A 115343-nucleotide genomic window follows, 5' to 3' on the forward strand; every position below is an offset into this window, starting at 1 on the left:
TCGTTGTCGTAGTCGTAGCGGTCCCACTGGTCGTACTGGGCGAGATCGGTCTTGATCTGCTCCGGCGTACGGCCCTTGGCCTTCTGGTCGGCGGCCCAGGCGTTCACGCCGTCCTTGATCATGTCCCAGGCGTTGGCGCAGTTGGTCGAACCGCAGTAGTTCGAGCCGTAGCGGGCCTCGTTGTACGGGACCTTGACCCAGTCGGAGACCTCGCCGTCGACCGAGTAGCGCCCGGAGGACGTCTTCTCGTAGTACGTCTTGAGCGAGTTCTTGCCGGCACCCTCGCCGAAGTACAGGTCCTGGAAGTGGGCCTGGTTGTAATCGGCCTGCCAGGCGGTGCTGTTGTCCTTCTTCGGGTCCGGCTTGGCTATCTGGTTGTGCGCCGGTCCCGGCGTGCCGCCGTACTTCGGGACGGCCGGCTTGGGGCCGTCGCCGTCCGGGTCGAACATGGTCGTGTTGTCGACCTGGTCGCCGAACTCCACCAGGACGGTGAAGATCTTGTCGGTCTTCTCACGGCCGAGCTCGACGTACTTCTTGTCGTCGAGCTTGACGACCTTGGAGCCACCGCGCGCCGACACCTTCTTGTCGCCGGATATGACCTGCTCCAGTGCGGCCTGACGCTGGGCGTCCTGCTGCTTGCTGAACGGGCCTTCCAGGTCGTGCGCGTTGCCCTTGGCCGACCCCGGGTCCCGGCGGTCCACGGCGGTGGCGGCGGCGCCTGACCCCTGGTCATCCGCCTGCGCGGTGGCGAAGGCTGATGCGGTGGCGGCAGTCGCGGCCATGGCCACGACAACCGCCCCGGTACGAAGCGCCCGTCTTTTGATGATCACGTGATGCAGTCCTCCCCGGCGCCCCGCGGCCGCGGCCTGGGGGTGTGAAGGGGCCGCGCGCGGAAACGCGTCACAAGTGACGACATTTGACCGGAGTTACAGAAGAAAAGACAGACCTTGACTTGAACATACCAAGTGCACTATGCAGGAGTGCGGTTCCGCTATCCGGACGATCCGTGTGCGCCCGACCGGCGCGCCAACTTGCTTCACGGGCGCGCGACATGACTCCGTGCGCCCCCCGTGCAACGGCACCGAGGGTGAGGCGGCGCTTACTACCCGTCCCTCTCGGGCATCCACCGTCGTAGAGTCGTTCGACAGCGAGAATCTGTTGAGAGACCGCCCATCCGACGTCCCGAGGACGGATACCGCCATGCCGCGACCCACTGCTGCACAGCTCTCCTACGGTTCGGTGACCGTCGTCTTCTCGACCCTCGCCATGCTGCTGCTGTCCCGGACCGAATCGGGCATCGGCATCGCCGTCATCGGCACGGCCGCGCTCGCGCTCGGTCTGCTGGTGGCCGTCACCGTTCCCCTGTCGGCGCGCAGGAAGACGGCCGGGTCCGCGAGGACCGGGGCCGTCGCGCCCGTCGCGCCCGCGGCCCAGTCCGAGGGCGGCGCCCTCGACCCCGTACAGATCCCGGCCGCACGTCCCGCGTCGCAGCGGATGGGCGAGCACTCGCTGCGGCACTGACCGGAGCCGCCGGGAGGGTGCCGACGCCCTCCCGGCCATCCGTCAGTTGGTGACCACCACAACGGTCTTGGCCGCCTTGTCCTGGAGCCCCTGCTTGTACGGCTTGTCCGTGAACATCAGCACGATGTTGATCAGCCACCACAGACACGGGCAGCACAGCAGCGCCGGCACCCACAGCACCACGGCCCGCAGAAACGCGCTGCCGGTGTCCGGCACCCTGCCGTCGTTGAGCATCGCGACGCGCAGCTTCAGCAGCCGCTTGCCCAGGGTGCGGCCGTCCTTGTGCGTGAAGTACGTGTCGTACGCGACATAGGCCACCAGGGCGATCAGCGACCAGATCAGCTGATGCCCGCTGTAGGTCTGGGCGAAGACGTCGCCGAAGTTGTCGTTGTTGTCGTTGTTGTCCGACATCTCGACCGCGCCGCCCCAGGGCAGCGAGATCAGGTACAGCGGGACCGAGATGATCAGGAAGTCGATCAGCCGGGCCAGAATCCGCTTGCCGGGCTCGGCGAGCGGGGGCATGCCCGACAGCGGGTCCGGCCCGCCGTACCGACCGCCGCCCTGCTGACCGGGATCGTACGGCGGCGGGGGCGGCGCGCTGTCGTAGGGCGAGCCCGATGACGGCGGCGGCTGGGGCCCGTTCGGCTTCTTGGAGAACGGGTCGTCCTCGGGCGGCTGACCGGACGTCGGCTGATCGTTGCTCATGCGGGCAGTGCACCCCGCCCCACGGGCGCCCGCAACGGCTCAGGTGCGTTCGGGGGAACGGGATCCGTCCGACGGCCCTCACCCGAAGGGCCGTCAGCCGTGCGGGTCGCTCCCCGGGACGGCCCTCACCCCGCGACGAAGGTGCGGGCAGCCTTGTCGTGCCAGCACTGGCGCCACGGCCGGTCGACCAGGCACCAGAACACGTTGACCACACCGACGGCCAGCAGACCCAGCACCCCGTAGACCAGCCAGCGGCGCAGGGCGGCACCGAAGCCGGGCGGGTCGTGGGACTCGATGTCCCGTACGTCGAGGCCGCAGACCTTCTTCCCGAGCGTACGGCCCCACTTCGCGGTCGGCAGCGCCTCCAGGAGGACGCCCAGCACCAGGAAGGCGCCGAGAACCACGCCGGCCAGCGAGGCCGTGGTGGAGTCCAGCAGCCAGACGGTGACGGTCCGGCCCGACAGCTTGGCCGCGTCGATCTTCTCGTTGACGTGGTCCGTCGCGCGGGTCACCAGCGGCACGGAGACGGCGCCGACGAGCGCGCCGAGCACGACCGTGTCGACGAGCCGGGCGGCCAGCCGCTTGCCGAGCGCCGCCGGGCGGCCCGTCGTCCTGGCCGCGGCCAGCTGCTGGAAGTGGTCCTGGACCGGGGGCTTCCAGGGCACGACGGGCTGGTCGGGCTGGTCGGGCTGCGGGGAGTGCGGAGCCTGCGGGGGCTGCTGAAACTGCTGGGGCTGCTGGGACTGGTGCGGGAACGCGGGCGGTTGCTGCTGTACGGGCGCCTGCGGCGGGACGGCCTGTTCGGGCCCGGGAGGCTGCTGAGCCTGCCGTCCCCAGGAGGCGGAGCCGGCGCCGGGCGTCAGCGGGCCGCTGAGCGCCCCGGGGGCCGGGGAGGGTGCGGGCTGCCGGGCCGGAGCCGGGGACGGCGCAGCGGCCTGCGGAGCGGGCACGGAGGGCTGTGCGGCGGACCGCGGGGCGGCCGGGGTGGTGCCCGGGGTGATCGCACGCATCGTCAGCGTGCCGTCCTCGGGCGGCTGCTGGGCATCGCGCGGGGCCGGTGTCCCGCCGCCCGGTGTCCCGCCGCCCGATGTCACGGCACGGATCGCGACGGTGCCCTCGGCGGGCGGGCGCGGCGTCTCTCCGGTTCCGCCGCCGGAGCGGGCGGGGCGGGTGACCCTGATGGCGACGGTGTTCTCGGGGGCCGGGCCGCCGCCGTCCCGCATGCCCGGCAGGGCGCCTCGGGCGGGGTCCACGGGTGCGGGGCGGCGCGGGTCGGCGGGTGCCCGGTCCGCACGTGCGGCGTCGCCGGGGGCGCCGACGTCCGGAGCGCCGCCCGCGGTCCGACGCGGGACGGCTTCCCCGGATCCGTCCGGGGACGCGGGCGCGCCGCCCCAGGAGACCCGCCGGTCGCGCTCGCCGCCGAAGCCGGCCTGGCGGGAGGCGTCGGCCTGCCAGGCGGTGGCGGGTTCGGGGCGGTTGCCCTCGTGCGGCGCCGCGTCGAAGAAGACCGGGCCGGTCTCGTCCACCGCGGCGGGGGCGGGCTGGGCGGCGGGCGGTGCGGGCTCCTCCCCGGCGGGTGCGGTGGGCAGGGGTTCGCCCTGCTGCGGGGCGGGCCGGCTGGTGCCGGGCACCCACGAGGCGCCGTTCCAGTACCGGACGTATCCGGGAATGGACGGGTCTGGGTAGTACCCCTCGCGGGGGCTGTCGTCACCGGGTGCCGGGGTTGGGGCGCTCATCACCGTGGTCCCGTATCTCTTCGAGGCCGGGGACCAGCCGGCGAATGGGGAACGGCCGGTCCTCATACAAGGGTCCACATTTATCAGACACCCGCCCGCCACCGGGCCGGTCCTGGGGTTTGGGCCACTTTCCGGTCCCTCCGAAATATTTTTCCGGAAGTCGCGTAATGGATGGCGGGGAGGGCGCTCTCTCCCTGTGCGGACGGTCGTGCGACCGGCCCACAGGCATCGAAAGGACGCACCTCATGGACACCGTCGTGGAACACGAGCTGGAGCTCAAGCTGGTCCTGTCGCCCGAGCGCAGCATCCCTGTGCCCGCCCGGCTGACGTATCGCACCGAGGATCCGTACGCCGTGCACATCGTCTTCCACATCGGCTCGGACGCCCCCGTGCACTGGACGTTCGCCCGGGATCTGCTGGTCGAGGGGGTGTTCCGGCCGTGCGGGCACGGGGACGTACGGATCTGGCCCACCAAGGTCGAGGGGCGCGGCGTCATCTGCGTGGCGCTGACCTCGCCCGACGGCAACGCCCTGCTGGAGGTGCCGTCCGCCGCGGTGTCGACCTGGGTGGAGCGGACACTCCTCGCCGTCGCTCCGGGTACGGAGTCCGAGCGGCTCGGCATCGACGAGGCACTGGCCGAGCTGCTCGCGCCGCTGCCGGCCGACGACCTGTGGATGAGCGATCCGTGGCCGTCGGACGAGTCGCAGGACGGGGAGAGTTGAGATCCCGGCCGGGGCGTCGCGGACACTTCTCAGAAGACCTTGCCCGGGTTGAGGAGACCCAGCGGGTCGAAGGCCTGCTTGATGCCCCGGTGGAGTTCCACGCTCACCTCGCCGAGTTCACGGGCGAGCCACTCCTTCTTGAGTACACCCACGCCGTGTTCGCCGGTGATCGTGCCGCCGAGTTCGAGGCCGAGCGCCATGATCTCGTCGAAGGACTCGCGGGCCCGCCGGGACTCGTCGGCGTCGGTGTGGTCGAAGCAGACGACGGGGTGGGTGTTGCCGTCGCCCGCGTGCGCGCAGACACCGATGGTGAGGCCGTACTTCTCGGCGACGGCGGCCGTGCCTTCGAGCATGGCGCCGAGCCGCGAGCGCGGTACGCACACGTCGTCGATCATGGTCGCCGACTTGACGGTCTCCAGCGCGGTGAGCGACATCCGCCGGGCCTGGAGCAGCATGTCGGATTCGGCCGCGTCCTCGGCGGGGACGACTTCGGTGGCTCCGGCGGCGGTGCAGATCTCGGCGACGGCGGCGAGGTCGGCGGAGGGGTCCGGTGTGTCGAAGGCGGCGAGCAGGAGTGCCTCGGTGGTGTCGGGGAGGCCCATGTTCGTCATCCTGTTGACCGCGTGGACGGTCGTACGGTCCATCAGTTCGAGGAGTGACGGTGTGTGACCGCGTTCCATGATGCGGCAGACGGCGTCACAGGCGCTCGCCGCGCTGGGGAACTCGGCGGCGAGCACGAGCTGCCTCGGCGGCCGCGGCTTGAGCGCGAGTACGGCTTTGACGACGATGCCGAGGCTGCCCTCGGAGCCGACGAAGAGGCGGGTGAGGTCGTATCCCGCGACGCCCTTGGCGGTGCGGCGGCCGGTGGTGAGCAGGCGTCCGTCCGCGAGGACGACGTCGAGGCCCAGGACGTATTCGGCGGTGACCCCGTACTTCACGCAGCACAGGCCGCCGGACGCGGTGCCGATGTTGCCGCCGATGGTGCACATCTCCCAGCTGGAGGGGTCCGGCGGGTAGTACAGCCCGTGCGCGTCGACCGCCCGGGAGAGGACGGCGTTGATGACGCCCGGCTCGACGACGGCGATGCGGTCGACGGGGCTGATCTCCAGGATCCGGTCCATCTTCACCAGGGAGAGCACGATGCAGCCGTCCGACGCGTTGGCCGCGCCCGACAGGCCCGTGCGGGCGCCCTGGGGGACGACCGGGACGCGCAGCGCGGTGGCCGTGCGCATGATGTGCTGGACCTGCTCGACGGTGCGGGGCAGCGTGACGACGGCGGGGGCGCCCGCGTCGCAGAAGCTGGCCATGTCGTTGGCGTAGGTGGCGGTGATGTCCGGATCGGTGATCAGGGCCTCGGCCGGCAGGCCCGCGCGCAGTAGTTCGAGAAGATCGTCCATGATCCAAGACTGGCACCCGGGCCCATTGGTGTGAACCCGTCTGCGGCAGCGTTCGTAAGACGCGGTGTGTTCTTCGTACTGACGCAGAGTGATCGTCATGGACGTCACGCCGCAGCAGCCCCCGACGGCCCCCGGGCCGGACCACGACCTCGATGCTCCCGCCGCCACGCCCCGCACCTCCCCTCCCGAACCCGCGTCCCTTGCCGAGCCGCCGCCCGCCTCGCTGCGCACGACCCTGCGACGGGCCGCGTTCGGTGTGGTGGCGGGGGCGGTGCTGGTGACGGGTGCGGTGGTCGCGGTGCCCGACGACGACCAGGAAGCGCCGCCGCCGCTGCCGGGTCCGGTCTCGCGGGCGATGAGCGCGACGGCGGCGGGCTCCCCCGCCTCGCTCTCCGATCTGAAGGCTCTCGTCGGGGACCGGCAGAAGTGGGTGGGGACGCATCCGTCGGACGCGCGGTCGTGGGCGGTGCTCGGGTCGGCGTACGTGGAGTGGGGGCGGCGGGCCTCGGACGCGGCGTACTACACGCGGGCCGAGCAGGCGCTGAAGCGGTCCCTGGACGTGGAGCCGGGAGAGCGGGGGAACGAGGCGGCCTGGGTGGGTCTCGCCGCGCTCGCCAACGCCCGGCACGATTTCGTGACGGCGAAGAAGTGGGGCGAGACGGTACGGTCCCGGCGGCCCGGGCAGTGGACGGTGTACCCGGAGCTGATCGACGCGTACAACGGCCTGGGCGACTACAAGTCGGCGACGACGGCGGTGGAGAAGTACGCCGCGCTGCGGTCCGGCGTCCCGGCGCTGGGTCTGACCGCACAGATGTACCGGGACCGGGGCTGGCGCGAGGACGCGCTGGCCACCGCGCAGGACGCCGCGAACCGGGCGAAGGCGCCCGCGGAGAAGGCCGCCTGCCTGTCCCGGCTGGGCGAGCTGGCCTGGGAGCGGGGTGAGCCGGAGGAGGCCGTGGCACAGTACGGGGCGGCGCTGCGCACCGATCCCGCCCATCACGCGTCCCTCGCCGGCCGGGCGCGCGCGCTGGCCGCCCTCGGGCGCACCGACGAGGCCCAGCGCGACTACCGGGCGGCCCTGGAGAAGTCGCCGCACCCGGAGTACCTGCTGGAGCTGGGCGAGCTGTTCGAGTCGCTCGGTCTGGACGGCGACTCGGCCGCCCAGTACACACGGTTGCGCGCGGCGCTGGCCCGTGCGAAGGCGCGGGGCGTGGACGACTCCCTGCTCCTGGGCCGCTTCGAGGCCGCCCACGGCGACGCGGCCGAGGCGGTGGAGCTGCTGCGGGCGGAGTGGGACCGAGGCCACCACAGCGCGGCGGTGGCCGACGCGCTGGGCTGGGCGCTGCACCGCTCGGGCGATCCGGACTCGGCGCTGGAGTACGTGGAGCAGGCCGTCGACTCGGGCGGCCGGAACGCGTCGTACGCGTACCACCTGGGCATGGTCCAGCGGGCGTTGGGGGACTTCGGCCCGGCCCGTCGCCATCTGGAGGAGGCCCTGCGCACCAATCCGCAGTTCTCGCCGCTGGACGCGCCCCGGGCCGAGGAGGCGCTGGACACGCTGGGGCTGCCCCCGGCAGGCGGTCCGCAGGACATGCAGCCGGCCGCACCGCCGGCCCCGGAGCCGCCGCGGGCCCCGGCACCGGAACCGTCCGCCCCGCCCCAGGACCCGGCCCCCGCACCCCCGAAGCAGGGCGTGGCGGGCCCGCCGGCTGCGTCCCCGGCCGAGCCGTCCGCGCCGAAGCCCTCCGCGACCACTCCGGCTGCGGCGGGCGCCGAGGCGGCGAAAGCCGTGGCGGCGGGGGCGCCGGGGGCGCCGGCGCATTGATGTCCGGAGCGCCGCCCCGGGCGTCGGCGCCCCGGGCGGCGCGGACGGGCGGAAGCGAAAGCCCGCACGCGTACCGGAAGCGGCGGGCCGTTTGCCGGTACGCGCTACCGCGCGCGTGTCCCGTTGAGTCCTTCCAGCTGCTCGATGCCCGCGTTGAGCTCGCTCAGCAGGGCCAGGAACCGGTCGGTCGTGCTGTCGGCCCACCCCGTCGCCTCGATGAGACGTGTGGCGCCTTCGAGGCTGATCTCCCGGTCGGTTTCCAGCCGCTCCAGTCCCGCGGCGGTGGGCCGGTACTTGCGTGCCACGCCGCCGTCGGGATCCGGGATGCGCTCCACCAGGCCGTTGCGCAGCATGGGGCTGACCTGGCGGTTGATGGTGGAGACGTCCACGTGGAAGGCGCGGGCCAGTTCCTTGAGGGTGAGCGGTCCCCCGGTCTCCAGGCGGGTGAGCAGGACGTAGGCGGAGCGTTCGAGGCTCTGGCCGATACGAGGACCGCGCGAGGCGACGAAATGGCGTGCCAGGAGGGTCAGTTCCCGTTCGAGATCGCGCAGCCGACGCTCTTCCTCGTTCATGGTCCTGCCCTTCCGCCTGTCCGCAGCTACGCCTCATCTCATCATCGCGCATGCCCGCCGCCCCTCGTCCGGCCACCCGGGGAGCAACTTGTTCATAGTGCACATCATATGTACTTTGAACTACAGATGCATAGTGCACATCTCGGCTGCGAGATGTTTCCCGTCCCTCCCGAAGACGCCGCCGGTCCCCGGCCGGAGGCCGAACCCTCGCCGGGCCGCCCCTCCGTACCACCCACAAGCACTGCCGAAGGAAGACGAACATGAACCGCCTGCACGACAAGGTCGCCGTCATCACCGGAGCGGGAAGCGGTATCGGCCGTGCCGCCGCCGTACTCATGAGCAAGGAGGGGGCCCGTGTCGTCGTCGCCGACTACGACACCGGGGCCGCCGAGGAGACGGCCGCCCTCATCAGCGCCTGGGGCGGCGAGGCGCTGCCCCTCACGGTGAACGTCCTGGAAGAGGACTCCGTCGCCGGCATGATCAGCGCCACGGTCGACGCGTACGGGGCCCTGCACGTCCTGTGCAACCACGTCGGCGGCACCAACCCGCGTACCGACCTCGACGTGCTCCGGATGGACATGGACGAGTTCGACCGCGCCGTCTCCCTCAACATGCGCAGCACCCTCCTCGGCTCCCGGCACGCCATCCCCCACATGATCCGCGCGGGCGGCGGCTCGATCATCAACACCGCCTCCGTGGCCGCGCTCGTCGGCGATGTCCTCCAGACGTCCTACGGCGCCGTGAAGGCCGCGGTGGTCAGCATCACCAAGTCCGTCGCCACCCAGTACGGTCCACAGAACATCCGCTGCAACGCCATCGCCCCCGGCGCGGTGATGACCCCCGCCCTGGAGAACAACCTCCCCCAGGACGTGATCGACAGCCTCAAGCGGGGCAACGCGCTCCCCTACCTCGGCTCCCCCGAGGACATCGGCCACACCATGGTCTTCCTCGCGTCCGACGAGTCGCGCTACCTCACCGGTCAGCTCCTCGTGGTCGACGGGGGCATGACCGCGCAGTCGTCCGCCGCGCCCGGCCGCCGCGCCATGCTCCCCGCGTAGCGTCCGCGCCGGACGGGCGGACCTGTCCGGGCCGGCCCTGCCCCCTCCCGGGGATCCGCACCGCGAACCGCGGCTCCCCGGGCGCGCGGCAGCCCCGGCAACCGCGACGGGCGGGCCGGAGACATCCGGCCCGCCCGTCACCACCCCCGTCGCAGTGGATCAGAGGTTGCCGCGCTTCTCCTGCTCGCGCTCGATCGCCTCGAACAGGGCCTTGAAGTTGCCCTTGCCGAAGCCCATCGAACCGTGGCGCTCGATCATCTCGAAGAAGACGGTCGGCCGGTCCTGGACCGGCTTGGTGAAGATCTGCAGCAGATAGCCGTCCTCGTCGCGGTCGACGAGGATCTTCAGCTCGCGCAGGGTCTCCACGGGCACCCGGGTCTCGCCCGCCCACTCGCCCAGGGTGTCGTAGTACGAGTCCGGGGTGTCGAGGAACTGGACGCCGGCCGCGCGCATCGCCTTCACGGAGGCGACGATGTCGTTGGTGGCGAGCGCGATGTGCTGGACGCCCGCGCCGCCGTAGAACTCCAGGTACTCGTCGATCTGCGACTTCTTCTTGGCGACTGCGGGCTCGTTGATCGGGAACTTGACCTTGAGCGTGCCGTCGGCGACGACCTTGGACATGAGCGCGGAGTACTCGGTGGCGATGTCGTCGCCCACGAACTCCTTCATGTTGGTGAAGCCCATGACCTTGTTGTAGAAGCCGACCCACTCGTTCATCCGGCCGAGCTCGACGTTGCCGACGCAGTGGTCGATGGCCTGGAAGAACCGCTTGGCCGGGGGCTCGACGATCGGGTCAGCGACGGCGAAGCCGGGGAGGTAGGGGCCGTCGTAGCCGGTGCGCTCGACGAGGGTGTGGCGGGTCCTGCCGTACGTGGCGATGGCGGCCAGGACGACGGTGCCGTGCTCGTCCTTCACCTCGTGCGGCTCGGCGAGGCCGAGTGCGCCGTGCTCGACGGCGTAGGCGTACGCGGCGCGAGCGTCCGGAACCTCGATGGCCAGGTCCACGACGCCGTCGCCGTGCTCGGCGACGTGGTCGGCGAGGAAGCGGCCGTGGTCCGTGGACGCCTTGATGACGGAGGTGAACACGAAGCGGGCGGAGCCGTTCGTCAGGACGTAACTGGCGGTCTCGCGGCTGCCGTTCTCCGGTCCGGAGTAGGCGACCAGCTTCATGCCGAAGGCCGTCGAGTAGTAGTGCGCGGCCTGCTTGGCGTTGCCGACGGCGAAGACGACCGCGTCCATTCCCTTGACCGGGAAGGGATCGGCCTGACGCGCTGTCCCGGGGGTGCTGTGCATCGTCTCAGTCATGTCCGAAGGTTCTCGCCGCTTCGCAAGGTGCGCAACAGTTCGTGAAATCACTGGGCAATCCGGCCAGCGAATGGCCATGATGGCCGGGCTATCTGTACATGATGACCATCACACTCCCTCGGAGGCCGGCCATGGCGATCGATCACCTGGACGGGCGGCTCATCGTGCTGCTGGCCCGCGAACCCCGGATCGGCGTCCTGGAGGCCTCGCGCCGGCTCGGCGTGGCGCGCGGCACCGTGCAGGCACGCCTGGACCGCCTTCAGTCGAATGGCGTCATCCGCGGTTTCGGCCCGGATGTCGACCCGGCGGCCCTCGGCTACCCGGTGACCGCGTTCGCGACACTGGAGATCAAACAGGGTCAAGGAACCGTCGTGCGCGCCCACTTGGGCGGCGTACCGGAGGTACTCGAACTGCACACCACCACCGGGCACGGCGACATGCTGTGCCGGCTCGTGGCCCGTTCCAACGCCGATCTCCAGCGGGTGATCGACCGGGTTGTCGGATTTGATGGCATTGTCCGGGCCTCCACGGCCATCGTCATGGAGAACCCCGTACCCCTGCGCGTCATCCCGCTCGTCGAGCAGGCAGCACAGGACACCGACTGAGCCAGAGGAGTGACGTGTGAGCTTCTGGGAGTACCTCGGAAACCGGCACCAGCAGTTGCTCACCGACGCGTACCAGCACGCGAGCGCCGTCTTCCAGTGCATGGTCATCGCCACCCTGCTCGGGGTCCTGATCGGGGTGGTCAGTTACCGCAGCGGCTGGGGCTCCTCGGTGGCGATCACCTCGACGGCGACCGTGCTGACCATTCCTTCGCTCGCCGCGATCGGTCTGCTGATCCCGCTGGTCGGGCTCGGGGTGGCGCCGACGGTGATCACCCTGACGCTGTACGGGCTGCTGCCCATCGTCCGCAACGCCATCGTCGGGCTGCGCGGCGTCGACCCGGCGCTCGTGGACGCGGCGAAGGGCATCGGGATGTCGCGGCTCACCCGGCTCCGAAAGGTCGAACTGCCGCTCGCCTGGCCGCCGATCCTCACCGGCATCCGGGTCTCCACCCAGATGCTGATGGGGATCGCCGCCATCGCCGCGTACGCCTCCGGGCCCGGTCTGGGCAATGAGATCTTCCGTGGCATCGCCTCGCTGGGCAGTGCCAACGCCATCAACTCGGTGCTCGCGGGCACGCTCGGCATCGTCATCCTCGCCCTGCTCTTCGACGCCGCGTACGTGCTGCTGGGGCGGCTCACCATCCCGAGGGGGATCCGTGTCTGAGACCGTCGCAGAGACCGGACCGCAGGAGGCCGCTCGAGCCACCTCCGGCGCGACCATCCAGCTGGAGGACCTGAGCAAGATCTATCCGGGCAACCCCAGCCCGGCCGTGGACAACGTCTCGATGGACATCAAGGCCGGGGAGACCGTCATCTTCGTGGGCCCGTCCGGCTGCGGGAAGTCCACCACCCTGAAGATGATCAACCGGCTGATCGAGCCGTCCTCGGGGCGGATCAGGATCGGCGACGAGGACGTCACCGACATCGACCCGGTGAAACTGCGCCGGAAGATCGGTTACGCGATCCAGTCGTCCGGGCTCTTCCCGCACATGACGGTCGCCGAGAACATCGGCCTCGTACCGAAGATGGTGGGCTGGTCGAAGTCGAAGGTGAAGGACCGGGTCGAGGAGATGCTCGATCTGGTCGGGCTCGACCCGCGCGAGTTCCACGACCGCTATCCGCGTGCTCTCTCCGGTGGACAGCAGCAACGCGTGGGCGTCGCACGGGCACTGGCGGCGGACCCTCCGGTGCTGCTGATGGACGAGCCGTTCGGCGCGGTCGACCCCATCACCCGTGACCACCTCCAGGACGAGCTGATCCGGCTCCAGCACGACCTCCACAAGACGATCGTCTTCGTCACCCACGACTTCGACGAGGCGATCAAACTGGGCGACCGGATCGCCGTGCTGCGCGAGCACTCGCACATCGCGCAGTTCGACACCCCGGAGGCCATCCTCACCAATCCGACGGACGACTTCGTCTCCGGATTCGTCGGCGCGGGCGCCGCGCTGAAGCGGCTCAACCTCACCCGCGTCCGAGACGTGGAGGTCGCCGAGTTCCCGACGGTGACGGTCGACGACCCGCTCCAGTCCATCTTCAACAAGCTGCGCAGCGGCCCGCACAACGAGCTGCTGATGCTGGACCGCAGGAACCGTCCGTACAAGTGGCTGCGGCGCGGCGACCTGATGCGGGCCCGGGGTTCGCTGGCGCGGGCCGGGCAGCTGGTGCACGACACGGTGACCAGGGACGCGACGCTGCACGACGCGCTGGAGGCGGTGCTGACCGACAGCGGCGGGCGGGTCGCGGTGACCGGGCGGCGCGGGGAGTTCATCGGGGTCGTCGACATGGGCACCCTGATGAACTCGGTGCACGAGCTCCTGGAGGCCGACCGGCTCACCGCCATCGAGCACCAGCACGACCTGGAGGAGCTGCGCACCCATCAGACCGTCCAGGAGCTGGAGGGCGGTGCGGGCGCATGACTCCCCAGTCCCCGACCGGCCCGCGTTCCACCGGCGCGCCCTCGTCCGACCGGGACCGGCCGCCGGGCGAACACGACGTCAAGGGCCTCGCCTTCCACGACGAGGAGGAGGAACCGGCCCCACCGCCGGCCGGACCGCCGCGCCGCTTCACCTGGCGCAAGCTGGTGGTGGTCCCGGCGGCGCTCGCGGTGGTGCTGGTCATCACGTACGCCTGGATCACCAACGTCGAACTCGACTCGATCGCGGAGAACTCCCTGGCCGGGGACACGGTCCAGCTGCGGTGGTGGCAGCACGTCAGACTGACGGCCATCTCCACGTTCTGGGTGCTGATCATCGCCATTCCGCTGGGTATCGCACTGACCCGGCGCGGTCTCAGCAAGGCCGCGCCGGTGGTCACCGCGATCGCCAACATCGGGCAGGCGACCCCGGCGATCGGTCTGCTGGCGCTGCTGGTGATCTGGCTGGGCATCGGCCCGTCGACGGCGATCACCGGCATGGTGATCTACGCGGTGCTGCCGGTGCTCTCCAACACGGTCGCCGGGCTGAAGGCGATCGAGCCGACGCTGGTGGAGGCCTCGCGCGGCATCGGCATGTCGGCGATGGGGACGCTGCGCAAGGTCGAACTCCCCCTCGCCGTACCGCTGATCCTGGCCGGCGTACGGACCGCGCTGGTGCTCAACGTGGGTACGGCGACGCTGGCGACGTTCGGCGGGGGCGGCGGGCTCGGCGACCTGATCACCTCGGGCATCCAGACGCAGCGCATGCCGGTGCTGGTGCTCGGTTCCGTGCTGACGGTGGTGCTGGCGCTGCTGGTGGACTGGCTGGCCTCACTGGTCGAAGTGGCACTGACACCGCGCGGACTGGAGACGGGGCAATGAGGACGCGACGCGTACGTACGTTCCTGGCGGGAGCCGCCGCCCTCTCCCTCGCGCTGGCGGGGTGCGGGCTGAAGAGCGGCTCGCCGATGGTGGACGACGTGGTTCCGGGGCCGTCCGTGCAGGGGCAGCCGTTGAAGGGCGCCTCGCTGACCGTCACTTCGAAGAACTTCAGCGAGAACATCATCCTGGGCCAGATGATCGGCCTGATCTTCAAGGCGGCGGGGGCCGAGGTCCTGGACCGCACGAATCTGCCCGGTTCGATCAGCGCCCGCGAGGCCATCGTCCAGGGCGACGCGGACGCGATGTACGAGTACACGGGCACCGGCTGGATCACGTATCTGGGCCACGCCAAACCGATCACCGACCCGCTGGAGCAGTGGGAGGCGGTACGCGACGCGGACCGGAGGCACGGGGTGACCTGGCTGCCGCAGTCCACGCTGAACAACACCTACGCGCTCGCCATCAGCAAGAAGAACAACGCGAAGTACCACCTGAAGACGCTCTCCGACGTCGCCGCGCTGTCGAAGAAGAACTCCTCGGCGGTGACGATCTGCGTGGAGAACGAGTTCGCCTCGCGCGACGACGGACTGCCCGGGATGGAGAAGGCGTACGGGATGTCGATCCCGGCCGCCAACATCAAGAAGATGGACGCCGGCATCGTCTACACCCAGGTGTCGAAGTCCAACTCCTGCCTGCTGGGAGAGGTGTTCACCACGGACGGCCGCATCAAGGCGATGAACCTGGACGTGCTGACGGACAACAAGCACTTCTTCCCCAACTACAACGCGGCCCCCGTCATCCACACCGCGACCTTCGACAAGTACCCGGTGATCGCCGACCTGCTGGACCCGCTCAGCGCCCGGCTGACCACGCAGGTCGCGCAGGTGCTGAACGCCAAGGTGGACGTCGACGGGGAGGACCCGCACGAGGTGGCGAAGGACTGGCTGATCCAGGAGGGGTTCATCGAGAAGGGGTGATCCCCGGGGCTCCGCCGAAGTTACAAAGAAAATGTTGCAAAGACTCGTTGCAAAACTGTCTTTACAACTCTATGGTTGGGGCATGCCAACGACAGACGGCGACGACAGCTCCGCCACCGCACCGCACCCGAAGGTCCTCAGCATCGACGCCCGCTCCCTGCGGGGCCTCGCCCACCCGCTGCGTATGCGGCTGCTCGGCTCGCTGCGCGAGTTCGGCCCCGCCACCGCCTCCGGCCTCGCCGACCGGCTCGGCGAATCGAGCGGCGCCACCAGCTACCACCTGCGCCAGCTCGCCTCGTACGGCTTCGTCGAGGACGACCCGGAGCTCGGCAAGGGACGTGAGCGGTGGTGGCGGGCCGTACACGCGGGCACCGCCTTCGAGTCCGAGTTCCTGCACGACCCCGATCCCGAAGTGCGCGGCGCCATGGGCGTCGTACTCCACGAGGTCGCGACGGCTCACGCGCAGGAGCTCAACACCTGGCTCGGCACGATGCACGAGTGGTCCCGGGAGTGGTACGCGGCCTCGGACCTCAGCGACTTCAAGGTGCGGCTCACCCCCGAACTCTCCAGGGAACTCGCCGACAAGGTCCACGAGCTGGTCAACAGCTACCGGGGCCGCGTCCCCGAGGACACCGAGGGATCCGCCGTCGTCCGCACCCACCTGCACGTCTTCCCGCGCCCCACCGACTGAAGGGACCGCCACGCCATGCACCCCGAGACACACCTCGAACTGCACCGCATCCGTTCCGCCGAACTGCGCGCCGAGGCCGGCCACTTCCGCCTCGCCCACCGCCCCGCCCCGCGCAAGGCCCTGCGGGCCCGGCTCGGCTGGACCATGGTCGAGCTGGGCCTGCGCCTGATACCCGCCGGCACCCCCACGCGTGCCGCCGGCCCTCGAACGGCATAACCGTGACCGGGGGGAAGAACAAGCCGGGGCGGCTGCCGCTCATCGCGGTACTGACCGCCAACTCCATATCCACAGCGGGAACCTCACTCACCCTCATCGGCGTCCCGTGGTTCGTCCTGGAAACCACGGGAAGCGCCGGACGGGCCGGGATCGTCGCCTTCTGTGCGACCCTGCCGATCGTCGTCTCCGCACTGATCGGCGGGCCCGTCATCGACCGGATCGGGCGGCGCCGGGTGGCCATCGGCTCCGACACGGTGTGCGGACTCGCCGTCGCCGCCGTGCCGTTGCTGTACTACGCCGACACGCTCGCCTTCTGGATGCTCTGCGCCCTGATGGCACTCAACGGACTCGCCCACACCCCGGGCAACACCGCGCGCTACGTCCTCGTACCCGACCTGGCCGAGCACGCGGGCACCACCCTCGCCCGCGCCGCCAGCCTCTTCGACGCCGTGTCACGCGGGGCCAGGATGGTCGGGGCCGCGCTGGCCGGCGTACTGATCGCACTGGTCGGCGCGGAGACCGTACTGCTGCTGGACGCCGCGACGTTCCTGGCCTCGGCCGCGCTCGTCGCGGCAGGGGTACGGGGCGTCCGCGCGGCGGAACCGGTCAAGGACGCGGCACCCGTCTCCCTGCGCACCTACCGCAGCGAACTGCGCGAAGGCTACGCCTACTTGTTCGGCAACCGGCTGCTGCTCGGCGTCGTGGTCATGGTCCTGTTCATGAACGGCACCGACCAGGGCTGGAACGCCGTCCTGCTCCCGGTGCACGCCTCGGCCGAACTGGGCGGGGCACGCGATCTCGGACTGCTCACCGCGCTGTTCGGGGCGGGCGGACTGACCGGGGCGCTGCTCTACGGAGCCGTGGGACACCGCTACTCGCGGCGGACCGTGTTCACCGTGTGCGTGGTGCTGTGCGGGGCACCGAGATTCCTGGTCGCCGCCCTCACCGGTACGACACTCCCCCTCGCCGTGACGATGGTGCTGAGCGGGATCGCGGGCGGGGTCCTGAACCCGATCCTCACGACGGTGATCTACGGCAGCGTCCCCGACGTGCTGCGCAGCCGGGTCTCCGGTGCGATCACCGCGGGATGCGAGCTGGCCATGCCGGTGGGAGGGCTCGCCGCCGGTCTGCTGGTGGAGAGCGCGGGCGCCACGGGGGCCCTGCTGGCCATGGGGGCGGTGTACCTGATCGCGACGCTGAGCCCGCTGGTCTTCCCGGCCTGGCGGACGATGGACGACCCACCGTCCGGAGAACCCGCCGACCGCGCCGCGGACCCGGTCAGCAGCCCGGGATCTTCCCCCCGTGATCCAGCGCCCGCAGCGAGGAAACCGCGTCCTTCAGCGTCGTGACCGGAATCAGCCGGAGCCCCTCCGGCAGCTCCGACTTCGCCTCCTTGCACTCGGCCTTCGGTACGAGGAAGACCGTCGCCCCGTCCCGCCTGGCCGCCTGCGTCTTCAGCGAGACACCGCCGACCGCTCCCACCGTGCCGTCCGCGTCGATGGTGCCCGTACCGGCGATGGTGCGGCCACCGGTGAGATCGCCGCCGGAACCGTCGCCGTCGAGCTTGTCGACGACACCGAGCGCGAAGAACAGTCCCGCGCTGGGGCCGCCCACATCGGCGAGGTGCAGGGTCACATCGACCGAGCCCGGCTTCCTGCCGAGGTAGTTCAGGGCGGCGTCGACCGCGGAATCCTGCGACTCCACCATGTCGTCGAGGTTGTGCTTCTCGATCTCCTTCTCGGAGCCGCCCGACGGGTAGACGGAATCACGGGGCATGACCGCACGGTCCGTACGGAACCAGCTGTCGATCACGTCACCGAGCCCGACATCGGCGGAGGGCCCGGTGGCCACGATCGTCGTCATCCGCAGCTGCCCCTTGGTGGGCCGGGTGGGAGTGCCCTTGATGCTGATCACGGGCGTGCCGTGGTCGTCACCGAGCACATTCGCCGTCGTACCGGGCTGCGCCAGCGTGAACGGCAACGGCGCGAAGGCGGCTACGCCGAAGAGGGCGACGACGGGGAGGGCGCACAGGGCGAGGGTGCGGGGGCGCGAGCGACGTGTGAACACCCACCCAATCTAACGGTCCCCGCGTAGCCCTTGGGCGGGCGGCAGCGGTGTTCCTGGCGTCGGGGCCCCGTCTGTTGCCCCGGTCCGGGGCGGAGCCCTTGGGCGGGCGGCGGCCGGGTTCCTCGGCCTCGCCCCGGTCCGGGGCGGGGGTCTTTGTCCTCAATCGCCGGACGGGCTCGGTGCGGGTGCTCCGCGGGGTGCGTTCTGTCCGGTGGGTGGGGGTGGGGTCCCTCCGGGGCGTCTCCTCAGAAATGGCGTGTGCGCCCGGCGACGCGGAGGTGCCCGGGTCGTACGCCATTCCCTGCGGGGACTCCACTGCACGCCCCCACCCAGCTCTCGTCAGCGTCTGCACCCCGGTGGGACGACCCCGCAGACAAAGAGGGACGACGCCGGCCCTCCGGCTGGTCGCAGACGCACGACGGGCGGGGCCGGGGCCGTGCAGGGGAGTCCCCGCAGAACGACGAACATCGACCCGGGTTCCACCGCGTACCGGCGGAACGTTCGTCGTTCGAGGAGACGCCCCGGAGGGGCACCGGACCCCCACCCACCGGGGTGACGCGAACCCGTAACGCGGAGCACCCGCACCCCCACGGGGCGACCCGCACACACCAAGCCCGTCCGGCGATTGAGGACAAAAGACCCGCACCGAACAACGGCGCGCCGCGCTAGCGAAGCGCGTCCGCGACCTCGCGGGCCGCGTCGACCACTCGGGGGCCCACTCGTTCCGGAACCGCGTCGGCGAGCATCACCACGCCCACGCTGCCCTCGACCCCCGTCACCCCCATCAGCGCGGCCGCGGCCCCGCTCGCCCCCGCTTCGAGTTCGCCGTGGGTGAGGGTGAAGGCCGTCTCGCCGACCGGCTTCTGCCGTGCGGCGAGGATCGCCCGGCCCGCGGCGCCCCGGTCCAGGGGGTGGCGGAAGCCGGCCCGGTAGGCGACGTGGTAATCCGTCCAGGTCGGTTCGACGACCGCGACCGCCAGCGCGTCCGAGCCGTCGACCAGTGTGAGGTGGGCGGTGGCTCCGATGTCCTCGGCCAGGGACCTCAGCGCGGGCAGCGCGGCTTCCCGTACGAGGGGGTGCACCTGGCGGCCAAGGCGCAGCACACCCAGGCCGACTCTTGCCCGGCCGCCCAAGTCTCTTCGTATCAGGGTGTGTTGCTCCAGTGTGGCGAGCAGACGGTAGACCACGGTGCGGTTGACGCCGAGTTTGTTGGACAACTCGGTGACCGTCAGGCCGTGGTCGGTGTCGGCGAGCAGTTTGAGGACACGCAGTCCTCGGTCGAGCGTCTGGGAGGTCTCCGCGGTCACGACGCCCTCTCCTCTTCGGTGAGCGGCGGCGGCTGTTCCCACGGATTGTGCGTCGCCGGTCCCAGCGGCGACGCACGGAGAGGCCGCCGGCCTGGCCAAGGCACCGGCTGCGCTCCGCGGCGGCGTTGCCACGGGGCGTTCACATTTTTGGGACAGTAGCGAGCCAGTCCGCTCAGCGGAAGACCTCGTCCAGAATCCGGGCGCTCGCGGAGAGGCGGTTGCGCGTCGTGAGCATAAGCGCCGGTCAGCGAGGCGTCGGCCGAACGGCGCGCATCTACGCGCGTCCATGTCGGCCGACTCCCTCGCGACGCTCCGTACACCGGATGTGAACCGGCGTTAACTCACCGTGAACAATTTCTGAACAGTTTTTCCGTTCACGAGGACCTCGCAGGCCCTGATCGACTTCGTCGCCGGGTCCCGGACGGTGAAGTTGAGGGCGAACGTGCCGTCGAGTCCGATGACCCGGGTGACGTAGGAGTCGGAGGTCTGCTTGCCGTCCGCGGTGCGTCCGGTGACGGAGACCGTGGCGACGGGCGCGAAGCCCCGCCCGGTCACCTGGACGACCGTGCCGGGCGGCCCCTCGGGCGGCGAGAGCGCGAAGGAGGCCCCGGCCGGGGCGGTGCCGTCCTGGACGGTGAAGGCGGCTGTCTCCGTGCGCGGGTTGACGAGGACCTCGCGGACTCTGAGGGCGACGGTGTCGGCCGCGTTGACGGTGAAGGTCTGCGAGAACGCCCCGTCGAGGCCGACCACCTTGGTCCGCACCGAGTCGGAGGTCTGCGAGCCGTCCGCCCGCAGCCCCACGATCGACACGGTCGCCACCTTCGCGAAGCCCTGTCCGAGGACGGTGACCGCGGTGCCCTTCGGTCCGGACGACGGCGTGAGGACGACGAAGGTCGGGGCGACGGTCAGCTGGGTGAGCGCCTGCGCGCCGCCGGCCGTGACCTGGAGCGCGTAGACGCCGCGGGCGGTCGAGCCGGCGGCGGTGACCGTGCCGGTCAGGGTGCCGTCGGCGGCGATCCGCAGGGTGGAGGCGCTGATTCCGGCGGCGGCGCAGCCGCTGCCGTCGGCCGCGCACAGGGCGGCGGTGGGGGTGACGCCGGAGGGCCAGCCGTCACCGGAGACGCCGATGGCCCCGCCCGGTTTGACCTTGGCCGCGCCGGCGGAGAGCGTCGCGGTGGCCTCGGTCACGGTGAACGGTGTGGTCAGGACGGTCGCCGGGTCGTTGCCCTCGTCGACCTGGATCGAGGCGATCGCCGGATCGGAGACGGTGAAGTCGACGGAGAACGTGCCGTCGGGGCGGCTCTTCACGTAGACGGCCGTGTCGTCGAGCGTCGCTCCGGTGGCGTCGAGGCCGATGGTGTTGATCCACCGGTCCTGGTAGTAGTCGCTGCCGGTGACGGCGATGACGCTGCCGACCGGTCCACTGCTCCGGGACAGGGCGATGGCGCGGGGGCCCTGAGGGACGAAGGCGGTGACGGTCAGAGGTGCGGTGGCCTCCTTCGTACCGTCGCCGACCTTCACGAGGTACGAGCCGTCCGGCACGGTGCCGGCCGGGGCGAGCACGGCGCTGCCGGTCAGCTGTCCGGACGCGTTGATCGCGAGGGAACTGCTCGCGAACTTCCCGGCGTCGCAGCCGCCGCCGTCCGTCGCGCAGAGCGAGGGCACGGGGGTGGCGCCCGCGGTCCAGCGGCTGCCGGAGAGGGCGACGGCGCTGGACGGCCTGGCCGGTGCGGTGGGGGCGATGAGGGTGGCGGGCTGGCCTGCGCTGCCCTCCGCCGTCACGGTGCCGATGGAGCCGCCGCCCGAGGTGACCTCGCAGGTGGTCGTGTAGGTGGAGCCGAGCACCTTGGTGCGGGTGACGTTGCGCAGGGGGGTGAAGGTGATCGGGCCGCTCGCGTTGGCGGGGATGAGGAAGTCCCCTTCGTACGGCGGGATCTCGATCGGCTGGCCGGACGGGACGTCGAGGGTGACCTCGGGTCCGGTGACGGTGACCGTGCCGGTGGCGCCGCCGGACATGGCGAGGTCGAGGCTGGGGGTGGTGGGTACGTCGTTGAGGCTGAGGCCGCTGGTGGCGGGCGACGGGCCGAGCGTCACCTTGGCGTGGACCTTGCCGCCGGGGTCGACGACGTCGGGCGTCAGCTCGACGCCGAACTGCTGCGGCCCGTCCGCCTGGCCCTGGCCGGCGGGCAGGGTGCAGTGGACGGTCGGGGTGATGGTGCCGGCGTGGGCGAGGGGCGCGAGCGCGACGGCTCCCCCGGTCCAGACGAGTACGGCTCCTGCGCCGAGGGCGACGGCGCGGCGTAAGGCCGAGCGGCCCGGCCTTCCGGCGGGTCTGCGATGCGCGAACATGCGGCTCCTCCAAAGGAAACGGAATGCGACTGGTCCGAAAGCGGAATGGGCGACGCCCGCCTGTTCCATTTCCGTACGGAACAGACGGGCGTCGTGACTGTTTTCCCCTGATGACTCCGATGGCCTTTACGCACTCACAGCAGGGTCAGGGTCAGGGTGGCGCTGTAATCTCCGGGCCGGGTGAATTCGGGAACGGTGAGGGCGAGACCGGCCTCGGCGTCGAACTTCCCGCCGGTGAACGGACGTGATCCGTCCGGATTCATCCGGCAGAGGCTCGCCGCCTCGCTCCCGAGCACGGTGGGCGATCCGGCGACCGGCGCCCCCACGCTCCCGTCCTGTGCCGTGCAGGCGGGCGCCCATCGCACCGCACCGGCCGGGATGGTGCCCCCGTCGGCGCTCGTGAAGCCGGTGAGGGTGGCGGTCAGGGACCAGCCGCTGTTGACACCGCGGGCGTCCTGCACCTCCACCCGGTTGAGGTGGGCCCTCTGTACGCCGCTGCCCTCGCCCAGGACCGTCGTACCGAAGTCGACGGTGTCGCCGTCCTGGGTCATGGAGAGCGTTCCCGCCCTGACCATGGTGCTCACCCGCTGCTCGGCCGTGCTGCCGCCACCGCCGCCACCGGTGGTGACGGTGAACGGGGCGGTGCGTACGGTCGCCGGGTCGTTGCCCTCGTCGGCCTGGACGGCGGCGACGGCGTCGGAGGTGACGGTGAACTCGACGGCGAAGGTGCCGTCCGTGCCGCTCTTGGCGTAGACCGCGCTGTCGTCGAGCGTGGCGCCCGAGGCGTCGAGGCCGATGACGTTGATCCAGCGGTCCGCGTTGTAGTTCCGGCCGCTGACGGTGATCACGCTCCCGACCGGGCCGCTGCCGGACGACAGCGTGATCTCCCGGTTCCCGGCCGCGACGGCTTCGACGGTGAGGGGGGCGGTGGCCTCCTTCGTACCGTCGTTGACCTTCACCGCGTAGCTGCCGTCGGGCACCGCCCCGGCCTCGCCCAGGGTCGCGGTGCCGGTGAGCGTTCCGTAGGAGTCGATCCTCAGGGCGTGGGCGATGAACTTCAGCGGGTCACAGCCGCCACCGCCCACCGCGCACAGTGACGGGACGGGGGTGCCGCCGGGGGTCCATCCCGAACCGCCCAGCTTCACCTCGGTGTGCGGCCGTACCGGATCTGCGGGCGCGGTCAGGGTGGCCGGCTCCGACGCGGAGCCCTCCGCGGTGACCGTGCCGACGGAACCACCGCCGTCGACGACGTCGCAGGGCGTCTCGAAGACCGATCCGAGCACCTTGGTCTGCGTCAGCGTGCGGACCGGGGCGAACGAGATGTCGCCCGAGGCGTCGGCGGGGACCAGGAAGTCGCCTTCGTACGCCGGGATCTCGATGGGCACCCCGGCCGGGATGTCCAGCACGACCTCGGCGCCCCGCACGGTGACGGTGCCGGTGGCCCCGCCCGTCATCGCGAGGTCGAGGCTGGGGATGGTCGGCACGTCGTTCAGGGCCAGGCCGCTGGTGGCAGGGGACGGGCCCAGCACCACCTTCGCGTGCACCTTTCCGCCCGGTTCGACGACGGCGGGCGACAGCTCGACGGTCATGTCCTGCGGCCCGGTCGCCTCGCCCTGCCCCGCCGGCAGGACACAGTGCACGGACGGGGTCACCGTGCCGGCCGCGGCGGCCGGACCCGCGGTGGGCGGGGACGGCGCGGCCGTCGCCCCGACGCAGCCCAGCGACAGTACGAAGCAGGCCGCCAGCAGACCGGTCACACCGGGTCTTCGTCGTCGGATCACCTGACACCCTTTCATGGAGCATTGATTGCGCACATTGAGGAGGTCACGTGCAGAGAAGTCAAGAGAGAGCCGATTGATCCTTTCCTGAAATGCCCCAAAGGGATGTGGACCGACGTTTTTCGCATACCTGTTGACTTCTTCGAAGATCACCGTTTCACTGCACCCGACATGCCGGGCCCGGCACTCAGATCCGTACGTACAGCGAATGCACCGAGTGCAACGGGACGACGGATCCACGGAATTCAACCGGAAGGAGTTCCACCCGCCATGTCGATCTCATTCACCCGCGCGCCGGGCCGAAGACGCCTGCCGCTGGTGCTGGCGGCGGCCTGTTCCGCCGGCGCCCTGCTCGCCCTGTCGGCCCCGTCGGCCACCGCGGTGGCCCCGGCCACCGCGACCGCCACCTTCGACTGCGGATCCTGGGGCAGCGGCTCCGCGACCCTGACCGCAGCCGACAGCGGCACGGCCAAGACGATCAAGCTCACGTCGTCGGCGATCACGATGCCGGCCGGTTCGAGTGCCGACCCGAACAGCATCACGACGACGCTCAAGGTCTCCAAGACCTCGGGCGGAGTCACCAGTCAGGTCCAGTTCTCGGCCAAGGCCAACCCGGGCATGAGCTACCCCAATCCGATCACCCTGGGGCCCCTGAAGCTCAGCTCCGGCACGCTGGCGACGGGTGACAGCACCAACTCCGTGGTGCTGCCCACTCCCGCGAGCGCCACCAACTGGTCACTGCAGATCGTGACCTCGTCCCCGACGTCCGCCACCGTGCCGTGCGTGGCGACGTCCGTCCAGTCCGCGCCGTTCGTCTGGTAGCGGCCCTCGCATGACACCGGCCCGGGGCGGGGAACCATGGTTCCCGCCCCGGGCCGGTGCGCCGTACACCCCCGTCGGCTCACGTCATCCGGGTGGCCCACTCCTGGACCTTCTTGATCCGCTGCTCGATCTGCCCGGCCGTGGCCTCCGCGCTCGGCGGCCCGCCGCACACCCGGCGCAGCTCGGTGTGGATGACCCCGTGCGGCTTGCCGCTCTGATGCGTGTAGGCGGACACCATCGTGTTCAGCTGCTTGCGCAGCCCCAGCAGCTGCTTGTGCGTGACCACCGGCCGGTCCCCGGCCGGCTTCTCCAGCAGGTCCGCCTCCGAGGCCGGCTTCTGCCGGCTGTGCGCGATCTGCCGGGTCTGCCGCTTCTGGAGCAGCAGCTGCACCTGGTCGGGTTCGAGCAGCCCCGGAATGCCGAGGTAGTCCTGCTCCTCCTCGCTGCCCGGGTGTGCCTGCATGCCGAACTCGGCACCGTCGTACAGCACCCGGTCGAAGACCGCGTCGGACTCCAGCGCCTCGAAGGGCAGCTGCTCCTCGGTCTCCTCGTCCTCCAGCTTTTCGGCGTCGGCGAGGAGCTTGTCCTCCTCGGAGAACGGGTTCTCCTCGTCGCTGCCCTTCTTGGGCTTGTCGAGGACGTGGTCCCGCTCGACCTCCATCTCGTTGGCGAAGTCGAGGAGCATCGGGATCGTGGGGACGAAGACGGAGGCGGTCTCGCCGCGCCTGCGGGAGCGCACGAAGCGGCCGACGGCCTGGGCGAAGAAGAGGGGCGTCGAGATGGTGGTGGCGTACACACCGACGGCCAGGCGCGGCACGTCGACGCCCTCCGACACCATGCGGACCGCCACCATCCAGCGCGATCCGTCCTCGGTGAACGCGTCGATCTTCTTCGACGCGGCCTTCTCGTCGGAGAGGACGACGGTGGGCTTCTCGCCGGTCACCTTCCTGAGGATCTTGGCGTACTCGCGCGCCGACTCCTGGTCGGTGGCGATGACGAGCCCGCCCGCGTCCGGGATGCCCTTGCGGACCTCGGTGAGCCGCGTGTCGGCGGCGCTGAGGACATTGGGGATCCAGTCGCCGGTGGGCGCGAGCGCGGTGCGCCAGGCCTGGCCGATGGCGTCCTTGGTCATCGGCTCGCCGAGCCGGGCGGCGATCTCGTCACCGGCCTTGGTGCGCCAGCGCATGTTGCCGCTGTAGCTGAGGAAGATGACCGGGCGGACGACGCCGTCGGCGAGCGCGTTGCCGTAGCCGTAAGTGTAGTCGGCCGAGGAACGCCGGATGCCGTCGTTGCCCTCCTCGTACGCGACGAAGGGGATCGGATTGGTGTCCGAGCGGAAGGGCGTGCCGGTGAGGGCGAGCCGCCGGGTCGCCGGGTCGAACGCCTCCTGGCACGCCTCGCCCCAGGACTTCGAGTCACCGGCGTGGTGGATCTCGTCGAGGATCACCAGGGTCTTGCGCTGCTCGCACCGGTTGCGGTGCAGCATCGGGCGGACACCGACACCCGCGTACGTGACCGCGACCCCGTGGTACTCCTTGCTCACGGGACCCGCGCTGTACTCGGGGTCGAGCTTGATCCCTATCCGGGCGGCCGCCTCCGCCCACTGCTTCTTCAGGTGCTCGGTGGGCGCGACGACGGTGATCTGCTGCACGACGTGGTGGTGGAGCAGCCATGAGGCGAGGGTCAGCGCGAAGGTGGTCTTCCCCGCGCCTGGGGTCGCGACCGCGAGGAAGTCGCGGGGCTGCTCCTGGATGTACCTCTCGAGGGCGCCCTGCTGCCAGGCTCGCAGCTTCCCGGCCGTGCCCCAGGGAGCGCGGCCGGGAAAGGCGGGTGAGAGGTGGTGGGAGGCGGTAGTAGTCACGGTCTCCGGTTCGGGTCTCTCGGGTACGTGTGGTGCTGTCCGCGTGGCCCGGGACGGGCCCGTACGCGATACGACAACCGGGCCACCCTACCGGGGGCCGGGGCGGAACCCCGTACGAACCAGCCGTGGTTCCGCACCGCTGAGACCCGCTTCACAGGGGAGCGTCCACGGGGCGAACCCGGACAGCCGCTCCGCGGTCCCGGGCGTCCTCCAGCGTTCCCCGACCGCCTGGGACCACGCGGTGCTACGCGTTCGTCCGCACCCTGGTGGCCACCCACGCCCCCACCAGCGCGACTCCCGCCATCGGCAGGAACACCACCGCGAACGCCCCCGGGTGCGAGCCGGACGCGCCCGCCTCCACCGCCTCGTGCACCGCGCCCACCGCTCCCCCGCCGAGCGCCGCGAAGGCCGCGCCGCCCGCCGCCAGCAGCAGGACGTTGGAGAGGCCGTCGGAGATCTGGAGCGCCGCCGAGTTCGCCCCGGCCTCCTCGGGTGCGGACAGCTTCAGCAGCAGGACGCTCGTCGAGGCGATGACCACGCCCATGCCGAAGCAGCCGACGGCCCAGACCACGGCCAGGCTCCAGACGGGCACCGCCTGGATCAGCACGGCCGGTGCGGCCGCTATCGCCGCGGCGACCAGCACCATGCCGCCCAGCATCAGCCGCTCGCGATGCCGCTCCAGACGCGGTCTGGACTGTACGTAGCTGCCCAGCGCCCATGTCCCGCCGCCGGCCGCGAGCGAGAATCCGGCCATCGTCGGGGAGAGCCCGCGCTGGGTGACGAGCATCAGCGGGACGAACGATTCCGCGGCGATGAACGATCCGGCCGCCACCCCGCGCAGCAGCACCACGGAGGGAAGCCCGCGCGCGGCCCGCCCGGTGCCCGCCGGCAGCAGCCCCCGCACGGCGGGAACGAGCAGCGCGACCCCCGCGACGGCGGGCAGCAGGGAGATCCAGTTCCGCTCCTGCCCGGCGTACTGGAGCAGACCGGCACCCAGCGACATGCCCAGCGCGAGCGCGATGCGCCGGCGGTCGTACGGTTCCACCGGCGCCGACGGGTCCGCGGGGCCGGACGCCGTACGCCGGATCGCGGGCAGCGCGAGCGCGAGCGGGAAGACGACCAGCACGGGGATGCCGATGAAGACCCAGCGCCAGCCCAGGTGCTCGGTCACGCTCCCGGAGGCCAGGGGCCCCACGACGGACGGGATCACCCAGCTCGCGGCGAACGCGGCCAGGATCGACGGCCTCAGACGCTCCGGATAGGCCCGGCTGATCACCACGTACAGCGCGACGATCACCAGCCCGCCGCCGAGCCCCTGCACCGCCCGGCCCGCGATGAACATCCACATCGTGCCCGCGGTCCCGGAGAGCAGCAGCCCCGCCCCGAAGGCGCTGATCCCGGCGGCGAGCGGCGCGAGCGGCCCGCGCCGGTCGGCCCACTGGCCGGACAGCACCATGGCGAAGAGGCTGGTGGTGAAGTACGCCGAGAACGCGAACGCGTACAGCGGGATGCCGTGCAGCTCACGGGCGGCGACGGGCATGGCGGTCCCCACCGCGGTCGCCTCGAAGGCGATCAGGAACACGACGGAGACGATGCCGACGCTCAGCGCCCGGTAGGTCCGCCCGAGAACTCCTTCGGGCGGAGCCGCCACTGCTGTTCTCAGGGCGTCGACGGTGTCTTCGGTGCGGGACGAGACATCGGCGTCGCGCGGTTCCAGGGCGGTCATAGCCCCAGAGTAAGGGGCAAAATCCACCGTGGGCCCTGTCGCAGGTCGCCTCCGTTCTCGGCCCTTGGACGTAGGACCGCCCAGCGAAACGTGAACGCCGTATGGCAGTCGCGTTTCACGGCGGCCCGCACCCTTGAACGGCCGGCCGGCCCGGGTCTACGGTCGAGCACAGAACAACGCACGACCGTGTGCCCGAGAGGCTCAGGGGCTCGACTGCAACTCGAGTTACACCGGTTCGAATCCGGTCACGGTCTCCACACACCGCCGCCCGTCCCTCACGCAGAGGGGCGGGCGGCGGTGCGTTCACGGGCCGCCCCGGATCCGCCGGAGAGCGAAGGTCCCGACGGGAACCGGCGGGTCCGGCCGCCCCGGGGGGCGCTTCCGCGCTCCCGGGCCCGGCGGCTGTCGGGGCGGCTCAGGACTTGGCGGTGGCGACTGCCGCCTGGGGCCTGATCGGGAGGCGGTTGACCGGGCGCCCGGTGGCCGAGCGGACCGCCGCGGCCACGGCGGCCGGCGAGGTCACGACCGGGATCGCCGAGGCGGGCTTGGCGCCGAAGGGGGCCACCACGTCACGTTCCTCGATGAGCCTGACGATGCGGATGTCCGGCGCGTCCAGCGCCGTGGGCAGGGCGTAACCCGTCAGGTCGGGGTGGCGGACGAGACCGCGGGCGCTGCGGAGGTTCTCCGTCAGCGCGGCCCCGATGCCCTGCGTGACACCGGCCTCGATCCGGGTCGCCAGCTGGGACGGGTTCAGGACCCGGCCGACGTCCTGGGCGATCGCCATCTCCACGACACGGACCGAGCCGAGCTCGATGTCGACGTCCACCACGGCACGGATCGCGCAGAACGCGAGACCGACGAAGGCGTCGCCCTGACCGGACTCGTCGAGCGGCTCGGTGGGGTGGGGACGGCACTGGGCGGTGGCCCAGAGCTCCTTGCCGTCCATCGCCTCCGCGACCGTCGTGGAGAGCACCCCGTCGTACGAGGTGATCTTGCCGTCGGCGATCTGAAGCAGCTCGGTGGACATACCGAACTTGTGGGCGAGCGGCTGGAGGAGCTGGGTGCGGACCATCTTCGCCGCGCGCTCGACCGCTCCGGCCGAGACCCAGGTGTGGCGGCCGTGTGTCGCCGGACCGGCCGGGGGCTGGTCGGTGTCGACGGCCGCGACATGCACCTCCTCGATGCCCAGCGTCTCCTGCACGACCTGACGGGCCAGCGTGGAGAAGCCCTGCCCCGTCTCGACCGCGGCGCAGATGACGGTGGCGACTCCGTCGTGGACCCGGACCGTGGCGGTGGAGACCTCGTCGGTGCCCTCGGCGCCGAGCATGTGGACCATGCCGAGCGCGTATCCGACTCCGCGCCGCACGGCGCCGGGCTCACCCGCGCCCTCGGGGCCGCCGGGCAGCAGCCAGTCGTCCTCCGGGGCATCCTTCGGCAGCGCGGGAAGCGGGAAGTCGCTTACGGAGCGAAGGAGTTCCGCGACCGGGGCGGGGCAGGTCACCGTCTGCCCGGTGGGCAGGATGTCGCCGGTGGACAGGACGTTGCGCATCCGCAGTTCGGCCGGTTCGATGCAGAGCTTGGCCGCCAGCTTGTCCATCTGGCCCTCGTACGCGGCACAGACCTGCATCGCGCCCTCGCCCCGCACATGGCCGGAGGGCGGGTTGTTCGTACGGACCGCCCAGCCCTCGATGAAGGCGTGCGGCACGACGTACGGACCGCAGGCGAAGGCGACCGCCGCGGCCAGAGACTCCGACGAGGCGTCCGCGTAGGCACCCGCGTCGAGCAGGATCTGGGCCTCGACCTTCACCAGGCGGCCCTCGGCGTCCGCGTGGTGGCGGTAGCGGAGCAGCGTCGGGTGGCGGTGCGCGTGGCCGAGGAAGGACTCCTCGCGGGTGGCGGCCAGTTTGACCGGGCAGCCGGTACGCAGGGCGAGCAGGCCGAGGGGGAGCTGGAAGCCGGGGTCCTCGCGGTCGCCGGTGGCGCCGGGCACTCCGGTGACGACGATCTTCACCCGGTCCGGTTCGAGGCCGAAGCAGGCTGCGGCGAGGTCGCGGTCGGTGTGCGGATCGGTGGACGCGGTGTAGATCTCCACGCCGCCGTCGGGGCGGGGCACGGCGAGTCCGGCCTCGGCGCCGATGGGTGCCGGGTCCTGACGGCCGATGCGGTACAGGCCCTCGACGACGACCTCGCCGACGATCTCGGGGTCGCCGTAGCGCAGCGGGATGTGGCGGATCAGGTTGCCGTCGGGGTGCAGCGGCTCGGCTGTGAAGGCCTTCTCCGGGTCGGTGACCGGATCCAGCACCTCGTACTCGACGGTGATCGCGGCGGCGGCCAGCCGGGCGGTGTCGGGGTGGTCGGCGGCGACCGCGGCGATCGGCTCGCCGTGGTGGCGGACCAGGTCGGAGGCGAAGACGGGACGGTCGACGACGCGGCGCCCGTAGTCGCTCTCGCCTGGGACGTCCTCGTGGGTGACGACCGCGCGGACGCCCGGCATCTCGGCGGCGGCCGAGGTGTCGATGGACAGGATGCGGGCGTGCGGGTGCGGGGAGCGGAGCACGGCCGCCCAGAGCAGTCCCTCGGCCCACAGGTCGGCGGCGTACGGGAAGGTGCCCTCGGTCTTCGCGCGGGTGTCGGCCGGCGGCAGGGAGGCGCCGAGGCCGAACGGCGGCCGCTCGGTGCCGGGGCCGCTGGGGCCGTCCAGTGACGGGATGCTGATCGCCGTGTGGGTCGCGCCCGCAGCGGTGGCCGCGTCGTTGCTCACGCCATGCCTCCGTCCTGCAGATGGGCCTGCACACTACCCGCGCCCGGCGGTGCCTGGTGCGGGATGCGGGCCTCTTCCGGCTCCGCGGATTCCTGCGCGGGTGCCGAGGCCGCCTCGCGGCCCGCGACGACCTCGTTCACGGCGTCGAGCACGCCGCGGTAGCCGGAACAGCGGCAGAGGTTGCCGCAGAGTGCCTGACGGGTCTCCAGCTCGCTGGGGGCGTGGTTGCCCTCCAGCAGGTCGTGGATGGTCATCGCCATGCCGGGGATGCAGAAGCCGCACTGGACGGCGCCGCGGTCCGCGAGGGCCCGCTGGACGTCGGACGGCTCGCCGTCGACGGCCAGCCCCTCGACCGTACGGACCTCGCTGCCCGCCGCCGTGGCCGCGGGGACCAGGCAGGAGGCGACGAGCCGGCCGTCCACCTGGACGTTGCAGGCACCGCACTCGCCCTGCGAGCAGCCGTCCTTGGCGCCGGCGAGGCCGAGGCGTTCGCGCAGCACGTAGAGGAGCGACTCGCCGATCCAGGCGTCGGTGACGGGCCGGTCGGCGCCGTTCACATGGAGGACGTAGGAGGTGGCGGGGTGCTCGCTGGGGAGGTCGAGCGGGACGGCGGGCGGGGTGTCCGCGACCGGGTCGTCGGGTGCGGCGGCGTCCGGGGCCGGCTCGTCCGGCACCACGTCGTCCGGCACCGGCCCGTCCTCGTCCGCGGCGGGCTCCGCCGCGTCCGGGGCCGCCGCCTCGGGCCGCTGCGCGTCCTGCGCGTCCTCGTCCGCCGGGGTCAGGTGCGCCGGTTCCCCGGGCATGCCCGGGACGGCTTCGGCGACCGGGTCCGGTCCGGGCTCGTCGGCGGCTTCGGACGGCGCGTCGGACGCGGGCTCCGGCAGCCGGCCCAGGTCCGTCCCCAGCACCGGGGTGTCCCTGGCGCCGGACTGCGGTTCCTGCGGCTCCCGCGTCGCCCACGGCGCGGGCGCGCCGCCCGGCAGCGTGGCCGGCGGGGTGCGGTTCGCGTACAGCCCGGCGGCCAGCGCGGACGCCGAGAACTCGCCGGACTCCTCCGGGAGCTCGCCGTCGGCCACCGGGATCGTCCACTGCCCGGTGTGGCCGCCCTCCTCGGCGAAGTTCCACTGGCCGGTGGCGGCCGGGTCCCCGGGGTACTGGTCCGGGTACTCCCGGGACGCCTCCGGACCGGGCTGCGGGTATCCGTACCCGGTCTGCTGCTGGTTGGGGTCCGGCCAGTGCACCGCGGCTGGCGCGGGCTCCGCGCCGTGGTCCTGCCGGCCGTGCGGGTCCTGCTGGTCCTGCGCCGGGAGGGCCCAGCTGCCGGTGGCCGCCGGGTCGAGGCCGGCCGCGGGGGTCAGCGGAACGATCATCGGCGGTACGTACCCCTGGCCGGGAGCGGCCAGCGGGATGTTCGCCAGGTCCTCCGGCGGCAGGTGGACGAAGGCGGTCGCCTCCACGTCGTACTCGCCGCTCTGCGCGGTGGGCTCCCAGCCCCCGTGCTGACCGGTGTGGTCCTCGTTGCTCACGACAGTGCCCTCCCCAGCGCGCGTCGGGCCAGCGCGGCGACGGTGCGCCGCAGGTGCAGTACGGCCGGGGGAAGCGGTGGTGCCTCTCCCCCGTCGGCCGGTGGAGCGTGGTCCGGGATGCAAGCCGCGGCGACGTACTCGCCGAAGGCCGCCAGCGCGTCGGGGGCCAGGCCCCGTTCGCCGTCCCAGTCGATCAGTGAGCCGATCCAGCGTTCGGCCTCCAGCGGCCGCAGCGGCATCGGCGCGATGGCGCCGACCGCGCAGCGCACCCCGCGGCGGGCCGGGTCGAGCACGATCGCGACGGAGGCGGTGGCGCGGCCGGGGCCGGTGCGTCCGGTCGCCTTGAGGAAGACCTGCGGGGCGTGCAGCAGGGGCACGCGGACGAAGCCGATCAGCTCGGCGGGCTCCAGCATCTCGCGGCCCGCCAGGAGATGGGAGACCGGGATCTCACGGCGCGCCCCCTCGGGGCCCGCGATGACGAGCTCGGCCTCCAGGGCGGCGAGCACCGGCAGGGCGTCACCGGTCGGCGCGGCGGTGGCGATGTTGCCGCCGAGCGTTCCGGCGTTACGGATCTGGGGCGGGCCGGCGGCGCGCGCGGAGGCGGCGAGCGCGGGGATGAGGGCGGCGAAGTCGGGCCGCCCCATGCGCGCGTGGGTGAGACCGGCGCCCAGCAGGGCGTGGCCGTCCTGGTAGTGCCAGCCGCGGAGCTCGCTGATCCGGCCGAGGCCGACCAGTCCGGAGGGGCGCAGAAGTCCCTTGTTGACGGCTGCCATCAGATCCGTGCCGCCTGCCACGGGGACGGCGGCGGGCATGGCGCCGAGTGCCGCCACGGCCTCGTCCAGCGAGGCAGGCAGCGTGACGGACTGCGCCGCCTGCGGTGCGTGCGTGGTCAACCCAGCTGCCCCTTCCCGGTGTCCCGGCGTCCGGCCTGTTTCGCCGTACGGTACGTGCTCAAGGCCCGGACGTGGCAACTCTGGCACATCTTCGGACCGGCCCGACGCAAGGGTCCGCGAAGGGTGTATCCGTCCCTGACCAGGGGAATGATCCCGTTTCGCACAACTTCGGCGCAGAGTACGAATTGCCGCTCTTCCATGAGCTTGTGCGACATATCCCCTGTGGCGGGCGGCGGCTCCCCCGGGCGGGATCCCACCCGGAATCCCGCCCGGAACGACGCCGCCACCACGGCCCCGGGGGCTGTGGTGGCGGCAACCGGAATCCGTCCGGACTCACACGTTCGGGGGTGTTCCCTCGATCGGGCGGCCGAGGATGCCGGGGCGTCGCTGCCACGGCAACGGACCGCCCGGCGGCCGGTAGTCGACGCCGAGTGCGTCGAGCCGGGCGTAGTGCGTGGCCATGCGGCGCCCGAAGTCCGCGAAGTCCCGGTCCGCGGGGGCGGGCAGGGCCGACCAGGCGACCTCAGCGAAGGCCGCGAGGCGGGGGAAGACCTGGTAGTCGACGCGGGACCGGTTCTGCATGACCTCGGTCCAGACATTGGCCTGGGTGCCGATGACGTGCCGGGCCGCCTCCTCGGAGAGCGCCGGCGGGACGGGCTCGAACCGGTAGACGTCCTCCAGCGTGCGGACGTATCCGATGGGCATCGGCTCGTCGGGGCCGCCGTGCTGACGGTGGTCCAGATACACCTGCTGCTCCGGGCACATCACGACGTCGTGCCCGGCCTCGGCGGCCGCGACGCCGCCCGCGTAACCGCGCCACGAGGAGACGGCCGCGCCCTCGGCCAGTCCGCCCTCCAGGATCTCGTCCCAGCCGATGAGCCGGCGGCCCCGCGCGGTGAGCCAGGTGTCGAAGTGGCGGATGAACCAGGACTGAAGCTCGTCCTCGCCGGCGAGGCCGAGTTCGGCGATCCGGGCCTGGGCGGCGGGCGACTGCTTCCACTGCTCCTTGGGACACTCGTCGCCGCCGACGTGGATGAACGGCGAGGTGTCGGCGGGGAAGAGCTCCAGCAGTTCCTCGAAGACGCCCTCGAAGAAGCGCAGGGTGTGGTCCGAAGGGGCGAGCACATTGGGGTTGACGCCCCAGGTGTCCCAGACCGACAGCGCGGTGGTGTCGATGACGTCGGTGTTGCCCAGCTCCGGATAGGCGCTGATGGCGGCCTGCGAGTGGCCCGGGATGTCGACCTCGGGGACGACCCGGATGTGCCGCTCGGCGGCGTAGGCCACGATCTCGCGGATGTCGTCCTGCGTGTAGTAGCCGCCGTACGGGGTCTCGTCCCAGAGCTCGGACGCCCGGTGGCCGTACTTCGTACGCGAACGCCACGCGCCCACCTCGGTCAGCCGCGGGTAGCGCTTGATCTCGACGCGCCAGCCCTGGTCGTCGGTGAGGTGGAAGTGGAAGACGTTCAGCTTGTGGGCGGCGAGGAGGTCGAGGTAGCGCAGGACGTCGTTCTTCGGCATGAAGTGCCGGGCCACGTCGAGCATCATCCCGCGCCAACCGAAACGGGGGCGGTCCTCGATGTCCGTGAACGCGACGGAGGCCCCGGTGCGGTCACCGACGGGCGCCCGGCGGAAGGCCTCCGGTCCCAGCAGCTGACGCAGCGTCTGGGCACCCCAGAAGACTCCGGCGGGGCTGCCGCCCGTGATCACGACGCTCTCGTCGGGCTGAGTGGTCAGCCGGTACGCCTCGGGCTCCAGGGACGGATCGGTCAGCAGCCTGATGGACCGCGGGGCTCCCTCGGCGCCCGGTGCGAGCGGCAGGCCGAAGGCCGCGCCGAGGGTGGCGCGCAGCCAGCGCTCGGTGTTCCCGGTGCCGGGCGCCCCGGTGATGGTGGTGGCCGCGTCCAGCCGGAACCCGCACCGCCCCTGGTCACCGGCGCGCACCGGGGCCGGGATCAGATCCATGTTCATGACGTCAGTCCTTAACCGCTCCGCCCAGTCCCGAGACCAGGCGTCGCTGTACGAGTACGAAGAAGACCAGCACGGGGACGGTCATCACCGTCGAGGCTGCCATGATCCCGCCCCAGTCGTTCTCATCGGGTTTGAAGAAGACCAGCAGCGCCATCGGGAGCGTGGAGCGCGAGATATCGCTGATGATGAACGACTTCGCGAAGAGGAAGTCGTTCCAGGTGGTGATGAACGAGAAGACGCTGGTGGCCACCAGTCCGGGGAGCACCAGCGGGAAGAGGATCTGCCACAGGAAGCGGGTGCGGCTCGCCCCGTCGATGTACGCCGCCTCCTCCAGCGCCTCGGGCACCGCCCTGACGAAGCCGCGCAGCATCCAGATCGCGAAGGGCAGCGAGAAGGCGAGGTGCGGCAGGATCAGCGAGCCCAGCGTGTTCAGCTGGCCGAAGTCCCGCATCAGGAAGAACAGCGGGATCGTCAGCGCCTCCACCGGCACCATCTGCGCGACCAGGAACATGATCAGCAGCGTGGTGCGGAAGCGGAATCTGAACCGGGTGACCGCCGTGGCCGCCAGGAACGCGACCAGCGCGGACACCAGGACGACCGTTCCGGCGACGATCAGGCTGTTGAGGAAGTAGCGCCCGAAGTCCTGCTGCTGGAAGACCCGGCGGAAGGAGTCCAGGGACGGCGACAGCGTCCACGGCCTGGGATGCGCCGACTGGACCTCACCGGCCGGCTTGAGGGCCGAGAGCACCATCCAGTACAGCGGGAAGGCGACGGCCGCGGCGATCAGCAGGGCCGCGGCGTCGGCGGCGAGCCGGCCCGGCCGGCGGACGCGTGGTCCGGTCCGCTTGCTCACAGCTCCTCCCCCCGTCGCCGCATCAGGCGCAGGTACACGAGCGTGACGGCCAGCAGGATCACCAGCATCACGACGCCGATCGCCGAGCCGAGGCCGTACTGCGAGGACGCGAACGCCTTCTGGTAGGCGTACACGTTGAGCACCAGGTTCTGTCCGGCGATGCCTCCGCCGTTGGTCATGACGTAGATCTGGGTGAAGATCTTGAAGTCCCAGATGACCGACTGGACGGTGACGACGACCAGGATCGGCCGCAGCATCGGCGCCATGACCGACCGCCAGATCCGCCACTGCGAGGCGCCGTCCAGCGCCGCCGCCTCCAGCACCTCGGAGGGGATCGCCCGGATGCCCGCGTAGACCGTCACCATCACGAACGGGAACGAGCACCACAGGACTTCGAGCAGCACCAGCGCGAAGGCGCTGTAGCGCCCGTACGTCCAGGAGTGGTCGCCCAGCCCCAGCACCCGGTTGACCGGGCCGAAGTCGGCGTCGAAGAGGAAGACCCAGACGGTCGAGCCGGTGATCGCGGGGGTCGCCCACGCGCCGAGCGCGGCCGTCATGAGCGCGAGCCTGGGCACGGCCCGCACCCGGGTCAGCAGGACGGCCAGCGCGCAGCCGGTCAGCAGGGTCGCCAGCACGCAGGCCGCGGCGAAGAGCACGGTGGCCAGCAGCACCTGCCGGAACTGGCTGTCGCCGAAGAGCGCCGTGTAGTTGCCGAAGCCCTGGAAGGTGGCCGGCTCACCGCCGCTGACCTGGGCCTGGGTGTACTCCAGGAAGGAGATCAGGCCGAGTTGGTAGATCGGGTAGACCAGCAGCCCGCCCATGAGGACGAGTGCGGGCAGCAGGTACAGCCAGGGGGTCCAGCCTCCCCGTCCGCCCGGTGCGGCCGGGGGGCGGCGCCGGAGCGGACGGAGCGGGGGGCCGTCCGTCCCGGATGCGGAGGGCGTCTTGTACGCCGTACTGTTCGCCGTCATCGTCAGCCCGCTTCGGCGAACGCCGCGTTCATCTTCTTCGCGGCGTCGTCCGAGGCCGCGGCGACGTCCTTGCGGCCGCTGACGATCTCCTGGAACATCGTCGGCAGGATCAGCGAGGAGTCGATCTGCCCCCAGGCCGGCGACGCGGGGACGAACTTGGCGCCCGCGCCGAGCGTTTCGACGAACGGCTCGACGAAGGGCTCCCGCTTCGCGGCATCGGCCCGCACGTCCGTGTACGTCGGCAGGAAGCCCATCGCGTCGAACATCTTCGCCTGGGTGGCCTTGCCGGTCAGTGACTTCATCAGCTCGACGGCCAGGGTGCGGTGCTCGCTGCTCCTGAGCACGCCGATGTTGTTGCCGCCCGCGAACGCCGGGGCGACGGAGCCCTCGGCCACGCCCGGCAGCGGTACGACGGCGTACTTGCCCTTCACCGTCCCGGCCTCGACGGCCGCGTGGCTGAAGTCGCCGCCGATGGCCATGGCGGCCTTGCCCGAGGCGAAGGCGGTGACGGTCGCGTTGCCGCCCATGGCCGCGCACTTGGCGGCCGGGCAGTTGGCGGCGCCGAAGAGCGAGGTGTAGGCCTCGATGCCCTTCCGGGCCTTGGCGCTGTTGATGGCCGAGGTGTACGAGGAACCGCTCCCGTCGGCCAGTTCGCCGCCGTTGGCCCAGATGAACGGCATCGCGCCGTAGGTGTACGCGCCGCCGACGGCGAGGCCGTACAGGCCGGGCTTCTTCCGGTGGATCTTCCGCGCGACCGAGATCAGTTCGGCCTGGGACCTGGGGGGATCGATCCCCAGGTCGGCGAAGACGTCGGTGCGGTAGTAGAGCGCCCGCACTCCGACGAAGAGCGGAGCGCCGTAGATCTTCTCGCCGACGGTCACCGACTGCCTGGCGGCCGGATCGGTGTCCTTGGCCTCGCCCCAGGCGGCGAACTCGGCGCTCACATCGGCCAGTCCGCCGTCCTTCACGTAGCCGGCGGTGTCCGTGTTGCCGTACTCGATGAGGTCGGGGGCGCTCGCGGGGTCGTTGAACGCGGCCTTGACGCGCTGGGCGCGGGTCTCGACGGGTATGTACTCGATCTCGACCTTCGCGCCCTCGTGGGTCTTCCGGAAGCGGGCGACGGCCGCGTCGACCACCTTCTCCTTGGGCTTGTTGCCGACCTCCTGGAACAGCCAGACGCGGAGCGTGCCGGTCTTCTCGTCCGTGTCGGCACCGCCGCCGGAGGTCTGCGGCGCGCAGCCGGTCGCGGTCAGCCCGGCCAGCACGAGCGCCATGGCCGGGACGGCAATTCGGGCAGAAAGCATCATCCGGAACCCCTACCGGTAGGCGTTGCAGCATGTGCAACGCATGTTTCGTTCTGCACAACTTGCAGGAGACTAGGTCCGGACCAGGGCGCCGACAAGTGGTCTCGACCACTCTGTGATCCTCGAAGGCCTCCCGTGCGACGCCGTCGGCCCCGCACGACGAAGAGCCCCCGGGGCACGCGACTGCGTGCCCCGGGGGCTCTTCCGGGCTGTTCCGAGGTGCGGTGAGGCTACTTCTTGTCCTTGCCGCCCTTGCCCTTGTCCTTGTCGCCGCCGGCGCCCATGGACTCGTAGATCTCCTTGCACATGGGGCAGACCGGGTACTTCTTGGGGTCGCGCCCCGGTACCCAGACCTTGCCGCACAGCGCGACCACGGGGGTGCCCTCCAGGGCACTCGCCATGATCTTGTCCTTCTGGACGTAATGGGCGTAGCGCTCGTGGTCGCCGTCGCCGTTCGACACCTGTGGTGTCGGCTCCACGAGGGTTCCGGTGCCTGCCCCGCGCTCGGGCTCAAGAGTGCTCATAACCGCCAAGCGTACTGAAAGACCGGGCATCAGTTCAGCGAAGGGTCGTCCGGATACGTGGCGATCATGGCCAGCTCGCTGCGCTGGCGGCGCAGGACCGCCCGCCAGAGACTCTCCGGGCGGGGCGAGGAGACGTCGCCGGGCTCCGACTCGACGACGTACCAGGCGCCCTCGGAGAGCTCCGACTCCAGCTGACCGGGGCCCCAGCCCGCGTAACCGGCGAAGATCCGCAGCGAGCCGAGGGCCGCGGCCAGCAGCTCCGGAGGCGCCTCCAGGTCCACCAGCCCGATCGCCCCGTAAACCCGGCGCCAGCCCAGAGGGCCCTCGTCGCCGGGGATCACCGCCACACCGAGCGCCGAGTCCAGCGAGACCGGGCCGCCCTGGAAGACGACCTCCGGCTCACCCGTCAGCCGCGCCCAGGACGCGAGGATGTCCACGACGCCGACCGGGGTCGGGCGGTTCAGGACCACACCGAGCGAGCCCTCCTCGTCGTGGTCGAGGAGCAGCACCACCGCACGGTCGAAATTCGGGTCGGCGAGGGCGGGTGCGGCCACGAGCAGTCGCCCTGTGAGCGAGGACACCTCCGTCATGGCAGAAATGATCCCGCATCTTCGGCCTTCGCGGGGACCAAGTGGCCTGCTCACCCCGCAGGGTGCCCGAGCGCAGCTCAGGGCGCACGGGTGCATGAGGAGCGCACGGCCGGGCCGCCCATCCGGACGGTGACCCTCCGCAAGATCGGGAGAGCACAGCGTGGCGCGGCCGGTCGACGGCCTTCGCGCACCCCCCGCTCCCTTAGGGAAGGAGGGTGCCGGGCCATTACCCTTTCGTTTGGCCCCCCTGCCCGACCACTCCGGAACGCGAGATTCATGACCGGCACAGACGATGTCCTGCTTGTCCACGGCGGCACCCCGCTGGAGGGCGAGATCCGCGTCCGAGGCGCCAAGAACCTGGTGCCGAAGGCAATGGTCGCCGCGCTGCTCGGCAGCGGGCCCAGCCGGCTGCGCAACGTGCCGGACATCCGCGACGTGCGGGTGGTGCGCGGGCTGCTCCAGCTGCACGGCGTGACGGTCCGTCCGGGCGACGAACCGGGTGAGCTGATCCTCGACCCCACCCACGTCGAGAGCGCGAACGTCGCCGACATCGACGCCCACGCGGGCTCGTCGCGCATCCCGATCCTCTTCTGCGGCCCGCTGCTGCACCGGCTGGGCCACGCGTTCATCCCGGGTCTCGGCGGCTGCGACATCGGCGGCCGGCCCATCGACTTCCACTTCGACGTGCTGCGCCAGTTCGGCGCGACGATCGAGAAGCGGGCGGACGGCCAGTACCTGGAGGCCCCGCAGCGGCTGCGCGGCACCAAGATCCGGCTGCCGTACCCCTCGGTCGGCTCCACCGAGCAGGTGCTGCTGACCGCGGTGCTCGCCGAGGGTGTCACCGAGCTGTCCAACGCGGCCGTGGAGCCCGAGATCGAGGACCTCATCTGCGTACTGCAGAAGATGGGCGCGATCATCTCCATGGACACCGACCGGACCATCCGGATCACGGGTGTCGACCGGCTCGACGGATACACGCACCGGGCGATCCCGGACCGCCTGGAGGCCGCCTCCTGGGCGTCCGCGGCGCTGGCGACCGAGGGCAACATCTACGTCCGGGGCGCCCAGCAGCGCTCGATGATGACGTTCCTGAACACCTTCCGCCGGGTCGGCGGCGCCTTCGAGATCGACGACGAGGGCATCCGCTTCTGGCACCCGGGCAGCGCGCTGAACGCCATCGCGCTGGAGACGGACGTGCACCCCGGATTCCAGACCGACTGGCAGCAGCCGCTGGTGGTGGCGCTGACGCAGGCCGCGGGCCTGTCGATCGTCCACGAGACGGTGTACGAGTCGCGGCTCGGCTTCACCTCGGCACTGAACCAGATGGGCGCGCACATCCAGCTGTACCGCGAGTGCCTGGGCGGCAGCGACTGCCGCTTCGGCCAGCGCAACTTCCTGCACTCCGCGGTCGTCTCCGGGCCGACGAAGCTGCAGGGCGCGGATCTGGTCATCCCCGACCTGCGCGGCGGCTTCTCGTACCTGATCGCCGCTCTGGCGGCCCAGGGGACGTCCCGGGTGCACGGGATCGACCTGATCAACCGCGGCTACGAGAACTTCATGGACAAGCTGGAGAAGCTCGGCGCCAAGGTCGAGCTGCCGGGCGGTTCGCTGGTCTGACCGGCGCGTCCGTGCATTACCGGGGCCGGTTCCCGGGGGCGAAGGCCTCCGGGAACCGGCCCCGGTGCGTCGGGCCCCGCCCGCTCAGAGGCGCCTGCAGTCGATGACGCCGCCCTTCTCGGTGCCCCGGGACAGCGTCAGCCGGACGTCGCGTCCCGTCACGCGCATGTGAAGGGTGTCCGCCGGCAGCTCGTCCCAGCCGGGCGCGTACGCGCAGTCGCCGTCGAAATCGGCCGGGATCGCCCCAGGGAAGCCGCTGACCGACAGCGCGGGCCGTTCCTCCTCACCGGCGGCCTCGAAGCCGTCCGGGGCGTCCACGGACACACCGTCGCCGTCGGCACCCCACGTCCCGGTGACGCCGCCGAACTGGTCGCTCTCCCAGGTCCCGTCCTTGTGGACGACGAGGGTGGCGTCCTCGCTCATGTCCTCCACCCGGTAACGCCACTTGCCCACGACGAAGGCCCTGATCGCCTGTTGCCTCGGCCCGCCGCCCGCCCCGTTGCCCCCGCAGGCGGAGACGAGTGACGCGGCGGCCCCCAGGGCCAGGTAGCGCAGCGCGGTCCGGCGCCGGATGTGCAGCGTGGCAGGTCTGGACACGGTTCCCCCCGGGTGCTGGTTCGTCAGCGGTCGGCGGCCCCTGTCCGAGGCCGGGGGGGGTCAATGTAGGGGCACGGTCCGCCGCACGGTAGACCGGAAACCGGTCCGCCGCACGGTAGACCGGAAACCGGCCTGTATGCCTTCGAAAGGCCTGTAACGGCGCTCTGCGGCCCGTACGCCGAAGGGCGGCCACCCTGGTCGGGGTGGCCGCCCTTCGTCTTGCCCTGGGCCTTACTTGCCCTTGGCGGCTTCCTTGAGCTTCGAGCCCGCGGAGACCTTCACGCTGTAGCCGGCCGGGATGTTGATCGGGTCGCCGGTCTGCGGGTTACGAGCGGTACGAGCGGCACGGTGGGTGCGCTCGAAGGTCAGGAAACCGGGGATGGTGACCTTCTCGTCGCCCTTGGCGACGATCTCACCGACGGTCTCGGCGAGCGCGGCCAGCACGGCGTCGGCGTCCTTGCGAGTCACCTCGGCGCGGTCGGCCAGGGCGGCCACCAGCTCACTGCGGTTCATGTTGTTACTCCCGTGTTCTTCTTGCCTGTGAGGCGTGAGATCGAAGCCGATGCTGCCAGGGCCCTCGGACAGTGCCCGGACCCGGGTCCGTTTTTCAGACCTTCGCGCCCCGTGGGGTCTCCCCCGGACGAAGTCCTTGGGGAAGCATCCTGCCCCCACCTGCGGCGGGAAAGCCAATCCGGCACTCTCCGGAGTCACACGAAAGGCACCACTGCCTCGTCATGGTGACGTTCCGTCGACTCCCCGAAAGCGGTCCGCACCTGTATGCGGGGCTCTACGGGACGCGTCGCCCGCCCACCCTAAAGGGGCGTTTGGGGCGCCGCGACCCGCGACGCGCCGGACATCAGACGGACGTGGGACCCGTCACAGCGGTACCGGCCGCCTTCGCGGCCTCCCGGACGGCTCCGGCGACCGCTCCGGCGACCTTGTCGTTGAAGACCGACGGGATGATGTAGTTCGCGTTCACCTCGTCCTCGGCGACCACGTCGGCGAGGGCGCGCGCGGCGGCGAGCATCATGTCCGTGTTGACGGCGCGGGACTGGGCGTCCAGCAGGCCTCGGAAGACGCCGGGGAAGACCAGGACGTTGTTGATCTGGTTCGGGAAGTCCGAACGCCCGGTGGCCACGACCGCCGCCGTCCGGCGGGCGATCGCCGGGTCGACCTCGGGGTCCGGGTTCGCGAGAGCGAACACGATCGCACCGTCGGCCATGGCCGCGACGTCGTCGCCGTCCAGCACGTTCGGGGCCGAGACGCCGATGAAGACGTCGGCGCCCACGACGGCCTGCTTGAGGGTGCCGGTGATGGACTCGGGGTTGGTGTTGTCGGCGATCCAGCGCAGCGGCGAGTCGGCGTCGGCGGAGACCAGGTCCTCGCGGCCGGCGTGCACCACACCGTGGATGTCGGCGGAGACCACGTGCTTGACGCCCGCGGCGATGAGCAGCTTCAGGATGGCCGTACCGGCTGCTCCGGCACCGGACATGACGACCCGTACGTCCCCGATCTCCTTGCCCACCACGCGCAGGGCATTGGTCAGGGCGGCCAGGACGACGATGGCGGTGCCGTGCTGGTCGTCGTGGAAGACGGGGATGTCGAGGGCCTCGCGCAGCCGGGCCTCGATCTCGAAGCAGCGCGGCGCGGAGATGTCCTCCAGGTTGATGCCGGCGAAGCCGGGGGCGATCGCCTTGACGATCTCGACGATCGCGTCGGTGTCCTGGGTGTCCAGGCAGATCGGCCAGGCGTCGATGCCGGCGAAGCGCTTGAAGAGGGCCGCCTTGCCCTCCATCACGGGGAGCGCGGCCATCGGGCCGATGTTGCCGAGGCCGAGCACCGCGGAGCCGTCCGTCACGACTGCGACGGAGTTGCGCTTGATGGTGAGGCGCCGGGCGTCCTCGGGGTTCTCGGCGATCGCCATGCAGACCCGGGCGACACCCGGGGTGTAGATCATCGAGAGGTCGTCACGGTTGCGGATGGGGTGCTTCGACGCCATCTCGATCTTGCCGCCGAGGTGCATCAGGAACGTACGGTCGGAGACCTTGCCGAGAACGACGCCCTCGATGTCGCGCAGACCTTCGACGATCTCGTCGGCGTGCGAGGTGGAGGAGGCGGCGATCGTGACGTCGATCCGCAGCTTCTCGTGGCCGGAAGCGGTCACGTCGAGGCCGGTGACCGAGCCGCCGGAGGACTCCACGGCCGTGGTGAGCTGGGAGACCGCTGTGCCGCTCGCGGGCACCTCCAGCCTGACCGTCATCGAGTACGAGACGCTGGGCGCCGTTGCCATGGCCGAGTCCTTCACTTTCCTCGGAGCTGCCACCCACCGGGAGGCGGCGGCGCGAGGCCGGGCACGCGCCCCCGGAGGCCGGACGCTCTTAGCTTCATTGCTACGCGTGGCCGGAACTCTCACTCCGGACACGCCTTCCGATATTCGCACCTACCGGCGAGTAGCCGGTAATGACTGCCGAGCCTCGGAAAGTTTCTTCCACCATACGAGATATAAGGGATCGGGTGGAACCCCCCGGGGCCCGGACGCAGGTCCTGCCCGGGCCCGGCAGGCGCGGGATCCCGCCGGGGCCCGTGCACAGACCCGTAAACAGAGACAGACCCACGCCACCGAAGGGTGACGCGGGTCTGTCTTCTTCAGTTGAACGGCACCGGCCCGCCATGCTCGCCTCGCGGCAAGTGGTCGCTCGAAGCGACGAAGGTTGGGCCCGGGGGCTTGGATCGAGCCGGTGCCGACTCCAGGCTAACAAACACCCCGGGGAAGTGATTCCCCCAGCGCGGACCGGCCGAAAAAAGGATCCCTCGCCCCCGCCTCCGGTGGCCCGTCAGTCCCTGAGCAGGTCCGGCACCCCGTCCCCGTCGGGCAGGTCCCGCTCCCCCGAGACGACGGTGAGCTGCTGGGTCGCCCGTGTCAGCGCCACGTACAGCACCCGCAGTCCCGCCGGGGACTCGTCCGCGATCTCCGCGGGCGAGACGACCACCGTGGCGTCGTACTCCAGGCCCTTCGCCTCCAGGCTGCCGAGCGCCACCACACGCTCGCCCAGCTCCGCGAGCCACGTGCGGGCCTGCGCCCTCCGGTTCATCGCGACGACGACACCGACCGTGCCGTCCACCTCGCCGAGCAGCCGCCGCGCCTCCTCCCGCACGGTGCCGGCCAGATCGCCGTCCCGCACGGTCTCGAAGCGCGGCTTCACGCCCGTGGAACGGACCGCGGCCGGCGACTCCATGCCCGGCATGGCGAGCGCCAGCACCTTGGCCGCCAGCTCGGCGATCTCCGCCGGGTTGCGGTAGTTGACGGTCAGCGTGAAGTTACGGCGCGGGCGGCTGCCCAGCGCCTCGTCACGGGCCGCCGACGCCTCGTCCGGATCGGACCAGGAGGACTGCGCCGGGTCGCCGACGATCGTCCAGGTGGCATGCCGGCCCCGGCGTCCGACCATCCGCCACTGCATGGGCGTGAGGTCCTGCGCCTCGTCGACGATGACGTGGGCGTACTCCGTGCGCTCCGCCGCCAGCCGCTCGGCCCGCTCCCACTGGGTCTCCTCGCGCTGCGGCATCAGCTCCTCCAGACCGGTGAGCTGGTCCAGCGGATCGAACTCGCGCTTGCGCTTGGGTCTGTTCGGGGTCCCGAGCAGGGTCTGGAGCTCGTCGAGCATCGCCACGTCGTGGACGGACAGCGGCCCGCGCCCCTCCGCGTCGAGCCGCTTCAGGGAGCGCGCGAGCCTGCGCACCTCGCCCTGGTTGAGGGTGCGGCGCGCCCACCGGGCGAGCCGCTTCTCGTCGGCCATGGACGCGAGCACCCCGCGCGGGGTGAGCTCGGGCCACCAGGCGTTCAGGAACTCGATGAACGGCGTCTCGGTGGAGACGTCCTCGTCGAACGACGAGCGCAGTTCGGCCGCGAGCTCCTGATCGGTGTAGCGGCCCCGGCCCGACGACCTGTTCCACAGCGCGTCGAGCAGCAGCTTGCGGGCGCGCGGGCGCAGCAGGTTGACCGGCGCGGTGCCGCTGAGCACGTTGTTGCGGATGCGCCGGAGCTCGTCCTCGTGCAGTTCGACCCGGGCACCGAAGGCCACCACCCTGAGCCGGGTGGGGGTACCGGCCTCCTGAGACGCCTGCTCGGCCTCTCCGAAGGCGAGCTGCCCCTCCTCCTGGGCCGCCGGGCGCGGTCCTGGCCGGTCCAGCGCCCCTCGGGCCGCCTTGCGCAGTACATGGAGCATCCGGGAGGAGCCCTTGATCCGTGCCACGGCCGGCTCGTCGTAGGTGGTGGCGCCCTCGGTGCCCGCCGCCTCGTCGGAGAGCGAGCCGACCGCGCGGATCGCGACCTGGCCCTCCTCTCCGAGCGAGGGCAGCACACCTTCGGTGTACGCGACCAGCAGCGGCGTCGGCGAGACGACGAGGATGCCGCCCGCGTACCGCCGCCGGTCCTGGTAGAGCAGGTACGCGGCACGGTGCAGGGCGACCGCGGTCTTGCCGGTCCCGGGACCGCCGGAGACCTCGGTGACCGAGGCGGCGGGGGCCCGGATCACCAGGTCCTGCTCGGCCTGGATGGAGGAGACGATGTCCCGCATGGTGTGGCTGCGGGCCTGCCCGAGCGCCGCCATCAGCGCGCCGTCCCCGATGACGGGGAGCGTGTCGCCGCCGAGGTACGCGGTCAGCTCGGGACGCATCAGGTCGTCCTCGACCCCGAGGACCCGGCGGCCCTTGGAGCGGATGACCCGGCGGCGTACCACCCGGCCCGGTTCCTTCGGCGTCGAGCGGTAGAACGGTGCGGCCGCCGGGGCGCGCCAGTCGATGACCAGCGGCGCGTAGTCGGAGTCCAGGACCCCGATCCGGCCGATGTGCAGCGTCTCGGCGATATCGGCGGTGCTGTCCTCCCGGACGGCGTCGTCGGCCGGTTCGACGGAGGTGAAGGCGCCGTCCGGGCCGCGTTCACCGTCCTTGCCGAGCAGCAGGTCGATCCGTCCGAAGAGGAAGTCCTCGAACTCGCTGTTCAGCCGGTTGAGGTGGATTCCGGCGCGGAACACCTGGGCGTCACGCTCGGCGAGCGCTCCCGGTGTACCCACCTGGCCGCGCTTGACGGCGTCATTCATGAGAAATTCCGCCTCGTGGATCTTCTCCTCGAGGCGGTGGTAAACACGGTCGAGATGTTCCTGCTCGACACCGATTTCCCGGTCCCGCAACGAATCGACAGCGGCATCCTGCGCGGCCACCGAGGCCCCCTTCTGACGTGCATTGGGCAGCCGTCAACCTTATGCGAAGGGGGGCCGTCGCGCACCTGCCGCCGGTATCGATCTTGCGCTGCGGGATATCGATTGCGTGTCGGCGGACGCGGGAGGGCGCGCGGACGCCGGGCGGGCGTCCGTGCGGGAGGACAGTCGGACGCCCGCGCCGGAGGCCGCTCGGACGCCCGCCCGGCGGGCGGAGCCGGTGATGCCGTAGCCGCACTTCGGCACGGACCAGGAGGTGGCGCCGGACTCCTTGGGCGTCGATACGGGAACGCTGAGCGCTCCATTCAGCGCACGTACAGGAATCTTCTGCCCGGCCGGTCCTACGGCTCCGTGCGCCCGCCGCGTTCCGGACTCCCCCGGTGCTCCGGGGACACATCGGGCGGGGACACGTCGGGCGGGGACGTGTCGGCGGGGCCTGTATGGCGGCGCCGGTGCCGGGCGACCCGTTCACGGTTGCCGCAGACCTCGCTGGAGCACCAGCGCCTGCGCCTGCCGCGTGAGGTGTCCAGGTAGACGCGGCGGCAGTGGTCACCCTCGCAGCGGCGCAGCCCGGCCAGGGCGACCGGGTCGGTGAGGAGGTCCACGGCGTCCCGCGCCACGGCGGCCAGCAGCGCCCCGCAGCCGGGCTCGGTGCTCAGGCCGCGTACAAGGGCACCGTTCCCGGCGCGCACGGCGCACAGGCCGGGCGGGGCGGCGGCCGCGAGCGCGTTGACGCGCTCCAGGGCACCGTCCGCCGCCCGCCCGCCGAGCTGCGCGGTCAGCAGCCGGTCCACGGCGCTCCGCAGCTGCCGGAACCGCAGGAGCCAGTGGTCGTCCACGGCATCGAGCCGGGTGCCCCTCGGTACGGCCCCGGCGGCCACCAGCCAGTCGGCGAGCCGTTCGGGCCGGTCCAGCGGGTCGGCGGTCCCCGGGCTGCCGGCCGCGGTCGCCGCCAGGTTCAGGCAGAGCCGTCCGGAGTCGAACCGCCAGTCGTACGAGCCCCTGCGCGCCGCCATGCGCATGCCACCGCCTTGGTCCGGTCGCCGTCCCCACCAGAGTGCCCCTCACAGCCTCGGGCCGTAACCCCTGCCACCGCGCGGACCCTCGTCAACTGCCCTCGTACGATGACCGGATGGACGACCTCCCGCGCACCGGCCGCCTCCGGGCCGGCTCCCTGGTGCTCCGCCCCTGGCTGCCGGGCGACCTCGCGGTCCTGATCGACGCGTACCGCGACCCGGCGATCCGGGCGGGGTCGCGCGCGCCGGTGGCGGACGAGGAGGCGGCGGCGCGCTGGCTGCGCGACCAGGAGGAGGGCCGGGCGGCCGGGCTGCGTCACAGCTTCGCCGTGGTGGACCCGGCTCTCGGGGAGGAGCCGGTCGGAAACGTCGTCCTCGTGCACTCCGCGCCCGGCTCGGGCGCGGCCGAGGTCGGCTACTGGACGGCGGCGCGCGCCCGTGGCCGAGGCATCGCCCCGCAGGCCCTCGAAGCGCTCACCGACTGGGCGTTCAGGGCGTTCGCCGGCGACGGACTGGTGGCGCTCGACCTGTTGCACCAGGTGGACAACGAAGCGTCGTGCCGAGTGGCGGAGAAAGCCGGATACGGCTTCGTGGAGGTGCTGCCCCCGCATCCGCCGTGGCCGGGGGAGGGCCACCGCCACATGCGCCGGGCGGACCGACCCGAGTACCGGACGCCTGGCCGCTGACAGGGGCGCCACTGCCACACGCGCCGGGCAGCGGAGGCAGGAACCGCCCGCGCCGGGCAGCGGAGGCAGGAACTGACCCGGCCGCCCCCGCAGACCGGACCCCCCGCCCCACCAGACTGACCCGGCCGCCCCCGCAGACCGGACCCGCCGCCCGCCCCGGCTGACCCGGCCACCTTCAGGCTCCGGACCCGGCCGGTTCACCGGTCACCGGGCCGTCGTGCAGGATGCGCTGGAAGAGCCGGTGATCGCGCCACGCCCCGTTGATGTGGAGATAGCGCGGGGCCATGCCGAACTCCTCGAATCCGCACTTGGCGAGCACGCGCTGCGACGCCTCGTTGTCAAGCAGCGTCCCGGCCTCGACCCGGTGCAGCCGCAGCTCGTCCCGGGCCAGTTCGCAGATCAGCCGCACCGCGGCGGTGGCCAGCCCGCGCCCGGCGAAGTCCACGTCCACCCAGTAGCCGAGGGTGGCGCTGCGGAACGGCCCGAGCATCATGCCGTTCAGGTTGAACGCGCCGATCGCCCGGTCCCGCGCGTCGCAGAGCACCCAGGGCATCATGCGCCCCGCGTCCCGGTCCGCCAGCACATCTGCCAGCCGCTCGCGCTGCCCCTCTTCGGTGTAGAAGGCGTCGGGCCGCAGGGGCTCCCAGGGCCGCATGTACGCACGGCTGCGGGTCAGGGATTCGGCGAGGGGGCCCGCGTCTGCCGGGACGACGGGCCGGAGCCGTATCTCCGCGTCGAGAGGGTGGATGCCATGGATCATCCCCGCACGGTATCCCGGTGCCGCGTGCTCCGGGCCCGGCACGCTCCCGGCGCCGTCGCCCGTACCGGAGGCGGCACGGCCACCGGTCCGCCCCGGCCGGGCCCTCCCGTCACCGCCTCGCCCCGCGACAACTCCGTCAGGCGTCCGCGTACTTGGCGTCCGAGGCCGGGTCCAGGGCCAGCCGGTAGCCGCGTTTGACCACCGTCTGGATCAGCCGGGGCACTCCGAGGGCGGTGCGCAGCCGGGCCATCGCCGTCTCCACCGCGTGCTCGTCCGTACCGCTGCCGGGCAGGGCGCGGAGCAGATCGGCGCGGGCCACCACCCAGCCGGGCCTGCGCGCCAGGGCGTGCAGCAGGGCCATGCCGGCGGGCGGCACCGCACGCAGTTCGTCGTCGACCAGGACGGCGTGACCGCGGATCTCGACGCGGTGACCGGCGACCGGCAGAGTCCGTGCCCGCGCGGGCAGTTCGCGGCAGATCAGCTGGACGAGCGGGCCGAGCCGGAAGCGCTCGGGCTGGGCGGTGTCGATGCCCCGGTCCTGCAACGGGAGAGCGGTGACCGGTCCGACGCAGGCCGGAAGGACGTCACTCCTCAGGGCGGCCGTCAGCTCGGTCAGCAGCCCCCGTTCCTCGGCCCGGCGCAGCAGGGAGACCGCGGCCGGGGCGCTGGTGAAGGTGAGCGCGTCCAGACCGCCCGCGACGGTGATGTCGATCAGCCGGTCGAGCGGGGCGATGTCCTCGGGCGGCATCCAGCGGTAGACGGGAACACCGACGACCTCGCCGCCGGCCGCGCGGAGCGACTCCACGAAGCCGGGCAGCGGTTCGCCGTGCAGCTGGAGGGCGATGCGGCGGCCCTCGACGCCCTCCTCCAGGAGCCGCTCCAGTACCTCCGCCATGGATTCGGACGCCGGTGACCAGGTCTCGGTCAGCCCGGCGGCCCGGACCGCGCCCTTGACCTTGGGGCCGCGGGCCAGCAGTTCGACCCCGCGCAGGGTGTCCAGCAGCTGTTCGCCGATGCCCCAGCCGTCGGCGGCCTCGACCCAGCCCCGGAAGCCGATCGCCGTGGTCGCGAGGACCACGTCGGGGACGGACTCGATGAGGTTTTTCGTGGCGGCGAGCAGCTCGCTGTCGTCGGCGAGCGGCACGATCCGCAGGGCGGGTGCGTGCACCACGTTGGCACCCCGCCGCCGCAGCAGGGTGGAGAGCTCTTCCGCCCGGCGCGCGGCGGTGACACCGACCGTGAAGCCCGCGAGGGGCCCGTGTTGTTCGTCGTCGTGCATGTGGTCTACCCGGCTCTCGTCCCGCTGCTGCTCAGTGGTGCGGAGGGACGAGCCTGTCAAGGAAGCGTGACAGGCTCGGTTCACCCGTATTTCCCGCCCGTTACGTCACCGGACATCTGAAGGCCCCCGGGGTCGCCCCCCGACCCCCGGCGGACCTTCCTGGGGCCATCATCACACCTGCGCATAGGTGAGCTCGGGCTTCGCCGGAACCGCTGCGGTGCGGCGAAGGTATACCGCCCAGGTGAGTACGGAGCACACCCCGTAGAAGGCGAGGAAGGACCAGAAGGCCGCCGTTCCGGTACCCGAGGTCTGGAAGGACTGCCGGAAGGCGAGGTTGATGGCGAGCCCGCCGAGTGCCCCGACCGCGCCGATGAGCCCCATCGCCGCCCCGGACAGCCGCCGCCCCTGGGCCGCCGCCTCCTCGCCCCGCAGCCCCTGGGCGATCGCCTTGGCGTGGAAGATGCCGGGGATCATCTTGTACGTCGATCCGTTGCCGAGCCCCGTGAGGACGAACAGGGCCGTGAAGCCGATGAGGAACACGGTGAGCGATTCGATGCCGGAGGCGTAGACGACGACACCGGTCGCCGCGGCCATGGCGGCGAAGGCCGCCAGGGTGATCCGGGCGCCGCCGTACCGGTCGGCCAGCCGGCCGCCGGCGGGCCTGATGACGGATCCCAGCAGCGGGCCGATGAAGGTGAGCGAGGCGGCCTGGAGCGGGGTCCGGCCGAACTGGGTCTGCAGGACGAGCCCGAAGGCGAAGCTGTAGCCGATGAACGAGCCGAAGGTGCCGACGTAGAGCACCGCCATGATCCAGGTGTGCGGGTCGCGCACGGCGTCCTTCGCGGCCCCGGTGTCGTTCTGCACGGGTGCGAGGTTGTCCATGAACTGAGCGGCGCACAGCCCGGCGACGACGATCAGCGGGATGTACACGCCGAGCACGATCCTCGGGTGCGTGGCGCCCGCGGTCCCGATGACGAGCAGCCCGGCGAGCTGCACGACGGGCACTCCGATGTTGCCGCCGCCCGCGTTCAGGCCGAGCGCCCAGCCCTTCTGCCGGAGCGGGAAGAAGGCGTTGATGTTCGTCATCGAGGAGGCGAAGTTGCCGCCGCCGATCCCGGTGAGCGCGGCCACGGCGAGGAAGGTGGTGTACGAGGTCCCCGGCTCCATCACCAGGAAGGCGGCGACCGTCGGCACCAGCAGGGTGAACGCGCTGAACACGGTCCAGTTCCGGCCGCCGAAGCGGGCGACGGCGAAGGTGTACGGCACCCGCACGAGGGCACCGACCAGGGTGGCCGTGGAGATCAGGAAGAACTTCCCCGCCGGGTCCACCCCGTACTCCGGGCCCATGAACAGGACCATCACCGACCACAGGGTCCAGATGGAGAACCCGATGTGCTCGGAGAGTACGGAGAACCAGAGGTTCCGGCGGGCGATCCGCTCACCCTTCTCCCGCCAGAACGTCTCGTCCTCGGGTTCCCAGTACTCGATCCAACGGCCAGCCATCACGCGCCTCCACGGGTGGTCGGGGTGTTGTCCCCGACGCTAGGGAGCGCGCGTTTCGGCGTGGTGCCGCGAGGTGACCGGTGCGCAACCTTGCTCTCACCGGGCCGGGGGCGGCCCGGTGAGGGTGGTCACCGCCGGCGGGACCGTGTGTCCCGGGCCGGCTGCCGCGCGGGGGCGCCGTTGGGCCAGAGCCGGGGCGGGCGCCCGGCCGCGACGTCCTCGACCCAGCCGACCGCGACGATCATCACCCCGATCAGGGGCCAGACCAGGATCAGTACGAGTACGTCGTACGAGTCGTCGATGTACGTACCGAGGTGGTCACCGACCCAGGGCACGTTCCACAGCTGGTCGATGATCGGCATGGCCGCCATCAGCAGCATGTTGTGCCAGAGGTAGATCGTCACGGCTCGGTTGTTGGCCAGGGTGACCGGGCCGTCCCAGTGGGCCAGCCGGCCCGGCAGCCGCTGCCACGACGGTGCGTACTGGAGCAGGATCGCGCAGAAGCCGAGCGACCAGGTGGCCTGGGCGAGCGGGATCTCGTCCAGGTTCCAGCCCTCCTCGGTGAGATGACCGGAGGCCCACCAGAGACCGAAGGCCATGATCATCGCGGACGACGAGACCGAGAGGTAGCGCGGGATCCTGCGCAGCACCCCGTCGTTGTGGGCGAAGCCCAGGATCCAGCAGGCGCCGAACACCGCGAAGTCGACGAGTGCCTCACCCGTCGCACCGGGGACGGTCACCGCGCCGGTGCCGATGACGGCGGTGAGGGCCACCGGCGCCGCCGGCGTCACCCAGGGCAGCCGGCGGAACGCCTTCAGCAGCAGCGGGGAGGCCAGCACGAACCACAGGTAGGCGCGGATGTACCAGAGCGGGCCCACCGACTGCTCGGCCCAGGACTGCTCCAGGAATCCGCCCTCGGAGCCGCTCTCCCAGGGGAACGGCGGCGAGCCGACGGGCAGGAGGTAGCAGCCCAGCCTGAGGAACCACCAGATCCCCTCCTCCCGGACGGGTTCGAGGCCCATGACGAACATCATCGGGACGACGAGCGCGCCCAGCACCCACATCGGCGGCAGCAGCCTGCGCAGCCGGCCGCGGATGACGCTCCACGCGGGCCGGTCGAGCGACCGGGCCATGAGTGAGCCGGCCAGGGCGAACATCACGCCCATGGAGGGGAAGACGACGGTCAGCCAGGCCCAGCCGAACAGGTGGAACACGACGACGCGGATCAGCGCGACGGCCCGCAGCAGGTCGAGGTAGCGGTCGCGGCCGCCCGCCTTCGCCCCGGCCGGGGCGGGTGTCGGTGTCGGGGTCGTCACCGGGACGGGGCCTGCCGGATCCGGCCCGGCGGGCGGCGCCGGACGACGGTGGTCCGGCACCGGGAGCGGCCGCTGCGGAGACGGCTGCGGGTGGACCGGGGGGTGGCTCGGGTGGGTCATGCGACGGGCCTCCGGTCGGTGCTGTGCCTGTGCCGGCTCGGCGACGCCGGTCCGGGCGCCGTCACGACTCCGGTACGGCGCAGCTTCTGCCAGCGGAGCCGGCCGCCGGTGAGAGCGGTGATCCAGGACTGGAGCAGCACCACGTACATGAGCTGCCGGTAGAGGACCTGCTGGAGGGGCAGCGAGATCAGATGGGTCATGCGCTCCCGGTCGAGCCGGAAGGCGTACGCGGCGCAGACCGCCTGCACGGCGAGGACACCGAGCCAGGCGGCGACGGTCTTCTCGGTGGGCCCGAAGACGAGCCCGTACAGCAGGAAGACGTCGATGAGCGGAGCGAGCAGCGGGGCGACGACCATGAACAGGGCGACGAACGGCAGCCCGACGCGTCCGAAGCGGCCGGACGGACCGCGTTCGATCACCGCGCGGCGGTGCTTCCAGATGGCCTGCATGGTGCCGTACGACCACCGGTAGCGCTGCGACCAGAGCTGCCGCACGGACTCCGGCGCCTCGGTCCAGGCGCGGGCGTTCTCCGCGTACACGACGCGCCAGCCGTCGCGGTGCAGGGCCATCGTGACGTCGGTGTCCTCGGCGAGCGTGTCGTCACTCATGCCGCCGATCCGGTTCAGCGCGTCACGGCGGAACGCCCCGACCGCGCCGGGGATGGTGGGCATGCAGCGCAGCAGGTCGTACATCCGGCGGTCGAGGTTGAAGCCCATCACGTACTCGATGTGCTGCCAGGCGCCGATCAGGGAGTCGCGGTTGCCGACCTTGGCGTTGCCCGCGACGGCCCCGACGCGGGGGTCGGCGAAGGGCTGCACGAGTTCACGGACGGTGGACGGTTCGAAGACCGTGTCGCCGTCCATCATCACGATGATGTCGTGACGGGCGTGCGCGATGCCGTTGTTCAGGGCGGCGGGCTTGCCCGCGTTGCGCTGGCGCACCACCCGGACGCCCGGCAGCCGCATCCGGTCGACGAGGTCCGCGGTGCCGTCCGTGGAACCGTCGTCGATGACGACGACCTCCAGCGGATGGTCGCTCGCCACCAGCGAACGGACCGTGCCGGCGATGCACTTGCTCTCGTTGTACGCGGGCACCAGGACGGACACCGGGCGGGTCAGCGGCCCGCCCCGGCCGAAGTCCCGTCCGCGGACCCGGCGGGCGTGCGCGAAGGACAGCGGCAGCATCAGCCCGAAACGGGCCAGGACCAGCACCCCGATGACGGCGAGACCCACCACCAGCACATCGGTGACGTGCTCGGAGACCTCCACGCCGTAGACGAACGCCTTGCCCTTCCAGAGCGCGTACCCGGTGACCGGGGTGTGTGCGCTGGGGGCGCCGAGGGCGGCGGTGAGGTTGTCGAACTCGTAGCCCCGCTTCTGCATCTTCGGCAGGAACTTCCGCAGGGCGGTGACGGTCTGGGACCGGTCGCCCCCGGAGTCGTGCATGAGGATGACGGCGCCCTCGCCGTGCTCGGGAGTGGCCCGGTCGATGATCGCCTCGACCCCCGGCCGCTTCCAGTCCTCGCTGTCGGTGTTGTTGACGACGGTGAGGTAGCCGCGGCTGCCGACGTACTGGGTGACCGGCCAGGACTTGTCGTCCATGGCGTCGGCGAACGAGGAGTACGGCGGCCGGAACAGGGAGGTACGGATGCCTGCCGCGCCCGCCAGCACCAGCTGGTTCCGGGAGAGCTCCCAGTCGATGCGGGCCCTGGACTGGTAGGAGAGGTCGGGGTGGTTGAAGGTGTGCAGACCGACCTCGTGCCCCTCGTCGACCATCCGGCGCACCAGACCGGGGTAGCGCGAGGCCATGGTCCCGGTGACGAAGAAGACGCCGTGCGCATGGTGCTTCTTCAGCTCGTCCAGTACCCGGGGGGTCCACACCGGGTCAGGTCCGTCGTCGAAGGTCAGCACGATCCGGTGGCCGGGGATCCGCAGCGTCCTGGCGGGCTCGGTGGCGCTGCGCGCGTCGATGACCGGGCCTCCGTCGAGCACCTGCTCGGGCACCCGGTCGGTGGCCGCCGGTGGCCGGACCCGGTGGTCGGCGAGGATCTCGCTGTGCACATAGCCGCGCAGCATCAACATGGCGAGCAGGGCGACGAGGAAGAGAAGCGGCAGCATGTAGCGCATGGGAAGTCTGCGCCGCCGGGTCTGCTTCCTGCGGTGGTGCCCGACCCGCGGGGCGGGGTTGGTCATCTAGCTGACGCCTTCTCGCTCTTGCACGGGGAGATCCGGTGTGGTGGCGGGCGGGGTCACGGGGTCCGGGGACGTGGGCGCCGGATCGGCGCCCGGTGCCCCGGAGCCGGTGGCCGACGCGGAGGCGGACGTCTCGCCGCCCGGCTCGCCGCCACTGGTGGCCGACGCCGCGCCGGTGTGCGGCACGGACTGCGCGACGCGGGCGTGGGCGGAGGAACCGCTCCGCGTGACGGGGGAACTTCCGGCGGCGGCGCCGCCGGTCCCGGTCGCGTTCTCCCCTGCCCCCGGGATGACGGACGGCGGGATGTCCCCGGTCGCCCCGGGTGAGACCTGCGCCCCCGGGCTCTTCCCCGGCACGGCCGGCGTCTGCACCCCTTCCGTCCTCCGCTCCTCCTGGCCGGACAGCGGCAGGACGGGCGCGGCGGAGTTGCCGCCGAGCAGGGCGACGACGAGCGTCACCGCGTAACCGACAAGGATCGCGGCAAGGACCCAGCCGAGACGACGGAGCGTCTTGCCGCGCCGGCCGCTCTCATCGACGAAGACCGGACGGTCGGAGCCTTCCGGAGCGCTGGGTTCCGGGAGCAGCTCGGAGAGCTGCCGTCCCAGACCGTCGAGCTGGATGGTGACTTCGTTGGGCTCGTGGGTGTGCCCCGCACGGGCACCTTCACGCCAAGATTCCACAGTTGTACGCACTTCCACTCAGGACCGGGTGCGCGCAACTGACCGGATATATACCGCCGGACCGGGCCCCCACCCTGTCCGCGTGCGCCCCCTACCACAGTGCACCCGGGCCACGAATGTAGCGCACGACGACGGCACTCCGAGCCCACGCACCGGCGTTGTTCCTCATGACCGATACATCTGTTTTCGAACCGTGGCGCGGTCACGGCCCGAGCGGTCCGGCCAGGGGAGCACGGACCAGGCGTGCGCGCCGGGTCGCACTCCCCTGCACGCTGGTATCGCCCCTCGGCCCTCGGCCCTCCGGCGCGGTGACGCCGCGCCCCGGCACCTCGGATGCGAAAAAACGAGGACCCCGCTGCCGGTGGCAGCGGGGTCCTCGTTCACATGGGAATTGTGGAGATGGCGGGAATCGAACCCGCGTCCAACGGTGCGGAACCAGGGCTTCTCCGAGTGCAGTTCGCTACGCTTTTCTCGGCCTCGGAGGTCACGCGAACAAGCCTCCGACAGGCCCAGCCACTGTTTGATTTCCTTCCAGGCCCCGTGACCGGGCTTAGAAGTTTAGATCCCTTGTTGATGCCAGGATCCGGGTCGGGATCACCCCCGGGCTGACACTCCGCAGAGTCTTCGCTCAGCTGCTAATTAGGCAGCGAGGGCGAAGGCGGAGGAATCGCGCTTAGAATTGGCGATTATTGTTTGCGACATATGGTTTACGAGATCATTGCCGCTTCCTCGACTCGCTTCCCCTGCTTCGACATCCGCTGTCGAAACCGATCATCCCCATGTTGATTTTTCAAAGGTGGTACACACCCCCGCGGGGTGCACTGCCATCGTACGTGACCAACGCACGACGATGCCAGCGTATTCCTGCCGCACCGGCCGGCAGCCACCGGCGCGGTGCGCTCAGGCGCTCCGCTGACGGCGGCGGGCCGCCGAGATCGCCCGGTTCGTCTCCCTGGTGTCCTGCTTCTCCCGCAGCGTCTGCCGCTTGTCGTACTCCTTCTTGCCCTTCGCCAGCGCGATCTCGACCTTGACCCGGCCGTTGGTGAAGTACAGGGCGAGCGGCACGATCGTGTGCCCGGTCTCCTGGGACTTCGACTCCAGCTTGTCGATCTCGGCCCGGTGCATCAGCAGCTTGCGCTTGCGCTTGGCGGAGTGGTTGGTCCAGGTCCCCTGCACGTACTCCGGGACGTGGATGTTGTGCAGCCACGCCTCGCCGCCGTCGATCTGCACGAAGCCGTCGACCAGGGAGGCGCGGCCCATGCGCAGAGATTTGACCTCGGTCCCCATCAGTACGAGGCCGCACTCGTAGGTGTCGAGGATGGTGTAGTCGTGGCGCGCCTTCTTGTTCTGCGCGACCATCTTGCGCCCGGTGTCTTTTTCCTTAGCCATAGTGCGGCCATTTTCGCACTACGACCCACCCCCGAGGCCACTCAATACCGTCTCGGCCCGCTGCTGGGCCCGCGCGCTCACCGCGAGGTCCGGGGTGATGCCCCGGCCGTCGACACTGCGGCCCGCCGGAGTGCGGTAGTGCCCCACGGTCAGCTCGGCCACGGAACCTCCCGCGAGCCTGCTCGGCATCTGGACCGACCCCTTGCCGAAGGTCCGCGAGCCGACCGTGACCGCCCGCCCCCGGTCCTGCAGCGCGCCGGTCAGGAGCTCGGCCGCGCTCATGGTCCCGCCGTCGATGAGGACGACGACGGGGCGCTCGGTGTCGCCGCCCGCCTCGGCGTACAGGGCACGCTGCTCGCCGTGCACGTCGTACGTGGCGACCAGGCCGCCGTCCAGGAAGGCGGAGGCGGCGGTGACGGCCTCGGTGACCAGTCCGCCGGAGTTGCCGCGCAGATCCAGCAGCACACCGGCGTCCGCCGGCGCCTTCAGGACCGCGTCGCGGACCGCGGCGCCGGATCCCCTGGTGAACGAGTCGACCTCGATCAGCACAGCTGCGGAGGGATCGGAACGGTCCGGTCCGAGCCGCCGCACGGAGACGGTCTCGGTGGCCAGCCGGGCCCGCCGCAGCGTCTCGGTCCGGGTGACGGAACCCCGCTGGACGCCCAGCACGACGGTGCTCCCCACGGCCGCACCCTTGCGGTCGCCCCGCAGCAGAGCCACGACGTCGGAGACCGGGCGCCGGTCGACCCGGCCGCCGTCGACCGTGCGCAGCACGTCGCCCGCACGGATTCCGGCGCGTGCCGCGGGGCTGCCCGGCTGGACCCGGGCGACCGCGACCAGCCCGTCGGCGGAGCGTCTGGCGGCGATCCCGACGCCCGTGTACGAGCCGTCGAGGGCCTGCTCGAACTCCTCGTACTCCCGCTCGTCGTAGACCGCGCCCCAGCGGTCCCCGCTGCGGCTGACGGCCTCCTCGGCCGCCTCCGTACCGGACTTGCCGTCGGCCACGGCCTCGGCAGCCGCTTCGGCCACCGCGTCACGGTCGGCGGCCGAGGCGACGGACCGGGTCTCCACCTCGGTGCCCCGCCCGTCCCCGTGCGGCAGTGAGCCGGTCGCGGCGGCCGTGGCGAGCACACTCGCGAAGACCAACGTCAGGGCGGCCCCGCGGCGGAGACCGCGGGGCCCGACACGAAACCCGGGGCCCGACATGGCGCCGATTCTAGGACAACGCCCCACCGGCGCACGGCCCGTGGCCCGTGCGCCGGTGGGGCGCTTGTCACACCTTCAGGTACTTGCGGAGCGCGAAGAGAGCGGCGACCGCGGGCATCAGCAGCCCGATCGCCAGGACCAGCGGAAGCTTGGTGAGAACGGCCTCCCAGCCGATGAAATCGATCAGGTTCAGCTTGTCCTGGAGGGCGAGACCGCCGTCGATCAGGAAGTAGCGCCCGGCCAGCAGCATGACGCAGGCCAGCACGCCGCCGATGAGGCCGGCGAACGCGGCCTCCATGATGAACGGCATCTGGATGTAGAAGCCGGAGGCACCGACGAGCCGCATGATGCCCGTCTCCCGCCGACGGCTGAACGCGGACACCCGGACGGTGTTGACGATCAGCATCAGGGCAATGACGAGCATCAGCGCCATCACGAACAGCGCGGCGACGTTCATGCCGTTCATCAGGCCGAAGAGGTTGTCCAGGATGCTTCTCTGGTCCTGGACCGACTGCACGCCGTCACGCCCGGCGAAGGCCGTGGCGACGACCTTGTACTTCGTGGGGTCGTGCAGCTTGACGCGGAAGGACTCCGGCATCTGGTCCGGCGTGATGTTGCCCGCCATCGGGGAGTCGCCGAACTCCTCCTGGTAGTGCTTGTACGCCTCGTCGGACGACTCGTAGATCACCGTGTCGACGACGTCCATCTTCTTCAGATCGCTCTCGATCTGCTTCTTCTGCGGATCGGTGACCGCACCCTTGGCGCACTGGACCACCGTCTCGGCATCCCCCTTGCCGCAGAGGTAGATGGAGACGTTGACCTTGTCGTACCAGTAGTCCTTCATCGTGCTGACCTGCTCGCGCATGAGCAGCGCGCCACCGAACAGGGCGAGCGAGAGGGCGACGGAGACGACGACGGCGAAGGTCATCGTGAGGTTGCGACGGAGGCCGACGCCGATCTCCGACAGGACGAACTGGGCGCGCATGGCGTCCTTTCAGTGCTGGGTGCTCAGTGCTGGTAGCCGTAGACGCCGCGCGCCTGGTCGCGTACGAGACGGCCCTTCTCGAGCTCGATGACGCGTTTGCGCATCTGGTCGACGATGTTCTGGTCGTGGGTCGCCATGATCACGGTGGTGCCGGTCCGGTTGATCCGGTCCAGCAGCTTCATGATCCCGACCGAGGTCTGCGGGTCGAGGTTGCCGGTGGGCTCGTCCGCGATCAGCAGCATGGGCCGGTTGACGAAGGCCCGCGCGATCGCCACGCGCTGCTGCTCACCACCGGAGAGCTCGCCGGGCATCCGGTCCTCCTTGCCGCCGAGGCCGACGAGGTCGAGGACCTGCGGGACGGCCTTGCGGATCTCACCGCGCGGCTTGCCGATCACTTCCTGGGCGAACGCCACGTTCTCCGCGACGGTCTTGTTGGGAAGGAGGCGGAAGTCCTGGAACACCGTGCCCAGCTGGCGGCGCATGTGCGGCACCTTCCAGTTGGACATGCGCGCGAGGTCCTTGCCGAGGACGTGGACCATGCCCTGGCTGGCGCGCTCCTCGCGGAGGATGAGACGCATGAAGGTGGACTTGCCGGAGCCGGAGGAGCCCACCAGGAAGACGAACTCGCCCTTCTCGATATCGAGAGACACATCCCGTAGAGCGGGACGGCTCTGCTTCGGGTAGGTCTTGGAGACGTTGTCGAATCGGATCACGGATGCACCACGGTCGGCCGGGAGTAGGTGTGCGTGACCATACGCGAACCGGGCTCAGGCGTGCAGGCGCGCGTACCGGGATGGGTGATTTACGGTGAAACGGCAGCGGCCCGGGCTCCGCCGGAACGGGAAACCGAGCGGGTTCGGGACGTTCGGGACCGGAAGAGGGAGGGGGCCGGGAGCGGACCGGGTTCGGGCCACCGGCCAGAGGCGTACGGGGCGGTATCCGGTGGGCCGCGCCGAAATCCGTGCGAGCTGGCACAGTGGTAGGGGGAACGGTTGCGTTTCCGCGAGCGTTGTGCGGAGAGAAGGCTTGTGCGGCTCCGCCGCGCGGGAGGAGGAAAGCGCATGACCTATGACCGACTGGTGTGCGCGAACTGCGCGGCGCCCGTGAGCGAGGGGCGTTGTCCCGTATGCCGGGCGAGCCGCGAGCGACTGCAGCAGGAACAGGAGCAGGGATCGTTCGCGGGGCTCAGCCCGGCGATGCTGGTTGCCCTGCTGGTGGTGCTGCTGGCCGCGCTGGCACTGCTGGCGCACCAGACCGTTTAGCACACCCGCCGACCGGATCTGCCCGACGGCGATTCCGGCTCCTTCCAGGTCGGCAGAACGTTCGGTCTCGCACGCACCGATACACGCACAGGGGCCCCTGATACCGGTCGGTATCAGGGGCCCCTGCTTTGCGTACGTGTACGCGTACCGCTCCTGCCCGTCAGGCGGCGGTGCGGCCGTTCACCAGGCGCGGGAGGATCCGGAAGCCGATGCCTCCGGCGATCATCGTCGCGGCGCCGACCAGCAGGAACGTGGTCTCGGCGGCACCGGTCTCGGCGAGCTCGTCCTTGCCCTTGCCCTGCTCGACCGGCTGGTTGCCGACCGAGTCGGTGTCGGTGTTGTCGCTGTCGACGCACTCGGCACCGTCGAGGGAGACGGTGCAGGTGTCGGCGTCGCCGGTGGTGGAACCGGTGGAACCGGTGGAACCGGTGGAACCGCCGTCGGTCGTACCACCGGTGGCGGAACCGTTGGAGGTGCTGCCTTCAGAGCCCGAACCGTTCGAGGTGTTGCCCTCGGACGTACCGCCCTTCGAAGCACCACCCTCCGAGCCCGAACCGTTGGACGTGCTGCCCTCGGACGTACCGCCCTTCGAAGCACCACCCTCCGAGCCCGAACCGTTCGAGGTGCTGCCCTCGGACGTACCACCCTTCGAAGCACCACCCTCCGAGCCCGAACCGTTCGAGGTGCTGCCCTCGGAGGTGCCACCCTTCGAAGCACCACCCTCCGAGCCTTCCAGCGTGTTGCCCTCGGAGGTGCCACCCTTGGAAGCTCCACCTTCGGAGCCTTCCAGCGTGTTGCCCTCGGCAGCACCGCCCTCGGAGCCCTCCAGCGTGTTGCCCTCGGCAGCACCGCCCTCGGAGCCCTCCAGCGTGTTGCCCTCGGCAGCACCGCCCTCGGAGCCCTCCAGCGTGTTGGCTTCACCCTCGCCCAGCAGGCTCGTGGGCGCGCTGGTCTCAGGTGTACCGGTACCGACGGCCTGCGCCGCACCCGCGACGGTGAGGGCGGCGCCGGCGGCGATGACCGCACCCGCGGCTATCCGCGCAACGCGTACTCGCGTCTTCTTCGTCATGTGCTGCTACCCCCAGTAGCTTTTCTCGTCAATGGAGCAGCCATATGCGGGGCATGGCCCAGCGGGGTTTGCTCCGAACGCCGGCCCACGTCGTGCCGTGGCCATGCCGCCCGCCCCCGATCACACCCGTCCCAGACATACGCATGCTGCTCTAGCACCCTGTCCAGAGTTAAGGACTACGTCAAGGCCGTTCTGAGCAATGTGCACCGTTTTCAGCAGAGTTGACCGCCGTTCAGAACCACGACTGTGACTCACTCGCCATGTCGCCCACGCAACTCGCCCCACCAACTCCCCTTTCACCCGGACCGGTTTCACACCCCCCTCGGCCACCTTGCGGTCATACCCGGTTCATCCGAAAGGATCACGATCTGGGCATCCGACCGACCGCCCCGTCCCGAACCCGGTGAACCATGCAGAAGCGAACCGCCGCAATCTCCCTGACGCTCGCTGTCTCCGCCCTGATATCGACCGCGCTGCCGGCGCAGGCCCGGCCGGACTCCTCCGGCCACTACGCCACCAAGACGCCGTACGCGCCGCAGCAGAGCCTGCGGTCGTACCAGCAGGCCCCCAAGGGCTTCGTCCCCGTGTTCACCGAGAACGTCTCCCGCCACGGCTCCCGCGCGGCCTCGGACAGCGAGGACGGCGACCTGATCCTGGCGCTGTGGGAGAAGGCACGGAGCGAGAGGCAGCTCACGGCAGCCGGAAAGCGGTTCGGCGGGGAAACCAAGGCACTGCTGGCCGCCATGGACAAGATCGGCTACGGGCAGCTCAGCGGGCGCGGCGTGCGCGAGATCCAGGACACCGCCGTGCGGCTGGAGAAGCGGCTTCCCGGGCTCTTCAAGCAGATCGCCGCGGACTCCGGGAAGATCAACGTCACGAATTCCGGCAAGGACCGTGCAGTCGACAGCGGGAACCTGTTCGCCGAGGCCCTCGCCGAGAACGACCCGGCCCTGGCGCCGCTCATCACACCGGCCAGGACCGATGCCGACCTGCTCTACTTCCACAAGTCGGCCGGCGGTGCGGAGTACCGGGACTACATCGACAACGACGAGCGCCTCGCCGCCACCCTCGACGGGATCACCGACCAGCCGGCGTCGCACACCGCGGCCCGCAACGTGCTGAAGAAGATCTTCAAGCCGGCCTTCGTCAAGCGGATCTCGGCGGGCGAGTTCGACTCGACCGGCACCGAGGTGGAGGCCGCGCAGGCGGTCTACGCCCTCTACAGCATCGCCCCGGCCATGGCCGACGAGGGCGACTGGAACATGAAGCGCTACATCGCTCCGCGTGACGCGAAGTGGTTCGCCTACCTCAGCGACGCCGAGGACTTCTACGAGAAGGGGCCGGGCTTCGAGGACACCGACATCACGTACCGGATGGCGAACATCCTGCTCGACGACTTCTTCACGAAGATCGACGCCAAGCGGAACGGGACGAGCGACGCCGGCGCGGAGCTGCGCTTCACACACGCGGAGGAGATCATCCCGCTGGCCGCCCTCATGGGCCTGCCCGGCAGCACGAAGCCCGTGTCGGAGGCCCGGCCGTACACGTACGCCGACAACCCGTGGCGGGGCGAGTCGGTGGCCTCCATGGCCACGAACATCCAGTGGGACCTGTTCCGGAAGGGGAACAAGTACCTCGTGCGGATGCTCTACAACGAGAAGCAGACCGCGTTCAAGAAGGGCTGCGAGCCGGTGGCGAAGGGCAGCTACTTCTACGAGGTCGACGAACTGAGGCAGTGCCTCGGCCGCACCGCCTCCTGACCGCCAGGGCGGATACGCGAAGAGGGGCGCGGGAACAGTGGTTCCCGCGCCCCTCTTCGCGTATCCGCCCTGGCCGGGCCGGGCTACTTCACTACTTCTCGCTCTGCTTGCGCCAGCGGATTCCGGCCTCGATGAAGCCGTCGATCTCGCCGTTGAAGACCGCTTCGGGGTTGCCCATCTCGAACTCCGTACGCAGGTCCTTGACCATCTGGTACGGGTGCAGGACGTACGAACGCATCTGGTTGCCCCAGGAGTTTCCGCCGTCGCCCTTGAGCGCGTTCATCTTCGCCTGCTCCTCCTGGCGGCGGCGCTCAAGGAGCTTCGCCTGGAGGACGTTCATCGCGGACGCCTTGTTCTGGATCTGCGAGCGCTCGTTCTGGCAGGAGACGACGATGCCGGTCGGCAGGTGGGTCAGGCGCACCGCCGAGTCCGTGGTGTTGACGCCCTGGCCGCCGGGGCCGGAGGAGCGGTACACATCGACGCGGAGCTCGGACTCGTCGATCTCGACGTGGTCGGTCTGCTCGACCACGGGCAGCACCTCGACGCCCGCGAAGGACGTCTGGCGGCGGCCCTGGTTGTCGAACGGGGAGATCCGGACGAGCCGGTGCGTGCCCTGCTCGACGGAGAGCGTGCCGTAGGCGTACGGGACCTCGACGGCGAAGGTGGTCGACTTGATGCCGGCCTCTTCGGCGTAGGCGGTCTCGTAGACCTCGGTCTTGTAGTTGTGCCGCTCGGCCCAGCGGAGGTACATGCGCTGGAGCTTCTCGGCGAAGTCCGCGGCATCGACGCCACCGGCCTCGGCACGGATCGTGACCAGGGCCTCACGCGCGTCGTACTCGCCGGAGAGGAGCGTGCGGACCTCCATCTCGTCCAGCGCCTTGCGGACGGACTCCAGCTCGGACTCGGCCTCCGCGAGCGCGTCGGCGTCGCCCTCGTCCTCGGCGAGCTCGAAGAGCACTTCGAGGTCGTCGATCCGGCCGCGCAGGGCCTCCGTCTTGCGGACCTCGGCCTGGAGGTGCGAAAGCTTGCTGGTGATCTTCTGCGCCGCCTCCGGGTCGTCCCACAGGGACGGAGCGGCAGCCTGCTCCTCGAGCACGGCGATGTCACCCCTCAGCGCATCCAGGTCCAGGACGGCCTCGATCGACCCCATGGTCGAGGAGAGGGACTTAAGCTCTTCGGAAATATCGACGACTGCCACGGGTCCAGCGTAACGGCTGTCGGCGCGGGCGTTCCTCGGACGGCATGATCACGACCGCGTCCGGGCGGGCACACCGCTCCCGGACCCCGTCGTACGGGGCCCGGGAACGACGCGGCAGCGCCTTCGGGGCGCGTGCCCCCTTCCCTCCCTAGCCGCCCGGGAGGACGTCCGGGACCAGGACCGAAGGCCCGAAGGCGTCCGCCGCCGCGATGTATCCGTTCTGCGTGAGATTCACATGATCACCGGCGTCGAAGTCGGCCGGTGCCGCGCCGTTGCCGAGGAGCAGCGGGGGCGGAAGGTGCTGGGCTACGACTCGCACGGCTGGCCCCGGGCCTCCTCACCGGTCGTCCCGGCCGGTGAGGGCAAGCTTCAGGGCACGTACCTCACGCAGAACCAGTACAACCCGACGGGCACCCTGCATTCGTATACGGACACCGCGGCGGGATACCTGCCGCAGGAGACCTTCACCTACGACTACGACACGTTCGGCCGTCGGAAGAGCGTCGGCTCCGGATCGCTGCCGGCGGGGCTCACGTATACAGTCCGACGAGCCGCAGCAGTTCACGTACGGAACGTCCGGCAACCTCGCGCAGCAGACCCTCGTGTACGAGGGGCAGACGCACCGCCTGAAGTCGTCCTTCACGGTCACCGCGTCGGGGGCGAAGGCGAGTGACCACACCTCGTACGCGTACCAGCCGTCGGGCAACGTCACCAAGATCGCCGATGTGCTGGGCGACGGACAGACCGACACCCAGCGCTTCGACTGCCACTGGGCGCAGCATCCGCGCACAGCATGGACGGCGACGAACGACTGCGCGGCCCGGCCGGCGGCCGGTGCGGCATCGGCACACCGTACGGCTCCGGCTCCGGCTCCGGCTCCGGCTCCGGCTCCGGCCGGATCATCACGGACGGGCCGGTCGATCCGGGGGGCACGAACCGCACGACCTGCCACAAGGGCCGGTGCTCCGACGGCCTCGCGGTCGGCAACGACAACGGCGACCGGGGCCACATCGGCAACACGACGCAGAACGTGCAGGCCGAGGCGGCGCAGGAGGTGAAGACGGCGAGCGCCGTCGCCGCGGCGGCCAGCTCCCAGGTCAAGGCCATGGAATCGGCCGCAGCCGCGTGCACGAAGCACAGCTTCAAGGGCGATACGCCAGCCCTGCTGGCGGACGGCACGACGAAACCCATCGCGGACCTGAGACCCGACGACAAGGTCACCTCCACGGACCCGCAGACGGAGGTCACGGCTGCCGAGACTGGGAGATGGTTGGCGTACGTCGTGAAGCGGATGCCGTCGTAGCAGTTCTGGAGCATGTCGGCTTCGCCTGCCATGAGGAGGCAAGGAGCTTCTTGGGCGATTATCTCGACCTGAAGATCGACCACCTTCCGGCCCTCGCTATCACCCGAGAAAAGATCTCGAGCTGGACGCATTTCGACCCGTCTCCCGTATGCACTACCCGTGATGCGGACGTGGCTCGCCGATGTACAGAGGTAGCCGGCACCGCCCTGTTCCCGATTGGAGTGGACAGCTTCCATTTGACCGCATATTCGGGAAGTGACGGAAAGTTCTACGCAGGGTTCGATTCATCGGTCTATCAATATGGGGAAGATCGCAATGCGATGTTCTCGATAATGAAGGCTGGAGTCCGACCGATCCCATTGGGCAAGTGGACGCTTCAGTGAGAACTGATGCACCGCCACCTATCCGAAATCGGGTCCATTTGAATTCACCCCCCTCTCGGCTGAGGATTCAAAATACCTAAAAAGCACGCACGAGCCCTCATCGACAGTGATGTCGATGAGGGCTCCGACGTATCACCGAGCGAGAAGCTTGCCGCCGCACTGGACCAATCGAGGAAGCGGCGACAGCAGCGTCCCTGACTGCGCTCGCCTTCCTGACGGTTCGGCCAGTGGGTGAGCTGTTCAGAGTCTCTTTACCTGATCAAGGCGGCCCGCTGGCGACGGTTGCCGACCACTCGGCGCGCAGAGCCCGGGAGCCTATGCCGGATCACCGGTCGAAAGCCCCGGTCCGACCGCTCAGCAGACTCGCCGGGCGCCTGAGAGGCCGCCCGGGGGGCTCGCGCCGTCCCGGACGCCCATGCTTGCTGCCTGGCCGGGGGCCGTGACGATGGAGATAACTGGGCTGATGCCGGTGCGGGGTTGAGCGATACGCACGTGGCGGTTGGTCGGTCGGCGCGCCCGCCGTCGTGGCTGACTTTCTGTGGCAGAGGCCAGAACCCCCACAGCGATGGGCACGGTACGCACGTGAGGGCCCGTCGCTGCCGGGGCTGACGAGTGCGGGGAGCCTCGATCGGCTGCGCGCGGCAGGGACGGGAGTCGGGTGGGTCAGCGCGGTGCGGCGCCTGGGCGAGCGGGGCTGGTCACATCTGCCGCCAGGCCCGCCAGGGCCGGGTGATGATCTCCCGGTAAGTGTGGTGGGACGGGTTCTGGCCGCAGTGCCGCAGCACCCAGTTCTGCGGTTCGGCGAAGTCCTCGCTCGTCGGCGAGGTCTCTCCGTCCACCGCGCACTGCATCGCGTACTGGACCGGCTCCGCATCCGGCTCGCGGTCGGGCTGGAGAGTCCAGGTCTCGTAGCGCAGGACCGAGCGAGGGGTCACCGTCCCCACCTCCGGTTCGCCACGGCCACCTTGGCGTTCAGCTCCTCGGCTGAGGTCGGCGTACGTACGTCCTCGGGCGGCACGTCCCACTCCCGGCCACCGCGCGGTGGCCGAAGCTGCACGTACGGCCCCACATGCCCCATCACCACGCCCACCTTGCCGTTCCGTCGGTCGACCACCAGGGCGCCGACATCGGGCGAGACGGTGTGCCCGTCGGTATCAGGGGGTGGGGGCCGTCATCGTGACCACCCCGGCGAGGCGGCGCGCGACCGGGAGTCCAGTCGCAGGGCGGGAACACATGGGGTGGCGCTCATTCGCGCGGTGACGCTCCTCGACGGCGTTGATGCGTGTTCCTGGGCCTGTTGGTGCCGCAGGGTCGGCACCGATCCTCACGCCGGTCACCGGGACAAAGGAACCTCCACCAAACCCCATTACGGGACGTCCCGCACCGTGTAGAACGTCCCTGGTGCCGTCCTGGGACGAAGGGAGAGACTCGTGCCGAACGAGAGACTACGAGCCGTCATGGCGGCGGGAGGCTGGACGTACGTCGCCCTCGCTCAGCACGTCGAGGTCGACCCCAAGTCGGTCGAGCGCTGGGTGAACCTCGGGCGTATCCCACGTCGTGCCACCGCCCTCCAGGCGGCCAAGGCCGTGGGAGAAGACGTGCACGCACTCTGGCCGGCGCTCCGCCAGGCCCGCCCCGCCCGCGCCATCAGCCCCGAACTGGTCGCGCTCTACCAGCAGCGGGCCGACCTCCCCGTCTCGACGTTCACCGACCTGATGGCCCAGGCCCGGGAACGGATCGACACACCCTGCCAGGCACAGCCGTCCGCGAAGTCAAGGAAGAGACCGGCCTCGACGTCGAGATCACCGGCCTGGTCGGCACCTACACCGACCCGAAACACGTCATCGCCTACACCGACGGCGAGGTCCGCCGCCAGTTCAACGTCTGCTTCACCGCCCGCATCACCGGCGGCCAACTGGAGATCTCCGACGAATCCACCGAACTCCGGTTCGTACCGCCCGAAGAGATCAATCAGTTGCCGATGCACCACACCCAACGACTCAGGCTCCAGCACTTCCTGAAGCAGCGCGAGAAGCCGTACCTGGGCTGAACCGCCTGACGGCATCATGCTGACGACAACCGGACCGAGCCGTCGAGGACGTGGAACTCGGCGCCGAGCTGCCCGTCGTCACCGACCCCGGGACTGGGAAACCAGGCTCCGCGATGTCGCCGGCACCATCGTCACCGAGGACGACAGGTCCTTACCGCCCCGCCGGCGCCGAGTTCTTCGTGTCCTGCGGGGTCGCTCCCGCGTCGTCGCCGCTCAGGGCCACATAGCCGCCCACGCCGACCGCCGCGACCAGGACCAGGGCCGCCGCGCCCAGGGTGAGGCGGCGTTTGCGGATGGCGGCCGACTTGTTGCGGGCCGAGCCGGGGCGGGGTTTGCCCGGGGCGCGGGGAGCGCGGGCTGTGCCGCGGGGGCCGCCGGAGAGTTCGTCGGGGGCCGGGACGCGCATGCTCGTGTGGGTGTCCCGGTTGGAGTCGGGGGACGAGCCGGGGACCAGCGGGACCGCGCCTCGGCGGCGGGGCTCCTCGGCTGCGGGGGTGTACTGCTGCTCGTCGTAGGTCCGGCCGGGCGGCTCGGACTCTGATTCGTCGTCCGGTTCGTCCACGTCCAGCGGCGGTATGCCCGCCAGGTGCGGGAGTTGCTCGCGGAGGCGTGCCGCCAGTTCGGAGGCGCGCAGCCGGGAGGCCGGGGCCTTGGCGAGGCACTGGACCAGCAGTTGCCAGAGCTCGTCGGGGATACCGGGCAGCGGGACGACGGTCTCGGTGACGTGGCGGCGCAGGACGGCGCCGGGGTGGCCGCCGCCGAACGGCGTGAAGCCGGCGAGGAGTTCGTACAGAACGGTCGCCAGGGCGTAGATGTCGACGGCGGCGCGCGGCGGGAGGCCTTCCACGATCTCGGGGGCCAGGTAGTCCGGCGTCCCGATGATCTTGGTGGCCTTGGTGCGGCGCGGGGTGTCGATCAGCTTGGCCACACCGAAGTCGGTGAGCAGCGCGGGGTGGGAGTTGCCGGGGCCGAGCGGGCCCTCCATGTCGAGCAGGATGTTCTCCGGCTTGACGTCGCGGTGGACCACACCGGCGGCGTGTGCCGCCGCGAGGCCGTCGGCGACGTCGGCGACTATCGCTACGGCGGCCTCGGGGGCCAGTCTGCGTTCGCGGTCGAGCCGGGTACGCAGATCCGTGCCGCGGACCAGGTCCATGACCAGGGCCAGGTCGTTGCCGTCCACCACGAGATCGCGGACGGCGACGACGTGCGGATGGTCGAGCTTGAGCAACGCGGCGCGTTCCTGGACGAAGCGGCCCACCAACTCCTGGTCGGACGCCAGGTCCTCGCGGAGAAGCTTGATGGCGACGGGCCCGTCGGGGCCGTCGCCGAGCCACACTGTGCCCGCGCTGCCGCGCCCCAGAATCTGGTGGGCGGTGTACCGGCTGCCGATATTCCGTGCCAAGACTGCTCCCTCAGCGGCTGGCGATGGACCGTCGCACAACAACCCCCGATCGACAAAGTTACGCGGCGATCGGGGGGTTGCGTGCCCTGGATGGCGCCAACCTTCACTTCTGCGGGCGAATTGCCTCGGAATTGGCCCGCGGAAGTCGATATAGCTACAGAGTCCGGTCGACACCCGAGTGTCCGGGCCCAGGTATCCGGGCCCCGGGTGCCCACGTGTCCGGCTCTCCGGTTCGGTTCGTTCGGTTCGTTCGTTCAGTACGTTGGCCGGTCAGCCGTTCTGTCAGGTTCCGCTGTCACCGCTGTCGCCGCCGAGCTTGGAGATCCAGCCGGTGACGGTGTCGACGGCGTCGGTGATCGCCTGCCAGTAGCTCTGCCCCTGGCCGATCCAGTCCTTCAGCGGGGTGAGTTCCCAGATCAGCCAGCTCGCGACGACGAGCAGCACCAGCGTGAACAGGCAGCCCTTCAGGCAGCCGAGGCCGGGGATCTTCATCGGGTTCGCGCTGCGCTGCCTCGGCTCGCGGGGCGCGCGCTGGGCCGGCTGCTGGGGCTGTTGGGGCTGCTGCGGCGGCGCGTACTGCTGGCGCTGTTGCTGCGGCTGGTACTGCTGCTGGGGCTGGGGCTGGTACTGCCGCTGTTGCGGCTGCTGCCGGTACTGCGGTTGCTGCTGTTGCGGGGGGTACTGCTGCTGGTGGCGCTGCTGTTGCTGCGGCTGCTGGCGCTGGGGGCGGCGGCGCAGCGGGTCCTGGCTCGGGTCGAGGTACTGGACCTGCGTCTGCTCGTTGCGGTCGCGGGCGGCCTGGAGCTGGGACTGCCACGGGTGCGGCCCGTCGGGCTGCGGGGTCCCCTCGGGGCGCGGCGGGACGGGCGGCATGACCGCGGTCGGGTCGGCGTGACCTCCGCCGGGGCCCGCGTTGTGCTGCATGACGCTGGTGGCCGCGTTGGGGTCGTACGAGCCCGCGTTGCTCGGCAGCACCTGCGTGGGGTCGGCAGCTCCCGGCGTCTCCGGGACCGCGGTGGGCGCCGGGTCGGGCGCGAGCAGGGCGCCCACCCCGTCTGCTGCCGCGATCTGCGCGGAGGTCGCGTGCACGCCGATACCGGCGGCGACCGTACGCAGCGCACGGGCGAGGTTCTCGGCGCTCGGCCGACGGTCCGGGTCCTTGCTCAGGCAGCGCTCGATCACCGTCCACAGCGGGGCGGGAACGGTGCTGGGGCGGCGGGGCTCCTCGCTGAGGTGCCGGTGCAGGACTTCGAGGGCAGTACCTCCGGCGAACGGCGGCCGGCCGGTCACCAGCTCGTACAGCAGGATGCCGGCGCCGTAGATGTCGACGGCGGAGGTCTGCGGGCGGCCCTCGGCCGACTCGGGCGCCACATAGGCCGGCGTCCCGACGAACTCGTGGGTCCGGGTCAGGCCCGGGGAGTCCGCGAGGCGGGCGATACCGAAGTCGGTGAGCATCGGATGCATCTGGCCGTCGCGCTCGTCGAGCAGCACGTTGGCGGGCTTCAGGTCGCGGTGGACGACGCCGTCGGCATGGCTGGCGGCGAGCGCGTCCGCGATCTGCGCGGTGAGCAGCGAGGCGGCGACCGGAGTGAGCGGGCCGTTGTCGCGGAGGTAGCGGTGCAGGTCGGGGCCGTCGACCAGGTCCATGACGAGGGCGAGGAGATCGCCCTCCACCACCAGGTCGCGGGTGCGCACGATGTTGTCGTGCCTCAGCCGCAGCAGGACGGAGCGCTCGCGCAGGAACCGCATCACGACGTCCGCGTCGTTGGCGAGCTCCTCCTTGAGGACCTTGATCGCCACGGTCTCGCCGGGCTGCCCGGCGACGGCCGCCTCGGCGCCCGCGGTCTCTCGCTGGCGGGCACGCCAGACGGTGCCCGTGGCGCCGCGTCCCAGCGGCTCCTCGAGCAGGTACTTGCTGCCTACCGGCCGCACGTCATGCGCTCCCTGCTGATCGTGGTGCTTGCGGTCCCCCGGATCCGTCCCGAGTTCCGGCCCACTCTAGTGGGGTGGCCGGAGTGGGCGGCCGGGTCGGGCAGGTTACCTTTTTGTCGACATTCGCTGTAATTCCCCGAAGGAGTGAGGTCTGCCCGCCTCCCGGCGCACCGGCTGCGGAGGAAGACGCTCACCCCGGGCCGATGGTTGCCACGACGAAGTCCGAGCGAACGGTTCCGCAGCGCGCCGGGATCACCCCGCGAACGATTCCGGACCGAAACCGGCCGCGCTCCGCGAACGATTCCGGACCGAAACCGGCCGCGCTCCGCGAACGATTCCGGACCGAAACCGGCCGTGCACCGGGCACGGCCCCGGGCCGGGGGACGGGGTCACTCCGAGTGCGGCTGCGGGCCCGGGCCGGGATCACTCCGAGTGCGGCCCGGACCTCTTGCGAGCACCCCGGGGAACCGGCCAAGCAGGCACTTTTGGGCGCACAGCAGACGTTTCAAGATCACTTAGCGGTGACCCCCGGGCGTGTTGTCGGTGGCAGATGCGAGGATGCCTCCAGCACAGAACTGTGGGGTCAGGAGCCCTGCGGTACGTGACGAACCTGTACCGGACGACGCGTCCGTGCCGGGTGGGGGGAATCACAAGGCGTCTCCCCTGCCGGCACCGCGCGCAGAAGGGACCGCTGACGGCGATGCAGATCCGGCTGACCGTCCTCGCGCCGCGCAGCGGCCAGACCCCGGCGCGCGCCTGCGATGTGCTGGTCACCGCCCCCGCAGGAACGGCGCTGGCCGCGGTGGCGTCCCATCTCGCTGCCGCCGTCTCCGGGCCCGACGGGTCCCTCGGCAGCGGCGCGGTGGTGCTGTACGCCGGGCGCGAACGGCTCGACGCGCAGCGGTGCGCGCTCGGTGAGCCGCCCCTGGTCGACGGGGCGGTGCTCTCGCTCCAGATCCCGGGCGAGGACGAGACGCCGGACGACTCCGTCCCGGCCCAGTTGCACGTGATCGCGGGGCCCGACGCGGGCGGCGTCCACCTGCTGCACGGCGGGCAGATCCGGATCGGCCGCTCGGCCGACGCCGACGTCCCGCTCGACGACCCCGATGTGTCCCGGCTGCACTGCGCGGTGACCGTCGCCGCGGACGGCCGGGTCTCCGTCGCCGACCTCGGTTCCACCAACGGCACCTCGCTGGACGGCACGCACGTCCGTGACCGCCCGGTCCGGCTGAACCCAGGCGCGCTGCTCCGGCTCGGCGAATCGACGCTCCGGCTCACCTCCGGCGCGCGGACACCGACGCTGGAGACGGCGCCGGACGGCGAGGGCCACCTACGCGTTGCCGCGACCCCGGCCGCGACCCCCACACCCCCGGACCACGGCTACGGACCGGCGCACGACGGGCCGGAGGAACACGACGGCCCGGACGCCGCCCATGAGCACGAGCGCTCGGCCGGCCCCGACGGGCGGTCCCCGGCGCGGCCGCGCTCGGGCTCCGCACGGACCGGCCGGGTGCCGGACGACGGGGCGCCCCGTCGCGGCGGCCTGGGCGCCTGGGCCCGCCGGCTCGCGGGCGGCAAGGGCGATCCGGTCCACGAGAGCGTGCCCGACGAGGCCGGCCCGCCGGCTCCCCCCGTGACATTCACGGCACTGCCCAGCGCCCCCGAGGGCACCTGGCCGGATCCGGCCTCCGTCCTGCTGACCGCGCTCGGCCCGGGACCCCGGCTGTGGGAGCGCGACACCGCGCACCCGGAGGCGCTGGTGGTCCGGCTGGGCACCACCGAGCGGGCCGATCTGCCCGCCGTGCCGGTGACGGTGGGGCTGCGGGAGGCCGGTTCGCTGGGTCTCGCCGGGCCGCGGGAACGGCTGGCGGGGCTCGCCCGCTCCGCCGTGGCCCAGCTGGCCGCGCTGCACTCCCCCGCCGATCTGGAGATCGTGCTGATCAGCACGGACCGGGCACGCGGCGCGGACGAGCGGCGACGCGCATGGGCCTGGCTCGGCTGGCTGCCGCATCTGCGGCCGATGCACGGCCAGGACTGCCGGCTGCTGCTGGCGTACGACCGCGAGCAGGCGGTCGCCCGGACGACGGAGCTGGTGCGCCGTCTGGACGAGGGCCCGCTCGGACCCGGCTGGGCAAGCGTCGATCCCGGTACGGTCGCCGAGGCCGCCCGGCACTACGAGGGCCCCTTCACCGTGGTGGTCGTCGACGGCGACCCCGGTTCCGCGGTGCTGCGCGAGAACACCGCCCGGCTGGCCGCTGCCGGTGCGGCGGCGGGCATCCATCTGATCTGTCTGGCGGAGACCCCGGCCGCCACTCCCACCTCGCCGGTCGCCGCGACGTACGAGACGGCCTGCCATGCCTCGATCGCCTTCCGTGAATGCGGGGCCGTTGCCATGCTCAGCGGTGATGTGGCGACGGCCATACGGGTCCTGCGCACCGCGGGCGGCCGGGCCGCCGGTCACGGCACGGTGGCCACGGTGGACGCGGTGTCGGCGCACTGGGCGGAGAGATTCGCGCGGGCGCTGGCCCCGCTGCGCGCCGAGGGTTCGACCGCCCTGCCGGGCCACCGCGCGGCGGTGGCGCTCCCGCCGTCCGCCCGCCTCCTGGACGAGCTGGGCCTGGCCCGCGCCACCCCGGCCTCGCTGATGGCCCGCTGGGCGTCGGCGGCGGACGAGCAGCCGGGCGCGACGGTCCGGGGCGCGGGGAGCTGGACGGGCGGTGCGGGAGCGGCGGCCGACGACACCCGTGGATCGGCCCGCACCACCGCCCCGGGCACCCCGGCTCCCCGCGTGGGAGCCCAGCGCACCCCCGCCGACCCACCGCACGCCGGCGCACCGCGCGACACGGACGACAGCAGCCGCACCCGGAGTTCGAGCCGCACGCCGTATCCCGACAACACCGGCTCGGGCTCGGGCCGCACCCCGTATCCCAGCAACACCGGCTCCGCCCGCACCCCGTACCCCCGCGGCAACGACACCCACGCGGGTGTGCCGCGCCACACACCGGCCCGCGGTGGCGCGTACGACAGCACGGGCTCGGGCCGCACGCCGTACCCGGGCACGACGGACGACCGCAGCTCCGGCCGCACCCCGTATCCCGACAACACCGGCACCCGCTCGGGCCGCACCCCATACCCCGAATACCCCGACAACACCGGCTCGCGCTCGGGCCGCACGCCGTATCCCGGCACCTCCGACAGCCCCGGATCAGGGCGCACCCCTTATCCCCGCGTCGGTGGGCGGCGTGGCGACGGGGGGCTCGGGGATACCCCGAGTTCCCGCACCCTGCCTGGCTCCGACACCCGTTCCTGGGGCGGGGCCGGAGACGTGACGGGCGCCGACAGTCTGCGTACCGCCGGATCCGGACGCTCCTCGAACCGGGTCAGCGGGCCGCGCCAGGGCGACGCGCCCCAGGTCGCCGCGCGCGGCGCCGAGTCCGGGCGGACCCCCGCGCCCGATCCCCGGCCGGCCGCCGAGTCCGTGGGTGTCCCAGCCGGGGCCGCACGGGCTTCCGGGGCTGCCGGGCGGCCCGTCCTGGTGCTCGGGGCCGGGCCCCGGGGGCCGGTGAGTGTGGACCTCTCCGAGGAGGGACCGCACCTGCTCATCGAGGGGCCGGGCGGCAGTGGGCGTACCGAGCTGCTGAGGGCGGTCGCGGCTTCGCTGGCCGCCGCCGACCGGCCCGACCGGCTCGGCATCCTGCTGGTCGACGGGGCGGGCGGCGAGCGCGGCGAGAGCCTGCGCCCCTGCACCGAACTTCCGCACGCCTTCACACACTTGGTGGCATCCGATCCGGTACGGATGCGGGAGTTCGCCCAGGCGCTCGGCAGTGAGGTGAAACGACGGGCAGAGCTGCTGGGCGGCCTCGGCTTCGTCGAGTGGCACAGCCGGCACGGGGTGGCGCAGCGGCCGGGCGGGCAGCGGCCCTCCGGCCCGGCCGAGCAACGCGGTGATGTCGAGTCCGCGATGAGCGGCACACTTAGGCTGCGGACCACTTCGGCGCCGACGACGGACCCGGGGCCTTCACCGCTGCCCAGGCTCGTCGTGCTCGTCGACGACTTCGACGCGCTGATAGCCCCGGCACTGGGCAGTCCGGGTCGGCCGGCCGCGGGTTCGGTCGTACGAGCGCTGGAGGCGGTGGCCAGGGACGGCGGCCGGCTCGGCATCCATCTGGTCGCCACGTCCGCCCGCCCGGACCGCACGGAGGACACCGAACTGGCCCACGGGGCGCGGCTGCGCGTCGTGCTCGATCCGCCCGTGGTGCCGCCGTCACCGGACGAACCGGCGCCGGGCCGTGGGCGGCTGGGCCATCCCGACGGACGGGTGACGCCGTTCCAGGGCGGCCGGGTGACCGGTCGTATCCCGCGTACGGCGACGTTGCGGCCCACGGTCGTACCGCTGGAGTGGGAACGGATGGGCGATCCGCCGACCCGTCGACCGGTCCGCGAGCTGGGCAACGGGCCGACGGACCTGGCGCTTCTGGCCAGTGCGCTGGAGCGGGCAGCCCGTTCGGTGAACGCCGAGCCGCTGCCCCCGCTGCCGCCCGCGCACTCTTGACGGTCGGCCGCACCCCCTCCCCACGCCCGCGCACCCCGAACAACCGGCCGCACCACCTCGCCCACCCACACGCTCCTGAACAACCGGCCACCGCCACCGCTGCCCCCGTGCACCCACGCACCCAAGCACCCACGCACCCACGAGCCCGCACACCCGCGAGCGGCGGTGGGCCCCACCGGGCGGGCCCATGCGGCGGGCCCACCTGCCGGACCCACCGTGGGCCCACTGTCCCCAATAGCCTCATACCTGCGCTGACCTCACGTCACGAGCCCATCACGATCGCGGAGTTGGGCCCTCTGGCGGTATTGCGGCGCCCGGATCCCCGGCGTAGGACTGTGCGCACAGGACGATGTGATGAATGACCGGCACCATCGGAAATCCGGCCGGTGCCGGTCCGTGCACGCGCACAGAAGAGACGGGGCAGGGATGCGCACAACAGTTCGGATTCGAAGGGCCGCCTTGGTGTTCACCGCCATCGGCGCGCTGGCCCTCACCGGCTGCGGCGACGACGGTGACGGCGGAAAGGACACGAAGGACAAGGGAGGCTCGTCCAAGGGAACCGGGACCGAGCCGAGCGTCGTTTTACCGAAACTGGACGGCGAGAAGATCTCGGTCGCCGCGGTCTGGACCGGACCCGAGCAGGCCAACTTCGTCAAGGTGCTCAAGGAGTTCGAGAAGCGCACCGGCGCGACGGTGACGTTCGTCCCGGCGCAGGACCCGATCGTGAACTTCCTCGGCACGAAGATCGCGGGCGGCCAGCCGCCGGACGTCGCGATGATTCCGCAGGTCGGCGCCATCAAGCAGGCCGTCGAGAAGAAGTGGGCCAAGCCGGTCGGCAACGAGGCCAAGGCCCAGCTCGGGCAGAACTACTCCCAGGTCTGGCAGGACCTCGGGCAGGTGGACGGCACCCAGTACGGCGTGTACTTCAAGGCCGCCAACAAGTCCCTGATCTGGTACAACGCCAAGGCCTTCGAGAACGCGGGCGCCTCCGAGGCGAAGACCTGGAAGGACTTCCTCGCGACCGCGGAGACGGTGTCCGCCTCCGGCGTCACCCCGGTCTCGGTCGCCGGCGCGGACGGCTGGACGCTCACCGACTGGTTCGAGAACATCTACCTCTCCCAGGCGGGACCGGAGAAGTACGACCAGCTGGCCCAGCACAAGATCAAGTGGACGGACCCGTCCGTCAAGGACGCGCTGACCACGCTGGCGCAGCTCTTCGGCAAGCCCTCCCTGATCGCCGGCGGCGCCGACGGCGCGCTGCAGACGGAGTTCCCCACCTCGGTCACCCAGACCTTCACCGGCGGTGACCAGCCCAAGGGCGCCATGGTCTTCGAGGGCGACTTCGTCGGCGTCAACATCGCGCAGACCAAGGCCAAGATCGGTACGGACGCCAAGGTCTTCCCCTTCCCCGCGGTCGGCGCCGAGTCGCCCGTGGTGACCGGTGGCGACGCGGCGGTGGCCCTCAAGGACGGGAAGGGTGCCCAGGCCCTGCTGACCTGGCTGGCCTCCACCGACGCCGCGAAGATCTGGGCCGAGCAGGGCGGGTTCATCTCGCCGAACAAGTCCCTGGACGCCGCCGCGTACCCCAACGAGGTGCAGCGCACGATGGCCGAGGCACTGATCGGGGCCGGTGACGCCGTCCGGTTCGACATGTCCGACCAGGCTCCGCAGTCGTTCGGCGGTACGCCCGGAAAGGGCGAGTGGAAGACGCTCCAGGACTTCCTGAAGAACCCGAAGGACATCGCGGGGACCCAGGCGAAACTGGAGTCCGACGCGGCCAAGGCGTACAAGAGCTGACGCGATGACGACAGCCGCAGCGGGGGGCGCCGACGAGGCGCTCCCCGCCGACAAGCGACCATCCGGCGAGGCATCTTCGGTGCCGGCCGGCAAGCAACCACCCGGCGAGACGTCCTCCGTACCCGCCGACGGACAACCACCCGCCACGGCATCCTCCGTACCCGCCCCCAGGACGCCCGCGCCCGGGGAGCCGGAGGCGCCCGCGCCCACGGAGCCCGGGGAGCCGACGCCCGGGAAGTCGCCCGGCCGCAGAGTGCCCGGCCGCAGGAGCGTGACCGGCACCCGCCGGGTCATCGCGGCGCTCTTCCTGCTGCCCACGCTGGTGCTGCTCGGCGCGCTCGTGGTGTATCCGATCGTGTACTCCGTCTACCGGTCGTTCCTCGACCAGGCGGGCACCGGATTCGCCGGTTTCGACAACTACAAGGCGCTGTTCACGGACGACACCATCCGTACGGCGGTCAAGAACAACGCGATCTGGGTGGTCTTCGCACCGACGGTCGCCACCGTGCTCGGGCTGATCTTCGCGGTGCTGACGGAACGGATCCGCTGGGGCACGGCGTTCAAACTGATCGTCTTCATGCCGATGGCGATCTCGATGCTCGCCGCCGGCATCATCTTCCGGCTGGTGTACGACCAGGCGCCCGAGCGCGGAGTCGCCAACGCCGTATGGGTGGGCGTGCACGACACGTTCGCCGAATCGGCGGGCTTCCCCAAGGCGCATCCGCTGCCCGTTCATCCGCTGAAGGCCGCGGGCGGCGGTTCCTTCGTGACGAAGGTGCCGGTACGGGCCGGAGAGCCGGTCCAGCTGCCCCTGGTCGGTGTGCTGCCCGCGAAGATGCCCGCCGACGCGAAGCCGGCCCGCGCCCCGCGGACAAGCGGGGACGGGAGGATCACCGGCACCGCCTGGCTCGACTTCACCAAGGGCGGCGGGGGCAGGCCCAACGTCATCGACGCCAAGGAGCTCGGGCTCAAGGGCATCAAGGTCGAGGCCGTCAAGGACGGCAAGGTGGTCGCCTCCGCCACGGCGGGCGCCGACGGGGTGTTCACCCTGCCCGCCTCGGCGGACGGCGCCGAACTCCGGCTCCCGGCCTCCAACTTCAAGGAGCCCTACAACGGGGTGGAGTGGCTCGGTCCGTCGTTCGTGACACCCGCCGTCATCGGGAGTTACGTCTGGATGTGGGCGGGCTTCGCCATGGTGCTGATCGCGGCCGGCCTGGCGGGCCTGCCGCGTGAACTCCTGGAAGCGGCCCGGGTGGACGGGGCCAACGAGTGGCAGGTCTTCCGCCGGATCACGGTGCCGATGCTGGCCCCGGTCCTCGCGGTGGTGCTGGTGACCCTGATGATCAACGTCCTGAAGGTCTTCGACCTGGTCTTCATCATCGCGCCCGGCTCCTCCCAGGACGACGCGAACGTGCTGGCGCTCCAGCTCTACCGGTCCTCGTTCGGCACGGACGCGGATCTGGGGATCGGCAGCGCCATCGCCGTGCTCCTGCTGTTGCTGGTGGTGCCGGTGATGCTCTTCAACATCAGGCGGATACGGAAGGAGGGGCGCCGATGACGACACCCTCGACCACGGCCGCCCCCGCCGGACCGGGCGATGCCCCGGCCGCCGGCGCGGTGAAGGCGGTGCGGCCCCTCGGCGCACGGATCGCGGCCCGGGCGGGCGGCGGTGTGATGCGGGTCGTCCTGGTCCTGGTGGCTCTGTTCTGGCTGATGCCGACCGTCGGACTGTTCCTGTCCTCGCTGCGCGGCGCGGACAGGATCGCGGCGACCGGCTGGTGGAAGATCTTCACCGTCCCCTCCGAGCTGACCTTCGACAACTACTCACGGCTGCTGGACAACCCGACGTTCACCGATTCGCTGCTCAGCACGGTCCTGATCACCGTGCCGTCGACGGTCCTGGTCGTGGTGATCGGCTCGCTCGCCGGATACGCCTTCGCCTGGATGGAGTTCCCGGGCCGCGACTGGTGGTTCCTGGTGGTCGTGGGGCTGCTCGTGGTGCCGGTGCAGGTCGCCCTGATCCCGGTCTCCAAGCTCTTCGGGGCCGTCGGGATCTTCGAGACGACCTTCGGCGTGATCATCTTCCATACGGCCTTCGGCCTGCCGTTCGCGATCTTCCTGCTGCGCAACTTCTTCGCCGAGATCCCACGGGAGCTCCTGGAGGCGGCGCGGCTCGACGGGGCGGGCGAGATCCGGCTCTTCACCCGGGTGGTGATGCCGCTGGGCGGACCGGCGATCGCCTCGCTCGGGATCTTCCAGTTCCTCTGGGTGTGGAACGACATGCTGGTCGCGCTGATCTTCGCGGGGTCCGACTCCCCGCCGATCACAGTGGCGCTCCAGCAGCAGGTACGGCAGTTCGGCAACAACATCGACGTGCTGGCGCCCGGCGCCTTCATGTCGATGGTGATTCCGCTCGCGGTGTTCTTCGCCTTCCAGCGCCAGTTCGTCTCCGGCGTGATGGCGGGCGCGGTCAAGTAACCGCACCACCCGCCACGTCCGCACCGGCACGACGGCGGACACGGTCAGGCGGACGCGGTCGGCCTGACGCAGCCGGCCGGTCGCCTCGCACAGCCGTACGTCCATCAGGGGCAGTCCCGCCTACCCGGCAGGACTGCCCCTCCGGCGTTCCGTACGGCTGAGGGGAACCGGCGTAACCCCGTCACTCCATCGGGCGTTTACGGAGTACCCGCCCCCGCCATCGGGCGCGCCTCCACGCGCTGCGCCCCGGTCCGTGCTGCTCCGCACGCCCGTGTCCGAGAAAGAGTCCGTATGCCGCGCCTGAGTGTCATCATCCCTGTCCGCCGCGCCCGGGGAAGCCTGCGAGAATGCCTGGAGTCGGTGCTCTCCCAGCCGTTCACGGACATCGAGGTGATCGGCGTCGACGACGGGGCACCTGACGGTTCGGGGCTGCTGCTCGACGAGTTCGCCGCCCGGGACGAGCGGGTGCAGGCCATCCACCTCCCGGCCGGTGCGGGTCCGGACGGGTGCCGCAACGCCGGGGCCGAGCGGGCCGTCGGCGACTATCTGATGTTCCTGGAGGCCCACTACGTCCTCCTGCCGGACGCGCTGCGGGCCGTCGCCGACCGGATCGGGGACGCGGACGAACCCGATCTGCTGCTGTTCGGCCACCACAAGCGGCCGTTCCGCGGGCGCCCCCGGCCCAGCAGGTCGCTGGAGCTGCTGGGCGGGCTCTCCGACGGCCCGCTGGCCGCGCCGGGACAGTACGCGCTCCTCGACATCGCCCCGGTGTCCTGGAACAGGGCCGTGCGCCGCACCCTGCACGAGGGCGAGAAGCTGACCTTCGGTCCCGGACAGCACGGGGAGCGGATGTACGCCCTTCAGACGCTCGCCGCGGCAGAGTCCGTCGCCGTTCTGTCCACCGCCTGCGTCGAGCACCGTCAGCAGCGCTATCTGCCGGCCCTCGACGACGAGGCGGTGCCGGGTTCGGCACCGGCCGGGCTCGTCGACGCGTACGCCGGGCTGATGGAGTTCGTCCGTGAGCGCCCCCGACTGCTCCCCGTGCAGCCGCTGCTCTTCGAACGGGCCGTCCAGGAGCTGCTGTCCGGCTACCCCGCGGTCCCGCGCCGGCGCAGGCGGTACGTACGCTCCGTGGCCGCCTTCCACCGCGCGTACCGGCCTGCCGGGCACCGGTTCCCGGGCGGCGCGCGCGGGCTGCGGCCCCGGCTGATCGGTGGCGGCCGGTACACCGTGCTCGGCGCCCTCGACACCGTACTGGCCCTGCGCCGAGGACTGCGGGCCGCGCCGGACGCGGTGCGGGACCGGGCCAGGCGCGGTCTGAACAAGCGCTACTACTGGTGGCAGCGCAAGCTCCCGCTGGACCGGGGACTCGCCGTCTACGCCGCGTACTGGAACCGTGGCGTGAGCTGCAATCCGGAGGCCGTCTTCCGCAAGGCGCGGGAGCTCGCGCCGGGGGTGCGCGGGGTGTGGGTGGTGTCGAGGAACCAGGTGGACTCGCTGCCCGAGGGCATCGACCATGTGGTGCCCGGGACCCGCCGCTACTGGGCGGCCATGGCCCGCGCCACGTACTTCTTCAACAACGTCAACTTCCCCGACCACGTGGCCAAGCGTCCCGGCCAGGTCCATGTGATGACACATCACGGCACCCCCCTGAAGATCATGGGCCTGGACCAGCAGGACTTCCCGGCGGCGGCCCAGGGCCTCAACTTCGACCGGCTGCTCAAGCGGGTCGACCGGTGGGACTGGAGCGTCTCCGCCAATCCGCACTCCACCGAGGTATGGGCCCGCGCCTACCCGGGCGCCGCACGGAGCCTGGAGACGGGATACCCGCGCAACGACGTGTTCGCGTCGGCCACCCCCGAGCAGGTGGAGGCGGTCCGCGAGGGGCTCGGGATCCGGCCCGGACAGCGCGTTCTGCTGTACGCCCCCACCCACCGCGACTACGAGGCCGCCTTCACCATGCGTCTGGACCTGGAGCGGTTCTGCGCCGCCGTGGGCCCGGACACCGTGGTCATGGTGCGTGCGCACTACTTCTACGGGGGCGCGGGGCTGCCCGGGAACGCGTCGGTCATCGATGTCAGCGACCACCCGCGGATCGAGGACCTCTGCCTGGCAGCCGACGCGCTGGTCACGGACTACTCGTCGGTGATGTTCGACTACGCCCATCTGAACCGGCCGATCGTGGTGCACGCCCCGGACTGGGAGACGTACCGCACGGTCCGAGGCGTCGTCTTCGACCTGCTCTCCGGCAGGCCCGGCGAGACCCCGGGCGCCGTGGCGACGACCACGGACGAGCTGGCGCGGGTCTTCACCGACGGCAGCTGGGACGGTCCGGCGAGCCAGGCCCTGCTGGCGGCCTTCCGTGCCCGCTTCTGCCCGTACGACGACGGTCGCGCCGCCGAGCGCGTGGTGCGCCGGGTGCTGCTGGGCGAGAATCCCGCCCCTTCCGCGAGCCCCGACCCGGCCGGACACACCGAAGCGCCCGCCCCTTCCACGACGGCCTGACCCGGCCGCGCATGCCGAAGGGCCCGCCACCGCGGCGGGCCCTTCGGTATGCGCGGGCCGTTCTCAGCGTTGCTGGCCCGCCATGACCGTGGCGAGGCCGACCACCACGAGCAGCGAACCGCCCCAGGTCCACATCGAGGTCCGCTCGTGCAGCACCGTCGCACCGGCTCCCACGATCAGCAGATAGCCGAGGGCATTGAACGGATAGGCGATGGAGAGCGGCACCTTGGCCAGCGTCGACATCCAGGCGAGCGCAGAGACCGCGAAGACGACCAGGCCGAGGACGACCCACGGGCTGGTGGCGGCGCGCAGCGCGACCGATCCGCCGTCCCGCCCGGCGGTGGCGACGGCGCCCTTCATCCCGTGTTTGAGCATGATCTGGCCACCCGCCGACGAGAACACGGCGAACAGCAGCAGGATCAGACTGGGAACGGTCAAGGCCTTGCTCCTGACTGCGGCTGCCCGGGTCTCGGATTCCGGGGCGGGGGTGGGTTCGGGGATCGTCGCCTCAGACGCGGACCCGGTCGGCGGGGACGTACTGTCGGTTGAGGATGTCCTGTACATCGACGTGCTCTCCAGCGATGATCGTCTCGGCCGCATGCGGGGTGAGCAGTGCGACGTGCTGATAGCCGAACAGGGTCGGCCGGATCCTGGTCAGCAGCCTCGACATCCCGCCGAGTACGGCGGCGAGCGGCCCGCGCCCCAGGAGCGACCAGAACGGCGCCCCGGTCGAGGCGATGTCCAGGACGTCGTAGCCGGCGGTGCGTACGGTGCGGCGCAGACTGGACCGGGTGAAGAAGCGCAGATGCGTCTCGTCGAGGATGCCTCGGCGGTCGTAGCCGAACGCCCCGACGGCGACCCGCAGCCGTGAGTACCAGTGGCTGAAGTTCGGTACGGAGAGCAGCACCTCACCGCCGGGCCGCAGCACGGTGGCGACCTCGGCGAGCACCCGTTCGGGGCGGGAGAGGTGCTCGATGACGTCCCCGGCCACCACATAGTCGAAGCCGGTGCCGATTCCGTCCGGCAGCCCCTCCTCCAGGTTGGCGAGATGGAAGTGGGTGCACTTCTCGCGTACACCGGGCACCTCGACGTAGTCCACCCCGGTCACCTCGTGGCCGAGGGCTTCGAGGCGCTGTGCGAACAGCCCGCCGGAACAGCCGAGGTCCAGAACCCGGCCGGGGGGCATCTTCCGCATCTTCTCCAGGATGACCGCGTGCGAGGAGCCGTCGCCTTCCTTGAAGGCGTACTCGACGGGCTTGGGGATCCAGGCGCAGGTGCCGAACCCCTTGACCGCCAGGCGGTATTCGAGGACGTCCTTGACCACGTCCTTCGCGTATTTCATGCCGTTGACGTAGCAGATCTCGTCGCCGTAGTACGTGGGCACGGGGATTTCCTTGATCCGCATTCCCGCGTTCAGCAGCTGGACGATGATCTGTGTGTCGAAGTCGAAGGCGTCCGTGTTCCGGTCGATGGGCAGCTTCTTCAGCGCCTCGACACTGTAGGCGCGGTATCCGGAGTGGAATTCGGTGAGCTTCGATCCGAGCAGCCCGTTCTCCAGCCGGGTGAGAATACGGTTGCCCAGCCACTTGTACATCGGCATTCCGCCCTTGCGGGCGCCACCCGATTTCATCATCCGCGATCCGAACACGGCTTCGCATTCGCCGCGCTCGATCGGCGCGACCATTTCGGGCAGCAATTCCGGGGCGTACTGCCCGTCACCGTGCAGCAGCACGATGATGTCAAGACCGTGTGCGGCGGCCAGCGCGTATCCGGCTTTCTGGTTCCCGCCGTAACCGAGGTTCTTGGTGTGCCGCATCACCACGGTCCGCGGCATTCCCTCGGCCTGCGACCACCGGCAGCCCGCGGTGAAGGTCGCGTCATGACTCGCGTCGTCGAGAATGAGAATCTCGTCGATCCGGGACCGGAAATCCTCCGGAATCCGGTCGAGGGTCTTCTCCAGGGTGGTCTCCGCGTTGTACGCGACCACCAGGATGCCGATCCTGGGACTCGGGCTTTCCTTCACGGGGCGTTCTCCAGTTGCGCTCGGTGCTCATGGCTGTGATCGGGGAGGGAACGGTGTGCGGGCGCCGCTCCGGTGTCGCGGTCAGGGTCGGGTGACGGCGGAACGGGAGGGCCGGGAGGCGCGGGGAGCGGAGAGCCGCACCCGGCCGTAACGGCCGGAACGGCCGGGCGGTCCCGACGGGCCCGTCATGCCCCCGTCCGGCCGCGCGGCAAGAAGGCGGTGGACACCGGTGGCCAGTCCGGCCGCGAGGACGATCCAGCCGGCGGCCCCCAGATACAGCACCGGCTCGCTCCAGATCACGGCGGAGTGTCCGCTGTAGCCGAGGACCGCCGTCAGCCCGAGCACACCGCTGTACGCGAGCCCTTCGCGGAGCCCGAGGACGAACATTCCGGCCGCGGCCCAGGTCAGGTACTGCAGGCCGGAGGCGGTGGACAGAAGCAGCAGCAGGCCCAGCGTGACGGCGACGACACCGGGCAGCTGCGCGGGCCGCAGCCAGGCGAGCCAGGCCCCGGCCGCCACGCACGGCAGGACGAAGAGGAAGTGGCCGCCGCCCTGCATGAAGGCGATGAACGGCTCGGGCAGGCCGGACACGTCGGCGAACCGGACCAGCCCCCAGAAGCGGTAGCCGCCGCCCGCGTACTCCAGCACGTTCGTCCGGAGGTCCTGCGGCACGGTCGCGAGGACCGGCCCCCACACGAGTGCGAACACGGCGGCGAACCCCGCGGCGAAGCGGACCAGCACCGGCCGCCCGCCCCGCAGCGCGGCGACGAACAGCGCCGGGATCACCACGACCGGGACGAACTTGACGCTGATCGACAGCGCCGCGGCCACCCCCGCGGCCAGCGGGGACGTGCGGTCGGCCAGCAGATGGGCGGCGGCCAGGGCGAACATGACGGCGACGGCGTCGGTGTTGCCGTGGTACCCGGAGGTGGCGATCAGCACCGGGCTCAGGGCGACACCGACCGCACACAGCACAGCGGTACTCAGTGCGGCACGCCTGCGGACCATTTCGAACACGAGCAGGGCGCAGAGGAAATCGGCAATCGACGCAGGCCACCTGATCAGTGTCGCGAACGAAATTCCGAATTCCGAAAGATTGTTCAGTCCGAGCAACATCCAGCCGGTCAGCGGCGGATGGTTGTAGACGGGCAGTCCGGGCAGCACCTGTTCATAGATCCGAATGGGGCCGTGTACGGAGACTGCCTGGGCAAACTCCTGGAAGAAGCGCACATCGGCGGGTCCCGGAAGATTCGCCGCGATGACCATGCGCACGAGAAGGCCGATCGATGCCACCGCAAGCACAGCGACTCCGGCCCGTCGCGCATTCAAGGTTTCGCACCACATTCGGATACCCATGAAAACAGAACGTAGCAACCCGACGACGCCATGCGACGCACCGATGAGCATACTTTTTCGGCTCAGCGCTCGAATTCCCTGCACATCAGTGCAAACGCCATATTCTCTGAATCACTCGAACGGTTCACTCAGTTCGGAAAATCCGTGCGTCAATTCACGGTCATCATCGCGTCACTCCGCAGTTCACGGCGCATCCGCGCCCGTCCGGGAGCGGATGCGGCACAGCGGTGCGGACTACAGCATCCGGTCGGCCACCCGGACGGCCGCACGGCCGTCGTCGAGGTCACAGAAGTCACGCCGGAACGCCTCGTACGCCCCCGCGTGTCCCCCGGTCGCCCGGTCCGGGTCACGGAGCGCCTCGATGAGATCCCCCGAGTCCGGGATCAGGGGTCCGGGGGTCCGTGCCTCGAAATCGAAGGCGAAACCGCGCAGCGTGTCGCGGTAGTGCTCCAGGTCGTAGGTGTGGAAGAGCATCGGCCGGCTGGTCTGCGCGAAGTCGAACATCAGCGAGGAGTAGTCCGTCACCAGTGCGTCGCTGATCAGCATCAGCTCGCCGACCTCCGGGTAGCGCGAGACATCGCGGACGAATCCCGTACCGCTGTCCGGCAGCCGGTCGGCGACGAGATAGTGACGGCGCACCAGCAGGACGGTGTCGGCGCCCAGTTCGCGCTCGGCGGCGGCGAGGTCGAGCCGCAGATCCATGGCGTAGCGGCCTCGGTTCTTCGGCTGGTCGTCGCGCCAGGTCGGCGCGTAGAGCACGACCCGTTTGCCGTCGGGGATCTGGAGTGTCTCCCGTACGGCGGCGGCGATCTTGGTCCGGTCCGGGGCGTGGAAGAGGTCGTTGCGGGGGTAGCCGCACTCCAGGACCTCGCCGTCGAAGCCGAAGGAGCGGCGCAGCACGGGGGTGGAGTACGTGTTCGGGGAGACCAGGAAGCTCCACTGCCGGGCGCGCTGTTCGAGGGTGGCGATGTAGGCGGGGTTCGCCTGGGCGGTGCCGGCGAGGTCGAGGCCGATGCGCTTGAGCGGGGTGCCGTGCCAGGTCTGGACGACGGTCTGGCCCTCGCGCCGCTCGAACCACTCGGGCAGCTGGGTGTTGGTGACGATGTGCCGGCTGCGGGCCAGTGCCTCGTACCAGGCCCGCGAGCCGTGCTCCACGGCGGTGGCCCCGGCCGGGATGCGCACCTGTCCGTCGCGTACCACCCACAGATGTTCCAGACCGGTCCCGCGCCGGGCCAGCTCCTCGTGGACGGCGCGCGGCGAGTCGGAGAACTGGCGGCCGTCGAAGCTGCTGAACAGTACGGTCTCGCGCAGTGCCGCGGTGCGTTGCGCGGCGTGGGCGGCGGTGAGCAGCCGCTTGGCGCGCGGGCCGCGCTCGGTGGCGGCGAGCGCGGGTGCGCAGCTCAGCAGCAGTTGGTCGTGGAAGCGTCGCTCGATGACGTAGGAACGGCTCGACAGGGTGCGGGCCGCGGGCAGTGTGTGGTGGACGGCGGCCGGCAGGCGCAGGGCGGCGTCGCCGCTCTCGTCGACGGCACCCTTCTCGCGGAGGAAGAGGTACCAGTTGCCCTCCCCCAGCGGCAGCGTCCCTCCCCCGCACACCTCGACGGCGTCCGGCCGCAGCATCGCGGTGAACCTCCGCTCGTCCCGCGGTCCGGTGAACTCGACGGGGAAGGACGCCTCTTCGTGATGGCCGCTGTGCCGGGCCACCAGCTCGACCGGGCGCCCCGAGCCGTCGGGGAAGGCGCCCTCCAGCAGCAGCTTGCCGTCCTGCGTCCAGGCGGCCAGTTCGACGGTGGGCCGCACACAGCGGTCACTGATCAGCAGATTGCCGCGCGCGCTCACGGTGAGGGCGAGTTCGCGGGGCTCGTCGGCGACCGGCGCGAGCGGGTACCGGCCCGAGGGGACGGGTCCCGGCACATCGAGGGGGGTGCGGCGTCCGCCGGGGCCGATGAGATGGACGCTGTACGCGAGGCCCGCCCGCGCCTCGGTGTCCGCGGGCCTGGCGCCGAGGACGGCGGTGAGCGGGATCGCGGCGGTGAAGCGCCGCCAGCCCGCCGCCGAGGGCGCGGCGTCGTGCACCGTCACCGGGCACTCGAGGGTGGCGCCGGAGGGACGGTGGGTGAGGCCGAGCCGCAGATCCTGGCCGGCGAGCCGGTCCCGCAGCATGCCGTCGATGACGACGGTGGCCGTGCCTTCGCCCGGCGCGCCCTGTTGCCCCTGATCACCGGGCTCGCCCGGCTCGCCCGCGCGATGGGTCTCGAAGCGCGCGTCGATCCGCTCGGCGTGCAGCACCAGCCGGTCCGCCTCGAAGGCCGGAACGATCCGGTGGTCGCCGTCCGGCCGGTGCACGGGCGGCGCCACGGGGGCCTCGGCGGTGGTGGGCGCGGAGCGCCGCAGCATCCCTTTTCTCGCGACGCCGAGCTCCAGACGCCAGGTGACGTGGTCGGCGGGGCCGTCCGCGTCGATGCGGAGCCTGGCGGGGTCGAGCACCGTCTCGAAACCCGACCGGTCGTAGTCGTGCAGGCTCTGCCTTGAGCGCGCGGTGGCCTCCGGCTCGCCGGTCCGGCGCAGGCGCAGCGGGACCACCTTCCGCCCGCCCGCAGCCCGCAGCCAGCCGGCCCGGAATTCGGAACGGACCGAGGAGACGGGCAGGTTGCGGATGTACGCGTACCCGCTCAGGTGCAGCTTGCCGTCCTGCCAGCGCACCTCCCGCAGCCGGGCGACCAGCGGCAGATCGCCGTCGCCGACGCGCAGCACCCGGCCCGGCACCGGACGGGTCAGCGGCGGGTAGGCGGCCCGCCTGCGCCGCACGCCGCGTACGGCGAACGCGCCGGGCTCCCGCTTGTCGAAGGCCAGCAGCGCCAGCAGTTCCTCCGTGCGCCGCTCCCGTACCAGGTGCCACATCAGCCGCAGCCGCAGCGGGAGCCCGTCGAGCACCGCCGGTTCGAGCTGGTCGATGAAGGCGTTGGTGTGCGTCAGGAAGGCCTCGCGGTACGCGTCGTCGCCGTCGGGCAGGACCTCCATGAAGTACCAGAGGTCGTTGGCGAGGGCGTGCGCCTCGTAATGGCTCTTGTCGGCGGCCGTGCGGTTCTCCTCCAGGAAGGCGCAGACGCCCTGCACGTGCGCCACCCGGTCGCGGATGCCTCGGACGACGGCCCGGCCGGCGGTGATCGAGCCGGGGCGGTCCCGCCAGTGGTAGACGGGGTCCTTCACGATGTCGACGGAGCCGGCCAGGAAGTGCGCGGGCAGCACGACCGGGATGTCCTCGTAGAGCGCGCCGACGGGGAAGGCGAACGCGTGCTCGTCCCAGAAGGAACGGCGGAAGACCTTGTTGCAGGCGATCCGGTCCCCGTGGAGCTGCCGGTCGCGGGAGATGTGGGTGCGCAGCCGTGTGGTCGCCATGGGCTTGCGGAACATCGGCGACTGCTGGAGCCTGCCGTCGGTCCGCAGCCGCAGCACATTGCCGGACGCCAGGTCGGAGCCGGTCTGCTCCAGGGCGCCGACCAGCAGTTCGTACGCGCGCGGCGGGACGATGTCGTCGCTGTCGACGAAGGCGAGGTAGCGGCTGTCGGGGTGGCAGTTGCGGACGCCGGTGTTACGGGCGTGCCCCAGTCCGCCGTTCGCCTGGCTGACCAGCCGGAAGCGGTCGTCCTGGGCGGCGAACCCGGCGGCCAGGGCGGCGCTGCCGTCGGTGGACCCGTCGTCGACCATCACCACTTCGAGGTCGGTGACGGTCTGCTCCGCGAGGGACTTCAGGCAGTCCGTCAGGAAGGGTTCCACGTTGTAGACGGGGACAACGACACTGAGCCGTGGCGGCATGGCGAGCACGTCCGTTCATCGGGGGCCTGGCTATCCGTATGGCTCAACCCCGTGAACGGCCGGGGGTCACCGGTTACGGTCCCCAACGAGTGATGTCGCGGTCATGATGCTGACGCCCGTCACCGGCGCGCCGCGGCTCCGCCGCCCGGTCAGCGGGTGAGCGCGGCCACGGCCGAGGCCGCCAGGTCGTCCAGATAACCCGCGGGCAGCTCGCCCCTCACGACCGCGAGCCGCCAGTAGAGAGGGCCGACGATCAGGTCGAGGGCGCGGTCCGGGTCACTGCCCTCCGGCAGTTCCCCGCGAGCGACGGCGTCCCGGACGACCACGGCGGCGATGCCCTGCTGCGGGTCGAGCAGGGCGGCCTTGATGGTGTCGGAGATCTCCGGGTTGCGGGCCGCCTCGACGAGCAGGTCCGGGATGACCTGGGAGGCGAGCGGGTGGCGCAGCGCGTACGCGGCCAGTTCGAGCACGGCGCGGACGTCCCCGTACAGCGACCCCGTGGCCGGGGCCGGCATGCCCTGCACCGCGACGGCGGAGACCAGGTCCAGGACCAGGTGCAGCTTGGACTTCCAGCGGCGGTAGACCGCGGTCTTGCCGACACCGGCCCGCCGCGCGATGCCCTCGATCGACATCCGGGCGAAGCCGACCGCGGCCAGCTCCTCGAAGACCGCGGTGCGGATCGCATCGGTCACGTCCTCGCGGAGCACGGCGGCTCCGGCGGGGGCACGGCGGCGGCTTCCCGGGTCGGTGGTCATGGCCGAATCATAGTCCGCGACGACGAAACGGTTGCGTAGCGACGCGGCACGTCCTACCCTCGGCGTTGCGACGATACGGTCCCGTTCCGTCGAACCCGCCCGCTCCCCCGTTTCCCCGCCTTCCCGCCTTCCCGCCTTCCCGCCTTCCGTCGAAAGCGATCGTGGTGAGTCAGACAACAGCCCAGGCCCCGACGGACGCCCCGCCGTCCGTCGCCCCGCCCGGAGACGCCCCCCTATACGCCCCCGGTGAGCTCGCCGCCCTCGCGGCCCGCCACGGACTGACCGTGAGCGGGGCCCGCCCGAGCCTGTTGGCGTACGTCCGTGAGCTGTGGGGGCGGCGGCACTTCATCACCGCGTTCGCCACCGCCAAGCTCACCGCCCAGTACAGCCAGGCGAAGCTCGGCCAGATCTGGCAGATCATGACCCCGCTGCTCAACGCGACGGTCTACTACTTCATCTTCGGCGTCCTGATGAAGACGAAGCACGGCGTCCCGGACTACGTACCGTTCCTGGTCACCGGCGTCTTCATCTGGACCTTCACCAGCTCGTCGATCACCGTCGGCACCCGAGCGATCAGCGGCAACATCGGTCTCGTACGGGCCCTGCACTTCCCCCGGGCCTCCCTGCCGATCGCCCTCGCCCTGCAACAGCTCCAGCAGCTGCTCTTCTCGCTGGGCGCGCTGGCGCTGATCCTGCTCGCCTTCGGCCAGTACCCGCGGCCCTCCTGGCTGCTGGCGGTGCCGGCCCTGGTCCTCCAGGCCGTCTTCAACACCGGCATCTCGATGGTGATGGCCCGGCTGGCCGCACGGACCCCGGACATCGCCCAGCTGACGCCGTTCATCCTGCGCACCTGGATGTACGCGTCGGGCGTCATGTGGAGCGTGGAGACGATGCTCCGGGGCACTCAGGTCCCGCACCTCGTGAAGCTGGCACTGGAGGTCAATCCGGCGGCGGTCTTCATCAACCTGATGCGGTTCGCCCTCATCGACAGCTTCGGGAGCGACCAGCTGCCCCCGCACGTGTGGGCCGTCGCCGCCGGCTGGGCACTGCTGTGCGGCATGGGCGGATTCCTCTACTTCTGGAAGGCCGAGGAGAGTTACGGACGTGGCTGACCGCACAGACCTCCGGATCCCGACCGTCGTCGTCGACGACGTCCACATCACGTACAAGGTCAACGGCGCCCGCACCGGAAAGGGCAGCGCCACCTCGGCCCTGAGCCGGATCACGTCACGCCGGCAGGCCCCCGGAGTGCGCGAGGTGCACGCCGTGAAAGGGGTCAGCTTCGCCGCGTACAAGGGGGAGGCGATCGGGCTGATCGGCTCCAACGGATCGGGCAAGTCGACCCTGCTCAAGGCGATCGCCGGTCTGCTGCCCGCCACGAAGGGCCGCGTCCACACACAGGGCCAGCCCTCCCTGCTCGGCGTGAACGCGGCGCTGATGAGCGATCTCACCGGCGAGCGCAACGTCGTGCTCGGCGGGCTCGCCATGGGTATGAGCCGGGCGCAGATCCGCGAACGCTACGACGGCATCGTCGATTTCTCCGGCATCAACGAGAAGGGCGACTTCATCACCCTGCCGATGCGCACGTACTCCTCCGGCATGGGCGCCCGGCTGCGTTTCTCCATCGCCGCCGCCAAGGACCATGACGTCCTGCTGATCGACGAGGCGCTGTCCACGGGCGACGCCCGGTTCCAGCGGCGCAGCAAGGAGAGGATCATCGAGCTGCGGGAGAAGGCCGGCACGGTCTTCCTGGTCAGCCACCACAACAAGTCGATCACCGAGACCTGCGACCGGGCGATCTGGCTGGAGGCGGGAACCTTGCGGATGGACGGGCCCGCCCGGGAGGTCGTCGCCGCGTACGAACAGTTCACCTCGGGCCGGAAAAAGGGCGGGTAGCCACTCCACCCGCCGGCCTCCAGCCGGAACGCCAACAGCCCTTACCCGTAAGGGAACTGGCGTACCACCCTCTGGCGTAGGCTCGTCCGGTCCACTGCGACCGCGAGGGCGGGGAGGCTCCCATCAATACCGGCACCGGCACGATACTCACGCCCCTGGGCCCCGGCGATCCGCGCGAGATCGCCGGGTACCGGCTGCTCGCCCGCATCGGCGAGGGCGGCATGGGGGCCGTGTATCTCTCGCACTCCCGGGGCGGACAGGCGGTCGCGCTGAAACTGATCCGCCGCGAGTTCGGCAACGACCCGGAGTTCCGGCGCCGGTTCGAGCGGGAGGTGCAGGCCGCCCGGCGGGTGCGGGGGTACCACCTGGTGCCGGTGGTGGACCACGACACGTCGGGCGAACAGCCTTGGCTCGCCTCCGCGTTCATCCCCGGGCTCTCGCTCCACGAGGCGCTGACCACCCACGGCCCGCTCCCGCTGCCCTCGGTCCTGCGGCTCGTCGGTCGCACGGCGCAGGGCCTGGCCGCCATGCACACGGCAGGCGTCGTCCACCGCGATCTGAAGCCCGGCAACATCCTCCTCGGCGCCGACGGCCCGCACGTCATCGACTTCGGGATCGCCCGTGCCGCCGACGCCACCCACATCACCCGCAGCGGGATGCTGATCGGCACACCTCAGTTCATGTCTCCCGAGCAGACGCTCGGCGAAGAGGTCGGACCGCCCAGCGACGTCTTCTCGCTCGGGCTGGTCGCAGCCGTGGCCGCGACCGGCCGCCATCCGTACGGGGAGGGCAGACCGGTCTCGATCGGTACCCGGATCGCCAACACCGGCACCAGACCGCCGTCGCTCGACGGCTACCCGGAGGAGCTGCGCGCGCTGCTGGCCGGCTGCCTCGCCGAGGACCCGGCAGCGCGCCCCACCCCCGCCGAGCTGGCCGCGTGCGATCCGGGCGACGGTCCGGACGGCTGGCTCCCGGGTCCGCTCGCCGCGGACATCGCCCGCCGGGAGCAGGCCGCGCTGCGGCCTCCGGCCCCGGCGGCCCCCTCGGCCGGCACCACCGTCCCGCCTGCCCCGCCCGCCTCGTCCGCCGGCACGACGCTCCCGCCCGCCCCGCCGGGTCCGCCCACGCCCCAGGCCCCGACGGGCGCCCCCGCGGCGGATCCGTTCACGGCCACCCGGCCCGCTCAGGCCTCGGGCACCGGACCCTCCCCGTACCCGGGAGCCGCTCCTTCCCCGTACCCGCCACAGCCGCAGCCGCAGCCGCCGCAGCGGCCGCCGATGACGGACCGGCGGCGCGGCCTGCTGGCAGGCGGCGCCATCGTCGCGGCAGCCTTGGTGACCCTGGTCTGGTGGTCGAACCGGCCCGACGGCTCGACGGGCGACGACGATACGGCGAAGGGGCCGACCGGTACGCAGTCGGCGGGAACACATCCGGCGGACACACCGAAGTCCTCCGCCTCCCCCACCCCGAAGCCCCGGTACACCGAGGTCTACAAGGACAAGACCCTGCTGATCAGGGCGCCGGGCTGGCAGGAGACCAGCATGATCGACTTCGACGTGCCGAAGCTGAACCCGCACGGCGGCTCCAACCCGGAGGACAAGGAGGGGCAGGAGCTCCGCTACTTCAACGGCGTCTCGACGATGCAGTTCCTCACCCCCACGGGCACGGCCACCGCTGCCACCCCGGATGCCTGCCGGGAAGCGGTGGACAACTCCGTGCTCCAGGACCTCGACGAGGACCAGCTCAAGGACGGCAAGACCCTGCGGAAGGGCACCATCCTGTGCACCGTGACGACCGAGGGCAACCTCGCCATGATGAAGATCCTCGACACCCACCTCGTACCCGGCGACTTCAAGGTCCCGGGGTTCGACACCGAGGTGTCGCTCTGGAAGATCAACGAGTGAGGGGCCGGCCGGGGCGCCGACCGCCCGGGCGCGGCGCACACGGCGACGCCCTCCACGTCGGAACCACACGTGCCGGCGTCAATACAGTTGCCCAGTAAGCTTGTTCACAGAGCGTCAGTTTCCTGATCGGCAAGTTCGGAGGCCGGCACCGATGGAAGAGCACCTGACCACCGACTTCGAGGAAGCCTGCTTCCTCGTCGACCTGTCCAACGTCGTACGCAACTTCCGCCTGGGCGACCGGGGCGGGCGTTCACTGCGCCGCCTCGCGCTCCTCACCGACGCCGCGAAGCAGCTGGCCCGCGACCCCGACGTCAAGCTGTACCTGGTCGCCGACCGGAGCCTGCGGCATGGCGGCCAGCGGGAGTTCACCGACCCATCGGACATCGGACTGCTGACGCACTGGGTCCGGACGGGCCTGGTGGAGGAGCTGGGTGACGCCGACGACCGGCTGCTGGAGCTCTGCGAACTCACCGGCATCCCCGTCATCACCGGGGACCGCTTCCGGGGGCACCGCACGCTGTATCCGTGGATCCAGGGCAATGTCGACGACTTCCTGGAACCCATACCGCGTCCCGACGGCACCGTCGGTCTCGCCCCTGTCGACATGAAGGTGGCCACCCCCGTCGAGATCTCCATGAAGCTGGAGGAGGACGCGCTGAAGAAGCAGGGGCTGCTCAACCCGCGCCGCGAACCCCGCTTCGAGGTCGTTGACCGCAACTGGCGCTGCGTGGAACGGCGTTGCACCCTGTACGACACCGAGCGGGGCAGCGCGGCACTGCTCCCCCGGATGCGGCGCGGGGTGCCGACCTGCGAGACGCACGGCGGCGCCCTGGTCGACGACGGCCCGCGCACGGCGACCGTCCAGCTGAAGCTGCTGCTCGACGGCGCGCTGGCGGACCGGTTCACGCTGGTGGACGGCACCCGGGTGAAGGTGGGACGGGCCGCGGGCGAGGGCGGTATCTCGCTGGCGGGACTCCTGCCGAAGGAGCGGACCGCCGGCCTCAGCCGCGTCCATCTCGAACTGCGGGTCTCCGGCGGCACCGTGCACGTCCGCGACCGCAGCAGCTACGGCACGACGCTGTGGCGCCGGCACCCCCGCAGGTCCGGCCCCGGCCCGTGGCACAAGCTGGGCACGGACGAACGCCCGTACCAGGGCGGTGACGAACTCCAGCTGGTCGACGGCGTGATGCTGACCCGCAGCGGCCGCCGCTTCCCGACGGAGCTGGCCAACGAGTGGCAGCGCCGCAGGCCGCCGCCCTCAGCCGAGGCGGCCGTGACCCGCATGGCCTGAGACCCGCGGCAACGGGAAAGGGCCAACGGGAAAAGGGCGGCAACGGAAAGGGCGAGGCAACGGGAAGGGGCGGCTGCCACACGCGTACGCGTCCGGCAGCCGCCCCTTCCTCGTGTCAGGTTGTCAGGCGTGCGTACGCAGCAGCGTCCTCATCGTCCGCATCGCCACCGACAGGTTCGCCAGGTCGAACGCGTCCGAGCTCTGGATCTCCTCCAGCGTGGACCGCGACCGCGACAGGATCGCCGCGTTCTTCTCCTCCCACGCCTCGAACCGCTCCTGCGGCGAGGAGGAGCCGTTGCCCACGCTCAGCACGTCGCCCGTGAGCGCCGCGTGCGCGGCGTACAGGTCCTCACGGATGGAGGCACGGGCCATCGACTGCCAGCGGTCGGCTCTCGGCAGCTCGATGATCCGGTCCATCAGCTGGGTGATGCCCAGCCGGTCCGCGAGGTCGTAGTACACCTGGGCGACGGCCAGCGGGTCCTTGCCCGTGCGGTCGGCGATCGCCACGATGTCGAGCGCCGGGAAGGCCGACGAGAACCCGGCGACGCGCTGCGCGAGCGCGTCCGGGACCCCCGCCTCGGTGAGCTCGTCCAGGATGCCCTGGTACCACTCCTGGTCGGCGCCCATCAGCATCTTGGGCAGCTCGGCCCAGACCTGCTCGACGCCGTCACGGAAGAAGTCGATCGTCGCGGCGATCTCCAGCGGTTGCGGCCGGTTGCCGAGCAGCCAGCGCGTGCCGCGCTCGACGAGCCGGCGCGAGTGCAGGCGGATCCGGGTCTGCACCTCGGCGGGGACCTTGTTGTCGAGCGCCTCGACGGCGTCCCACACCGCACCGAGGCCGAAGATCTCCCGGGCCGCGAACTGTGCCCGTACGATCTCGCCGATCGAGGCACCGGTCTCTTCCCGCAGCCGGTGCAGGAAGGTCGAACCACCGGTGTTCACCGTGTCGTTCACCAGGACCGTGGTGATGATCTCGCGCCGCAGCGCGTGCCCGTCGACCGCGTCGGGGAAGCGCTCGCGCAGCTGCTGCGGGAAGTAGGCGTGCAGCAGCTTCTGAAGGTGCGCGTCGTCCGGCAGGCTCGTCCCGATCAGCTCCTGCGCCGCCGTGATCTTCGTGTAGGCGAGCAGCACGGCCAGCTCGGGCTGGCTGAGCCCCTTGCCCGCGCTCAGCAGCTCGCGGATCTGCCGGTCGGTGGGAAGGAACTCCAGCTCCCTGTCGAGATACCCGTCGCGGCCCAGCCTGCGCATGAAGCGCTGCTGGGCGTGGAGCAGCGAGGGCGCCTGGGCGACCGAGTTGGCGAGCGCGGTGTTCTGCGCGTAGTTGTTGCGCAGCACCAGGCGGCCGATCTCGTCGGTCATCTCGGCGAGCAGCTTGTTGCGCTGCTTGACCGTCATGTCGCCGTCCCGGACCAGGCCGTTGAGCAGGATCTTGATGTTCACCTCGTGGTCGGAGGTGTCCACGCCGGCGCTGTTGTCGATCGCGTCGGTGTTGATCCGGCCGCCGGTACGGGCGAACTCGATCCGGCCGAGCTGGGTGGCGCCGAGGTTGCCGCCCTCGCCGACGACCTTGGCCCGCAGATCCTCGCCGTTGACGCGGATCGCGTCGTTGGCCTTGTCCCCGACGTCCGCGTTCGACTCGGCGGAGGACTTGATGTACGTGCCGATGCCGCCGTTCCACGCCAGGTCGACGGGGGCCTTGAGGATGGTCTGCATCAGGTCGGCGGGGGTCATCTTGGTGACCCCGGCCTCGATGCCGAGCGCCTCGCGCATGTGCGCGTTGACCGGGATCGACTTGGCGCTGCGCGGGTGGATGCCGCCGCCCGCGGAGATCAGCGACTTGTCGTAGTCGGCCCAGGAGCTGCGCGGCAGGTCGAAGAGGCGGCGCCGCTCGGCGTACGAGGTCGCGGCGTCCGGCTTCGGGTCGATGAAGATGTGCCGGTGGTCGAAGGCCGCAACGAGCCGGATGTGCTCGGAGAGCAGCATCCCGTTGCCGAACACGTCGCCCGACATGTCGCCGACGCCGACGACGGTGAAGTCCTGCGTCTGCGTGTCGTGGCCGAGCTCCCGGAAGTGGCGCTTGACGGACTCCCAGGCGCCGCGGGCGGTGATGCCCATGCCCTTGTGGTCGTAGCCGGCCGAACCGCCGGAGGCGAACGCGTCCCCGAGCCAGAAGCCGTACGCGACGGCGACCTCGTTGGCGATGTCGGAGAACTTCGCGGTGCCCTTGTCCGCTGCGACGACGAGGTAGGTGTCGTCCTCGTCGTGCCGGACGACACCCTTGGGCGGCACGACCTCGCCGGCGACCATGTTGTCGGTGATGTCGAGCAGCGCCGAGATGAAGGTGCGGTACGAGGCGATGCCTTCGGCCATCCAGGCGTCACGGTCGACGGCCGGGTCGGGCAGCTGCTTGGCGACGAAGCCGCCCTTGGCGCCGACCGGCACGATGACGGTGTTCTTCACCATCTGCGCCTTGACCAGGCCGAGGATCTCCGTACGGAAGTCCTCGCGCCGGTCGGACCAGCGCAGGCCGCCGCGGGCGACCTTGCCGAAGCGCAGGTGGACACCCTCGACACGCGGCGAGTAGACCCAGATCTCGAACGCCGGGCGGGGCGCCGGGAGGTCCGGGATGGACTGCGGGTCGAACTTCATCGACACATAGCCGTGCGGCTTGCCGGTGTCCGCCTTCTGGAAGAAGTTCGTGCGCAGGGTGGCCTTGATGACGGTGAGGAAGGACCGCAGGATCCGGTCCTCGTCGAGCGAGGCGACCTGGTCCAGCGCTCCGTCCAGCTCTTCGAGAAGCCCGTCGGTCAGCTCCGTGCCGGCGCTCTGGCGCTCCGGCGCCATCCGGGCCTCGAAGAGCGAGACGAGCAGCCGGGTGGTGTGGACGTTGTTCTGGAGGGTGCTCTCCATGTAGTCCTGGCTGAACGTGGATCCGGCCTGGCGCAGGTACTTGGCGTAGGCGCGCAGCACCATGGCCTGCCGCCAGTTCAGCCCGGCACTCAGCACCAGCGCGTTGAAGCCGTCGTTCTCCGCCTCGCCGGTCCAGACCGAGGCGAAGGCCTCCTGGAACCGTTCGCGGGCGTCGTCGGCCAGATAGCCGCCGTTGCCCGTGGCCTGCGGCATGCGCAGCCCGAAGTCGTAGATCCAGGCGTGCGTACGGTCCGCGCAGCGCAGCTCGTACGGGCGCTCGTCGACGACCTCGACACCGAGCCGCTGGAGCGCCGGGAGGACGGCGGACAGGGAGACCTGCTCACCGGTCCGGTAGATCTTGAACCGTCGCTCGCCGGGGCCGGCGCCGACTGGTTCGTACAGGCTGAGGGCGAAGTCCTTCGCGTCCTTCTTGAGGGCTTCGAGGTGGACCAGGTCGGCCACGGCGGAGCGCGGCGAGTGGTCGGCCTTGTACCCCTCGGGGAACGAGTGGCCGTACTGGCGCAGCAGCTCGGCGGCGCGCTCCTCGCCGCACTCGGCGCCCAGCGCCTCCTGGAAGCCGTCGGCCCAGGAGCGGGCGGCCTCGACGAGCCGGGCCTCGATGCGGTCGGCCTCGGCGTCGGTGAGGGTGGTCAGCTCGCTGCCGGGGGCCACCCGGACGACGAAGTGCAGCCGGGAGAGGATCGACTCGGTGTTCCAGGCGGTGAAGTCGACGCTGGTGCCGTTCAGCTCCTCCTTGAGGATGTCGATCAGCCGCAGGCGCACACCGGTGGTGTAGCGGTCGCGCGGCAGGTAGACGATCGCGGAGTAGTAGCGCCCGTACTCGTCCTGACGCAGGTAGAGCCGGAGCCGGCGCCGCTCCTGGAGGTAGAGCACCGAGGTGACGACGGAGCGCAGCTGGTCGGGCGGCGTCTGGAAGAGCTCGTCGCGGGGGTACGTCTCCAGGATCTGGAGCAGGTCGCGGCCGTCGTGGCTGTTGTACGAGAAGCCCGCGCCCTCCAGCACCTCGGCGACCTTGCGGCGGATGACGGGCACCCGGCGCACGGACTCGGTGTAGGCGGCGGACGAGAACAGCCCGAGGAAGCGGCGCTCACCGATGACGTTGCCGTCGGCGTCGAACTTCTTCACGCCGACGTAGTCGAGGTAGCTGGGGCGGTGCACGGTCGCCCGGCTGTTGGCCTTGGTCAGGATGAGGAGCTTGTGCTCACGCGCCTTGGCGCGGGCGTCGGCGGGCAGCCGGTCGAAGGACGGGCTGACCGGGTGCGCCTCGTTCTCGCTGTGGTGCGGGTCGGAGCGCAGGATGCCGAGGCCGGTGCCGGGAACGGCGGCCAGCGCGTCGGAGTCCGTGAGTTCGTACTCGCGGTAGCCGAGGAAGGTGAAGTGGTCCGCGGCGAGCCAGCGCAGCAGCTCCCTGGCCTCGTTCACCTCGTCGTCGGCGAGGTCGTCGAGCGGCTCGCCGGGCAGGTCGTCGGCGATGCGCAGCGCGGCGTCCCGCATCTTCTCCCAGTCCTCGACGGTCTCCCGTACGTCGGACAGGACCCGCAGAAGGTCGGCCTGGATCTGCTTGAGGTCGGCGCGGTCGGTCTCGCGGTCGATCTCGACGTGGATCCAGGACTCGACGAGCGCGTCGTGCGGGAGGGCGGCCTTGGCGTCCTTCGCCCCCTTGGCGTTCTTCCGGCCGGCCTGCGGGTCCGTCGAGATGCCGACGCCCTCGGTGAGGACCTCGATCAGCTTGCCGGTCACGTCACGGCGGACGATGACCTGCGGGTGGATCACGACATGGATGCCGCGGCCCTGGCGGGACAGCTCGTTGGTGACGGAGTCGACCAGGAACGGCATGTCGTCGGTGACCACCTCGACGACGGAGTGACTGCAGGTCCAGCCGTTCTCCTCGACGGTCGGGGTGTGCACCCGGACGTTGGCCGTGCCCTGCGGGCGGTTCTCGGCGAGCCGGTAGTGGGAGGAGGCGGCGCCGAAGACATCGACCGGGTCCCGGCCCGCGATGTCCTCCGGAGCCGTGTGGAGGTAGTAGCGCTGGAGATAGGAGAGCAGGACGTCCTGGCGCGGACGCTCCTGCCCTGCCCCGGTGCCGTCGTCGGAGCCGGTGGCCGCGACGTGCACCCGGGGGGTACCGCCCGGGCCGCCGACACCACCGCCCGGGCTGTTGTCAGCTACCTTGGCAGCCCGTTCGAGCAGCTCGGCCTTGGCTTCGTCCAGCTTGGTCTGCATGTCCTCTGGCTCCTGTCGCGCGCCGTTGCGTGACGTAGGTGAAAAAAACGACGTACCGCCACGACACGGGGTTTCCGGTCTGACTCGACGCTATGCCGCTATGAGAGACGCCCGTGACCTTATTGGCCTTTTTTGGCAGTCGGGCCGGGCTGAGGGGACCAGTCATGGCCCGGGTGCTGTGGCACTCCGGGCGCAGTCGGGGGGCTTCACTGCCCCCGCGGCGTATCGCGCTGATCACGGGACCCAGGCTATCTCGCCCGCACCCATAACCGTCACGAGCCGCATGTACACAAAAGAACACCAGGAACTTTGACACTCCGAACAGCGCGCGGGCCGCCGCTGCCGCACTCTGGTACCGGTAAAAAGAACAGGCCGACGCACCGTGGGGAGCCCTGCCATGGCACCGAAGATCCTGATCGTCACCGGCGACGCCGCCGAGTCCCTCGAAGTCCTCTACCCGTACCAGCGACTGCGCGAGGAGGGGTACGAGGTCCATATCGCCGCCCCTTCCCGCAAGACGCTTCGCCTGGTGATCCACGACTTCGAGCCCGGCTTCGACACCTACACCGAGAAGCCCGGCTACACCTGGCCGGCCGACCTGGCCTTCTCGGAGGTCGACCCGGACGACTACGTGGCCCTGGTCGTCCCGGGCGGGCGTGCTCCCGAGTACCTGCGCAACGACGCCGACCTCCGCGCGATCCTCTCGGCGTTCTTCGACACGGACCGCCCGGTGGCCCAGATCTGCCACGGCCCGCTGATGACGGCAGCGGTCGGCGCACTGAAGAACCGCAGGGTCACGGCCTACCCCGCGCTGGAACCGGACATGGGGACGGCCGGGGCCACCTTCCAGGACACCGAGGTCGTGGTGGACGGCACGCTCGTCTCGTCCCGCGCCTGGCCGGACCACTCGGCCTGGATGCGCGAATTCCTCACCGTGCTCCGCACCAAGGCCCCGGTCGCCTGAGCCGGCACCCGCGGGCCGCCGGTCACTCGCCCAGTTGCCGGGCGAGGGCCGTGGCCTCGGCCAGGGTGTCCACCACGGGCACCCCGGCCGCCTCCAGACTGGTCCGGCTGTGCGAACCGCCGGTGAAGAGCACCGCCTTCGCGCCGACATGGGCAGCGGCCACCGCGTCGTCCACGGCGTCACCTATGACCACCGTGTGTTCGGGGGATATCCCGTCCAGCGCCGCGAAGTGCCGCTCCATGTGCTGCGCCTTGCTGCCGCCGGACGGTCCGGTGCGCCCGTCGACGCGCACGAAGTGCCGGTCGATGCCGTATCCCCGCACGGCAGGGACCAGGTGCTCGTGCCCGTACATGCTGAGCAGGGACTGGCTCCGGCCGGCCAGCTGCCACTGCGCGAGCAGCTCGGCGGCCCCCTCGGTCAGCCCGCACGCCTCGCGCCGCTCGGTGTAGCTGCGGTGGAAGACCCCGTCCATCCGCTCCCACTCGGTCTCGGTGGGCAGCCGGCCCATCAGGCGCTCGTAGAACCGGGGTATCGGGACGCAGTACGTCTCCCGGTACTGCTCAAGCGTGATCGGCGCCAGGCCGATCTCCATGAACGCGGCGTTCGTCGCACCGACGACGGCGGTGTTGTCGTCGAGCAGAGTGCCGTTCCAGTCCCAGACCAGATGTGTGCGGTGTTTCCCGTGCGTCCCCATACGAGAAAAATACCCGCTGCCACTGACATCGGCCCCGACAGGCCGACCCGGCCGACGGCCGGGCCCCGCGAAGAACTCTCCGCCGGAATCCTCACCCGATCAGGTTCGGGATCTCCTGGATGCCGAACCACAGCAGCTCGTGGTCCTCGGCGCCGTCGACGGTGAACTGGGCGTCGTCGTCACCGAGATCCGCCGCTCCCAGGGCGGCCGCGGCCGCGGTGACGTCCTTGTCGGCCTCGTCCGAGTCGACGTGCACGGCGGCGGCATCGGCCAGCGCGACCGGGGCGGCGACGGTGACCTCACCGAGCGAGGAGGCGTCCAGGATGTGGTCCGGGTCGGCAACCGCGGCCCCGTCCGGCACGTCGACGGCGACGACGACCCGGCGACGGGCGGCCGAGGGATCCCCGGCGATCAGCCGCAGCGACGCGGACGCGGCCCGGTTGAGCGCCGCGTACTCCAGCTCCTCGATGTCGTCGGAGACGTACCACTCCCGCAGCGCGGGGGTCACCGCGTAGGCGGTCAACGGCCCCGGGCCGACTTCGCCGGCCCGGTGCGCCGCTGCGAGCCCGGAGAGGGTCAGGGGGACGTACACGCGCATGGCTGAGGTCGCTTTCGTAGTCGGAACGCCCTCAGGATACGTGGGGCGTCCCCCTTTGGGGTTACGTGTCCGGGCCCCGCCCCGTCCACCCGGCAACCGGTCCTCACCCTGCCCGGCCCGCCCCGGGCCCCCTCACCGGACCGGCTCCCACCCGGATAGGTGAACCCGCCGCTCTCCACCCCTGGCCCACCGACGCTTGCGGCCGCATCCGCCGTCCCCGTAGAAGATCACCAAGCAGAAGTTACCGCCCGGTACTGGCCGGGCCTCTGAAGCACGGGGGCGACAGCGATGAGCACGAACAGGACCCGGCCCGCCGGACGGCACGACGCGCGCAGGCCCGAAACCGTACCCGGACAACGCCGCCGGACGCCCCAGCGGATCCGGCCCCACCAGTGGTTCGCGGAACGCCTCCTGGCCGTGCTCAGCGGCCAGCGCCCCGTCCACTGGATGCTCGGGCACACGATCGGCGACGCCTACGACCAGCTCGCCGAACTGACCCCCACCACCCCGCTCAGGAGCCGCGGCGCCCGCCCGGTCATCCGCATGTGCCGGGGCACCCAGCCGGCTCCGGGCGTGGTGGAGGCCTGCGCGAGCATCGCGGCGGGCGAACAGGTCCTCGCCATGGCCTTCCGCCTGGAACAGGGCCCCGACCTCCGCTGGCGCTGCGCCGCGGTGGAACTGGGCAACACCCCGGTACGCCGCTCCTGACCCCGCCCCGGGGCAGAACCCGCCCCTTCCCGCCCCGTCCGCCAACTCCAACTCCGGCTCCGGCTCCGGCTCCGGCTCCGGCTCCGGCTCCGGCTCCGGCTCCGGCTCCGGCTCCGGCAACGATCGAGGCCTGCCTGAACCCGGCCGTCTCCCGACACCGATCCAGGCCTCCGATCGACGCCTTCCTGACCCGGCCGCCCCGGAGGCCGGTCCAACCCGACCCGACCCGGCCCGCCCCTCCGACGCCGTTGCCCCTCCTGACCGGCTCCCGCCGACGCCCCGGCCTCCGACGACAGCCCCCTGCCCGGAGCCTCTACGGCCCCGCCCGCCGCCGCCGAGGCCCCATCCGCCCCCTTCCGGCCTCTTCCGGCCCCCGCACCCTCCGGCGCCCGTCCAAGCCCGTTCCGGCCCACCCGCTCACCCGTCGTCCGGCCACCGACCCAGCTCGTCCTGCCCCACCCGCCCGTCCGCCCGTCCGCCCTCCGGCCCAGCACGCGAACCGCCGGCCGCACCACACACAACGGCCGGGGCCGGACACCTCACGGTGTCCGGCCCCGGCCGACGACAGCAATCAGCGCACGCTACTTCTTGCGGCGCCGCCCACCACCGCCACCGCTCTTCTGCGCCTTGCGACGCTCCGCCCGCGTGAGCCCGTCCGACTCGGCCGAGCCGGCACCGTCGCCGTTGGAGAAGTCGCCCTCGACGACACCACCCTCCCCGTCCACCGTGGGAGCGGAGAAGTGCAGCCGGTCCGGACGCTGCGGAGCGTCGAGCCCCTTGGCCCGGATCTCCGGACGCGCCGCCGGAACGGCGTCCTCCTTGGACAGCGACGTCGCCGCGTCCTGCACAGGAACCTCCTCGACCTGCTGCTCCACCTGGACCTCCAGGTTGAACAGGTAGCCGACGGACTCCTCCTTGATGCCTTCCATCATGGCGTTGAACATGTCGAAGCCCTCGCGCTGGTACTCGACCAGCGGGTCCTTCTGCGCCATGGCCCGAAGGCCGATGCCCTCCTGGAGGTAGTCCATCTCGTAGAGGTGCTCACGCCACTTTCGGTCCAGGACGGACAGCACCACACGCCGCTCCAGCTCACGCATGATGTCGGAGCCGAGGGTCTTCTCACGCTCGTCGTACTGCTCGTGGATGTCGCCCTTGACGGACTCGGCGATGAACTCGGCGGTGACACCGGCAAGATCCCCGGCGGCCTCCTCCAGCTCGGCAACCGTGACCTTCACCGGGTAGAGCTGCTTGAACGCACCCCACAGCCGGTCCAGGTCCCACTCCTCGGCGAACCCCTCCGCCGTCTCCTGGCGGATGTAGTCGTCGATCGTGTCGTCCATGAAGTGGCGGATCTGGTCCTGCAGATCCTCACCCTCCAGGACCCGGCGCCGCTCGCCGTAGATGACCTCACGCTGCCGGTTGAGCACCTCGTCGTACTTCAGGACGTTCTTACGCGTCTCGAAGTTCTGCTGCTCGACCTGGGACTGCGCCGACGCGATCGCCCGGGTCACCATCTTGTTCTCGATCGGGACGTCGTCGGGCACATTGGCCATCGACATGACGCGCTCGACCATCTGCGCCTTGAACAGACGCATCAGGTCGTCGCCGAGCGAGAGGTAGAACCGGGACTCGCCCGGGTCGCCCTGACGGCCGGAACGACCGCGGAGCTGGTTGTCGATACGCCGCGACTCGTGGCGCTCGGTACCGAGGACATACAGCCCGCCGAGGTCCTTGACCTCCTCGAACTCCGCCTTCACGGCCTGCTCGGCCTTCTCCAGCGCCGCGGGCAGCGCGGCCGCCCACTCCTCGACGTGCTCCACGGGGTCGAGACCGCGCTGGCGCAGCTCGGCCTCGGCGAGGTCGTCCGGGTTGCCGCCCAGCTTGATGTCGGTACCTCGGCCGGCCATGTTCGTCGCGACGGTGACCGCGCCCTTGCGGCCGGCCTGGGCGACGATCGTCGCCTCACGGTCGTGCTGCTTGGCGTTGAGGACCTCGTGCTGGACACCGCGCTTGGAAAGCTGCTGCGAGAGGTACTCGGACTTCTCGACCGAGGTGGTGCCGACCAGGATCGGCTGGCCCTTCTCGTGCTTCTCCGCGATGTCGTCGACGACGGCGGCGAACTTCGCGACCTCGGTGCGATAGATCAGGTCCGACTGGTCGGCCCGGACCATCGGGCGGTTGGTCGGGATCGGCACCACGCCGAGCTTGTAGATCTGGTGGAACTCTGCGGCCTCGGTCGTCGCCGTACCGGTCATGCCCGAGAGCTTTCCGTAGAGGCGGAAGAAGTTCTGGAGGGTGATCGTGGCGAGCGTCTGGTTCTCGTCCTTGATGTCCACCCCTTCCTTCGCCTCGATCGCCTGGTGCATGCCCTCGTTGTAGCGGCGGCCGGCGAGGATACGGCCGGTGTGCTCGTCGACGATCATGACTTCGCCGTCGATGACGACGTAGTCCTTGTCCTTCTTGAAGAGCTCCTTGGCCTTGATGGCGTTGTTGAGGTACCCGACGAGGGGGGTGTTCACCGACTCGTAGAGGTTCTCGATGCCCAGCCAGTCCTCGACCTTCGCGACACCGGACTCATGGATCGCGACGGTCCGCTTCTTCTCGTCGACCTCGTAGTCGCCGGTCTCCTCGATGCCCTTGAGCGGGTTTCCGGCCTCGCCCTTGGTCAGGCGCGTGACCAGCTTGGCGAAGTCGCCGTACCACTTGGTGGCCTGGTCGGCGGGGCCGGAGATGATCAGCGGCGTACGGGCCTCGTCGACCAGGATCGAGTCGACCTCGTCGACGATCGCGAAGTTGTGACCGCGCTGGACGAGCTCGTCCTGCGCCCAGGCCATGTTGTCGCGGAGGTAGTCGAAGCCGAACTCGTTGTTCGTGCCGTACGTGATGTCGCAGCCGTACTGCTCGCGGCGCTGGGCCGGAGTCATGTTGGCGATGATGCAGCCGACCGTCAGTCCGAGGAACTTGTGGACCCGGCCCATCAGCTCCGAGTCACGCTCGGCCAGATAGTCGTTGACCGTGATCAGGTGCACGCCCTTGCCCGAGAGTGCGTTGAGATACGCGGGCAGGGTGCCGACGAGGGTCTTGCCCTCGCCGGTCTTCATCTCGGCCACGTAGCCGAGGTGCAGGGCAGCGCCGCCCATCATCTGGACGTCGTAGTGGCGCTGTCCGAGGACCCGCTTGGCGGCCTCACGGACAGTCGCGAATGCCTCGGGAAGCAGGTCGTCCAGGCTCTCGCCGTCCGCGTACCGTTCCTTGTACTCGTCGGTGAGCGCCCGCAGCTCGGCGTCGGAGAGGTTGACGAAGTCCTCTTCGATGGAGCTGACCTGGTCCGCGATGCGGTGCAGTTTGCGCAGGATCTTGCCTTCGCCTGCACGCATGAGCTTGTTGAAGACGGACACTGAGGCTGGTCTCCTTGCCGGTCGGGCCTGGCACTGGGTCGTGTTATGGACTCTGGCGCGGGCACGGCAGGTGGGCCCCACCGCAACGGCCATCGTAAGCGAGGACCCCGCCGCGCCGGGAGGGCTGCCACTGCGTTGACCTCGCAGCGCCCTCCCGGATCAACGGACGAAGGGTGCCGAAGGTGCCGGGAAGCCCGAAAAGTACTCGCCCCGCTCCCGCTCGATCAGCAGAATCCGTACATGGAGCCGATCACTCTCACCACCGACCGCCTGCTGCTGCGTCCCTTCGTCCCGGGCGACGCGGAGGAACTGCACACGGCCTGCCAGGACCCCGACATCCAGCGCTGGACGGTCGTCCCCTCGCCGTACACCCGCGCCGACGCGGAGCTCTTCGCCCGGCAGCTCTCGCCCGGCGGCTGGCAGGACGACTCCATGTACAACTTCGCCGTGACGGTACGCGGCAGCGGCGCCGTGACCGGTGCGCTCGGTATCAACCGGCGCACCGGTCCGGGCACGTACGAGGTCGGGTTCTGGACCGCGAGGGGGCACCGCGGTCTCGGCTACACGACGGAGGCAGTCCTCTGTGCCGCCCGCTGGACCTTCACCGCGCTCGGCGGGGACCGGCTGGAGTGGCGGGCCGAGACCGGCAACCACGCGTCGCGGGCCGTCGCGCTGCGCGCGGGCTTCCGGATGGAGGGCGATCAGCGCGCCGGAGTGATCAACAAGGGTGTGCGGCGCGACGCCTGGACCGGCGCCCTGCTCCCGTCCGACCTCGGCCTGCCCGGCACCGACACCTATCTGCCCTCCGCACCCTCCCTGCCCGGCACCGCCGCCTACCTCCCGCCCGCCCCCGCCCGCCCATGAGGGGCCGTGGCGGGCCCACGAAGGGCCGGGGCGGCCGCGGGAGAGGCCCGGGGACGGTCCTGCGAGAGGCAGGCGGCAGAGGGCAGCCCGTCGGTCTCCCGCGAGCGGCCTGGGCGGCCGGGATGCATCCATGTCAGTGCCGCCCTCTAGGGTGCGGAGCATGACGTCTGTGCAGCCTCCCGCAGCCGAGCTCTCCGCCGACCAGGCCCGCAGGATCGCGCTGCGCGCCCAGGGCTTCCTCGGCGCCCCGGACCGCCGGGCCGGGGTGTCCGGGATCCTGCGGCACCTCGGGGCCGTGCAGCTCGACACCATCTCGGTGCTCGCGCGTTCACACGAACTGATTCCCTACGCCCGCCTGGGCGCGGTCGACCGGCGCACGGTCGAGGAGGCCTACTGGTCGGGTGGCCGCGCCTTCGAGTACTGGTCGCACGCGGCCTGCGTCCTGCCGGTCGAGGAATGGCCGCACTTCGCCTTCCGCCGCCGCGCCTACCGCGCGCGCCCGCAGTGGCACCACGACCTGCCGGACGGCGCCTACGACACCGTGATCAGGCAGCTGCGCGACGAGGGCCCCCTGACGGCGACGGAACTGGGCGGCGCGAAGAACGGCGGGGAGTGGTGGGACTGGTCCGCCTCGAAGGTGGCCGTCGAGCGCGCGCTGATGTACGGCGAGGTGGTGTGCACCGAGCGGCGCGGCTGGAAGCGGGTCTACGACCTCGCGGAGCGTGCCCTGCCCGATGCCGTGCTCCACGACGATCTGGACGATGCCGAGTGCCTGCGCCGGCTGGTGGCACTCGCCGGGCAGTCACTGGGCGTGGGCACCCGCGCGGACATCGCCGACTACCACAGGCTCAAGGGCGAACAGTTCGACGCCGTGGTGGCCGACTCAGGGCTGGTCCCTGTCACGGTGCGGGGCTGGGCGAAGCCGGCCTGGGCGGATCCGGCCGCGCTGGCCGCCGAGCCGCGCGGACGCCACCGCACCACACTGCTGTCACCGTTCGACTCGCTGGTCTGGGAGCGTGCCAGGACCGAGCGGATCTTCGGCTTCACCCACCGGCTGGAGGCCTACGTTCCCAAGCCCAAGCGGATCCACGGCTACTTCGCGATGCCGCTGCTGGCGGGTGGCCGGCTGCGGGGCCGGGTCGACCCGGCACGCGAGGGCACGACGCTCGTCGCCCGGCAGGTGTCCCTGGAGGACGCCAAGGCCGTGGCGCCGATGGCACAGGCGCTCGTGGAAGCCGCGTCCTGGGTCGGCTGTACCGAGGTCCGGCTGGAGCGGGTGGACGCGCCGGAGCTACGCGGACCGCTCACCCGGGAAATCTCCCGCGCCCTGGCGTGACCGCGCATTCCCGGGGCTTTCCTCCCCGGGCCCGTCACCTGATCTCGAGGATCTTCTCCCGCATGGCATAGACCACGGCTTCCATCCGCGAGTGCAGCTGGAGCTTCTCCAGAATGTTGCGGACGTGGTTCTTCACGGTGTTCTCGGAAATGAAGAGTTCCTTCGCGATATCCCGATTGTTCATGCCCGTGGCAACCAGTTTGAGGACTTCCAGCTCACGTTCGGTGAGCCGGGGCGCCGGAACCAGTCGGCGCTCATCGGTCCGCTGGATCATCGATTTGAACTCGGTGAGCAGTTTCGACGCCATGGAGGGGCTGATCTGGGACTGCCCGTCAGCGACCGCGCGAATCGCGGTGGAGACCTCGTCCGTGGAGATCTCCTTGAGGAGATAGCCGGTGGCACCCGCCTTGATGGCGTCGTAGAGATCCGCTTCCTCGTCACTGATCGTCAGCATGATGATCTTCGCGCTGGGGGCCACCTCCTTGATGGAGGTGCAGGCCTCGATGCCGCCCCGCTTGGGCATGCGTACGTCCATCAGGACGATGTCGGGCAGCAGGTCGGCGGCCTTGTCGACCGCCTCCGCCCCGTCGCCCGCCTCGCCGACGACCTGGATGTCCTCCTCCTGCGCGAGGACGATCTCCAGGCCCCTGCGGAACAAGGCATGGTCGTCGACCACAAGGACCCGGATCGGTTCCTTACGGGAACCGCTGTCGTCGTCCGCACCGGTGCGGGCACCGGCAGCGTCGTCGGCATCATTCGCATCGCGCACGGGCCCGAAGGTGTCCGCCATCGTTCCTCCCCCTGAAGGCCACGGCCTGAAGTTCACAAGCTGTCTGCCAACGGCAGTTCACAGAACACCGATTGGCCTGGGCCGCCATGATTTCATGCCTGAACGTCGGAACGGTGATCCCGTGGTCGCACGAAGGTGCCCCTGGGGGCGCACAGGGCGCTCCAGGGGCACCACGAAGTGGTGGCGTCAGCCGCCGAGCGCACCGCCCGCGCCGCCCGCCTCATCAGCGGCCAGCGGGTCGGTCCTCAGGTGGATGACACCGTAGTCGTACGCGTGCCGCCGGTAGACGACACTGGGTTCCTTCGTCTCGGAATCGACGAACAGATAGAAGTCGTGACCGACCAGCTCCATCTCGTAGAGCGCCTGGTCGAGCGACATGGGTGCCGCGACGTGCGTCTTCTCGCGCATCACCAGCGGACCTTCGCCCTGTACCTCGAGCGATCCGATCCTGGTGGTGGGCACGGACTGTGCCGATTCGTCGGCGACCAGCTCACCGTCGCCGTTGAACGACGCCGCGTCCGGCACCATTTCGCCGACCTCCGCAGCGGGGATGCGCCCTGTGCCGCGGCGGCTGTAGCGCTTGTCGTGCTGCTTGCGCAGCCGCGCCTCCAGCTTGCCTGTGGCCAGATCCAGCGCTGCGTACGGGTCGCCTGCGGCCGCTTCTGCCCTGATGACGGGTCCACGCGAGCGGAGCGTGATCTCCACCCGGTCGGAACGGTCCGCCTGGCGAGGATTCGGCTCCTTGGACACCTCCACGTCGAGGCTGATCACCTTGCCGTCGAACTTCTGGATCTTGTCCAGCTTCAGCTTCTCGGCCACGTGCTTGCGGAACCGCTCGGGCACCTCGGTCTTGCGGCCCTTGACGACGATGTCCACGCAGAACTCCGTTCCCGGATCGCTCCGCTCAGCGGCGGAGCATCTCCCTTTTGCACCAGGCCCCGGTGTTGGCCGGAGCCGCGGACTCGGTGGCTTCCACCTCCTCCTCCCCCGCCGGCAGGGCCTCCACCCCACCGAATACCCGGTTCTCGAACTCCGGTGGGTCGCCTGCCCGAAACCTGGTGGTCCATTCGTCGAGGCCTGGCATTCACCATTCCTCACAACTGAACATAGCCTGCCCCGACGGATGTCGGCACCCGCTACTCGCACGTACCTCCGTTCAGGTCTTTTTACCCACTCACTACCTGCAACGATGCAAGTTCAGTTCCAGTTCCGGTTTATTTCGAAGGCGGACGGAGAAGCTGCGACCACGGCCGCGTGACGCACCCCCGAACCGGTGCCCTCCCAGCCCCTTGCTGCTTCGATCGCCCGCGCGGCCTCGGCCAGCGAGGCACCCGTCGTCAACAGGTCATCCACCAGCACCACCCGACCGGCGGCAAGCAGGCGTCCGCCCCCGGCCGCGACCCCCAGAGCACCCGCCAGGTTCGCCCGGCGCTCCCGGGCCCCGAGCCCCGCCTGGTCGGCCACCGGGCGTCGCTGCCGCAACACCCCGGCCACGCGGGCGGACGTGCCCGTACGCCGCAGTTCGGCCGCGGCGGCCAGGGCGATCCTGCGGGCTGGATCATGGCCGCGCGCGGCGACGGCCCGTCGCGCGGACGGTACGGGAACGAGCAGGAGAGGTCCGGCCCCGGCCGGCATCCCCGATCCGGCCCTCACGGCACCCGCCAGCGCTCTGCCGACGGCTCCGGCGAGGCCGAGCACCCCCCGCTCCTTGTGGGCCAGCAGTACCGCCCTCACCGCGTTCTCGTACGCGGCGGCCGCATGCACCACCGGCAGATCCGGAGGCTCAGGATCGGGGCTCACCCGGCGCGGCACCCCGCCGTACAACTGCGCGCGGCATTCCTCGCACAGCTCGGTCCGCGGCCTGCCACAGCCTCCGCAGTCCACCGGCAGGACCAGTCCGGCGATCTCCCGCCACCACCCGCGCATGACTCCACTGTGCACGCGGGCGGGGCAGCCCGGCCACCCCTGTGGACAACGCCCCGGGCAGCCCCGCCGCGACGCCCGCCACAGGGCGGCTGCGGGCCTCAGCCCGGATAGACCAGCGCCGAACCTTCCTTCAGGACGGTCTGCCAGTTGTCCCCCGGCAGCAGTTTCACTATCCCGTCGCCGACCGTGTCCGCCATCAGCGGCAACTGTTCGTCGTCCGCCGCCGCGATGGCCCGCACCTGATTGACGCCGGGCAGCACACCCGAGGAGGGTGTCGACCCGTCCGCCTGCACATAGCGGACCTGCTGCACCCCTCCCTGCACCTTGCCGACCACCACCAGGCGGCTGCCGCCCGACCACGACATCGCGGTCACATCGGCCAGCTGCGGGGCTGCCTGCCGCAGGTCCACCACGGAGACCTGCTCCTTGCCCTGCGGGCCCTTCCGCTCGATCCGGCCGATCTTCAGCGTCGTCGTCCCGTCCTCCCGCGTCAGCAGCAGGGCGATGCGCACCCCGTCCGAGGACAGGCGAAGGGCCGATATCCGGCCGCCGTCCAGGCTCGGCACGGTGACCTCCTGGGGCTTGCCCGTGCCGCCGGCCAGGCGCAGCAGCCGTGAGTTGCCGGGGTCGCGGTCGGCGATCCAGAGGTCGCCCCTGCCGTCCCAGCTGGGCGCCGTCAGCCGGTCCTTGGAGTGGCCGGCCTTGCTCGTCACCGCCGGGGCGGGAAGCTCACCGTCCACAGCGATGGAGGAGACGTAGAGCGCGTCCCCGTGCTGCGAGAGGACCGCAGCCGTCTGCTCGTCCCGGGCCACACCGACTGCGCTCACCTGCAACGACCCGCTGCCGAAGGGACCGGCCACCGGCTCCGGCTCACCGCTGCCCCTGGTACTCCCCGGAATACGCTCCACGTGCCCCTTGGCATCGACGAAGTACTGGCTCTGGGGCCCGCCCGACGATCCGTCGGGGGCGTACTCCTCGGCCTGGTCGGCCCCCAGCACGCAGAGCGACGATCCGTCGGAGCGCTGGAGCTCCACCTGCTCGACGCGTGCGGACGTCAGGTCCCGGAGGGTGAAGAGCACCTGCGAGGCCATCATCCGGCAGGAGCGCTGCCCAACTCCGTCGGCCTTCTTGTCGAGCGGGACCTTCAGCACGTTCCGGTCGTCGGGGGTGAGGGAGGTGGCGCCCTTCCGCAGCCCGGTTCCGGCCGGAAAGCGGGATGCGACCACGGGCCGCAGCCAGTCGGTGGGCCCCCTCAGAAGGCTGCGAACGGCCTGCGTCACCGTGTCCATTCCGGTGGCCGGATCGGTCCGGTTACGGATGTAGACGGGGTCGGCGACCAGCGTGGACTGTGCGTCGGTCCGCCCGGTGGCGAAGTAGAACTTGTTGACGGAACGGTAGAGCCGCTTGAAGTCCGACTGCCCGAGAACCAGGCCGTCCGGCACCATGTCGATGCGCCATTCGTTGCCGTCCGGACCCTTCTGCCGCACCAGGTGCAGGGTGCTGGAGTAGTCCGCGGGCGCCAGCGGCTGGTAGGCGTTCTGGTCGTCGACCGTCGCCACCTTCTCGCCCGTCAGCGTGTAGCTGACCTCGTCGGTGCCTCGGTCGCTGTCATGGACCGGCCGGTCGCTCCGGTTGGGCGCCTTGGCCAGCACCGTGGTGAGCGCGCTCGGCTTCCAGCCGCTCGACGCCTTTTTCGTGAGGTACTGGCGCGTGGTCCTGAAATCGGAGTCGTCGCTGGTCATCGACTCAAGGAAGCCGTCGACCACCTCGTTCGGAGTGGCGCCGTCGCGCGGAGCGACCGCGTACACCTGCACCTGGGAGTCGCCGGGCTGCGAGGCGTCCACGGCCTTGACGTCCCCCGTGACGGGCATCGAGCCGCATGCGGACAGCAGCACGGCGCCGCACCCGAGCAGCACGGTCGCCCCCGCCGTACGTCCACGGCCGCCCTGACGACGGTCAGTGACCACGAGTCGTGTCCTCCCGCCCCGGATCCTGCCCCGGAGAGTCGTTGTGACGGCCGGGCCGCTCCTCGGCGGGACGCGGCACCACACGTGCCCCGTTGCCCGGCAGAGCCGCCGGATGCACCGAGGCCGGCGCGGTCCGGGCCGGCATGGATGCGCGGGCCGGTACGGGCAGCGCCGCTCGGTCCGTGCCGCCCGGCTGCGAGGGCACCGCCACCAGCCGGTGGT

At 71.0% G+C, this 115343-nt stretch carries 91 protein-coding genes, 1 tRNA gene, 1 other RNA gene and 1 pseudogene (2 of these 94 only partly in view); 34 read left to right on the forward strand and 60 right to left on the reverse strand.

Annotated elements, in window-relative coordinates; all coding sequences use genetic code 11:
• Positions 1–830, reverse strand: partial view of an immune inhibitor A domain-containing protein gene (locus ACZ4LX_RS15285; RefSeq protein ID WP_467643961.1) — the 5' portion only. 1570 nt of this gene lie to the left of the window's left edge; 830 of the gene's 2400 nt are visible here — the first part of the coding sequence; it begins with the start codon at positions 828–830; its stop codon lies off the left edge, out of view.
• 370 nt (positions 831–1200) lie between these two features.
• On the opposite strand from ACZ4LX_RS15285, the gene ACZ4LX_RS15290 reads away from it, so the two are divergent.
• Entirely contained in the window at positions 1201–1521 is a 321-nt protein-coding gene (locus tag ACZ4LX_RS15290) for a hypothetical protein (RefSeq protein WP_467643964.1), read from the forward strand.
• A 42-nt stretch (positions 1522–1563) separates the two neighbouring features.
• Here the strand turns inward: ACZ4LX_RS15290 and ACZ4LX_RS15295 are convergent, their stop codons facing one another.
• On the reverse strand, positions 1564–2226 hold the full coding sequence (locus ACZ4LX_RS15295) for an RDD family protein (protein WP_467643967.1): 663 nt from the start codon (positions 2224–2226) through the stop codon (positions 1564–1566).
• 125 nt (positions 2227–2351) lie between these two features.
• Entirely contained in the window at positions 2352–3962 is a 1611-nt protein-coding gene (locus ACZ4LX_RS15300; RefSeq protein ID WP_467643969.1) for an RDD family protein, read from the reverse strand.
• 245 nt (positions 3963–4207) lie between these two features.
• Here ACZ4LX_RS15300 and ACZ4LX_RS15305 point away from each other — a divergent pair, with 245 nt between their 5' ends.
• Entirely contained in the window at positions 4208–4684 is a 477-nt protein-coding gene (locus ACZ4LX_RS15305; protein ID WP_467643973.1) for an SsgA family sporulation/cell division regulator, read from the forward strand.
• Positions 4685–4713: 29 nt separating this feature from the next.
• On the opposite strand, the gene ACZ4LX_RS15310 is transcribed toward ACZ4LX_RS15305, so the two are convergent.
• A complete protein-coding gene (locus ACZ4LX_RS15310) occupies positions 4714–6081 on the reverse strand; it encodes an FAD-binding oxidoreductase (RefSeq protein ID WP_467643976.1) in 1368 nt (455 codons plus the stop codon).
• 97 nt (positions 6082–6178) lie between these two features.
• On the opposite strand from ACZ4LX_RS15310, the gene ACZ4LX_RS15315 reads away from it, so the two are divergent.
• On the forward strand, positions 6179–7906 hold the full coding sequence (locus tag ACZ4LX_RS15315) for a tetratricopeptide repeat protein (RefSeq protein ID WP_467643978.1): 1728 nt from the start codon (positions 6179–6181) through the stop codon (positions 7904–7906).
• A gap of 104 nt (positions 7907–8010) precedes the next feature.
• On the opposite strand, the gene ACZ4LX_RS15320 is transcribed toward ACZ4LX_RS15315, so the two are convergent.
• A complete protein-coding gene (locus tag ACZ4LX_RS15320) occupies positions 8011–8478 on the reverse strand; it encodes a MarR family winged helix-turn-helix transcriptional regulator (RefSeq protein ID WP_467643982.1) in 468 nt (155 codons plus the stop codon).
• A 260-nt stretch (positions 8479–8738) separates the two neighbouring features.
• Here ACZ4LX_RS15320 and ACZ4LX_RS15325 point away from each other — a divergent pair, with 260 nt between their 5' ends.
• Positions 8739–9536 carry an SDR family NAD(P)-dependent oxidoreductase gene (locus ACZ4LX_RS15325; protein ID WP_467643984.1) on the forward strand — a complete coding sequence of 266 codons (798 nt, stop codon included), beginning with the start codon at positions 8739–8741 and terminating at the stop codon, positions 9534–9536.
• 159 nt (positions 9537–9695) lie between these two features.
• On the opposite strand, the gene hppD is transcribed toward ACZ4LX_RS15325, so the two are convergent.
• Positions 9696–10841: a 4-hydroxyphenylpyruvate dioxygenase gene (gene hppD / locus ACZ4LX_RS15330; RefSeq protein ID WP_467643988.1), complete on the reverse strand. Its 1146-nt coding sequence runs from the start codon at positions 10839–10841 to the stop codon at positions 9696–9698.
• A gap of 131 nt (positions 10842–10972) precedes the next feature.
• Between hppD and ACZ4LX_RS15335 the strand changes: the two genes are divergently transcribed.
• The 8 genes from ACZ4LX_RS15335 to ACZ4LX_RS15370 all read left to right on the forward strand — a co-directional run bounded on the left by ACZ4LX_RS15335 (position 10973) and on the right by ACZ4LX_RS15370 (position 17476).
• Entirely contained in the window at positions 10973–11446 is a 474-nt protein-coding gene (locus ACZ4LX_RS15335; protein WP_467643990.1) for an Lrp/AsnC family transcriptional regulator, read from the forward strand.
• 16 nt (positions 11447–11462) lie between these two features.
• Positions 11463–12110 (forward strand): ABC transporter permease, encoded by a 648-nt coding sequence (locus tag ACZ4LX_RS15340; protein WP_467643993.1) that lies wholly within the window; start codon positions 11463–11465, stop codon positions 12108–12110.
• The gene (locus ACZ4LX_RS15345) at positions 12103–13365 is read left to right on the forward strand and encodes a betaine/proline/choline family ABC transporter ATP-binding protein (RefSeq protein ID WP_467643997.1); all 1263 of its coding nucleotides are present in this window, start codon (positions 12103–12105) and stop codon (positions 13363–13365) included. Before ACZ4LX_RS15340 ends, ACZ4LX_RS15345 begins: the two co-directional genes overlap by 8 nt.
• Complete coding sequence (locus tag ACZ4LX_RS15350; RefSeq protein WP_467644000.1) at positions 13362–14243, forward strand: ABC transporter permease; 882 nt, start codon at positions 13362–13364, stop codon at positions 14241–14243. The genes ACZ4LX_RS15345 and ACZ4LX_RS15350 overlap by 4 nt, the downstream gene beginning before the upstream one ends.
• Entirely contained in the window at positions 14240–15220 is a 981-nt protein-coding gene (locus ACZ4LX_RS15355; protein WP_467644002.1) for a glycine betaine ABC transporter substrate-binding protein, read from the forward strand. The genes ACZ4LX_RS15350 and ACZ4LX_RS15355 overlap by 4 nt, the downstream gene beginning before the upstream one ends.
• Positions 15221–15302: 82 nt before the next feature.
• Positions 15303–15911 (forward strand): helix-turn-helix domain-containing protein, encoded by a 609-nt coding sequence (locus ACZ4LX_RS15360; protein ID WP_467644005.1) that lies wholly within the window; start codon positions 15303–15305, stop codon positions 15909–15911.
• Between the two features lie 15 nt (positions 15912–15926).
• Entirely contained in the window at positions 15927–16127 is a 201-nt protein-coding gene (locus tag ACZ4LX_RS15365; protein ID WP_467644008.1) for a hypothetical protein, read from the forward strand.
• 2 nt (positions 16128–16129) lie between these two features.
• Positions 16130–17476, forward strand: a complete 1347-nt coding sequence (locus ACZ4LX_RS15370) for an MFS transporter (protein WP_467644010.1) — start codon at positions 16130–16132, stop codon at positions 17474–17476.
• Here ACZ4LX_RS15370 and ACZ4LX_RS15375 read toward each other — a convergent pair.
• From ACZ4LX_RS15375 to ACZ4LX_RS15390, 4 genes are all read right to left on the reverse strand, one after another.
• The gene (locus tag ACZ4LX_RS15375) at positions 17406–18194 is read right to left on the reverse strand and encodes a YlbL family protein (RefSeq protein WP_467644012.1); all 789 of its coding nucleotides are present in this window, start codon (positions 18192–18194) and stop codon (positions 17406–17408) included. The genes ACZ4LX_RS15370 and ACZ4LX_RS15375 overlap by 71 nt on opposite strands.
• Positions 18195–18859: 665 nt before the next feature.
• The gene (locus tag ACZ4LX_RS15380) at positions 18860–19501 is read right to left on the reverse strand and encodes an IclR family transcriptional regulator (protein ID WP_266779352.1); all 642 of its coding nucleotides are present in this window, start codon (positions 19499–19501) and stop codon (positions 18860–18862) included.
• 336 nt (positions 19502–19837) lie between these two features.
• Positions 19838–21850: a hypothetical protein gene (locus tag ACZ4LX_RS15385; protein ID WP_467644014.1), complete on the reverse strand. Its 2013-nt coding sequence runs from the start codon at positions 21848–21850 to the stop codon at positions 19838–19840.
• Positions 21851–21984: 134 nt separating this feature from the next.
• Positions 21985–23607: a WxL domain-containing protein gene (locus ACZ4LX_RS15390; protein WP_467644016.1), complete on the reverse strand. Its 1623-nt coding sequence runs from the start codon at positions 23605–23607 to the stop codon at positions 21985–21987.
• A gap of 291 nt (positions 23608–23898) precedes the next feature.
• On the opposite strand from ACZ4LX_RS15390, the gene ACZ4LX_RS15395 reads away from it, so the two are divergent.
• Complete coding sequence (locus ACZ4LX_RS15395) at positions 23899–24450, forward strand: hypothetical protein (protein WP_467644021.1); 552 nt, start codon at positions 23899–23901, stop codon at positions 24448–24450.
• Between the two features lie 79 nt (positions 24451–24529).
• Here ACZ4LX_RS15395 and ACZ4LX_RS15400 read toward each other — a convergent pair whose 3' ends face one another.
• On the reverse strand, positions 24530–26311 hold the full coding sequence (locus ACZ4LX_RS15400) for a DEAD/DEAH box helicase (protein WP_467644024.1): 1782 nt from the start codon (positions 26309–26311) through the stop codon (positions 24530–24532).
• Between the two features lie 244 nt (positions 26312–26555).
• Complete coding sequence (locus ACZ4LX_RS15405) at positions 26556–28037, reverse strand: MFS transporter (protein WP_467644026.1); 1482 nt, start codon at positions 28035–28037, stop codon at positions 26556–26558.
• Between the two features lie 182 nt (positions 28038–28219).
• On the opposite strand from ACZ4LX_RS15405, the gene ACZ4LX_RS15410 reads away from it, so the two are divergent.
• Positions 28220–28294 (forward strand) — tRNA-Cys (locus tag ACZ4LX_RS15410).
• A gap of 158 nt (positions 28295–28452) precedes the next feature.
• Here ACZ4LX_RS15410 and ACZ4LX_RS15415 read toward each other — a convergent pair.
• The 9 genes from ACZ4LX_RS15415 to ACZ4LX_RS15455 form a co-directional block, all read right to left on the reverse strand.
• Positions 28453–30798 carry a xanthine dehydrogenase family protein molybdopterin-binding subunit gene (locus ACZ4LX_RS15415; protein ID WP_467644028.1) on the reverse strand — a complete coding sequence of 782 codons (2346 nt, stop codon included), beginning with the start codon at positions 30796–30798 and terminating at the stop codon, positions 28453–28455.
• Positions 30795–32324 carry a (2Fe-2S)-binding protein gene (locus tag ACZ4LX_RS15420; protein WP_467644030.1) on the reverse strand — a complete coding sequence of 510 codons (1530 nt, stop codon included), beginning with the start codon at positions 32322–32324 and terminating at the stop codon, positions 30795–30797. Before ACZ4LX_RS15420 ends, ACZ4LX_RS15415 begins: the two co-directional genes overlap by 4 nt.
• Positions 32321–33217 carry an FAD binding domain-containing protein gene (locus ACZ4LX_RS15425; RefSeq protein WP_467644033.1) on the reverse strand — a complete coding sequence of 299 codons (897 nt, stop codon included), beginning with the start codon at positions 33215–33217 and terminating at the stop codon, positions 32321–32323. The genes ACZ4LX_RS15420 and ACZ4LX_RS15425 overlap by 4 nt, the downstream gene beginning before the upstream one ends.
• Positions 33218–33550: 333 nt before the next feature.
• On the reverse strand, positions 33551–35185 hold the full coding sequence (locus ACZ4LX_RS15430; RefSeq protein WP_467644034.1) for a beta-N-acetylhexosaminidase: 1635 nt from the start codon (positions 35183–35185) through the stop codon (positions 33551–33553).
• Positions 35186–35189: 4 nt separating this feature from the next.
• Complete coding sequence (locus ACZ4LX_RS15435; protein WP_467644036.1) at positions 35190–36038, reverse strand: carbohydrate ABC transporter permease; 849 nt, start codon at positions 36036–36038, stop codon at positions 35190–35192.
• Entirely contained in the window at positions 36035–37009 is a 975-nt protein-coding gene (locus ACZ4LX_RS15440) for a carbohydrate ABC transporter permease (protein ID WP_467644038.1), read from the reverse strand. Before ACZ4LX_RS15440 ends, ACZ4LX_RS15435 begins: the two co-directional genes overlap by 4 nt.
• A gap of 2 nt (positions 37010–37011) precedes the next feature.
• Positions 37012–38316, reverse strand: coding sequence for an extracellular solute-binding protein (locus ACZ4LX_RS15445; RefSeq protein WP_467644040.1), 1305 nt, complete (start codon positions 38314–38316; stop codon positions 37012–37014).
• 227 nt (positions 38317–38543) lie between these two features.
• Complete coding sequence (locus ACZ4LX_RS15450) at positions 38544–38837, reverse strand: DUF3039 domain-containing protein (protein ID WP_072484142.1); 294 nt, start codon at positions 38835–38837, stop codon at positions 38544–38546.
• Between the two features lie 29 nt (positions 38838–38866).
• The gene (locus tag ACZ4LX_RS15455) at positions 38867–39427 is read right to left on the reverse strand and encodes a YqgE/AlgH family protein (protein ID WP_467644044.1); all 561 of its coding nucleotides are present in this window, start codon (positions 39425–39427) and stop codon (positions 38867–38869) included.
• 276 nt (positions 39428–39703) lie between these two features.
• Between ACZ4LX_RS15455 and murA the strand changes: the two genes are divergently transcribed.
• Positions 39704–41044 (forward strand): UDP-N-acetylglucosamine 1-carboxyvinyltransferase, encoded by a 1341-nt coding sequence (gene murA, locus ACZ4LX_RS15460; RefSeq protein ID WP_467644046.1) that lies wholly within the window; start codon positions 39704–39706, stop codon positions 41042–41044.
• An 84-nt stretch (positions 41045–41128) separates the two neighbouring features.
• On the opposite strand, the gene ACZ4LX_RS15465 is transcribed toward murA, so the two are convergent.
• The 5 genes from ACZ4LX_RS15465 to ACZ4LX_RS15485 form a co-directional block, all read right to left on the reverse strand.
• Positions 41129–41641: a hypothetical protein gene (locus ACZ4LX_RS15465; protein ID WP_467644049.1), complete on the reverse strand. Its 513-nt coding sequence runs from the start codon at positions 41639–41641 to the stop codon at positions 41129–41131.
• A gap of 231 nt (positions 41642–41872) precedes the next feature.
• Positions 41873–42154 (reverse strand): HU family DNA-binding protein, encoded by a 282-nt coding sequence (locus tag ACZ4LX_RS15470; RefSeq protein WP_003968811.1) that lies wholly within the window; start codon positions 42152–42154, stop codon positions 41873–41875.
• A 343-nt stretch (positions 42155–42497) separates the two neighbouring features.
• On the reverse strand, positions 42498–43931 hold the full coding sequence (locus ACZ4LX_RS15475; protein WP_467644052.1) for an NAD-dependent malic enzyme: 1434 nt from the start codon (positions 43929–43931) through the stop codon (positions 42498–42500).
• A gap of 544 nt (positions 43932–44475) precedes the next feature.
• Positions 44476–46857, reverse strand: a complete 2382-nt coding sequence (locus tag ACZ4LX_RS15480) for a HelD family protein (protein WP_467644056.1) — start codon at positions 46855–46857, stop codon at positions 44476–44478.
• 338 nt (positions 46858–47195) lie between these two features.
• The gene (locus tag ACZ4LX_RS15485) at positions 47196–47870 is read right to left on the reverse strand and encodes a CGNR zinc finger domain-containing protein (RefSeq protein WP_467644060.1); all 675 of its coding nucleotides are present in this window, start codon (positions 47868–47870) and stop codon (positions 47196–47198) included.
• A gap of 116 nt (positions 47871–47986) precedes the next feature.
• On the opposite strand from ACZ4LX_RS15485, the gene ACZ4LX_RS15490 reads away from it, so the two are divergent.
• Complete coding sequence (locus ACZ4LX_RS15490; protein ID WP_467644063.1) at positions 47987–48556, forward strand: GNAT family N-acetyltransferase; 570 nt, start codon at positions 47987–47989, stop codon at positions 48554–48556.
• A 175-nt stretch (positions 48557–48731) separates the two neighbouring features.
• Here ACZ4LX_RS15490 and ACZ4LX_RS15495 read toward each other — a convergent pair whose 3' ends face one another.
• The 11 genes from ACZ4LX_RS15495 to ftsE all read right to left on the reverse strand — a co-directional run bounded on the left by ACZ4LX_RS15495 (position 48732) and on the right by ftsE (position 60700).
• Positions 48732–49316, reverse strand: coding sequence for a GNAT family N-acetyltransferase (locus tag ACZ4LX_RS15495; protein ID WP_467644065.1), 585 nt, complete (start codon positions 49314–49316; stop codon positions 48732–48734).
• A 136-nt stretch (positions 49317–49452) separates the two neighbouring features.
• The gene (locus tag ACZ4LX_RS15500; protein WP_467644070.1) at positions 49453–50595 is read right to left on the reverse strand and encodes a uroporphyrinogen-III synthase; all 1143 of its coding nucleotides are present in this window, start codon (positions 50593–50595) and stop codon (positions 49453–49455) included.
• Positions 50596–50766: 171 nt separating this feature from the next.
• Positions 50767–52098: a nitrate/nitrite transporter gene (locus tag ACZ4LX_RS15505; protein WP_467644074.1), complete on the reverse strand. Its 1332-nt coding sequence runs from the start codon at positions 52096–52098 to the stop codon at positions 50767–50769.
• Positions 52099–52226: 128 nt separating this feature from the next.
• A complete protein-coding gene (locus ACZ4LX_RS15510; RefSeq protein ID WP_467644078.1) occupies positions 52227–53534 on the reverse strand; it encodes an acyltransferase family protein in 1308 nt (435 codons plus the stop codon).
• Positions 53531–55660 carry a glycosyltransferase gene (locus tag ACZ4LX_RS15515; RefSeq protein ID WP_467644215.1) on the reverse strand — a complete coding sequence of 710 codons (2130 nt, stop codon included), beginning with the start codon at positions 55658–55660 and terminating at the stop codon, positions 53531–53533. Before ACZ4LX_RS15515 ends, ACZ4LX_RS15510 begins: the two co-directional genes overlap by 4 nt.
• 66 nt (positions 55661–55726) lie before the next feature.
• Positions 55727–56407, reverse strand: a complete 681-nt coding sequence (locus ACZ4LX_RS15520) for a hypothetical protein (protein ID WP_467644082.1) — start codon at positions 56405–56407, stop codon at positions 55727–55729.
• Positions 56408–56798: 391 nt separating this feature from the next.
• Positions 56799–57186: a transfer-messenger RNA gene (gene ssrA / locus ACZ4LX_RS15525) on the reverse strand.
• A 121-nt stretch (positions 57187–57307) separates the two neighbouring features.
• Complete coding sequence (gene smpB / locus ACZ4LX_RS15530; RefSeq protein WP_219569826.1) at positions 57308–57796, reverse strand: SsrA-binding protein SmpB; 489 nt, start codon at positions 57794–57796, stop codon at positions 57308–57310.
• 18 nt (positions 57797–57814) lie between these two features.
• On the reverse strand, positions 57815–59002 hold the full coding sequence (locus ACZ4LX_RS15535) for a S41 family peptidase (protein WP_467644085.1): 1188 nt from the start codon (positions 59000–59002) through the stop codon (positions 57815–57817).
• 67 nt (positions 59003–59069) lie between these two features.
• Positions 59070–59987 carry a permease-like cell division protein FtsX gene (gene ftsX, locus ACZ4LX_RS15540; protein ID WP_467644088.1) on the reverse strand — a complete coding sequence of 306 codons (918 nt, stop codon included), beginning with the start codon at positions 59985–59987 and terminating at the stop codon, positions 59070–59072.
• 23 nt (positions 59988–60010) lie between these two features.
• Positions 60011–60700, reverse strand: coding sequence for a cell division ATP-binding protein FtsE (ftsE, locus tag ACZ4LX_RS15545; RefSeq protein ID WP_148018939.1), 690 nt, complete (start codon positions 60698–60700; stop codon positions 60011–60013).
• 348 nt (positions 60701–61048) lie between these two features.
• Between ftsE and ACZ4LX_RS15550 the strand changes: the two genes are divergently transcribed.
• Positions 61049–61249: a hypothetical protein gene (locus ACZ4LX_RS15550; RefSeq protein ID WP_467644091.1), complete on the forward strand. Its 201-nt coding sequence runs from the start codon at positions 61049–61051 to the stop codon at positions 61247–61249.
• Positions 61250–61409: 160 nt separating this feature from the next.
• On the opposite strand, the gene ACZ4LX_RS15555 is transcribed toward ACZ4LX_RS15550, so the two are convergent.
• On the reverse strand, positions 61410–62318 hold the full coding sequence (locus ACZ4LX_RS15555) for a hypothetical protein (RefSeq protein ID WP_467644093.1): 909 nt from the start codon (positions 62316–62318) through the stop codon (positions 61410–61412).
• A gap of 410 nt (positions 62319–62728) precedes the next feature.
• On the opposite strand from ACZ4LX_RS15555, the gene ACZ4LX_RS15560 reads away from it, so the two are divergent.
• A complete protein-coding gene (locus ACZ4LX_RS15560) occupies positions 62729–64078 on the forward strand; it encodes a histidine-type phosphatase (protein ID WP_467644096.1) in 1350 nt (449 codons plus the stop codon).
• Between the two features lie 91 nt (positions 64079–64169).
• Here ACZ4LX_RS15560 and prfB read toward each other — a convergent pair whose 3' ends face one another.
• From prfB to ACZ4LX_RS15575, 3 genes are all read right to left on the reverse strand, one after another.
• The gene (prfB, locus tag ACZ4LX_RS15565; RefSeq protein ID WP_363068075.1) at positions 64170–65276 is read right to left on the reverse strand and encodes a peptide chain release factor 2; all 1107 of its coding nucleotides are present in this window, start codon (positions 65274–65276) and stop codon (positions 64170–64172) included.
• A gap of 148 nt (positions 65277–65424) precedes the next feature.
• Positions 65425–65595 carry a hypothetical protein gene (locus tag ACZ4LX_RS15570; protein ID WP_467644099.1) on the reverse strand — a complete coding sequence of 57 codons (171 nt, stop codon included), beginning with the start codon at positions 65593–65595 and terminating at the stop codon, positions 65425–65427.
• 211 nt (positions 65596–65806) lie between these two features.
• Complete coding sequence (locus tag ACZ4LX_RS15575) at positions 65807–66046, reverse strand: hypothetical protein (protein WP_467644100.1); 240 nt, start codon at positions 66044–66046, stop codon at positions 65807–65809.
• Positions 66047–66069: 23 nt separating this feature from the next.
• Between ACZ4LX_RS15575 and ACZ4LX_RS15580 the strand changes: the two genes are divergently transcribed.
• Both ACZ4LX_RS15580 and ACZ4LX_RS15585 read left to right on the forward strand, forming a co-directional pair.
• Positions 66070–66579: a Hint domain-containing protein gene (locus ACZ4LX_RS15580; protein WP_467644103.1), complete on the forward strand. Its 510-nt coding sequence runs from the start codon at positions 66070–66072 to the stop codon at positions 66577–66579.
• A complete protein-coding gene (locus ACZ4LX_RS15585; protein WP_467644106.1) occupies positions 66543–66962 on the forward strand; it encodes an SUKH-3 domain-containing protein in 420 nt (139 codons plus the stop codon). Before ACZ4LX_RS15580 ends, ACZ4LX_RS15585 begins: the two co-directional genes overlap by 37 nt.
• Before the next feature lie 698 nt (positions 66963–67660).
• Here the strand turns inward: ACZ4LX_RS15585 and ACZ4LX_RS15590 are convergent.
• Both ACZ4LX_RS15590 and ACZ4LX_RS15595 read right to left on the reverse strand, forming a co-directional pair.
• Positions 67661–67906: a DUF7848 domain-containing protein gene (locus tag ACZ4LX_RS15590; RefSeq protein ID WP_030349497.1), complete on the reverse strand. Its 246-nt coding sequence runs from the start codon at positions 67904–67906 to the stop codon at positions 67661–67663.
• Positions 67894–68146: pseudogene (locus ACZ4LX_RS15595) on the reverse strand (hypothetical protein). The gene ACZ4LX_RS15590 and the pseudogene ACZ4LX_RS15595 overlap by 13 nt, the downstream one beginning before the upstream one ends.
• A 425-nt stretch (positions 68147–68571) precedes the next feature.
• Here ACZ4LX_RS15595 and ACZ4LX_RS15600 point away from each other — a divergent pair.
• Positions 68572–69012: an NUDIX hydrolase gene (locus tag ACZ4LX_RS15600; protein ID WP_467644218.1), complete on the forward strand. Its 441-nt coding sequence runs from the start codon at positions 68572–68574 to the stop codon at positions 69010–69012.
• 151 nt (positions 69013–69163) lie between these two features.
• Here the strand turns inward: ACZ4LX_RS15600 and ACZ4LX_RS15605 are convergent, their stop codons facing one another.
• Together ACZ4LX_RS15605 and ACZ4LX_RS15610 are read right to left on the reverse strand one after the other, a co-directional pair.
• Positions 69164–70414 carry a serine/threonine-protein kinase gene (locus tag ACZ4LX_RS15605; RefSeq protein WP_467644110.1) on the reverse strand — a complete coding sequence of 417 codons (1251 nt, stop codon included), beginning with the start codon at positions 70412–70414 and terminating at the stop codon, positions 69164–69166.
• Between the two features lie 282 nt (positions 70415–70696).
• Complete coding sequence (locus tag ACZ4LX_RS15610; protein WP_467644113.1) at positions 70697–72346, reverse strand: serine/threonine-protein kinase; 1650 nt, start codon at positions 72344–72346, stop codon at positions 70697–70699.
• A 700-nt stretch (positions 72347–73046) separates the two neighbouring features.
• Between ACZ4LX_RS15610 and ACZ4LX_RS15615 the strand changes: the two genes are divergently transcribed.
• The 5 genes from ACZ4LX_RS15615 (at position 73047) to ACZ4LX_RS15635 (ending at position 83678) form a co-directional block, all read left to right on the forward strand.
• Positions 73047–76898 carry an FtsK/SpoIIIE domain-containing protein gene (locus tag ACZ4LX_RS15615; protein WP_467644115.1) on the forward strand — a complete coding sequence of 1284 codons (3852 nt, stop codon included), beginning with the start codon at positions 73047–73049 and terminating at the stop codon, positions 76896–76898.
• A 426-nt stretch (positions 76899–77324) separates the two neighbouring features.
• Positions 77325–78695: an ABC transporter substrate-binding protein gene (locus ACZ4LX_RS15620; protein WP_467644118.1), complete on the forward strand. Its 1371-nt coding sequence runs from the start codon at positions 77325–77327 to the stop codon at positions 78693–78695.
• Between the two features lie 271 nt (positions 78696–78966).
• Positions 78967–80253, forward strand: coding sequence for a carbohydrate ABC transporter permease (locus tag ACZ4LX_RS15625; RefSeq protein ID WP_467644221.1), 1287 nt, complete (start codon positions 78967–78969; stop codon positions 80251–80253).
• Positions 80250–81173, forward strand: a complete 924-nt coding sequence (locus ACZ4LX_RS15630; protein WP_467644120.1) for a carbohydrate ABC transporter permease — start codon at positions 80250–80252, stop codon at positions 81171–81173. Before ACZ4LX_RS15625 ends, ACZ4LX_RS15630 begins: the two co-directional genes overlap by 4 nt.
• 291 nt (positions 81174–81464) lie before the next feature.
• Positions 81465–83678 (forward strand): bifunctional glycosyltransferase/CDP-glycerol:glycerophosphate glycerophosphotransferase, encoded by a 2214-nt coding sequence (locus tag ACZ4LX_RS15635; RefSeq protein WP_467644122.1) that lies wholly within the window; start codon positions 81465–81467, stop codon positions 83676–83678.
• Positions 83679–83741: 63 nt separating this feature from the next.
• Here the strand turns inward: ACZ4LX_RS15635 and ACZ4LX_RS15640 are convergent, their stop codons facing one another.
• The 5 genes from ACZ4LX_RS15640 to ACZ4LX_RS15660 all read right to left on the reverse strand — a co-directional run bounded on the left by ACZ4LX_RS15640 (position 83742) and on the right by ACZ4LX_RS15660 (position 91628).
• A complete protein-coding gene (locus tag ACZ4LX_RS15640; protein ID WP_467644123.1) occupies positions 83742–84116 on the reverse strand; it encodes a DMT family transporter in 375 nt (124 codons plus the stop codon).
• Positions 84117–84186: 70 nt separating this feature from the next.
• Positions 84187–85701 carry a methyltransferase domain-containing protein gene (locus tag ACZ4LX_RS15645; RefSeq protein WP_467644126.1) on the reverse strand — a complete coding sequence of 505 codons (1515 nt, stop codon included), beginning with the start codon at positions 85699–85701 and terminating at the stop codon, positions 84187–84189.
• An 81-nt stretch (positions 85702–85782) separates the two neighbouring features.
• Positions 85783–87003, reverse strand: a complete 1221-nt coding sequence (locus ACZ4LX_RS15650; RefSeq protein WP_467644129.1) for a glycosyltransferase family 39 protein — start codon at positions 87001–87003, stop codon at positions 85783–85785.
• A gap of 288 nt (positions 87004–87291) precedes the next feature.
• A complete protein-coding gene (locus ACZ4LX_RS15655; RefSeq protein WP_467721194.1) occupies positions 87292–90873 on the reverse strand; it encodes a bifunctional glycosyltransferase/CDP-glycerol:glycerophosphate glycerophosphotransferase in 3582 nt (1193 codons plus the stop codon).
• Positions 90874–91022: 149 nt separating this feature from the next.
• Entirely contained in the window at positions 91023–91628 is a 606-nt protein-coding gene (locus ACZ4LX_RS15660; RefSeq protein ID WP_467644136.1) for a TetR/AcrR family transcriptional regulator, read from the reverse strand.
• A gap of 161 nt (positions 91629–91789) precedes the next feature.
• On the opposite strand from ACZ4LX_RS15660, the gene ACZ4LX_RS15665 reads away from it, so the two are divergent.
• The 4 genes from ACZ4LX_RS15665 (at position 91790) to ACZ4LX_RS15680 (ending at position 96719) form a co-directional block, all read left to right on the forward strand.
• The gene (locus ACZ4LX_RS15665) at positions 91790–92740 is read left to right on the forward strand and encodes an ABC transporter permease (RefSeq protein WP_467644138.1); all 951 of its coding nucleotides are present in this window, start codon (positions 91790–91792) and stop codon (positions 92738–92740) included.
• Positions 92733–93524 carry an ABC transporter ATP-binding protein gene (locus tag ACZ4LX_RS15670; protein ID WP_467644140.1) on the forward strand — a complete coding sequence of 264 codons (792 nt, stop codon included), beginning with the start codon at positions 92733–92735 and terminating at the stop codon, positions 93522–93524. The genes ACZ4LX_RS15665 and ACZ4LX_RS15670 overlap by 8 nt, the downstream gene beginning before the upstream one ends.
• 194 nt (positions 93525–93718) lie before the next feature.
• On the forward strand, positions 93719–95428 hold the full coding sequence (locus tag ACZ4LX_RS15675; RefSeq protein WP_467644224.1) for a serine/threonine-protein kinase: 1710 nt from the start codon (positions 93719–93721) through the stop codon (positions 95426–95428).
• Between the two features lie 151 nt (positions 95429–95579).
• Positions 95580–96719, forward strand: a complete 1140-nt coding sequence (locus ACZ4LX_RS15680) for an FHA domain-containing protein (RefSeq protein WP_467644143.1) — start codon at positions 95580–95582, stop codon at positions 96717–96719.
• A gap of 123 nt (positions 96720–96842) precedes the next feature.
• Here the strand turns inward: ACZ4LX_RS15680 and ACZ4LX_RS15685 are convergent, their stop codons facing one another.
• Positions 96843–101876, reverse strand: coding sequence for an NAD-glutamate dehydrogenase (locus ACZ4LX_RS15685; RefSeq protein WP_467644146.1), 5034 nt, complete (start codon positions 101874–101876; stop codon positions 96843–96845).
• Between the two features lie 397 nt (positions 101877–102273).
• Between ACZ4LX_RS15685 and ACZ4LX_RS15690 the strand changes: the two genes are divergently transcribed.
• Positions 102274–102840: a DJ-1/PfpI family protein gene (locus ACZ4LX_RS15690; protein WP_467644149.1), complete on the forward strand. Its 567-nt coding sequence runs from the start codon at positions 102274–102276 to the stop codon at positions 102838–102840.
• 22 nt (positions 102841–102862) lie between these two features.
• Here the strand turns inward: ACZ4LX_RS15690 and ACZ4LX_RS15695 are convergent, their stop codons facing one another.
• Together ACZ4LX_RS15695 and ACZ4LX_RS15700 are read right to left on the reverse strand one after the other, a co-directional pair.
• The gene (locus ACZ4LX_RS15695; protein ID WP_467644152.1) at positions 102863–103534 is read right to left on the reverse strand and encodes an HAD family hydrolase; all 672 of its coding nucleotides are present in this window, start codon (positions 103532–103534) and stop codon (positions 102863–102865) included.
• Between the two features lie 91 nt (positions 103535–103625).
• The gene (locus ACZ4LX_RS15700) at positions 103626–104132 is read right to left on the reverse strand and encodes a DUF6912 family protein (RefSeq protein ID WP_467644155.1); all 507 of its coding nucleotides are present in this window, start codon (positions 104130–104132) and stop codon (positions 103626–103628) included.
• 288 nt (positions 104133–104420) lie between these two features.
• On the opposite strand from ACZ4LX_RS15700, the gene ACZ4LX_RS15705 reads away from it, so the two are divergent.
• Complete coding sequence (locus tag ACZ4LX_RS15705) at positions 104421–104840, forward strand: Rv3235 family protein (RefSeq protein WP_467644157.1); 420 nt, start codon at positions 104421–104423, stop codon at positions 104838–104840.
• Positions 104841–105421: 581 nt separating this feature from the next.
• Here the strand turns inward: ACZ4LX_RS15705 and secA are convergent.
• The gene (gene secA, locus ACZ4LX_RS15710; protein ID WP_467644160.1) at positions 105422–108238 is read right to left on the reverse strand and encodes a preprotein translocase subunit SecA; all 2817 of its coding nucleotides are present in this window, start codon (positions 108236–108238) and stop codon (positions 105422–105424) included.
• Positions 108239–108478: 240 nt separating this feature from the next.
• On the opposite strand from secA, the gene ACZ4LX_RS15715 reads away from it, so the two are divergent.
• A complete protein-coding gene (locus ACZ4LX_RS15715; protein WP_467644162.1) occupies positions 108479–109102 on the forward strand; it encodes a GNAT family N-acetyltransferase in 624 nt (207 codons plus the stop codon).
• A gap of 160 nt (positions 109103–109262) precedes the next feature.
• Positions 109263–110438: a winged helix-turn-helix domain-containing protein gene (locus ACZ4LX_RS15720; RefSeq protein WP_467644165.1), complete on the forward strand. Its 1176-nt coding sequence runs from the start codon at positions 109263–109265 to the stop codon at positions 110436–110438.
• 34 nt (positions 110439–110472) lie between these two features.
• Here ACZ4LX_RS15720 and ACZ4LX_RS15725 read toward each other — a convergent pair whose 3' ends face one another.
• From ACZ4LX_RS15725 to mtrB, 6 genes are all read right to left on the reverse strand, one after another.
• Entirely contained in the window at positions 110473–111228 is a 756-nt protein-coding gene (locus ACZ4LX_RS15725) for a response regulator (protein WP_467644168.1), read from the reverse strand.
• Positions 111229–111414: 186 nt separating this feature from the next.
• Complete coding sequence (gene hpf, locus ACZ4LX_RS15730; RefSeq protein ID WP_467644173.1) at positions 111415–112104, reverse strand: ribosome hibernation-promoting factor, HPF/YfiA family; 690 nt, start codon at positions 112102–112104, stop codon at positions 111415–111417.
• Positions 112105–112132: 28 nt separating this feature from the next.
• The gene (locus ACZ4LX_RS15735) at positions 112133–112312 is read right to left on the reverse strand and encodes a hypothetical protein (RefSeq protein WP_467644179.1); all 180 of its coding nucleotides are present in this window, start codon (positions 112310–112312) and stop codon (positions 112133–112135) included.
• Between the two features lie 113 nt (positions 112313–112425).
• The gene (locus tag ACZ4LX_RS15740) at positions 112426–113154 is read right to left on the reverse strand and encodes a ComF family protein (RefSeq protein ID WP_467644186.1); all 729 of its coding nucleotides are present in this window, start codon (positions 113152–113154) and stop codon (positions 112426–112428) included.
• A gap of 98 nt (positions 113155–113252) precedes the next feature.
• Positions 113253–115121, reverse strand: a complete 1869-nt coding sequence (locus ACZ4LX_RS15745; RefSeq protein ID WP_467644191.1) for an LpqB family beta-propeller domain-containing protein — start codon at positions 115119–115121, stop codon at positions 113253–113255.
• On the reverse strand, positions 115111–115343 hold the end of the coding sequence (mtrB, locus tag ACZ4LX_RS15750; RefSeq protein WP_467644194.1) for an MtrAB system histidine kinase MtrB. It continues 1789 nt past the right edge of the window; the window shows 233 of its 2022 coding nt (coding positions 1790–2022); the start codon falls outside the window, past its right edge — the gene reads right to left on this strand; its stop codon occupies positions 115111–115113. The genes ACZ4LX_RS15745 and mtrB overlap by 11 nt, the downstream gene beginning before the upstream one ends.

The sequence above is a fragment of the Streptomyces sp. NPDC026062 genome, assembly GCF_055568375.1.

Excerpts from the sequence above, each read along its gene's own strand:
- ACZ4LX_RS15290 (WP_467643964.1), top strand. The coding sequence starts at position 1,201 with ATGCCGCGACCCACTGCTGCACAGCTCTCCTACGGTTCGGTGACCGTC.
- ACZ4LX_RS15295 (WP_467643967.1), bottom strand. The coding sequence starts at position 2,226 with ATGAGCAACGATCAGCCGACGTCCGGTCAGCCGCCCGAGGACGACCCG.
- ACZ4LX_RS15300 (WP_467643969.1), bottom strand. The coding sequence starts at position 3,962 with ATGAGCGCCCCAACCCCGGCACCCGGTGACGACAGCCCCCGCGAGGGG.
- ACZ4LX_RS15305 (WP_467643973.1), top strand. The coding sequence starts at position 4,208 with ATGGACACCGTCGTGGAACACGAGCTGGAGCTCAAGCTGGTCCTGTCG.
- ACZ4LX_RS15310 (WP_467643976.1), bottom strand. The coding sequence starts at position 6,081 with ATGGACGATCTTCTCGAACTACTGCGCGCGGGCCTGCCGGCCGAGGCC.
- ACZ4LX_RS15315 (WP_467643978.1), top strand. The coding sequence starts at position 6,179 with ATGGACGTCACGCCGCAGCAGCCCCCGACGGCCCCCGGGCCGGACCAC.
- ACZ4LX_RS15320 (WP_467643982.1), bottom strand. The coding sequence starts at position 8,478 with ATGAACGAGGAAGAGCGTCGGCTGCGCGATCTCGAACGGGAACTGACC.
- ACZ4LX_RS15325 (WP_467643984.1), top strand. The coding sequence starts at position 8,739 with ATGAACCGCCTGCACGACAAGGTCGCCGTCATCACCGGAGCGGGAAGC.
- hppD (WP_467643988.1), bottom strand. The coding sequence starts at position 10,841 with ATGACTGAGACGATGCACAGCACCCCCGGGACAGCGCGTCAGGCCGAT.
- ACZ4LX_RS15335 (WP_467643990.1), top strand. The coding sequence starts at position 10,973 with ATGGCGATCGATCACCTGGACGGGCGGCTCATCGTGCTGCTGGCCCGC.
- ACZ4LX_RS15350 (WP_467644000.1), top strand. The coding sequence starts at position 13,362 with ATGACTCCCCAGTCCCCGACCGGCCCGCGTTCCACCGGCGCGCCCTCG.
- ACZ4LX_RS15355 (WP_467644002.1), top strand. The coding sequence starts at position 14,240 with ATGAGGACGCGACGCGTACGTACGTTCCTGGCGGGAGCCGCCGCCCTC.
- ACZ4LX_RS15360 (WP_467644005.1), top strand. The coding sequence starts at position 15,303 with ATGCCAACGACAGACGGCGACGACAGCTCCGCCACCGCACCGCACCCG.
- ACZ4LX_RS15365 (WP_467644008.1), top strand. The coding sequence starts at position 15,927 with ATGCACCCCGAGACACACCTCGAACTGCACCGCATCCGTTCCGCCGAA.
- ACZ4LX_RS15385 (WP_467644014.1), bottom strand. The coding sequence starts at position 21,850 with ATGTTCGCGCATCGCAGACCCGCCGGAAGGCCGGGCCGCTCGGCCTTA.
- ACZ4LX_RS15395 (WP_467644021.1), top strand. The coding sequence starts at position 23,899 with ATGTCGATCTCATTCACCCGCGCGCCGGGCCGAAGACGCCTGCCGCTG.
- ACZ4LX_RS15405 (WP_467644026.1), bottom strand. The coding sequence starts at position 28,037 with ATGACCGCCCTGGAACCGCGCGACGCCGATGTCTCGTCCCGCACCGAA.
- ACZ4LX_RS15430 (WP_467644034.1), bottom strand. The coding sequence starts at position 35,185 with ATGAACATGGATCTGATCCCGGCCCCGGTGCGCGCCGGTGACCAGGGG.
- ACZ4LX_RS15440 (WP_467644038.1), bottom strand. The coding sequence starts at position 37,009 with ATGACGGCGAACAGTACGGCGTACAAGACGCCCTCCGCATCCGGGACG.
- ACZ4LX_RS15445 (WP_467644040.1), bottom strand. The coding sequence starts at position 38,316 with ATGATGCTTTCTGCCCGAATTGCCGTCCCGGCCATGGCGCTCGTGCTG.
- ACZ4LX_RS15450 (WP_072484142.1), bottom strand. The coding sequence starts at position 38,837 with ATGAGCACTCTTGAGCCCGAGCGCGGGGCAGGCACCGGAACCCTCGTG.
- ACZ4LX_RS15455 (WP_467644044.1), bottom strand. The coding sequence starts at position 39,427 with ATGACGGAGGTGTCCTCGCTCACAGGGCGACTGCTCGTGGCCGCACCC.
- murA (WP_467644046.1), top strand. The coding sequence starts at position 39,704 with ATGACCGGCACAGACGATGTCCTGCTTGTCCACGGCGGCACCCCGCTG.
- ACZ4LX_RS15470 (WP_003968811.1), bottom strand. The coding sequence starts at position 42,154 with ATGAACCGCAGTGAGCTGGTGGCCGCCCTGGCCGACCGCGCCGAGGTG.
- ACZ4LX_RS15475 (WP_467644052.1), bottom strand. The coding sequence starts at position 43,931 with ATGGCAACGGCGCCCAGCGTCTCGTACTCGATGACGGTCAGGCTGGAG.
- ACZ4LX_RS15485 (WP_467644060.1), bottom strand. The coding sequence starts at position 47,870 with ATGGCGGCGCGCAGGGGCTCGTACGACTGGCGGTTCGACTCCGGACGG.
- ACZ4LX_RS15490 (WP_467644063.1), top strand. The coding sequence starts at position 47,987 with ATGGACGACCTCCCGCGCACCGGCCGCCTCCGGGCCGGCTCCCTGGTG.
- ACZ4LX_RS15495 (WP_467644065.1), bottom strand. The coding sequence starts at position 49,316 with ATGATCCATGGCATCCACCCTCTCGACGCGGAGATACGGCTCCGGCCC.
- ACZ4LX_RS15500 (WP_467644070.1), bottom strand. The coding sequence starts at position 50,595 with ATGCACGACGACGAACAACACGGGCCCCTCGCGGGCTTCACGGTCGGT.
- ACZ4LX_RS15505 (WP_467644074.1), bottom strand. The coding sequence starts at position 52,098 with ATGGCTGGCCGTTGGATCGAGTACTGGGAACCCGAGGACGAGACGTTC.
- ACZ4LX_RS15510 (WP_467644078.1), bottom strand. The coding sequence starts at position 53,534 with ATGACCCACCCGAGCCACCCCCCGGTCCACCCGCAGCCGTCTCCGCAG.
- ACZ4LX_RS15515 (WP_467644215.1), bottom strand. The coding sequence starts at position 55,660 with ATGCGCTACATGCTGCCGCTTCTCTTCCTCGTCGCCCTGCTCGCCATG.
- smpB (WP_219569826.1), bottom strand. The coding sequence starts at position 57,796 with ATGGCTAAGGAAAAAGACACCGGGCGCAAGATGGTCGCGCAGAACAAG.
- ACZ4LX_RS15535 (WP_467644085.1), bottom strand. The coding sequence starts at position 59,002 with ATGTCGGGCCCCGGGTTTCGTGTCGGGCCCCGCGGTCTCCGCCGCGGG.
- ftsX (WP_467644088.1), bottom strand. The coding sequence starts at position 59,987 with ATGCGCGCCCAGTTCGTCCTGTCGGAGATCGGCGTCGGCCTCCGTCGC.
- ACZ4LX_RS15550 (WP_467644091.1), top strand. The coding sequence starts at position 61,049 with ATGACCTATGACCGACTGGTGTGCGCGAACTGCGCGGCGCCCGTGAGC.
- ACZ4LX_RS15555 (WP_467644093.1), bottom strand. The coding sequence starts at position 62,318 with ATGACGAAGAAGACGCGAGTACGCGTTGCGCGGATAGCCGCGGGTGCG.
- ACZ4LX_RS15560 (WP_467644096.1), top strand. The coding sequence starts at position 62,729 with ATGCAGAAGCGAACCGCCGCAATCTCCCTGACGCTCGCTGTCTCCGCC.
- ACZ4LX_RS15580 (WP_467644103.1), top strand. The coding sequence starts at position 66,070 with ATGGACGGCGACGAACGACTGCGCGGCCCGGCCGGCGGCCGGTGCGGC.
- ACZ4LX_RS15585 (WP_467644106.1), top strand. The coding sequence starts at position 66,543 with ATGGTTGGCGTACGTCGTGAAGCGGATGCCGTCGTAGCAGTTCTGGAG.
- ACZ4LX_RS15615 (WP_467644115.1), top strand. The coding sequence starts at position 73,047 with ATGCAGATCCGGCTGACCGTCCTCGCGCCGCGCAGCGGCCAGACCCCG.
- ACZ4LX_RS15620 (WP_467644118.1), top strand. The coding sequence starts at position 77,325 with ATGCGCACAACAGTTCGGATTCGAAGGGCCGCCTTGGTGTTCACCGCC.
- ACZ4LX_RS15630 (WP_467644120.1), top strand. The coding sequence starts at position 80,250 with ATGACGACACCCTCGACCACGGCCGCCCCCGCCGGACCGGGCGATGCC.
- ACZ4LX_RS15635 (WP_467644122.1), top strand. The coding sequence starts at position 81,465 with ATGCCGCGCCTGAGTGTCATCATCCCTGTCCGCCGCGCCCGGGGAAGC.
- ACZ4LX_RS15655 (WP_467721194.1), bottom strand. The coding sequence starts at position 90,873 with ATGCCGCCACGGCTCAGTGTCGTTGTCCCCGTCTACAACGTGGAACCC.
- ACZ4LX_RS15660 (WP_467644136.1), bottom strand. The coding sequence starts at position 91,628 with ATGACCACCGACCCGGGAAGCCGCCGCCGTGCCCCCGCCGGAGCCGCC.
- ACZ4LX_RS15680 (WP_467644143.1), top strand. The coding sequence starts at position 95,580 with ATGGAAGAGCACCTGACCACCGACTTCGAGGAAGCCTGCTTCCTCGTC.
- ACZ4LX_RS15685 (WP_467644146.1), bottom strand. The coding sequence starts at position 101,876 with ATGCAGACCAAGCTGGACGAAGCCAAGGCCGAGCTGCTCGAACGGGCT.
- ACZ4LX_RS15690 (WP_467644149.1), top strand. The coding sequence starts at position 102,274 with ATGGCACCGAAGATCCTGATCGTCACCGGCGACGCCGCCGAGTCCCTC.
- ACZ4LX_RS15695 (WP_467644152.1), bottom strand. The coding sequence starts at position 103,534 with ATGGGGACGCACGGGAAACACCGCACACATCTGGTCTGGGACTGGAAC.
- ACZ4LX_RS15700 (WP_467644155.1), bottom strand. The coding sequence starts at position 104,132 with ATGCGCGTGTACGTCCCCCTGACCCTCTCCGGGCTCGCAGCGGCGCAC.
- ACZ4LX_RS15705 (WP_467644157.1), top strand. The coding sequence starts at position 104,421 with ATGAGCACGAACAGGACCCGGCCCGCCGGACGGCACGACGCGCGCAGG.
- ACZ4LX_RS15715 (WP_467644162.1), top strand. The coding sequence starts at position 108,479 with ATGGAGCCGATCACTCTCACCACCGACCGCCTGCTGCTGCGTCCCTTC.
- ACZ4LX_RS15720 (WP_467644165.1), top strand. The coding sequence starts at position 109,263 with ATGACGTCTGTGCAGCCTCCCGCAGCCGAGCTCTCCGCCGACCAGGCC.
- ACZ4LX_RS15725 (WP_467644168.1), bottom strand. The coding sequence starts at position 111,228 with ATGGCGGACACCTTCGGGCCCGTGCGCGATGCGAATGATGCCGACGAC.
- ACZ4LX_RS15735 (WP_467644179.1), bottom strand. The coding sequence starts at position 112,312 with ATGCCAGGCCTCGACGAATGGACCACCAGGTTTCGGGCAGGCGACCCA.
- ACZ4LX_RS15740 (WP_467644186.1), bottom strand. The coding sequence starts at position 113,154 with ATGCGCGGGTGGTGGCGGGAGATCGCCGGACTGGTCCTGCCGGTGGAC.